Origin of the sequence: Gracilibacillus pellucidus (assembly GCF_033949965.1) — a bacterium.
In the GTDB taxonomy this organism is placed as follows: Bacteria; Bacillota; Bacilli; order Bacillales; family Amphibacillaceae; genus Gracilibacillus; species Gracilibacillus pellucidus.
On the sequence record NZ_JAWZSR010000002.1, the window covers coordinates 1 to 115,343 of the forward strand.

At 37.3% G+C, this 115,343-nt stretch carries 103 protein-coding genes, 2 riboswitches and 2 other annotated features (1 of these 107 running past the window's edge); of the genes, 33 read left to right on the forward strand and 70 right to left on the reverse strand.

Annotated elements, in window-relative coordinates; translation table 11 throughout:
* Positions 1–407 precede the first annotated feature (407 nt).
* From fba to SH601_RS03460, 5 genes are all read right to left on the reverse strand, one after another.
* Positions 408–1,262: a class II fructose-1,6-bisphosphate aldolase gene (gene fba, locus SH601_RS03440; protein ID WP_319956850.1), complete on the reverse strand. Its 855-nt coding sequence runs from the start codon at positions 1,260–1,262 to the stop codon at positions 408–410.
* A 179-nt stretch (positions 1,263–1,441) separates the two neighbouring features.
* Positions 1,442–1,801: a response regulator gene (locus SH601_RS03445; RefSeq protein WP_319956851.1), complete on the reverse strand. Its 360-nt coding sequence runs from the start codon at positions 1,799–1,801 to the stop codon at positions 1,442–1,444.
* 276 nt (positions 1,802–2,077) lie between these two features.
* The gene (locus SH601_RS03450; protein WP_319956852.1) at positions 2,078–3,676 is read right to left on the reverse strand and encodes a CTP synthase; all 1,599 of its coding nucleotides are present in this window, start codon (positions 3,674–3,676) and stop codon (positions 2,078–2,080) included.
* 235 nt (positions 3,677–3,911) lie between these two features.
* Positions 3,912–4,418 carry a DNA-directed RNA polymerase subunit delta gene (gene rpoE / locus SH601_RS03455; RefSeq protein WP_319956853.1) on the reverse strand — a complete coding sequence of 169 codons (507 nt, stop codon included), beginning with the start codon at positions 4,416–4,418 and terminating at the stop codon, positions 3,912–3,914.
* Between the two features lie 114 nt (positions 4,419–4,532).
* Complete coding sequence (locus SH601_RS03460; protein WP_319956854.1) at positions 4,533–5,120, reverse strand: P-loop nucleotide/nucleoside kinase family protein; 588 nt, start codon at positions 5,118–5,120, stop codon at positions 4,533–4,535.
* Between the two features lie 103 nt (positions 5,121–5,223).
* On the opposite strand from SH601_RS03460, the gene SH601_RS03465 reads away from it, so the two are divergent.
* Positions 5,224–6,390 carry a phospholipase D-like domain-containing protein gene (locus SH601_RS03465; RefSeq protein WP_319956855.1) on the forward strand — a complete coding sequence of 389 codons (1,167 nt, stop codon included), beginning with the start codon at positions 5,224–5,226 and terminating at the stop codon, positions 6,388–6,390.
* A 64-nt stretch (positions 6,391–6,454) separates the two neighbouring features.
* On the opposite strand, the gene argS is transcribed toward SH601_RS03465, so the two are convergent.
* The 5 genes from argS to speE all read right to left on the reverse strand — a co-directional run bounded on the left by argS (position 6,455) and on the right by speE (position 11,462).
* A complete protein-coding gene (gene argS, locus SH601_RS03470) occupies positions 6,455–8,122 on the reverse strand; it encodes an arginine--tRNA ligase (protein ID WP_319956856.1) in 1,668 nt (555 codons plus the stop codon).
* A 15-nt stretch (positions 8,123–8,137) separates the two neighbouring features.
* Entirely contained in the window at positions 8,138–8,566 is a 429-nt protein-coding gene (locus SH601_RS03475) for a YwiB family protein (RefSeq protein ID WP_319956857.1), read from the reverse strand.
* A gap of 13 nt (positions 8,567–8,579) precedes the next feature.
* Entirely contained in the window at positions 8,580–9,614 is a 1,035-nt protein-coding gene (locus SH601_RS03480; protein ID WP_319956858.1) for an AimR family lysis-lysogeny pheromone receptor, read from the reverse strand.
* A 135-nt stretch (positions 9,615–9,749) separates the two neighbouring features.
* On the reverse strand, positions 9,750–10,622 hold the full coding sequence (gene speB / locus SH601_RS03485) for an agmatinase (RefSeq protein ID WP_319956859.1): 873 nt from the start codon (positions 10,620–10,622) through the stop codon (positions 9,750–9,752).
* 12 nt (positions 10,623–10,634) lie between these two features.
* Complete coding sequence (gene speE, locus SH601_RS03490; RefSeq protein WP_319956860.1) at positions 10,635–11,462, reverse strand: spermidine synthase; 828 nt, start codon at positions 11,460–11,462, stop codon at positions 10,635–10,637.
* A gap of 180 nt (positions 11,463–11,642) precedes the next feature.
* On the opposite strand from speE, the gene SH601_RS03495 reads away from it, so the two are divergent.
* Positions 11,643–13,742: a transglycosylase domain-containing protein gene (locus SH601_RS03495; RefSeq protein WP_319956861.1), complete on the forward strand. Its 2,100-nt coding sequence runs from the start codon at positions 11,643–11,645 to the stop codon at positions 13,740–13,742.
* A gap of 141 nt (positions 13,743–13,883) precedes the next feature.
* Here SH601_RS03495 and SH601_RS03500 read toward each other — a convergent pair whose 3' ends face one another.
* Positions 13,884–14,396, reverse strand: coding sequence for a YwhD family protein (locus SH601_RS03500; protein ID WP_319956862.1), 513 nt, complete (start codon positions 14,394–14,396; stop codon positions 13,884–13,886).
* Positions 14,397–14,542: 146 nt separating this feature from the next.
* Between SH601_RS03500 and SH601_RS03505 the strand changes: the two genes are divergently transcribed.
* Together SH601_RS03505 and SH601_RS03510 are read left to right on the forward strand one after the other, a co-directional pair.
* Positions 14,543–14,746 (forward strand): 2-hydroxymuconate tautomerase, encoded by a 204-nt coding sequence (locus SH601_RS03505; RefSeq protein WP_319957310.1) that lies wholly within the window; start codon positions 14,543–14,545, stop codon positions 14,744–14,746.
* 516 nt (positions 14,747–15,262) lie between these two features.
* On the forward strand, positions 15,263–15,457 hold the full coding sequence (locus SH601_RS03510; protein WP_319956863.1) for a DUF4083 domain-containing protein: 195 nt from the start codon (positions 15,263–15,265) through the stop codon (positions 15,455–15,457).
* A gap of 5 nt (positions 15,458–15,462) precedes the next feature.
* Here SH601_RS03510 and SH601_RS03515 read toward each other — a convergent pair whose 3' ends face one another.
* Together SH601_RS03515 and SH601_RS03520 are read right to left on the reverse strand one after the other, a co-directional pair.
* Complete coding sequence (locus SH601_RS03515; protein WP_319956864.1) at positions 15,463–15,957, reverse strand: YwgA family protein; 495 nt, start codon at positions 15,955–15,957, stop codon at positions 15,463–15,465.
* Between the two features lie 19 nt (positions 15,958–15,976).
* A complete protein-coding gene (locus tag SH601_RS03520) occupies positions 15,977–17,281 on the reverse strand; it encodes an HD domain-containing protein (protein ID WP_319956865.1) in 1,305 nt (434 codons plus the stop codon).
* A 78-nt stretch (positions 17,282–17,359) separates the two neighbouring features.
* Here SH601_RS03520 and SH601_RS03525 point away from each other — a divergent pair, with 78 nt between their 5' ends.
* Positions 17,360–18,181, forward strand: a complete 822-nt coding sequence (locus SH601_RS03525; RefSeq protein WP_319956866.1) for a lipoate--protein ligase family protein — start codon at positions 17,360–17,362, stop codon at positions 18,179–18,181.
* On the opposite strand, the gene menC is transcribed toward SH601_RS03525, so the two are convergent.
* From menC to pta, 3 genes are read right to left on the reverse strand one after another with little or no spacing between them, the layout of a single operon-like run.
* Positions 18,174–19,262, reverse strand: coding sequence for an o-succinylbenzoate synthase (gene menC / locus SH601_RS03530; RefSeq protein ID WP_319956867.1), 1,089 nt, complete (start codon positions 19,260–19,262; stop codon positions 18,174–18,176). The genes SH601_RS03525 and menC overlap by 8 nt on opposite strands.
* 52 nt (positions 19,263–19,314) lie before the next feature.
* Positions 19,315–20,358 (reverse strand): nuclease-related domain-containing protein, encoded by a 1,044-nt coding sequence (locus tag SH601_RS03535; RefSeq protein ID WP_319956868.1) that lies wholly within the window; start codon positions 20,356–20,358, stop codon positions 19,315–19,317.
* Between the two features lie 49 nt (positions 20,359–20,407).
* A complete protein-coding gene (pta, locus tag SH601_RS03540; RefSeq protein ID WP_319956869.1) occupies positions 20,408–21,388 on the reverse strand; it encodes a phosphate acetyltransferase in 981 nt (326 codons plus the stop codon).
* Positions 21,389–21,606: 218 nt separating this feature from the next.
* Between pta and hemQ the strand changes: the two genes are divergently transcribed.
* From hemQ to SH601_RS03555, 3 genes are all read left to right on the forward strand, one after another.
* A complete protein-coding gene (gene hemQ / locus SH601_RS03545; RefSeq protein WP_319956870.1) occupies positions 21,607–22,353 on the forward strand; it encodes a hydrogen peroxide-dependent heme synthase in 747 nt (248 codons plus the stop codon).
* Positions 22,354–22,449: 96 nt separating this feature from the next.
* Positions 22,450–22,923, forward strand: coding sequence for a spore coat protein GerQ (gene gerQ / locus SH601_RS03550; RefSeq protein ID WP_413775090.1), 474 nt, complete (start codon positions 22,450–22,452; stop codon positions 22,921–22,923).
* 63 nt (positions 22,924–22,986) lie between these two features.
* Entirely contained in the window at positions 22,987–23,235 is a 249-nt protein-coding gene (locus SH601_RS03555; protein WP_319956872.1) for a hypothetical protein, read from the forward strand.
* 33 nt (positions 23,236–23,268) lie between these two features.
* On the opposite strand, the gene SH601_RS03560 is transcribed toward SH601_RS03555, so the two are convergent.
* The 3 genes from SH601_RS03560 to SH601_RS03570 are packed head-to-tail and all read right to left on the reverse strand — an operon-like array spanning position 23,269 to position 25,313.
* Positions 23,269–23,637: a DUF423 domain-containing protein gene (locus SH601_RS03560; RefSeq protein ID WP_319956873.1), complete on the reverse strand. Its 369-nt coding sequence runs from the start codon at positions 23,635–23,637 to the stop codon at positions 23,269–23,271.
* Positions 23,638–23,657: 20 nt separating this feature from the next.
* Positions 23,658–23,951: a YwdI family protein gene (locus SH601_RS03565; RefSeq protein WP_319956874.1), complete on the reverse strand. Its 294-nt coding sequence runs from the start codon at positions 23,949–23,951 to the stop codon at positions 23,658–23,660.
* Between the two features lie 24 nt (positions 23,952–23,975).
* Positions 23,976–25,313, reverse strand: coding sequence for a sodium-dependent transporter (locus SH601_RS03570; RefSeq protein WP_319956875.1), 1,338 nt, complete (start codon positions 25,311–25,313; stop codon positions 23,976–23,978).
* Positions 25,314–25,449: 136 nt separating this feature from the next.
* Here SH601_RS03570 and SH601_RS03575 point away from each other — a divergent pair, with 136 nt between their 5' ends.
* Entirely contained in the window at positions 25,450–26,304 is an 855-nt protein-coding gene (locus SH601_RS03575) for a fructosamine kinase family protein (RefSeq protein ID WP_319956876.1), read from the forward strand.
* 38 nt (positions 26,305–26,342) lie between these two features.
* Here SH601_RS03575 and SH601_RS03580 read toward each other — a convergent pair whose 3' ends face one another.
* Positions 26,343–27,620: a rhamnogalacturonan acetylesterase gene (locus SH601_RS03580; protein WP_319956877.1), complete on the reverse strand. Its 1,278-nt coding sequence runs from the start codon at positions 27,618–27,620 to the stop codon at positions 26,343–26,345.
* Positions 27,621–27,853: 233 nt separating this feature from the next.
* Here SH601_RS03580 and SH601_RS03585 point away from each other — a divergent pair, with 233 nt between their 5' ends.
* Complete coding sequence (locus SH601_RS03585; protein ID WP_319956878.1) at positions 27,854–28,057, forward strand: DUF6366 family protein; 204 nt, start codon at positions 27,854–27,856, stop codon at positions 28,055–28,057.
* Between the two features lie 115 nt (positions 28,058–28,172).
* On the opposite strand, the gene SH601_RS03590 is transcribed toward SH601_RS03585, so the two are convergent.
* From SH601_RS03590 to SH601_RS03610, 5 genes are all read right to left on the reverse strand, one after another.
* Positions 28,173–29,210 (reverse strand): acyltransferase family protein, encoded by a 1,038-nt coding sequence (locus tag SH601_RS03590; protein WP_319956879.1) that lies wholly within the window; start codon positions 29,208–29,210, stop codon positions 28,173–28,175.
* Between the two features lie 112 nt (positions 29,211–29,322).
* Entirely contained in the window at positions 29,323–30,555 is a 1,233-nt protein-coding gene (locus tag SH601_RS03595) for an aminopeptidase (RefSeq protein ID WP_319956880.1), read from the reverse strand.
* 169 nt (positions 30,556–30,724) lie between these two features.
* Positions 30,725–32,119 (reverse strand): L-cystine transporter, encoded by a 1,395-nt coding sequence (locus SH601_RS03600; protein ID WP_319956881.1) that lies wholly within the window; start codon positions 32,117–32,119, stop codon positions 30,725–30,727.
* A gap of 206 nt (positions 32,120–32,325) precedes the next feature.
* Positions 32,326–33,774: a 6-phospho-beta-glucosidase BglA gene (bglA, locus tag SH601_RS03605; protein WP_319956882.1), complete on the reverse strand. Its 1,449-nt coding sequence runs from the start codon at positions 33,772–33,774 to the stop codon at positions 32,326–32,328.
* Positions 33,775–33,794: 20 nt separating this feature from the next.
* The gene (locus tag SH601_RS03610) at positions 33,795–35,669 is read right to left on the reverse strand and encodes a beta-glucoside-specific PTS transporter subunit IIABC (RefSeq protein ID WP_319956883.1); all 1,875 of its coding nucleotides are present in this window, start codon (positions 35,667–35,669) and stop codon (positions 33,795–33,797) included.
* Positions 35,670–35,806: 137 nt separating this feature from the next.
* Here SH601_RS03610 and SH601_RS03615 point away from each other — a divergent pair, with 137 nt between their 5' ends.
* Complete coding sequence (locus SH601_RS03615; RefSeq protein ID WP_319956884.1) at positions 35,807–36,511, forward strand: GntR family transcriptional regulator; 705 nt, start codon at positions 35,807–35,809, stop codon at positions 36,509–36,511.
* An 81-nt stretch (positions 36,512–36,592) separates the two neighbouring features.
* On the opposite strand, the gene SH601_RS03620 is transcribed toward SH601_RS03615, so the two are convergent.
* From SH601_RS03620 to SH601_RS03630, 3 genes are all read right to left on the reverse strand, one after another.
* Positions 36,593–37,042, reverse strand: coding sequence for an OsmC family protein (locus SH601_RS03620; RefSeq protein WP_319956885.1), 450 nt, complete (start codon positions 37,040–37,042; stop codon positions 36,593–36,595).
* A gap of 143 nt (positions 37,043–37,185) precedes the next feature.
* Positions 37,186–37,971, reverse strand: coding sequence for a TerC family protein (locus SH601_RS03625; protein ID WP_413775091.1), 786 nt, complete (start codon positions 37,969–37,971; stop codon positions 37,186–37,188).
* Between the two features lie 262 nt (positions 37,972–38,233).
* Positions 38,234–39,952 (reverse strand): phospho-sugar mutase, encoded by a 1,719-nt coding sequence (locus SH601_RS03630; protein ID WP_319956886.1) that lies wholly within the window; start codon positions 39,950–39,952, stop codon positions 38,234–38,236.
* 180 nt (positions 39,953–40,132) lie between these two features.
* Here SH601_RS03630 and SH601_RS03635 point away from each other — a divergent pair, with 180 nt between their 5' ends.
* A complete protein-coding gene (locus SH601_RS03635; RefSeq protein ID WP_319956887.1) occupies positions 40,133–41,215 on the forward strand; it encodes an AI-2E family transporter in 1,083 nt (360 codons plus the stop codon).
* 85 nt (positions 41,216–41,300) lie between these two features.
* Here the strand turns inward: SH601_RS03635 and SH601_RS03640 are convergent, their stop codons facing one another.
* The 4 genes from SH601_RS03640 to SH601_RS03655 all read right to left on the reverse strand — a co-directional run bounded on the left by SH601_RS03640 (position 41,301) and on the right by SH601_RS03655 (position 45,111).
* On the reverse strand, positions 41,301–41,810 hold the full coding sequence (locus SH601_RS03640; protein WP_413775096.1) for a GNAT family N-acetyltransferase: 510 nt from the start codon (positions 41,808–41,810) through the stop codon (positions 41,301–41,303).
* A 222-nt stretch (positions 41,811–42,032) separates the two neighbouring features.
* A complete protein-coding gene (gene dctP / locus SH601_RS03645; RefSeq protein WP_319956889.1) occupies positions 42,033–43,157 on the reverse strand; it encodes a TRAP transporter substrate-binding protein DctP in 1,125 nt (374 codons plus the stop codon).
* Between the two features lie 58 nt (positions 43,158–43,215).
* Complete coding sequence (locus SH601_RS03650; protein ID WP_319956890.1) at positions 43,216–44,490, reverse strand: TRAP transporter large permease; 1,275 nt, start codon at positions 44,488–44,490, stop codon at positions 43,216–43,218.
* Between the two features lie 51 nt (positions 44,491–44,541).
* Entirely contained in the window at positions 44,542–45,111 is a 570-nt protein-coding gene (locus SH601_RS03655; protein WP_319956891.1) for a TRAP transporter small permease, read from the reverse strand.
* A 319-nt stretch (positions 45,112–45,430) separates the two neighbouring features.
* Here SH601_RS03655 and SH601_RS03660 point away from each other — a divergent pair, with 319 nt between their 5' ends.
* Entirely contained in the window at positions 45,431–45,610 is a 180-nt protein-coding gene (locus tag SH601_RS03660) for an SE1832 family protein (protein WP_319956892.1), read from the forward strand.
* A 3-nt stretch (positions 45,611–45,613) separates the two neighbouring features.
* Here SH601_RS03660 and SH601_RS03665 read toward each other — a convergent pair whose 3' ends face one another.
* On the reverse strand, positions 45,614–47,470 hold the full coding sequence (locus SH601_RS03665) for a cation:proton antiporter (protein WP_319956893.1): 1,857 nt from the start codon (positions 47,468–47,470) through the stop codon (positions 45,614–45,616).
* Between the two features lie 197 nt (positions 47,471–47,667).
* Between SH601_RS03665 and recQ the strand changes: the two genes are divergently transcribed.
* A complete protein-coding gene (gene recQ, locus SH601_RS03670; protein ID WP_319956894.1) occupies positions 47,668–49,437 on the forward strand; it encodes a DNA helicase RecQ in 1,770 nt (589 codons plus the stop codon).
* Positions 49,438–49,457: 20 nt separating this feature from the next.
* Here recQ and SH601_RS03675 read toward each other — a convergent pair whose 3' ends face one another.
* The 5 genes from SH601_RS03675 to cls form a co-directional block, all read right to left on the reverse strand.
* A complete protein-coding gene (locus tag SH601_RS03675; protein WP_319956895.1) occupies positions 49,458–50,162 on the reverse strand; it encodes a hypothetical protein in 705 nt (234 codons plus the stop codon).
* Positions 50,163–50,187: 25 nt separating this feature from the next.
* Positions 50,188–51,093, reverse strand: coding sequence for a nuclease-related domain-containing protein (locus SH601_RS03680; protein ID WP_319956896.1), 906 nt, complete (start codon positions 51,091–51,093; stop codon positions 50,188–50,190).
* A gap of 87 nt (positions 51,094–51,180) precedes the next feature.
* Positions 51,181–52,419, reverse strand: coding sequence for an aminopeptidase (locus SH601_RS03685; RefSeq protein ID WP_319956897.1), 1,239 nt, complete (start codon positions 52,417–52,419; stop codon positions 51,181–51,183).
* On the reverse strand, positions 52,419–54,302 hold the full coding sequence (locus SH601_RS03690) for an ABC-F family ATP-binding cassette domain-containing protein (protein ID WP_319956898.1): 1,884 nt from the start codon (positions 54,300–54,302) through the stop codon (positions 52,419–52,421). The genes SH601_RS03685 and SH601_RS03690 overlap by 1 nt, the downstream gene beginning before the upstream one ends.
* 26 nt (positions 54,303–54,328) lie before the next feature.
* Positions 54,329–55,771, reverse strand: a complete 1,443-nt coding sequence (cls, locus tag SH601_RS03695) for a cardiolipin synthase (protein ID WP_319956899.1) — start codon at positions 55,769–55,771, stop codon at positions 54,329–54,331.
* Between the two features lie 285 nt (positions 55,772–56,056).
* Positions 56,057–56,169: riboswitch (SAM riboswitch) on the forward strand.
* Between the two features lie 77 nt (positions 56,170–56,246).
* On the opposite strand from cls, the gene SH601_RS03700 reads away from it, so the two are divergent.
* The 3 genes from SH601_RS03700 to SH601_RS03710 all read left to right on the forward strand — a co-directional run bounded on the left by SH601_RS03700 (position 56,247) and on the right by SH601_RS03710 (position 59,649).
* Entirely contained in the window at positions 56,247–57,917 is a 1,671-nt protein-coding gene (locus tag SH601_RS03700) for a PLP-dependent aspartate aminotransferase family protein (protein WP_319956900.1), read from the forward strand.
* 232 nt (positions 57,918–58,149) lie between these two features.
* Positions 58,150–59,028 carry an SGNH/GDSL hydrolase family protein gene (locus SH601_RS03705; RefSeq protein WP_319956901.1) on the forward strand — a complete coding sequence of 293 codons (879 nt, stop codon included), beginning with the start codon at positions 58,150–58,152 and terminating at the stop codon, positions 59,026–59,028.
* A gap of 12 nt (positions 59,029–59,040) precedes the next feature.
* Positions 59,041–59,649, forward strand: coding sequence for a YpmS family protein (locus tag SH601_RS03710; protein ID WP_319956902.1), 609 nt, complete (start codon positions 59,041–59,043; stop codon positions 59,647–59,649).
* Positions 59,650–59,677: 28 nt separating this feature from the next.
* On the opposite strand, the gene SH601_RS03715 is transcribed toward SH601_RS03710, so the two are convergent.
* From SH601_RS03715 to SH601_RS03750, 8 genes are all read right to left on the reverse strand, one after another.
* Positions 59,678–60,313, reverse strand: coding sequence for a response regulator transcription factor (locus SH601_RS03715; RefSeq protein ID WP_319956903.1), 636 nt, complete (start codon positions 60,311–60,313; stop codon positions 59,678–59,680).
* Positions 60,313–61,347, reverse strand: coding sequence for a sensor histidine kinase (locus SH601_RS03720; RefSeq protein ID WP_319956904.1), 1,035 nt, complete (start codon positions 61,345–61,347; stop codon positions 60,313–60,315). The genes SH601_RS03715 and SH601_RS03720 overlap by 1 nt, the downstream gene beginning before the upstream one ends.
* Entirely contained in the window at positions 61,344–62,063 is a 720-nt protein-coding gene (gene liaF, locus SH601_RS03725; RefSeq protein WP_319956905.1) for a cell wall-active antibiotics response protein LiaF, read from the reverse strand. Before liaF ends, SH601_RS03720 begins: the two co-directional genes overlap by 4 nt.
* A gap of 220 nt (positions 62,064–62,283) precedes the next feature.
* Positions 62,284–62,913, reverse strand: a complete 630-nt coding sequence (locus SH601_RS03730) for a PspA/IM30 family protein (RefSeq protein ID WP_319956906.1) — start codon at positions 62,911–62,913, stop codon at positions 62,284–62,286.
* A 19-nt stretch (positions 62,914–62,932) separates the two neighbouring features.
* Positions 62,933–63,241 (reverse strand): lmo0954 family membrane protein, encoded by a 309-nt coding sequence (locus SH601_RS03735; RefSeq protein ID WP_319956907.1) that lies wholly within the window; start codon positions 63,239–63,241, stop codon positions 62,933–62,935.
* Positions 63,242–63,393: 152 nt separating this feature from the next.
* Positions 63,394–63,966, reverse strand: a complete 573-nt coding sequence (locus tag SH601_RS03740; protein WP_319956908.1) for a DUF3889 domain-containing protein — start codon at positions 63,964–63,966, stop codon at positions 63,394–63,396.
* Between the two features lie 94 nt (positions 63,967–64,060).
* Positions 64,061–66,226 carry a DNA topoisomerase III gene (locus SH601_RS03745; protein WP_319956909.1) on the reverse strand — a complete coding sequence of 722 codons (2,166 nt, stop codon included), beginning with the start codon at positions 66,224–66,226 and terminating at the stop codon, positions 64,061–64,063.
* A 130-nt stretch (positions 66,227–66,356) separates the two neighbouring features.
* Complete coding sequence (locus SH601_RS03750) at positions 66,357–67,595, reverse strand: YeeE/YedE family protein (RefSeq protein ID WP_319956910.1); 1,239 nt, start codon at positions 67,593–67,595, stop codon at positions 66,357–66,359.
* Between the two features lie 174 nt (positions 67,596–67,769).
* Here SH601_RS03750 and SH601_RS03755 point away from each other — a divergent pair, with 174 nt between their 5' ends.
* Complete coding sequence (locus SH601_RS03755; RefSeq protein ID WP_413775092.1) at positions 67,770–68,870, forward strand: YibE/F family protein; 1,101 nt, start codon at positions 67,770–67,772, stop codon at positions 68,868–68,870.
* Positions 68,867–69,643 (forward strand): YibE/F family protein, encoded by a 777-nt coding sequence (locus SH601_RS03760; RefSeq protein ID WP_319956911.1) that lies wholly within the window; start codon positions 68,867–68,869, stop codon positions 69,641–69,643. Before SH601_RS03755 ends, SH601_RS03760 begins: the two co-directional genes overlap by 4 nt.
* Positions 69,644–69,700: 57 nt before the next feature.
* Here the strand turns inward: SH601_RS03760 and SH601_RS03765 are convergent, their stop codons facing one another.
* The 5 genes from SH601_RS03765 to SH601_RS03785 form a co-directional block, all read right to left on the reverse strand.
* On the reverse strand, positions 69,701–70,210 hold the full coding sequence (locus SH601_RS03765) for a redoxin domain-containing protein (RefSeq protein WP_319956912.1): 510 nt from the start codon (positions 70,208–70,210) through the stop codon (positions 69,701–69,703).
* A 77-nt stretch (positions 70,211–70,287) separates the two neighbouring features.
* Positions 70,288–71,406, reverse strand: coding sequence for a putative lipid II flippase FtsW (gene ftsW / locus SH601_RS03770; protein ID WP_319956913.1), 1,119 nt, complete (start codon positions 71,404–71,406; stop codon positions 70,288–70,290).
* Between the two features lie 4 nt (positions 71,407–71,410).
* Positions 71,411–72,574 (reverse strand): rod shape-determining protein RodA, encoded by a 1,164-nt coding sequence (gene rodA, locus SH601_RS03775; RefSeq protein ID WP_319956914.1) that lies wholly within the window; start codon positions 72,572–72,574, stop codon positions 71,411–71,413.
* Between the two features lie 340 nt (positions 72,575–72,914).
* Positions 72,915–74,213 (reverse strand): alpha-glucosidase/alpha-galactosidase, encoded by a 1,299-nt coding sequence (melA, locus tag SH601_RS03780; protein ID WP_319956915.1) that lies wholly within the window; start codon positions 74,211–74,213, stop codon positions 72,915–72,917.
* A gap of 113 nt (positions 74,214–74,326) precedes the next feature.
* On the reverse strand, positions 74,327–75,199 hold the full coding sequence (locus SH601_RS03785; RefSeq protein ID WP_319956916.1) for an AraC family transcriptional regulator: 873 nt from the start codon (positions 75,197–75,199) through the stop codon (positions 74,327–74,329).
* 59 nt (positions 75,200–75,258) lie between these two features.
* On the opposite strand from SH601_RS03785, the gene SH601_RS03790 reads away from it, so the two are divergent.
* From SH601_RS03790 to SH601_RS03800, 3 genes are all read left to right on the forward strand, one after another.
* A complete protein-coding gene (locus SH601_RS03790) occupies positions 75,259–75,606 on the forward strand; it encodes a hypothetical protein (protein WP_319956917.1) in 348 nt (115 codons plus the stop codon).
* 147 nt (positions 75,607–75,753) lie between these two features.
* Positions 75,754–77,373 (forward strand): ABC-F family ATP-binding cassette domain-containing protein, encoded by a 1,620-nt coding sequence (locus SH601_RS03795; protein ID WP_319956918.1) that lies wholly within the window; start codon positions 75,754–75,756, stop codon positions 77,371–77,373.
* A 203-nt stretch (positions 77,374–77,576) separates the two neighbouring features.
* Entirely contained in the window at positions 77,577–78,194 is a 618-nt protein-coding gene (locus tag SH601_RS03800) for a YesL family protein (protein ID WP_319956919.1), read from the forward strand.
* 157 nt (positions 78,195–78,351) lie between these two features.
* Here the strand turns inward: SH601_RS03800 and SH601_RS03805 are convergent, their stop codons facing one another.
* The 12 genes from SH601_RS03805 to SH601_RS03860 form a co-directional block, all read right to left on the reverse strand.
* Entirely contained in the window at positions 78,352–79,266 is a 915-nt protein-coding gene (locus SH601_RS03805) for a carbohydrate ABC transporter permease (RefSeq protein ID WP_319956920.1), read from the reverse strand.
* A 34-nt stretch (positions 79,267–79,300) separates the two neighbouring features.
* On the reverse strand, positions 79,301–80,251 hold the full coding sequence (locus SH601_RS03810) for an ABC transporter permease (protein WP_319956921.1): 951 nt from the start codon (positions 80,249–80,251) through the stop codon (positions 79,301–79,303).
* A gap of 62 nt (positions 80,252–80,313) precedes the next feature.
* Positions 80,314–81,930, reverse strand: coding sequence for an extracellular solute-binding protein (locus SH601_RS03815; RefSeq protein WP_319956922.1), 1,617 nt, complete (start codon positions 81,928–81,930; stop codon positions 80,314–80,316).
* Positions 81,931–82,589: 659 nt separating this feature from the next.
* A complete protein-coding gene (trpA, locus tag SH601_RS03820) occupies positions 82,590–83,378 on the reverse strand; it encodes a tryptophan synthase subunit alpha (RefSeq protein ID WP_319956923.1) in 789 nt (262 codons plus the stop codon).
* Positions 83,371–84,576: a tryptophan synthase subunit beta gene (gene trpB, locus SH601_RS03825; RefSeq protein ID WP_319956924.1), complete on the reverse strand. Its 1,206-nt coding sequence runs from the start codon at positions 84,574–84,576 to the stop codon at positions 83,371–83,373. The genes trpA and trpB overlap by 8 nt, the downstream gene beginning before the upstream one ends.
* Positions 84,551–85,189, reverse strand: coding sequence for a phosphoribosylanthranilate isomerase (locus tag SH601_RS03830; protein ID WP_319956925.1), 639 nt, complete (start codon positions 85,187–85,189; stop codon positions 84,551–84,553). The genes trpB and SH601_RS03830 overlap by 26 nt, the downstream gene beginning before the upstream one ends.
* Positions 85,190–85,191: 2 nt before the next feature.
* Positions 85,192–85,971, reverse strand: coding sequence for an indole-3-glycerol phosphate synthase TrpC (gene trpC / locus SH601_RS03835; protein ID WP_319956926.1), 780 nt, complete (start codon positions 85,969–85,971; stop codon positions 85,192–85,194).
* Positions 85,972–85,974: 3 nt separating this feature from the next.
* Positions 85,975–87,000, reverse strand: coding sequence for an anthranilate phosphoribosyltransferase (gene trpD / locus SH601_RS03840; RefSeq protein ID WP_319956927.1), 1,026 nt, complete (start codon positions 86,998–87,000; stop codon positions 85,975–85,977).
* Positions 86,997–87,584, reverse strand: coding sequence for an anthranilate synthase component II (locus SH601_RS03845; RefSeq protein ID WP_319956928.1), 588 nt, complete (start codon positions 87,582–87,584; stop codon positions 86,997–86,999). Before SH601_RS03845 ends, trpD begins: the two co-directional genes overlap by 4 nt.
* Positions 87,581–88,960: an anthranilate synthase component I gene (trpE, locus tag SH601_RS03850; protein WP_319956929.1), complete on the reverse strand. Its 1,380-nt coding sequence runs from the start codon at positions 88,958–88,960 to the stop codon at positions 87,581–87,583. Before trpE ends, SH601_RS03845 begins: the two co-directional genes overlap by 4 nt.
* A 59-nt stretch (positions 88,961–89,019) precedes the next feature.
* Positions 89,020–89,244: a binding site (T-box leader), on the reverse strand.
* 83 nt (positions 89,245–89,327) lie between these two features.
* Positions 89,328–89,568 (reverse strand) — a binding site (T-box leader).
* Positions 89,569–89,653: 85 nt separating this feature from the next.
* Complete coding sequence (locus SH601_RS03855) at positions 89,654–90,202, reverse strand: 3-dehydroquinate synthase II domain-containing protein (RefSeq protein WP_319956930.1); 549 nt, start codon at positions 90,200–90,202, stop codon at positions 89,654–89,656.
* A gap of 380 nt (positions 90,203–90,582) precedes the next feature.
* Positions 90,583–90,759, reverse strand: coding sequence for a hypothetical protein (locus SH601_RS03860; protein ID WP_319956931.1), 177 nt, complete (start codon positions 90,757–90,759; stop codon positions 90,583–90,585).
* A gap of 404 nt (positions 90,760–91,163) precedes the next feature.
* Between SH601_RS03860 and SH601_RS03865 the strand changes: the two genes are divergently transcribed.
* From SH601_RS03865 to SH601_RS03875, 3 genes are all read left to right on the forward strand, one after another.
* Positions 91,164–91,613: a MarR family winged helix-turn-helix transcriptional regulator gene (locus SH601_RS03865; protein ID WP_319956932.1), complete on the forward strand. Its 450-nt coding sequence runs from the start codon at positions 91,164–91,166 to the stop codon at positions 91,611–91,613.
* A gap of 5 nt (positions 91,614–91,618) precedes the next feature.
* Positions 91,619–92,326 carry a CPBP family intramembrane glutamic endopeptidase gene (locus tag SH601_RS03870; RefSeq protein WP_319956933.1) on the forward strand — a complete coding sequence of 236 codons (708 nt, stop codon included), beginning with the start codon at positions 91,619–91,621 and terminating at the stop codon, positions 92,324–92,326.
* A 126-nt stretch (positions 92,327–92,452) separates the two neighbouring features.
* Entirely contained in the window at positions 92,453–92,995 is a 543-nt protein-coding gene (locus SH601_RS03875; protein WP_425323693.1) for a transposase, read from the forward strand.
* 103 nt (positions 92,996–93,098) lie between these two features.
* Here the strand turns inward: SH601_RS03875 and SH601_RS03880 are convergent, their stop codons facing one another.
* The 4 genes from SH601_RS03880 to SH601_RS03895 form a co-directional block, all read right to left on the reverse strand.
* On the reverse strand, positions 93,099–94,391 hold the full coding sequence (locus tag SH601_RS03880) for a Gfo/Idh/MocA family protein (RefSeq protein WP_319956935.1): 1,293 nt from the start codon (positions 94,389–94,391) through the stop codon (positions 93,099–93,101).
* A gap of 194 nt (positions 94,392–94,585) precedes the next feature.
* Positions 94,586–95,422 (reverse strand): LysM peptidoglycan-binding and 3D domain-containing protein, encoded by an 837-nt coding sequence (locus SH601_RS03885; RefSeq protein ID WP_319956936.1) that lies wholly within the window; start codon positions 95,420–95,422, stop codon positions 94,586–94,588.
* A 203-nt stretch (positions 95,423–95,625) separates the two neighbouring features.
* Positions 95,626–97,170: a bifunctional metallophosphatase/5'-nucleotidase gene (locus tag SH601_RS03890; RefSeq protein ID WP_319956937.1), complete on the reverse strand. Its 1,545-nt coding sequence runs from the start codon at positions 97,168–97,170 to the stop codon at positions 95,626–95,628.
* Between the two features lie 313 nt (positions 97,171–97,483).
* Positions 97,484–98,050, reverse strand: a complete 567-nt coding sequence (locus tag SH601_RS03895; protein ID WP_319956938.1) for a nitroreductase family protein — start codon at positions 98,048–98,050, stop codon at positions 97,484–97,486.
* Positions 98,051–98,205: 155 nt separating this feature from the next.
* Positions 98,206–98,310: riboswitch (SAM riboswitch) on the forward strand.
* A gap of 85 nt (positions 98,311–98,395) precedes the next feature.
* Here SH601_RS03895 and SH601_RS03900 point away from each other — a divergent pair.
* From SH601_RS03900 to SH601_RS03925, 6 genes are all read left to right on the forward strand, one after another.
* Positions 98,396–100,243, forward strand: coding sequence for a bifunctional homocysteine S-methyltransferase/methylenetetrahydrofolate reductase (locus SH601_RS03900; RefSeq protein ID WP_319956939.1), 1,848 nt, complete (start codon positions 98,396–98,398; stop codon positions 100,241–100,243).
* Positions 100,244–100,257: 14 nt separating this feature from the next.
* Positions 100,258–102,528, forward strand: coding sequence for a 5-methyltetrahydropteroyltriglutamate--homocysteine S-methyltransferase (metE, locus tag SH601_RS03905; protein WP_319956940.1), 2,271 nt, complete (start codon positions 100,258–100,260; stop codon positions 102,526–102,528).
* 349 nt (positions 102,529–102,877) lie between these two features.
* Positions 102,878–104,050 carry a galactokinase gene (locus SH601_RS03910; RefSeq protein ID WP_319956941.1) on the forward strand — a complete coding sequence of 391 codons (1,173 nt, stop codon included), beginning with the start codon at positions 102,878–102,880 and terminating at the stop codon, positions 104,048–104,050.
* A 24-nt stretch (positions 104,051–104,074) separates the two neighbouring features.
* On the forward strand, positions 104,075–105,067 hold the full coding sequence (galE, locus tag SH601_RS03915) for a UDP-glucose 4-epimerase GalE (protein WP_319956942.1): 993 nt from the start codon (positions 104,075–104,077) through the stop codon (positions 105,065–105,067).
* A gap of 2 nt (positions 105,068–105,069) precedes the next feature.
* Positions 105,070–106,563, forward strand: coding sequence for a UDP-glucose--hexose-1-phosphate uridylyltransferase (galT, locus tag SH601_RS03920; RefSeq protein ID WP_319956943.1), 1,494 nt, complete (start codon positions 105,070–105,072; stop codon positions 106,561–106,563).
* Between the two features lie 20 nt (positions 106,564–106,583).
* The gene (locus SH601_RS03925; RefSeq protein ID WP_319956944.1) at positions 106,584–107,627 is read left to right on the forward strand and encodes an aldose epimerase family protein; all 1,044 of its coding nucleotides are present in this window, start codon (positions 106,584–106,586) and stop codon (positions 107,625–107,627) included.
* A 40-nt stretch (positions 107,628–107,667) separates the two neighbouring features.
* Here SH601_RS03925 and SH601_RS03930 read toward each other — a convergent pair whose 3' ends face one another.
* The 3 genes from SH601_RS03930 to SH601_RS03940 form a co-directional block, all read right to left on the reverse strand.
* Entirely contained in the window at positions 107,668–109,722 is a 2,055-nt protein-coding gene (locus SH601_RS03930; RefSeq protein ID WP_319956945.1) for a beta-galactosidase, read from the reverse strand.
* Between the two features lie 120 nt (positions 109,723–109,842).
* Positions 109,843–111,030, reverse strand: a complete 1,188-nt coding sequence (locus SH601_RS03935; RefSeq protein ID WP_319956946.1) for an ROK family transcriptional regulator — start codon at positions 111,028–111,030, stop codon at positions 109,843–109,845.
* 271 nt (positions 111,031–111,301) lie between these two features.
* Positions 111,302–112,285 carry an aldo/keto reductase gene (locus SH601_RS03940; RefSeq protein ID WP_319956947.1) on the reverse strand — a complete coding sequence of 328 codons (984 nt, stop codon included), beginning with the start codon at positions 112,283–112,285 and terminating at the stop codon, positions 111,302–111,304.
* Between the two features lie 219 nt (positions 112,286–112,504).
* Here SH601_RS03940 and SH601_RS03945 point away from each other — a divergent pair, with 219 nt between their 5' ends.
* Both SH601_RS03945 and SH601_RS03950 read left to right on the forward strand, forming a co-directional pair.
* Positions 112,505–114,058 (forward strand): response regulator transcription factor, encoded by a 1,554-nt coding sequence (locus SH601_RS03945; protein ID WP_319956948.1) that lies wholly within the window; start codon positions 112,505–112,507, stop codon positions 114,056–114,058.
* Positions 114,045–115,343 carry the 5' portion of a sensor histidine kinase gene (locus SH601_RS03950; protein ID WP_319956950.1) on the forward strand. Its footprint extends 468 nt past the window's final position, so the window shows 1,299 of its 1,767 coding nt (coding positions 1–1,299); the start codon lies at positions 114,045–114,047; its stop codon lies beyond the right edge, outside the window. Before SH601_RS03945 ends, SH601_RS03950 begins: the two co-directional genes overlap by 14 nt.

The following is a 115,343-nucleotide window of genomic DNA, read 5'->3' on the forward strand; positions in this document are numbered from 1 at the left end:
TCAATTCCTCTTTTAGTTTTTCGAAATCTAGTGTAAAATTGATTTGGGTCATCATATATTCCTCCTGTTTATTATTTTCGTGGTTGAAAACATTGTAACATGAGGAACTATGATGCCCTTTCTTTTTACACAATTATATAGACTTAATCGCTTCTACTCTCCATTCGGGCTTTCATTCGCTTGATGAGTGACCGAGCGAGGACTTCTACTCTCCATTCGGGCTTTCATCGGCTTGATGAGTGACCGAGCGAGGGCTTCTACTCTCCATTCGGGCTTTCGTCGGCTTGATGAGTGACCGAGTGAGGGTTTTGCTCTCCATTCGGACTTTCATTCGACTTATGAGTTACTGAATTTTTTTAATTAAAAATAAAAAGAGCTGCAGTAATACTACAGCTCTTCCATCTATATTATGCTTTGCCATTAGAACCGAATTCACGCATTTTACCGATTACTGTATCTTTAATCGCGTCGCGGCCTGGTCCTAGGTATTTACGAGGGTCGATCATTTCTGGGTTCGCTTCTAATACTTCGCGAACTACTTGTGTTTGTTGGATTTGGTTCTCTGTATTTACATTGATTTTAGATGTACCGTAAGAGATTGCTTTTTGGATATCAGCTACAGGGATACCAGTTCCACCGTGAAGTACTAATGGAATTCCAGCAACAGTGTTGATTTCTTCCATCTCTTTGAAACCTAAGTTAGGCTCACCTTGGTAAGGTCCGTGTACTGAACCTAATGCAGGCGCAAGACAGTCAACACCAGTACGGTCAACTAATTCTTTACATTCGTTTGTATCAGCGTACATAATTCCGCCTTCTACACCATCTTCATTACCACCAACTGTTCCAAGCTCAGCTTCAACAGATACTCCGTGGAAATGTGCAAGTTCTACAACTTTAGATGTTACCGCAATGTTTTCTTCGAATGGATCGTGTGAAGCATCAATCATAACAGATGTGAAACCTGCATGAATTGCTTTCGCACAAGATTCAAAGCTTGAACCGTGGTCTAAGTGGATAGCAACTGGAACTGTTGTACCTTGTGCTTCCATTGTTGCTTCTACCATTGCAACTACTACGTTGAAGCCACCCATATATTTACCGGCACCTTCAGATACACCTAGAATTACTGGTGATTGTTCTTCTTCAGCAGCTTGAAGAATAGCTTGGATATACTCTAAGTTATTAATGTTAAATTGACCTACAGCATAGCCATTCTCATTAGCTTTGATAAGCATTTCTTTCATTGATACTAATGGCATAATTGCTCCTCCTTTAGGTATGTAACTACAATTGTTTTCACAATCAATCTTTGTCGAAAGATTGTATCTATTATATAGAATACCAATTCCAGCAAAAAGGTGCAACAAAACAGTTATTAGAAAGCGCTTAAATGCTCAAATTCTCAATATTTAAACTTTAAAGCGTAAAATAATAACCATTATCCCAAAAGATCGTGCACTAAAATACGAATATCATTTAACTGAAAAGGTTTCCCGATTATCTTTTTGACAGATGCGAATTTTTTCATTTCTACTTCCGCTTTGTCTGGCAAACCACTCATAATAATAGTAGGTATCATCCTATTTTGTTCTTCTAATTGTTTAACTAAATTAGGCCCATCGATAATTGGTAGCTTATAATCAAGCATCATCATATCTGGCTGATTATTCTGGACCTTATCTAATGCTTCCTTACCATTCACAGCTACCTCCACTTTATACCCCTCTTGCTGAATGACTTCCTCTAGTAAAAGTCGTATACCGATTTGATCATCTACTACTAGTACTGTTTTCTCCATTGTTCGCCAGCTCCTTTTTTATGCTTTTTTTCTATTTTTCACGATGTAAACTTCCTGACAAGTGTCACTAGCAATCAATGGAAGTTTAAAACTTCCACTGATTGAAGGTTCACTTTGTATAGCTGTTGAGTCAAGCTCTGAGTATATCATCTATTGTAAATATTCGATATAAACTGAGGGATTTCCTGCTCTATTCGAGCGTTTTCTTTCTTCACTATAAAACAGTAATAGAAAAAACCGCCATATTCTAAGAAAATGGCGGTTTCACTCACTATATTATTTATTCACAGCTGCATTAATGAAACCGTTGAATAATTGTTGTGGTCTTGTAGGTCTTGATTTAAATTCTGGGTGGAATTGCGATGCAACGAACCAAGGATGATCACTTAATTCGATTGTCTCTACTAATTTCTCATCAGGGCTTGTTCCTGAGAATACAAAGCCATTACTTTCCATTTGTTCTCTGTATTGGTTATTGAACTCGAAACGGTGACGGTGACGCTCATATACAACATCTTCATTACCGTATGCTTCTTTTGTTTTTGTTCCATCTTTCAAACGGCATGGATACAATCCTAGACGTAATGTTCCACCAAGATCAGAAATATCTTTCTGTTCTGGTAAAATGTCTATAATTGGATATGGCGTTTCTGGGTTAATCTCAGCTGAATTAGCACCTTCTAATCCTAGTACATTTCGGGCAAATTCTACTGTCGCAAGCTGCATACCTAAACAAATTCCTAAGAAAGGTAATTTTGTTTCACGAGCATGGCGAATCGCTTCGATTTTCCCTTCAATACCACGATCACCAAAACCACCTGGTACAAGAAGTCCGTCTACATCTGCTAATTCTTCTGCTACATTCGTCTCATCTAAACTTTCCGCATTAATCCATTTCACTTCAATTTCCGCATCATGTGCAAATCCTGCGTGTTTTAACGCCTCTACAACAGAAATATAAGCATCTGGTAATTCTACATATTTTCCGACTAGACCAATTTTGATGTTTTTCGAAAGATTAATTACTCGTTCTACTAATTCATTCCACTCTGTCATATCTGCTTGTCCACATTCTAACCCAAAATGATCACAAGTTAATTGATCAAGCTTCTGTTCTTGCATTGCTAAAGGAATGTGATAAAGTGTATCGGCATCTCCAGATTCTACTACTGCTTTTTCATTAATATCACAGAATAACGCAATTTTTTGCTTCATTTCTTGGCTAATTTTATGTTCTGTTCTCAGTACGATCACATCTGGTTGAATACCTAATGAACGTAATTCTTTCACACTATGTTGTGTCGGTTTTGTTTTTAACTCTCCAGCAGCCTTAATATAAGGAACAAGTGTACAGTGAATGTACATAACATTTTCTTTACCAATATCACTTTTAATTTGGCGAATTGCTTCAATAAAAGGAAGTGACTCGATATCACCAACCGTACCACCGATCTCTGTAATAACGATATCGGCATTTGTCTGTTCACCAGCGCGAAATACTTTGTCTTTAATTTCATTCGTAATATGTGGAATAACTTGGACCGTTCCACCTAAGTAGTCACCGCGACGTTCTTTCTTAATTACGGTTGAATAGATTTTTCCTGTCGTGATGTTACTATATTTGTTTAAATTGATGTCAATAAAACGTTCATAGTGTCCTAAATCTAAGTCTGTTTCCGCACCATCATCTGTTACGAACACTTCACCATGCTGATATGGACTCATTGTTCCTGGATCCACATTAATGTATGGATCGAACTTTTGAATAGTTACATTTAGCCCTCGATTTTTCAGAAGACGTCCTAAAGATGCTGCTGTAATTCCTTTTCCAATGGAAGAAACCACACCGCCTGTTACAAAGATATATTTTGTCACGCTGTATCCCTCTTTCTTTTGAATTTGTTATATCTTTAGCCTAAGTATTCTTTCTATGAGTCATACTTAGCTTGTTGAAAAAATGGTTCACTCCAGTAGCACTTGTATAAAAACTGTATAAAAAAATAAAAAGCGCTCCCCTTAAGCAGGGGAACGCTGTATATTCCAAATAAAATTATGGAGCCCAATAAAAATTTTACTCAGAACATTGTGGAAAGTCAAGTATATGATGGAACTATTTTTCTAAGTCGTCATCTGTATCGAAATCATCATCGATGTCATCTTCTAAATCATCATCATTAAAATCAAAATCATCATCAGCGATATCATCTGATTCAAGATCCTCATCGAAGTCTGTTAGATCTGTTTCATCAATAATTGTTTCGTCAAGATCTTCCGTTTCCTCAATCTCTTCAACTGGTGCTTTTTTCTTCGCTTTTTTCTTTTTCTTCTTCTTCGGTGCTGTTGTGATATCTTCATCGATTTCTTCAACCGGATACCATTTTTTTAAGCCCCAAATATTAGACCCTTTCGTCATGAAATGACCATTAATATTTAGATCTGTATAGAATTGCTGAATATTTTCATCTTTTTCTTGCTCTGAAAATCCCTTTAACGCAGCAACTTTGTCAAAGATGTCACGGAAATCCATTGCTTTATTTTCTTCTTCTAAAATTAATGTTGCTATATCAATCATTGCCATTTCGTTGATTTGATCTTTCGTTAAGTCCTTTACACTCACAGTCTAGCACTCCTTTTTTTCTAATCTATATGTAAAGAAAGGTTATTTACTGGTTACGTTCTACCATCATATTATATGGCTTTGTTAATTGAATTGCAACAATCTTTCTAGAAGCTAGTTATTCAAAAAGGATACAAGTTTTTCTACTTTTGTCGTAGTTAAATCACCAGAATTATCAAAGATCTCAATATTTTCTTGCGGAATATCCCAATTGATCGTCGGTACGAAATCTACTCTTGTTTCATAAGATTCCCAATTCTCTAGCTTCCATGTATCACGAACCGTTCCTCGTTCTTCAATACGATCGCGTTGCTGATCAATGTCTTGCAGCGTGACAACGACGACTTTTACATCGATCTCTTCTTTGGTTTTACCACTTGCTGCAAGTACTTCTTCTATCCAATCTTTATTTTTCAATTCTGCGGTAAATGGTGAAATCATAAAAACATTTTGTCCAACACGTAAATTTTCAATACATATATCTTTTGTCGTATCGTATTCTAAATCTCTAAGGTTCTCTTTATAAAATTGTGAATCACGATCATTTGGATCTAAGTCATTCACTTCTAGAAAGCGCTCTACAAATCGCCCTCCGACTGTATCACGATCTAGAAAGGCACACGGAATATGGGCAGACACTCGCTCTGCTACCGTAGTTTTCCCTGTTCCCGCTACCCCTACAAAAAAGACTAACTTTTGCATGACTAAACACCTCTTCTGAATTTGTTTATCTCTTCTATATGTTAACTTATTATCAAAAAAAACGCATCCATTATGTTAATTTCCCCCCTTTTTGGAGATAGTAATGAAGAAAGAAATGGAGGGTCTAACAATGGTTTGGTTCCTATGCCTAGTCTTATTCATTTTGTTGATTATCTTAGATTATCAGATTGGTCGATATCTTTATACACGCTACAACAATAGCCAACACTATGCTGCTTCTATAGATAAAGTAGAAGTATATGCGCAAGGGGAAGAATTATTCCGAGCAATGAAGGATGACATAAAAAAGGCAAAGCAGTCGATTGACATGCAGTTTTTCACGATTCGAAACGATAAAATGAGCAACGAAATTTATCAATTACTGATAGAAAAACAGCTAGAAGGTATACGAGTTCGGTTATTAACGGATTGGGCTGGTAGTATAAAATTTCGAAGCAAATGGTTGCAGCAAAAGTTGCAGATGAAAAAAACAAATATTCCTCGTCTTCCTTTTTTCTATCACATGCAACAGCGTAATCACCGAAAAGTGCTCGTTATCGATCAGTGCATTAGCTATATGGGGGGCTTTAATTTAGGAGATGAATATATAGGAAAAGATCCGCAACTTGGGAAATGGCGTGATTATCATTTGCGCATGACAGGCACTATTAGCAATGTGTTACAAGATTGCTTTGATAATGATTGGGGAGAAGTATCCAAGGTTACTACGTCAGGAGATGTGAAGGTTTTATCCACCGAAGGACATATGTTGGAGGAGGAGCTATTACCTTATATTAAGGAAGCAAAACAGTCGATCGAAATAGGTTCCCCCTATTTTGTTCCGACTAAGCGCTTAGATGAAGCACTTGAAGATGCACTAAATCGTGGTGTAAAAGTGACGATACTATATCCAGCAAAAACAGATCATCTTATCGCAAAAGCTGCTGCCTTACCTTATTTAAAGAAAATGAAGGAAGCTGGGGCTACTATTTATTTGTACCATAATGGTTTTTTTCACGGGAAAGTATTCTTTTTTGATCAAAAGATTTGTGATGTTGGCACCGCAAATTTTGACAGAAGAAGCATGCAGTTGAACCAAGAGTTAAATTTGCTCGTTACAAATGACCATCCTATGTATCAAAAGTTGCGTAAAACCTTCGACATAGATCTGCGTGACAGTCATGAAATGTCGCTTAAATGGGTAAAACATCAGCCAATGCACATGAAACTATTGAGTGTTGTATCTATTTTTTTCCGGGGATTGATTTAATTTTCACTAAGTGCATTCATAAAGAAAGCTCCCCCTATACAACATAGGAGGGAGCATCTATTCATTACATACTTTCTGGTGCGTGTACACCGATTAGTTTCATTCCGTTTGCTAATGTAATGCGAACAGCTTCCATTAGAGCGAGTCTTGCTTTTGTTCCTTCTACATCGTCCGTGTTAATTACTTTCTCCGCGTTATAGAAGCTGTGTAAGTTCGCAGCAAGGTCAAAGAGATATTGCGGAATTCTATGTGGTGTACGGTTCTCCGCTGCATCTGCTACTACCTGTGTGAATTCACCAAGTTTTTTCAATAGGTCTTGAGCTTTTTCAGATTGAAGATGGCTAGCATCATAATCAGCAAAATCAATTGCTTTGTCTTTTGCTTGCTTAAGCATTGTACAAATTCGTGCATGTGCATATTGAACATAATATACAGGGTTTTCGTTTGATTCTGATTTAGCTAAGTCCATATCAAAGTCTAAATGAGCATCAGCAGAACGCATGACAAAGAAGTAACGCATCGCATCGATTCCGACTTCCTCCATTAATTCTCTTAACGTTACAGCTTTACCTGTACGTTTACTCATTTTCACTTTTTCACCATTTTCAAAAAGGTTCACCATTTGAATGATTTCTACTTCTAGTGTGTCTGCATCATAGCCTAATCCTTGAATAGCAGCACGCATTCTTGGAATATATCCGTGGTGGTCTGCCCCCCATACATTAATCAATTTATCAAATCCGCGATCAAGCTTATTTTTGTGATAAGCAATATCTGGTGATAAATATGTATAAGAGCCATCATTTTTCACTAATACACGGTTTTTATCATCGCCAAATTCTGTCGTACGGAACCATGTCGCACCATCTTCTTCAAAGATATAGCCTTTTTCTTTTAATACATCGATAGCTGGAACAATCTTGTCCTCTTTATATAAAGATGTTTCAGAGAACCAATTATCAAACGTTACACGGAACTCTTTTAAATCTTTTGCAAGTTTGTCTAATTCATATTGCAAACCATATTCACGGTAAAAGGATAATTGCTCGTCTTCCGATTTTTCTAGTAAAGCCTCACCATATTCTTCTTTTAGCGTTTCGGCAATACCGATAATATCTGCACCATGATAACCATCCTCTGGCATAGGGAAGTCTTTGCCTAAAACTTGCATGAAACGTGCTTGCACAGATAATGCAAGGTTATTGATTTGGTTACCTGCATCATTAATATAATATTCACGTTCAACATGGTAGCCTGCTTTAGCTAGAATATTCGACAATGCATCTCCAACAGACGCACCACGAGCATGACCTAAGTGCAAGTCACCAGTTGGGTTAGCTGATACAAATTCGACTTGAATTTTTTCCCCTTTACCAGTGTTAGAAGACCCGTAAGCATCTCCTTCTTGTAAAATAGTCGGAATCAAATTCGTTAAATAACTATTATCGATAAAAAAGTTAATAAAACCAGGTCCTGCAATGTCTACACTTTTAATTGATGCTTTTGACTGATCCAGCTTCGCAATAATATCTTCTGCAATTTGGCGTGGAGCTTTCTTCGCTACTCTTGCTAATTGCATAGCAACATTTGTCGCATAATCACCATGTGCTTTATCTTTCGGTTGTTCGAGAATAATCGCAGGAATCTCGCTTTCTGTCGCCAATTCTGCCGCAAGAACAGCACGTTTAATCTCTGTCTTTAAGTTTTCCTGCATTTCTTGCATCACGTTCATAAAAAAATACCTCCATTAGTCTTCTTTTTTCACTTCAATTGTTAAACGGTGACGTCTTGGATCTTGCCCGTTCAAGCTTGTTTGATAGCTGATAAATAGTTTTCCTTTTTTCTTCTCAACTGGTGGCTGATAAATAATCTGATCTGTCCATGTTTCCATATGCATCGTACCAAATTGATGACGATAAACATTTTCGGTCGTTTGTTTCCTTTGCAACTGCTGCAGCATAGAAACGGCCCCAGATCGTTTAATACTTACTTTATCAGATTGAATCGTAATCAGTGAATCTGTTTGGTCCTTATTTTCATTTGTTTCACTAAATCTTAGTACAGCTTTATCTTCCTTTTCCATTAACTGTCCTGTTGTCTCGACCACGTTAACATCCTTATCACTATGGTCTCTAATCTCCATTGTCATTTTAATTGATACTGATGACTTATTCACGTTATCATTCCTTCTATTGATCAAGAGCGTTTAACGCTTCAAGTGGTAATCTTGCATAAAAATAATCATCACGTTCTTCGATAAAACGTTGATAGGCCGTTCTCAGCAAATATTTATCTTGTTTTGCTTTCCCTAAATAGTATTGTTGAAAAGGAGTCAGCTCCTCAAATCCTTCTAAAATACGGATACATGTATCGATATCATTTTCTGCTAAAGCAATATGGGCTTGTTCTGCTAAATCCTCACTTGTGATCCCTTCTGTTCGCTGGTAATACGCAGCAATAAAAGGTAGTGTATAGTTTTTTAACCCATATAACGCACGCTCATACTGAATTTGGTTTGCTAGTTCTATTGCTACAAAAACATGGTGCATTGCTTGATCATAGCTTTCAAATAAGTAGCCTTGTGCTAGCATGTTATGGATATCAATTTTCTTCCGCGCATTATTTGTTTCTTTCAACAATTTGTAGCCATACTTTCGAGACAAAATCAGTTCATTTCGTTTCCAATGATAGTTGAACATGACTTCTGTTAGTCTATTTTCTAATAATTCATGTAATAAAGGGTCTTGCACACGACTTAGATTATCCTTGAGCAATTGATGAAATGTACCGATTTTCCCGTATTGATGCATATCAAAATAGCTATATACATACAGGAGATCTCGAAGAATCTGTGATACATAATCTCCTTCCTCTAACTTGATACGGTTAGCGATCCGAATATATTTCGCAGGTGCATCTGGCTTTAATTGTTTAGCACGTAATGCTTTGCGCTCATACATCATTTGATAGAAGCGTGTAGCCTTCCGAATCCATCTACTTGATGCATGTTCGGTCTTTTTGAGCATTATATTTAATTCATCATATAACCCATTTACATATAAATATTCTAGCGCGACAAATTGGTTTGCTTCCTCTACACTTGCTAAACATAATTCACGCATATCTTTTAACTCATTAGGTTGTCCTTTTACATACCGATAGACGACATATAGCGGCACTTCTGCTTTTGACAAAAAATCCTTTATGATTTGGTCTTTTCTCATGTAATAACCCCTAACCTAGTTTTAAAGTAAGGTTCTACAAGAATGTTCGTGTACCCTGTCATTGCATATGATTCATTCATAAATAAATTGTATCATATTTTATCACATTACATGATCGTTTGCCTTTAATCTGATTTATTTAACCCAGCCCAATAATATTTCTCGTACAAATTTACTTGCAGCAATCGCTGTTTGTTCCGTCGGATCATAATTCGGTGCTACTTCGACAAGATCAGCACCAACCACATTCAGCTCTGAGCGAGCAATCGAATGAATAGCTTCTAGCAATTCTTTAGAGGAAATCCCCCCCGCTTCTGCTGTTCCAGTTCCAGGTGCGAAGGCCGGATCTAATACATCAATATCAATGGTTACATATACTGGCCGTCCCGCCAATGTCGGTAATACTTCTTTTAATGGCTCTGCAACATCATATTTCGCCATATACATGCCACTTTCCTTCGCATAGCGAAATTCCTCTCTGTCTCCTGAACGAATACCAAAGGAATAAACATTTTCCGGACCAATCTTCTCACACACTTTACGAAGTGGTGTGGAGTGGGATAATGGCTCCCCTTCGTACTCCTCACGCAAATCTGCATGGGCATCAATATGAATAACAGCTAAATCTGGATACTTTTCGTGCATCGCTTCAATAATCGGCCAACTAACAAGGTGTTCTCCGCCTAAGCCAAGCGGGAATTTTCCTTGGGCAAGTATTTTCTTCACATAGTCGCGAATCATCTCTAAACTTCGTGCTGGATTACCAAAAGGTAGTGGAATATCTCCTGCATCAAAATAATGGACTTCTTCCAAATGACGCTCTAAATATGGACTGTATTCTTCTAATCCAATTGATGCCTCACGAATTCGGTTTGGTCCGAACCTTGAGCCTGGTCTAAAGCTAACCGTCCAATCCATCGGCATTCCATAAAGGATAACATCACTTGCTGATAAATCTTGCTGTGCCATTATAAACACTTTTCCTGAGTATGCTTCATCAAATCGCATGATACCTCTCCTTTAAACCGTTAGATCTTGAACAAATTTTGGTAACACAAAACTAGCTTGATGCAATTCTTTTGTGTAATATTTCGTATCAATATCGAAGAAGCGATTCTCTTGTACCGCTAACGGGTCATGCTTTTTACTTCCGATCGTAAATGTCCACAGTCCACTTGGATAAGTAGGAATGTTAGCTGTATATAAACGAGTGACAGGGAATATTTCTTGTACATCTTTATATACTTGTCGAATTAAATCTGCTTTAAACCAAGGATTATCTGTTTGTGCAACAAAGACCCCATCTTCTTTTAATGCTTCCTGAATCCCTGCATAGAACCCTTTTGTGAATAAGTTAACAGCTGGTCCAACTGGTTCTGTTGAATCAACCATAATGACATCATAAGCATTTTCACTCTCAGCGATATGCATAAAGCCGTCTGCCACACGCACTTCTACACGTGGATCCTCTAATTTGCCAGCAATAGATGGTAAATATTTTTTTGAATACTCGATTACTTTCCCATCAATATCCACAAGCACTGCTTTTTTCACGGATGGATGTTTCAAAATTTCGCGAATAACACCACCGTCTCCACCACCGACAACAAGTACCGCTTCTGGGTTTGGATGTGTGAATAATGGAACATGTGCCATCATTTCATGGTAAACAAACTCATCTTTTTCCGTTGTCATGACCATGTCATCTAAAAGTAACATATTGCCCCATTCTGCTGTTTCTACCATATCAAGCTTTTGGAATTCTGTTTGTTCTGTATGGTGTGTTTTATTCACCTTCATTGTAATACCGAAATCTTCCGTTTGTTTCTCCGTAAACCATAGACCCACCTGGATCGCCCCTTATCTATATCAAATAATTATTTTTGTAGTAAACAATACTATTCTAGAGTTTTTCCGCAAAAAATCAAGTCATTCTTTTATCTAATATGTTTATACCCGTTCTGTTTTATCCATAATGCTTATAGGAGAGATTTTCTTGGTGAACGAATATAAAAGGCAGGTGTAACGATGAGGAGGAGACGGAGCAGGCGAAGAAGATGGAGAGGTTTACTGAAGATTGGTACCTTTCTTGTGTTAATGGCTGGATCGTGTTTACTTGTGTTAGTTGTTGCGATTTTTTTACTTGGTCCTCCTTCATTAGATCGCACACAAAATACGATTTATTATAGTAATGATGGGGAAGTGATCGGTGAAGAGTTTGGCACAGAAAAAAGATACTGGGTTTCCATCGACGAAATAGATGACCATTTGAAAGAAGCAATTATTCAAACAGAGGACCAACATTTTTATGATCATTTTGGTTTCGATCTAAAACGTTTAGGTGGAGCAATTTGGAATAACATTCGCACGATGTCATTAAAAGAAGGAGCAAGCACGATTACCCAGCAATATGCGCGTAACCTTTTTTTATCACATGATAAAACATGGAAACGAAAGTTGTATGAAGCATTTTATACGATGCGACTCGAAATGTTTTATGATAAAGATGAATTGTTAGAGGGATACTTGAACACTATTTATTTTGGACATGGTGCATATGGAATTGAAGCAGCGAGCAGATTGTTTTTTGATCAATCCGCAAAAGACCTTAACTGGTCAGAAGCTGCTATGTTAGCCGGCATACCAAAAGGACCCTCACACTACTCCCCTTTTCATGATTACGATAAAGCAAAAGGACGACAGGAACTCATTTTAGCTAACTTACGTGATAGAAATGTGATAGATGCTAACACATATGAGACAGCAGTAGCGGAGACGCTAGCATTCTCAGATGATCGCGATATTACAACGAAAAGCATGGCACCTTATTTTCAAGATGTCGTCGCCAATGAACTTCAAGAACGGTTAGATATAGATATCGAAGACGTTCATTCTGGGGGTTACCAAGTATATACTACACTTGACACGAGCCATCAACAAGCAATGGAGGAAGCAACAGAACGAATGGATGCAGATTCTGACATCCAAATTGGTGCGGCTTCCATGGAACCAGATTCGGGAGCTATTACCGCCCTTGTCGGTGGACGAAATTATGCGTCTTCTTCATTTAATCGTGTCACACAAGCGAAAAGAATGCCTGGCTCAGCCTTTAAACCTTTTCTCTACTATGCAGCTTTAGAAAACGGAATGACAGCCGCTACTGCTTTAATGAGTAAGCCGACTACATTCGAACTTGCAGACGGTAATAGTTATCAACCAAGTAACTATCATGATTATTATGCTAATCAGCCTATCACAATGGCACAAGCAATTGCTCTTTCTGATAATATTTACGCTGTGAAAACGAATTTGTATGTAACACCTGAACGATTTGCACGACTTGCACACGAAAAATTCAAGTTTGAAAGTGAGTTAGAGCCAGTAGCATCTTTAGCGCTCGGAACAGAAGTTGTAACAATGGACGAAATGATTACCGGCTATAGCATCATCGCTAATGGTGGCATAGATATAGAACCACATACCATCACAAAAATAACGGACGCACATGGTGAAATATTATATGAAAAAGAACAAGATACAGCGGATGAAGGGTGGAGTCTTTTTTCCAAGCAAGATGACAGACAATTACTTCGCCAAGATTACGCTTATATTTTAACGGATATGATGAAAGGCATGTTTCAAGAGGAATTAAATGGTTATATGAGTGTGACTGGAGCTTCAATTGCAGATGAGTTAACTCACGAATATGCTGGCAAATCTGGTACAACAAACGTAGATAATTGGATGGTAGGATTCAGTCCTTCTCTTACAGCCGGTGTATGGATTGGTTATGATGATAATCGGGAAATCGTCCAAACTAACGAACAACAATACGCAAAAGAAATATGGGCACACTTTATGGAGCTAACACATGAAGATACACCTGATACACACCCAGTGAAACCAGATAATGTGGTAGAAGTTGCGATTGATTTAAATACTGGTTACCTCGCTTCAGAAGAATGTGGAACATCTTATACGATGCCCTTTGTAAAAGGAACAGAACCAATACGCCAATGCACCCCAAACGCAGAAGCTAACGACTATCAATACCCTGATATACCGGAGAGCCACCTATTAGAAAACTGGTGGGAATGGTTATGGCGTGGTGAACAAAATGAAGGATAAACGGAAAAAGGCTGGGGATTTCCCCAGCCTTTCCGGTCCTAGTAACTTAGAGTTACCATGTAAACTAATTTTATAAAAAATATGCTACCTAGGACAAGTAATATTGTGTTTTTTCAGAAAACGTTCACAAATTGTTCACTTTTATGGTAATGATTTCTTTAATTCATCTGTTGATCTTTCCCACATACCTGGATCAAATTCTCGTAAAAAGTCTCCAAGCAATTGTTGTGATGGTTCATCCATATGTTCCACAATCACATGGCCTTTCATTGATTTATCCATATGATTCACATGCTCCGGCATCGATTTATAAGCACGCTTGATTGAGCGATCCACTCTAATCTCACAGCCTGTCACTCCATGATAATAAGGACCATCCACACCACGTTCTACTGTTACCCAAACAATCCAGTACAGTTTTCCATTAGGTACTTCCTCTTTATTCGGAAGGAATTTCACACGGCGTTCCACTTCACTTCTACCGTGCATCGCTCCCATATCAACAAAGGCACGCTCTTCAGCAGGATCAATAATAACTGGTGAAATATTCTCTAAACTAATAGACCCTACACCATATCCACCATGTCCATCTGTCGCATCATCCTTCATAATTGTGAATGCATTATTGGATTTCTTTTTCTTTTCTTCGCTCATAAAAATCCTCCTACCTAGTTTATGCCTTTATTGTAGCATGATTAAAAGGCTGTTTTCATCTTCTTTGTTTTCTTCTTGATTTTAATTAGGGTACAATAAGAATGAATGTTAGCCCGACTTTTTAGGATAAAAAAGTTGTGTACTTCATTAAACAGAGGAGGATACATATGCCATACGTAACAGTTCAAATGCTGGAAGGTAGAACAGAGGAACAACGTAAAGCATTAATCGAAAAAGTAACAGATGCAGTTGTTGAAACAACAGGAGCAACACGTGAAAAAGTTGTCGTTTTTATTGAAGATATTGACAAGCGCAACTATGGAGTGGGCGGTAAACGTTTAATTGATTGATTAATTACTATCCATAACGATTCTCAAGGACATAACTTTTGAATTTGACTGAGTTGTGTCCATGAGACAGCTTCTCATAGACATAACTTTGCGATCGGAGCGAGTTGTGTCCTTGAGACGGCTTCTCATAGACATAACTTTGTGTTCGGAACGAGTTGTGTCCTTGAGACGGCTTCTCATAGACATAACTTTGTGATTCGGGCGTGTTTTGTCCTTGAGACGGCTTCTCATAGACATAACTTTGCGATCGGAGCGAGTTGTGTCCTTGAGACAGTTTCTCATAGACATAACTTTGTGATTCGGGCGTGTTTTGTCCTTGAGATAGATTCTCATAGACATAACTTTGTGATCGGAACGAGTTGTGTCCTTGAGACGACTCCTCATAGACATAACTCTCAAATTCAAACAAGGTTTGTCCATGAGACAGCCACCCCACTTTCAAAGATAGCAAGCGATAACATCTATCTTGCCCCACCCTTTTTATGGTAAAATTTCTTCGGAAGGATGGTGTTTACATTGTTATATGCTAGCATTGGTGGATTCCAAGGTGGCGACATGCTCTTTGCGATTCTTTCCTTTATCATTTTTATTGTTCTTGTCACACTTTTGGTTGCACTTGTCAAACGTACCAAAACAAAGAAACAGCAATTAGATCAAATCGAGGAAAAGCTTGATCGTTTATTAGCCGAAAAAAATAACCCATCATCATGATTGGGTTATTTTTGCATTTTACGAATAAACGTCCATGCCTCTTGCATATCTTCTAATGTATAGTTTGATTTTTTCTTCACTTCTTGCACTTTTTGTTCAACTTCAACCTTAGGCAAATGATCAAAATATAGCATGGTTGCGACTAATTCTAAAAAACGAGAGCTCTGACTTTTCATTTCTTTTAATAGCGACTGCTCTAATGGCAGTTCTGTATCAGAGTGTTTTAGAAACTCTGTCCCCTCATCGGTTACCTCGTAACGGTATTGATAATAGTTACTTTTCTTTTCTTTCACCTCTGATACAAACCCTAAGTTAGTAAGCTCTTCAATCCGTAAGCTTAATTCCTCTGAGTACGGCCCATAGAAATAAAAGGTATACTTTTCTTCAAAGGGTAATCCAAGCTTTTTCATAATATAAATAATCTTCTGTAGCTTTTTACGTCCGACAATTCCTTCTGATGCTGCGATTACTTTAACCAACTTTGCATGATTATCTAGCAACGAAAACACCCCAGTTTCTTTAGCTTTCTTGTTTATATAAAATAGTTTTAATTTGTTGCTTTTCCGGTCGATCATCTGGCAACTTCTCAATTAAATCTTTTGGATAATAAAGCTTATGGTCTGTCCGCTTTTTACCCGAAATAGCTTCGACAATATCTGACTGACGTGATAATTCTCTAAGTTCTTTATTTGGCATTAACAAATGGATCGGTAATCTTTCCTCTTCCTCTCCAGGTCGATAAAAATCATACGGCAAATCAGAAGAAGAATCAAGTACTAAATAATAGTTAGGATCAAGTCCGATATCCTCAAACAATTGATACAACTGTCTCCATTCATTCATTTGTACATTTGGTGTAAATTCTACATATTTGAATAGACGACGATTAATAAAACGATAGGCTAAATCACTTAAAATAGTATCATCTTCATTCGCCCACATTTGGAAATAGTAGATAACGACTGCTTCATCAAGGTTAATGTAATCCTCTAAAGACACATTCTCTTCAAAGAATGAAACAAATGGTGTTGGCTCTACCTTGAACGCATAATTTTCATCATACAATTCTTTTACACGATGAAGGATTTTCGTTAAGATTACTTCTGCACTACGTGTAACAGGGTGAAAATAGACTTGCCAATACATTTGATAACGACTCATAATATAGTCCTCGACCGCATGCATCCCTGATTGCTTAATAACGACCTGATCCTCTACCGGACGCATGACACGCAAAATTCGCTCCATATCAAAATGACCATAGCTAACACCTGTAAAATATGCATCACGTTGCAAATAATCCATGCGATCCGCATCAATTTGACTGGAAATCAAGCTAACCACTAATTTATCGTGATAGGTTTTATTAATAACGTCCGCAACCTTTTGCGGGAAATCTTCATCGACCCATGTTAATACTTGGTTCACTTCTGTATTTCCTAAAATGATCGCTCTCGTATATTCTTCATGGTCGAGCTTAAACACTTTTTCGAACGAATGGGAAAATGGTCCGTGTCCTAGATCATGCAGTAGTGCCGCACATAAACAGAGCAATCGCTCGTCACGATTCCAATTAGGCCTGTCCTCAAAATTAATGAGCACACGACGAACAATTTCATATACTCCAAGCGAGTGGTTCAGCCGACTATGTTCCGCACCGTGAAACGTTAAATAAGACGTACCTAGTTGTTTAATGCGTCTTAAACGTTGAAATTCTTTGGTTCCGATCAAATCCCATATTACTCGATCACGTACATGAACATAACGGTGAACCGGATCTTTAAATACTTTTTCCTCGTTTAACTTTTCATCTTTATACGCCATGGCAAAATACCTTCCTCTTTATTCTTACTGTATAGTATAATATAGTTTTAGGTGAACGAAAAGACTTGGAGGCTAATAATGAAAGATTGGAAGCAATTTTTTAATGATAAGAAAATACGAGTAATAGATCATAGTGATCCTCATATATTAAAAACGGCGATGGCATCTTTTGCGGTAGATGATGCGCTGTGTGAATCGGTAGGGCGAACCGCTGATACAGCTGCGTGCAGATTCTGGGTCCATGACAACACGGTTGTTCTTGGCATTATCGATAGTCGATTGCCAGCCGTGGACGACGCTGTTACTTTTTTACGAGAAAAAGGGATGGATGTTGTCGTTCGAAATTCTGGTGGACTTGCGGTGGTGCTTGATCAGGATGTATTGAATTTCTCCTTTATCGTGCCTGATTTGCCTGAGATGGGGATTCATTCTGGGTATGAACTAATGACGGCATTTGTGCAGGATATGTATGCAGATCTTACGGACAAGATTGAGGCGTTTGAGGTTGTTGGCTCTTATTGTCCTGGTGATTATGATTTGAGCATTGGTGGGAAGAAATTTGCTGGTATTTCGCAGCGCCGTGTAAAAAAAGGGATCGCCGTGCAAATCTATATTTGTGTTCGTGGCAGTGGTGCGAAACGCGCGGAATTAGTGCGCGACTTTTATCGTAAAGGTCGTGCTATAGAGGATAAGCGATTTGCTTATCCTGTTGTTGAGCCTGATACGATGCGTTCTTTATCAGAATTGCTTGATGTAGAGTTGACTGTTGAAGATAGTATGGATCGTGTTGTTCGTTTATTAGGTGATGTGGAATATGTGGATTTAGCTGGTGATGAGTTAACTATCTTTGAAAAGAGAATGAAGCAAATGGTTGATAGAAATCAAAAAGTACTTAAGTAAGTACTTTTTGATTGGTTATCGGTAGCTGAACATGGTAGCCAATGCCTGGTTGTTCTGGTAATGTGACGTATCCGTTATTTACTTCTACTTCTGGACTGATAATATCTTGATGCCAGTAGCGGTTTGATGCGCCTGGATCTGCTGGTAGTGTGAAATTAGGTAAGGTGGCTAAAGCTAATGACTGCGCGCGACCAACTCCTGCTTCAAGCATGCCACCACACCAGACAGGAACATGGTGCTCTCTGCAATAGTCATGGATGTTGATCGCATTAGAGAACCCACCCACTTTAGCTAGCTTTATACTGATCACTTTACAACTATTAAGTGTAATCGCTGTTCGCACGTCTGCTAATGTATGGATCGATTCATCTAAACAAATCGGTGTATCGATTGCTTGTTGCAGTTTCGCATGGTCGATAAAATCATCAGGCGCCAATGGCTGTTCAATCATCATTAAGTTGTACTCGTCCATTTTTTTAAGATGTGCTATGTCGGCTATCGTGTATGCTGAATTAGCATCTACCATAAGTGGTGTTACCGGAAAATGTTCGCGCACTTTTTCTAATGTGTGCAGATCATTTTCCGGCTTTATTTTTAATTTAATCCGTTGATAGCCCGCGTTAAGTGCTTGCGCTATTTTTTCGAGTAGTTGATCGTCTGTTGATTGAAGACCTACGGCAGCTCCAACCGGAATTTTATTCGTCGTTCCTCCAATTACCTGATAAAGCGGCTTGTTTTGCCGCTTCGCATATAGATCCCAAACAGCACCTTCTATCGCTGTTTTTGCCATATGATTACGGCGAATCCCGTGAAGGTTGAGCTCTGTCGGATGTGTGATCTGCTCCTTTTTAATCACCGGCCAAAGGTGATGCTCAACCATGTATTGCACCGTATCTGCCGTCTCCTCTGTATACCACGGTGAATCAAAGGCAACAGACTCCCCATAACCAATGAATCCGTCTTGATCATGCAGCTCGGTAATGATAATATCCTTTTGTTCAATTGTTGTATTGCTATTTGCAAAAGGAAACTTGAGCGGCATCTTGAAACGATGGATGATTAATTTTGTGAATGAGATCATTTGATGTGGCTCCTTTTTTATGGCCACTTTATATGCTTTTATGGCCACTTTTCTAAATTTCATGGCCACTTTTGTATATTTTATGGCCACTTTCTATAGTTTTATGGCCACTTTTCTGACTTTTATGGCCACTTTCATTTTTGGTAGCTGCTAGAATATATGGATGTGAATAATAGACACCTTTCTTCACTCCAAACTTCACATACCCAGCTCTAGTAATCAGTTTTCGCGTTGCTTCTCCAGATTCGATCTGCAGAAATGATTGGACTAACCTCTTTGTTAACTGATTACCTGTCAACAACGCTAAATAATATAACACGGGCAAATGAGCGTCTGTGCTTCGTGTATCACAATATTCGCATTGCCACCGCATTCGAGTACGGTTCATACTACGTCTACTACAATTTGGGCAGGGAACTCCTTTGATTAAATCATCCCACAAAATATGATGTTTTTCTAGTATGGAAGCCATCCTCTCACGGTGATTATTTACTAAAAAGTGGGCTATTGCTTGATTTGCTTCCTCAGAAATCACTGGCGGGTGTTGTTCAGCTAATGCTTCTAAAATGGAGGGAACTTGTTGTGCGGTTAGTACTCGCTTGTATTCAGGATAATCATGTAAACGAAGAATGACATTGCGATTGACGAAGACAACAAAACGATAAGTCGGTAGTTGATAGATAACATGGTCAGACAAAAAAGTACGCATCTTTGCATACTGTCGATCAACTTGCAGCAAGGGATCATCAAATCCTTCTGTAACGCCAGCTATTGTACGGGTTAACTGATGAGATTTTGCATCGAAATATATCTCTCCTGTGTGGCTTTTTACTTCGAAGATAGCACGGAATCCTAAACCAAGGACGAGCCAATCTAATTGAAATGAACTAGGATGTTCTAGGCGTAATCCATTGAGTAAGTGGAGGGAGGGGACTTGTGCTTGCTCGAGGTAATAACAGAGGGAATCTTCTCCTTTTCGACCAGCTTCTTGACGTCTGTAATACGTTAACATATTCGGATACTCGGGGTGTTGTTCTGGAAGGATCTCTAGCAGTGCCCGGTATTGCTCCATTAAGATGGGGATTTCGGGTAACATAATACCTTCTCCTTTCACCTCCCAATATAGCAAAAAGCACAGTAGAAATCTACTGTGCGTCTAATGCTTGTGCTGCTGTAATTAATGCTAATTTGTATGCATCTTCACTACTGCAACCGCGTGATAAATCATTTACTGGTTGGTTAAGTCCTTGAAGGATTGGTCCTACTGCATCAAATCCACCTAAGCGTTGGGCAATTTTGTAACCAATGTTTCCTGCTTCAAGACCTGGGAATACAAATACATTTGCATCACCATTTAGCACAGAATCTGGAGCTTTTGTTTTTGCTACAGATGGAACAAATGCAGCGTCAAATTGGAATTCACCGTCTAATGTTAATTCAGGTGCTTTTTCTTTTGCGATATTTACTGCTTCTGCAACTTTTTCTGTTTCTGGCGATTTTGCTGAACCTTTTGTTGAAAAGCTAAGCATTGCAACACGAGGGTCAATATCAAATAATTTTGCTGTTTCTGCACTACCAATTGCAATTTCAGCTAAATCTTGGCTATCTGGAGCAATGTTGATCGCACAATCCGCGAATACATATTTCTCCTCTTCACGTACCATAATGAACACACCAGAAGTTTTCTTGATGCCTTCTTTTGTTTTAATAATTTGTAATGCTGGACGTACTGTATCTGCTGTCGAATGAGCAGCACCACTTACTAGACCGTCTGCTTTACCCATGTATACAAGCATTGTACCGAAGTAGTTTTCATCTAATAGCATTTTACGTGCATCTTCTTCTGTTGCTTTACCTTTACGGCGCTCAACAAAAGCAGCAACCATTTCATCAAAAGCAGGGTAATTATTCGGATCAAGAATTTCTACCTCTGTAATATCTACATTTAGTTCATTTGCTTTCTGTTCCACTTTTTCTTTAGAACCGACTAGTACAGGTTCAACTAATCCATCTTTTTTTAATTGACTAGCTGCTTCTAAGATTCTTTCATCTAATCCTTCAGGAAATACAATTGATCTAGCGTTTCCTTCTAATCTTTTTTTAATGTCCGCGAATAAATCACTCATCATTAAACCCTCCAATTTATTATCTGTATTATATGATACGCCTTTTTGTGTAATAATTAAAGTAGGAACTTATATGAATGCGGTTCAAAATATAACTTTTTTAAAATGTTCATTTTTTTGTAAAATATTAGTGGTTTGTGACAGCATATCTATTAAGTATGCTTCCCTAATTATGTTATATTAAAACGGTAGAACAATAAATGAAGGAGTGAAGCAAAATGCCAGAAGCTGTAGAAACGATGGATGGTTGGTATTGTTTACACGATTTACGTAAAATAGATTGGCCAAAATGGAAAAAAGCCTCTGAACAAGAGCGCAGGGAAGCTGTAGAAGAACTACAATCAATGCTTCGTGACTGGGAAGAGGTTGCTGAAGCTCGTGATGGTAGCCATGCTTTCTATTCCATTATGGGACAAAAGGCAGACCTAATTCTTATGATTCTTCGTCCAACAATGAAAGAATTAGAAGCCATTGAGTTACAATTTAACAAATCAAAATTCGCGGAGTTTACGAAACCTAGTTATTCGTATGTTTCTGTTGTTGAACTATCTAAATATATGTCGAAAGAAAATGATAATCCAGAGGACAATCCTGGTGTTCGCGCTCGTTTGAAGCCAAAATTACCCGAGTGGGATCACATTTGCTTTTATCCAATGGACAAGCGTCGTGAAGGAAATGACAACTGGTACATGCTTCCGATGGATGAGCGTCGTCAATTAATGTATGAGCACAGTCTGACTGGTAGAAAATATGCTGGTGAGATTAAACAAATCATTACTGGCTCAATGGGCTTTGATGATTGGGAATGGAGCGTTACATTATTTGCTAAAGACGTTCTACAAATTAAGAAAATCGTTTATGAAATGCGCTTTGATGTAGTAAGTGCGCGCTATGGTGAATTCGGTCCATTCTATGTTGGAAACATCTTAAAAACAGATGAGATTCCAGCTTATTTAGCAGTTTAAACACACGGTTTTTCCGTGTGTTTTTTTATATAGCGCATTTTTCTCGGACTCCCCGCATATAAATTGCTAGTAGGAAAATAAAAAAGCACGTATAGAATGGAAAGGAGATTGATCATGAATCAAAATCAGAATCAACAGCAACCTGCTAGCACACAAGCCTACCCGCAACAGTATTATGGTGGTTATGGAGGATATCAATATCCATACGGACAACCAGGACAATACGGTCAAATGACACCACAACCGCAACAGCAACAGCCTTCTGTATCTGATATCCCAGGAATGTTACCTGCAGAAGAATCTTATATTGAGAATATTTTGCGTCTTAACAAAGGTAAAACAGCTACCGTCTATATGACATTTGAAAATAATGACCGTTGGAACGCAAAAATTTTCAAAGGAATCATCGAAGCTGCCGGCCGCGATCATATTATTTTAAGTGACCCTGAAAATGGTAAACGCTATGTTTTATTAATGGTGTACTTAGATTACATTACGTTTGATGAAGAAATTAACTATGATTATCCATTTAATCAAAATCCAGGAATGGTATCTTATTCACCACGCTAAATTAGGAGGATGGCACAAGTGAATAGCTTGTGCTTTTTTTTTCGCCACTGGAGGGATTAGCACGTGAAAAAAAGTGCAACGATTAATGAGGTAACTGTTGCTTTTCTTAGCTTGACGCTAGTCCTGCTTACTTTAGCATGGAAAAGCGGCTCATTAATAATAGGCATACTAGCTTTAATAAGTTTAAGCATTAATTTTTTTATTGACGGATGGAAAGAACACAAAAAAGGACAATCATTCTTTTTTGCACAATCGATTTCCCGAGGTATTGGCATTATCGGTATTCTTACCATTGTATTCATTTATTTATAAGGGCCACCTGCACAATCAGGTAGCCCTTATCTCTTACACATATTTGATTATCGCGTAGCCTAGTAACACCCAGCCAATCAAAAATGCTAATCCGCCAATTGGCGTAATCATCGCAAATGTTTTGATCCCTGTTGTTGAATAGATATAAAGACTTCCTGAGAAAAGAATAATTCCCGCCAAGAAGAACCATCCTGCTGATACGATACTTCCTGACGTTATTTTTTGCATAATAAGTCCTGTTACTAACAAGGCAACTGTATGGAACATTTGATACTGTACAGCTTTTTCCCACGTTTTTAGCATTTTTTCTGATAGTCTTCCTTCTAAACCATGAGCACCGAAAGCTCCTAATGCTACGGCAAGAAAGCCATTCAAAACACCTAATAATAAAAAGATTTTCACCTGTTCACACGCTCCTTTATTTAGAAGTCTAGTAGTGAATCTCCGTTGGCACCGTCTTCTTCTACTACTCTCTTTTCCTGATTAATTGGTTGTGCTGGCTTCGGCCCGCCAACCATCTTCTGCCATTCCAATTCACCAATTGAGCTAGTAGTAGCAGGATTGGGACTAGACACAACCGCACTATCTTGATCTAATAATAAATCTGTTAACGATTGAACTGCTTTTGCATGTTCGCGCACCTTAGTTTCATTTTGTAATGCTTGTTCACACTCCGTGATTATTTTACGTAAAATTTGCTGATTGGTAATTGCCATCATTCTTCATCCCTTCTCACGCTATTATACAATCCCGATTGAATTTAGGAAAATGATAATAATTAAAATAGGTGCAATAAATTTGATAATGGTAAACCAAATAGAACCGATTTTTCCGTTTGTTAAATCGGCTGCATCGAGCGCCTCTTGTTTCTTGAAGTGCCACCCCATAAACAATGCCATCGTTACACCGCCAAGTGGCATGAACACATTCGATGCGATAAAATCGATCGAATCTAAAATATTCTGATCACCAACCAAGGTAATATTACTCCATCTTCCCATTCCGAGTGATACCGTAATACCTGTAGCAAAAACAGCAAGACCGATGATGAAGGAGGCCGATTTTCTCGATAACTTTGCCGCTCTCATGACATAAGCAACTGGCACTTCCAACATGGAGATCGACGATGAAATAGCAGCAAGTGTTAATGCAGTAAAGAACACGATACCCGCAATATTACCAAATTGCATTTGATAAAATATCTCTGGTAACGTGATAAACACAAGGGTAGGTCCAGAGCTAGGATCAATACCGAACGCAAACACTGCTGGGAAAATAACCACTCCAGAAATAATCGCGAACAATGTATCCATGACACCTATTCCGATTGTTGCTCCTGGTAACTGATGTTGCTTCGTTAAATAACTACCATACGTCATCATCGTACCAATACCTAAACTAAGGGAGAAAAAGGCTTGTCCAAGCGCTGCAATATAGACGGCTGGATCCTCTAATACAGACCAGTCTGGTTCAAATAGAAATAGCAGACCCTCTTTAGCGCCAGGTAATGTCACACTATAAATCGCAAGTGCGATCATCATTACTGCTAATACGGGCATTAATATTTTATTCGCAAGCTCGATTCCTTTTTTCACTCCAACAAGTACAATTGCCATCGTAATTGCCATAAACAGTGCATGCCAAAATAACGGGGCATAATCTTGAGCAATAAATGACTCAAATGAGCCATCAAATCCGATGTCTGGCACCTTGGCCATCGCTCCGGTTACATATTGCCACCAATAATATAACGACCATCCAGCTATTACACTATAAAAACTTAAAATTAAAAAGGTCGCCGCAACTCCTAAATAACCGACCATAAACCATGGTTTTTTAGGAGCTAGTTTTTTATAAGAACCGACAATATCACTTTGCGCCTTCCTTCCAATACTTACTTCTACTAATAATAGTGGAATGGCAATAACTAATACACTAATTATATAAAGTATTAAAAACGCTCCCCCGCCACTTTCACCAGCCACGTAAGAGAAGCGCCATATATTTCCTAATCCAACCGCAGAACCCATTGCGGCTAACATAAAACCAAGCCTTGATGCCCAGTTTTCCCGTTGCATAAACTTTCACCTCAGATACATAAAAATAAATTTCTCACCTATTGTACACGATACCTCTTCTCTTTGCTAGCATATTTTAACGTGGTACACTATTTTATAAAGACTTTAACCTACCGTGATACGAGGAGGTAATAATATGCAAACACAAATAAAGTCAATCGGTGATCACTCCCCTATTCAAATCGTACAACCTGTTGCAGGAGGAGATATTAATCAAGCCTATTATGTCCAAACAGCCGAAAGAAATTATTTTGTTAAAACGAATCAACATGTCCCTGCAAATTTCTTTCAAATAGAAGCAAATGGTCTGGAGAAAATCCGTGCAACTAACACCATTGCGGTTCCAACAGTCTATCACTATGATAGTAGTGACGAAAATGGGGAAATGGTCCTCATTATGGAATGGATCGAAGGAGAACAAACAAGCTCAACGAATGGTATGTTAGGAGAAAATGTAGCCGCATTACATTTAGCAGACAATAGTTCGTCCTATGGTTTAGATCAAACGACTTTTATCGGCCAATTAACACAGGAAAATAGTTTGTATAATAATTGGGTGGATTATTTCCGTGAAAAGCGTCTCACACCTCAGTTGGATCTTGCTATAAGGAAAGGACGAATGAACGGTGAAAGACGTAAACATTTAGAAAAATTAATAACGAATCTTGAGCAGTACTTGCCTACATTTCCTCGTGTATCGTTACTACATGGTGATTTATGGGGTGGCAACTGGATTAGCGGCAACAAGGGCGAGCCTTACTTGATCGATCCTTCTATCGTTTACGGTGACCATTTATTTGAAATAGCTTTCACAGAATTATTTGGTGGATTTTCTGCTGACTTTTATTACTATTATCAAAACGTATTTCCGTTGGAGAACTACTATAAGGAAGTAAAGCCTATTTATCAATTGTATTATTTATTAGCACACCTCAATATGTTTGGCGAAAGCTATGGCAGTAGTGTCGATAGCATTGTATTACGTTATTAGAAATCCCAGCGTGCTTGTTGCACACTGGGATTTCGCTATTACTTATTCTTCCCTGGATTATCTTCACGTGGGTTTTCAAATGGTCCCTTCCCTCGCTTTTCCTTTTGCACATAACGAGCTAACGGCGTATTTAATTTTTTAATACCTTCTGATAAAATTCTTGCTACTTGAATCGCGCCATGCTCTTGGAAATGCGTATCATCTGCCACACCATTGGGATGTGCTTCATACATACCAGGATCAAGATGTAAGAAAATTGATTTTGTTCCTTCAGGTCCTAACTCATTGAACAATTCTCTACTTAATGAATTTAAGTCTACTAATAATACATCTAACTCTGCCGCTACTTCTTCCATTCCTTCCTTATACTCAGGAAAACTAACATTAAATATGCCTGTGTCAGGATTGAAATCCCGTCTATTTACCGGGGTTATTAATATCGGTACAGCACCTCGCTGTCGAACACCTGTCACATACGTCGTTAAATAATCTTTGAAATCTTCCACTGTCGTATACCGTTCAGGGCGAGTATATGTCGCATCATTATGGCCAAATTGGATCAGTAAATAATCATCAGGTTTTATCTCTCGCAAAATAGTATCCAATCTACCTTCTGTATAGAAAGTTTTCGAACTGCGCCCACCGATAGCATGATTATCCACTGTTACACGATCTTTAAAATAACGGTCCAACACTTGTCCCCAGCCTGTTTGTGGCTTCCAATAATCATCATATGTTTGTGCCGTTGAATCACTAGCAACATAGACAGTCGGATGTTTCGTCGCATTTCGTTCTGCTAATCTTTCAATCCTCAAACCATTAATTCTAGGGTTTTCGCCTGTTAATTGTAAAGATAATGTCTCTTCTATTAATGCCAACTCAAACGTCTCATCTAAAAATTGATTGCTTTCTACTACTTGATTTTCAACTTTTTGTATATCTTCTACTTTTACACCTACAGATATTTCTTCATCCGCATCTCCAGCAATAAATGTAAGTTGATAATCTCCAGGTTCTAAGTCAACTTTAAATATAGTCTCATCATTAAAACGTAACGCATCTTTTTGTAATAGATCCTCTCGCTCAAATTGATACGCTGTTATGCCTTCTGTATTAGTGAAGCCATAACCTTGTTCTGTTGAATACTCTGTAGTGGGTGTAACTTGATAGTATCCTTCCTCATCATTACTGCTACCCGTTCCAAAATCAAATGTTAATGTTTTATTTGCTGCTGCAACCGTCCAACTACTTAACACGATACCAGGAATGACAACTAAGACAAACATCAAAACCATTTTTCTAGTAAACTTGTCCACACGTATTCAGCTCCTTTTTTTCATTAATGATGATGGAACAAAACTAACTCCTACCTCCCTTCTTTTTGGAATCGCTTACATTTAAGAGGTTAACAAATGCTAGCTAAAAAGGAAGGCAAAAATCCGATATAAACGTATAAAAATCCGACATTTTGCTACTACCCACCTTTTCCATATGTTACGATGGAATTAAAATATTTTCCATATTCACTTAAAGTATAGGAGGCTTCCCCATGAAAAAAAGTGAAGAACAAAGAGAAAACCTGAGGCAACAAGAACTTAAAAATTCTCCAACTGCAAATCTAAACGATGCTCAGCACCGTGCATCAAATGGTAGCTTAGTAGATTTAGTAGGGGGATTAGGTTGGAAAGGTACAGGAATTCTTCTTCTTGTCATCATAGTAGGCGTGATCATATATGCTGGTTTCTTCCGCTAAAGCAAGACTTATTAGTCCATGTATCCTCCTTCACTTCCTTGTTTTAAATAAGGGTGTTACCGACGTTTACACCGTAGCAATTTCCCACTATTCCTTACAAACAAAAAAAGCCATCTTATGATGACTTCTCTTGATACGGATAGATTTCTTTTTTTGGCTTGTTTTTTCGTTCTTTCCACCATTTTTGTATATGGTTAGTTTTCACTTCTACAATTGGTTGCGTAAACGTCATAACCCATTTAGATGACAAGAACCAGACAATTGCTGCTGCGATAACGGCAAGCCACAACGTATCTAGATTTTGTTCAACCGCCAATAAGTTTTTTTGACGTCCATACTGAATAATTACACCGTGAAGCAAATAGACATACATCGTATTTTGACCCAATTGTGTAAAGGAATAACGCTTCCTAGGCACTAACATTAAGAGCGCAAAAGCCATTAATGTCGAGACTACATACAGCATCGCCCGAATCAATCCACCATATGTTGCCGCGTCTAGTGATTGATAAGAATGTGAACCAAACAGCCATTGTGCCGGAAATTCTGGCGCGGCAAAACTTATCAATAGCATCCCTGCTAAGACACTTACCGCTCCCCATTTTTTATTAACCGTTTGCCAGCGGAACAATTGCTCTTTTGATAACCAATAACCAATTAGGAAAAACGGGAAGAATACCAATGTACGTGACAAGCTTAATGATGGTCCAATGAATGGCATATATCCCACTACAATACCGATACCAAAGGCGAGTGGTATTCCGTAAATCGGCTTCAACTTTTTAAACATAATTAAAAGCAGATGCCAACTAAGTAAGCTTAGTAAGAACCATAATCCCCAATGTGGATCATATAGCGGTGTTTCCCAACTACTTTTGCCAATCACTAAATAGTAAATCGAATAAAATAGTTGAAATAAGAAATATGGAACTAAAATTCGTTTCATTAATTTCAGTAAGTAGCCTTTCTCACTTGAACCCTTGGCGAAAAAGCCACTTACTAAAATAAATACTGGCATATGGAATATATATATCCATTGATAAAGGACATGAACTAATTCAATCTGCTCTTTCAAAGGTTGAATTAAATGACCAAACACTACGAAGAAAATGAACAAGAGCTTGGCATTATCAAAATAAGCTTCACGTTGCATCTATTATTCTCCCTTTTTCAGCTTTACTACTATATTACCTTCTATAAGGTCGAACAAAAAGTAATTTGAACAATTGTTAAGCTTTTGTAAAAAATTTGTTATGGTTTTGATATTAAAATGAAATGGACCAAGCACCATTACGGAAAATCGCTTCTGTTTCACCTGACACTGTAATACCATCAATATTCATATCTGCAGAACCAATCATGAAATCTTCGTGCACAATACTATCATTTACGCCATGCTCGTCCATCTCCACATCATTCATATCAGACCCACCTTTAATATTGGTTGGATAGGCCTTTCCTAATGCAATATGGCAGGAAGCATTCTCATCAAATAATGTATTGAAGAAAATAACACCTGATTGTGAAACAGGCGATTCATGCGGCACTATCGCAACCTCACCAATACGAGATGCACCGTCTTCATCTGCTTCTAACAGCTGTTTCAATGCTTCTGCTCCTTTTTCACATGTGTAATCAACTACTTTACCATCTTTGAATGTCAATGTGAAATTCTCGATTAGCTGACCTTGGAAACTTAATGGCTTCGTACTTGTTACATAACCATTTACCCCATATTTGTGTGGCATAGAAAATACTTCTTCTGTCGGCATATTTGGATTAAATACTACACCATCTTTTGCTGTTGCAGCTCCACCATGCCAAATATGTCCTTTAGGTAATTCAATCGTTAAATCTGTTCCCTCAGCTTCGAAATGGAGCTTCGCATAATTTTTCTCATTTAAGTATTCACGTGCATCTTTTAATAATTGATTATGCTTATTCCATGCTTCAATTGGATCCTCTTGATCAACACGACCAATACGGAAAATTTCTTGCCAGAGACGCTCTTTCGCCTCTTGTGCATCTAGATCTGGATAAACCTTTTGTGCCCATTCTGTTGTAGGATAACCAACGATAGACCAGCGCGCCTTGTCATTCATCATATAATCACGATATTCTTTTAGTGCTACGGAGCTTGCCTTTGTCACAGCAGCCATTCGTTTACCATCAATTGCTTTTAATAAATCAGGATTTTCCCCATAAATATTCAGGACTGCATAGCCATCTTTCACCATGCCGACCATTGCTTCTTTACGCCATTCCGGATACGTTTCTAATACTTCCATTGGAGAATGCTTCATTTTTAAGAAGGTTAACTCATCGTCTCCCCACTCCACATGTACATTTTTCGCTCCCATTTCGTATGCCTGTTTGACAACGACACGGACAAACTCCACTGCTTCAAGAGGTGCTTGAATAAGTAACCCTTGACCTTTTTGTAAATTGACTCCTGTATGTAGTGCTAACTTTGCGTATTTTGCTAATAATTCTTGCATTTTATTTCCCCCTTCGAAATATTTCTATATTCAATATGCTAACCGAATGATACAAAAAAGCAAAACAAAATCACTTCGATGCACTCGAAAGACATTGAATGTTAATGGTTCTCCCCCTCTCCACACATAAAAAAAGCACAGCTGGAACTACCCAACTATGCTTTCTTTATTAAAGAGCGATATCTTTATTCACTGCTGCTTTATCATTATATTTCTTCACATTTAATTTTTTCATAATTTTGGATGTTAACGTTCCGGACACCATAGAACCATTAACATTTAGTGCAGTACGTCCCATATCAATTAATGGCTCAACCGTAATTAATAAACCTGCTAGGGCCACTGGTAAGTTCATGGAAGACAATACGATTAACGCTGCGAATGTCGCTCCACCACCAACACCTGCTACACCAAATGAACTAATACCGATAATCAAAATCAACTGTGCAAGGAACCCTGGTGATAATGGATCAATTCCTTGTGATGGGGCAATCATTACTGCCAACATCGCTGGATAGATTCCGGCACATCCGTTTTGACCAATTGTTGCACCAAATGATGCTGCCATATTTGCTGTACCACTATGCACACCTAAACTATCACGTTGTACTTGAATATTAAACGGAATGGTACCCGCACTTGATCTTGACGTAAAGGCGAAACTTAATACAGGCAATACTTTTTTGATAAAAGTAAATGGATTTAGCTTAAATAGCGCTAAGATGATCATATGGATAATAAACATCGTAATTAACGCCACATAAGAAGCCCCAACAAACTTACCTAACTCAATAATACCTGCTATATTTGTCAATGCGACCGTATTTGCCATTAGTGCTAATACACCAAATGGAGCTAGACGTAAAATTATTGTTACCATTCGCATAATGACTGTATAGAACGTATTAACAATATCAACAAATTTCTCCGCTTGCTCTGGCTGTTTTCGTCTTACACCTAATACAGCAATACCAACTAAGATAGAGAAAATAACAACCGCAATAACAGATGTTGCGCGTTCACCAGTCATATCTAAGAAAATGTTAGAAGGAATAAATTCGATAATTTTTTGTGGAGTGGACATTCCTTCTACTGTCCCTAATGTTTCTTCAAGTGACGTAGCTCGATCTTGCTCTGCTTGTCCCATTTCAATTTGATCGGCATTCAAATTGAAGACAGACGAACTTGCGACACCAACGCCAGCTGCAATCATCGCTGTGACAACTAGAATTCCGATAATCCAAGCTGACATTTTACCTAATTCAGATGATTTTTCTAAATTGATAATAGATTGAATAATCGAAACCATTACCAATGGAATAACGATCAGCATTAGTAATCGAACATAACCACTTCCGACAATTTTATACCAATCTGTCGTTGTAGCAACAATATCTGAATCAGCTGAGTAAACTAGCTGAAGAAAAGCACCTAATAGAATACCTAAACCTAAACCTGTAAAAACTCGTTTACTAAACGATACATGCTTGCGCTGCATACGTATAAGTAAACCGAGGAATAATAGCATAATAGCAATATTAACGATAATTAAAAATGTATTCATTCTTTACCTCCTTTTATATTAACCCGATATGAACACTAGGAATATATTACAGCTATTTATTTGATATGTCAAAGTTTATATCTTTAAAGCATTTACTCGATAAGTTTACACCTTATGCGAAGGGATAGACAAGCATAGCGCTTATACAAAAGTTGAAGATATAATGAAAGCAGACAGCCTAGATGATAACTGTCTGCTCTGGATATTTATTTCGAAGCTAAATCCGCTCCATTTGTAGCAATGACTTGTTTATACCAATAAAACGAATCTTTCTTACTACGCTTCATCGTACCATTTCCTTGATTATCACGATCTACGTGTATCATTCCATAACGCTTCTTCATTTCACCTGTTGTGAAGGAAACAATATCGATAATTCCCCATGGTGTATAACCGATTAAATCAACTCCATCTTCATATACAGCCTTTTCTAACATGTCAATATGAGATCGTAAGTAATTAATCCGTTCTTCATCATGAATGCTTCCGTCTTCCTCAACTGTATCGACTGCCCCAAAACCATTTTCTACAATAAACATCGGGATTTGGTAACGATCATAAAAACGGTTTAGTGTGTAACGCAAACCTATTGGATCAATAGCCCATCCCCAGTCACTCGCCTTAATATATGGATTCTCTACACCATGTGGCAAGCCTCCGTTTACTGTTTCAGCCGTTTCTTGTTTAGGGTCACCACTCTTTACAGTTGTAGACATATAATAACTAAACCCTAAATAATCAACGGTTCCATTTCGTAATATTTCAGCATCCTCTTCTTTCATCACAACGTTATATCCTTCACGTTTAAATTCGTTTAGCGCATAACTAGGATAATAACCTCGCACCTGTACATCCGGGAAAAAGTAACGATCACGCATATATATTTCTGCAAGCATAATGTCTTCAGGATTGGATGAATAAGGATAGATCGGTACATGCGATACCATTGCACCAATTTGGAAATCCGGATTAATTTCTTTTCCTTTACTAACTGCTAATGCACTTGCAACTAATTCATGGTGTGCTGTTTGATACATAACTTCTTTAGCATTTTCGCCTTTTTCTACTGTAACACCAGAATTTGTCCATAAGAACAACGGATTGTTTGTTTCCATTTGGTTATTTATTTCATTAAATGTCATCCAATATTTCACTTTCTGTTTATACCGTTCAAATACTACTTCCGCAAACTTAACGAAGAAATCAATCACTTTTCGATTACGAAATCCTCCATACTCACGAGCTAAATGAAGTGGCATCTCAAAATGTGATAAGGTAATGACAGGTTCAATATTATGTTTCAGTAACTCATCAAACACATCATCATAAAATTTTAAACCTGCCTCATTCGGTTCCGTTTCATCACCTTTAGGAAAAATACGACTCCACCCAATGGATGTACGTAAACATTTTAAGCCCATTTCTGCAAATAGTGCGATATCCTCTTTGTAATGATGATAAAAATCAATCGCCTCATGATTGGGATAAAATTGTTCTTCCTCAATCGTTTCCGTTATTTTACGTGGAATTCCATTTGCCCCAGCAGTCATCACATCCACTACACTAGGGCCTTTTCCATCTTGGTTCCATCCACCCTCAAACTGGTGGGCTGCTAATGCTCCTCCCCAAAGGAAATCATCTGGTAATTTTGTCATATTCATTCTCTCCCTACTGCTTATTTTATGATTGTCATTAATTGTGTGTTGTTCGTTGTTTCTTTTACTTCATCAAAAATAACTTCTTTATATTGATCACCATTCGTTATAATAACAGGAGTAATTGTCTCCATTCCTTTTTCTTTAATAAATGTTTGATCAAATTCAAATAGCTGTTCCCCTTTCTTAAACACTTGTCCTTCTTTCAAGTTGTTAACAAAAGGTTCACCGTCTAGATTAACTGTATCTAATCCAACATGAATCAATACCTCTACTCCTGTCTGAGAACGTAAACCAATGGCATGTTTTGTCGGAGCTACCATAACAATCGATCCGTTAAATGGTGCAAATACTTTGTTATCTTCCGGATTAATCGCAATTCCTTGTCCCATTGCCCCAGAACTAAATACTTGATCAGGAACTTCCGTTAAAGAAAGCACTTGTCCAACTAGTGGCGCAAAAACTACTTCTTCATTCGTAGTATAATTCTGCTCTGTCTCTTCATTTGTTGTTTCCATTTCAGCTGTATCTTGACCATATCCAAATAGTTGCACTAATATTACAGGCAAAATGACAGCAATTAACGATCCAATTAAAATCCCCCAAATGGATGATGGGTAATCACTATTAATTCCATTAACTATTGTAAGAGGACCAGGAAGTCCTGCATATGCGAAATAGTATGGGTTGAAAAAGCTAGCAACTATTGCTCCAATCGCTCCAGAGATACAGCCATAAATAAATGGTTTTTTAAACCGTAATGTAACACCATAAATTGACGGCTCTGTTATACCAAATATACCGGTAATTCCAGCAGAAGTACTTATCTTTCTAACTTCTTGTTGCTTAGCTTTAATAATAACTCCTAAGACAGCTCCAACCTGTGCGATAACTGCAATTGTTTGGTACGCTTGGAACGAGTCCATTCCGTATTGATCGTAGTTAGCAAGCACCATTGGCGTAATTCCCCAGTGCACACCGAAAATAACAAGCACTTGCCATAGACCGCCAATGATAGCTCCCGCTAAGACTGGTACTGCTTCTGCTAAATAATTGTAACCATTTGCTATTCCATTTGCCCCCAATGTAGTAATTGGGCCAATGAATAATAATGTTAATAATACCATGATAATAATACTGAAAAATGGAACAAATAACGGTCTTACTACCTCAGGTAATATTTTATTAAAAAACTTCTCCACATAAGATAAAATCCAAACTAAAAATAATGGTGGTAAAACAGAAGAAGTGTACACTGTTTCAGAAAGCGGAAGCAAAAACAGACTTAACTCCTCACCATTAGCAATTCTATCCGCCATAGCTGTCCACTCCGGCGTAACTAATGCCGCTACTGCCGCTACTGCTATATATGTATTCACCTTAAAATGCTTAGCAGCAGTAATAGCTATGAAAATAGGCAAGAAGGTGAATGGTGCCCATGAAATAAAATCGAATATTTCATTTGCTGTCGTTTCTCCAAAGGCAGGGTATAATAAATTCACTAATATTAGTAACCCTTGTAGAATACCTGCTGCAGCTAAAATATAAATAAACGGAGCGAATACTGCTGACATTGTCGCAATAACACGATTTAATACTGTTCCTTTCGGCTCATTATTCACATCATTCTTGTCAACGCTTACTTTTGCCGTGAAAGCATCATATACTTCGCCAACATGTTGACCAATAACCACTTGAAATTGTCCATTATTTTCTACAACAGTAATGACCCCAGGCAAGCCGGAAACTGTCTCTTTCGCTTTAGGATTAGAGCGTTTAAGAACAATTCTCAATCTTGTTGCACATCTAGTTACACTAACTACATTATCATCTCCACCAACAGCTTCAAGTATTTGATTGGCTAATTTTTGATAGTCTCTCACTTTACCTCCCATTTTATCCACCCTTTCTTTAATTTTATACACCAATTATAATTATACCGTTATAATTTGTCAATTGCGTTTTGTTTTTTTATACCGAGCTAATTTTGTGTTATACTAAATAAAAAGTACGTTATTAAGGAGGTGTCTGAATGCTTAAATACCAACAAATCGCCAATCAAATTGAGCAATTCATTGAAGAAAACCAGTTGCAACAAGGAGAAAAATTACCGATTCTAGAAAACTTAATGAATCAATATAATGCCAGTAAGAGCACCATTGTAAAAGCATTAGATTTATTAGAAAAAAAGGGAATTATTTTTCAAGTACGAGGTAGTGGGACATTCGTAAGGAGAAAAGATCGCAAAGGATATATTAGTTTATTATCGAATCAAGGATTCAAAAAAGATCTGGATCAATTCGAAATTACGACGAAAGTAATGGACTTACAAGTAGTAAAGCCAACAAAAGAGGTAGCTGAAAATTTAAATATACTATCGGATCAAGATGTATATCATGTTAAGCGAATACGTTATATTCATGGACAGACATTATGTGTGGAGGAATCCTATTACAACAAGGAAATTGTCACCTATTTAAACAAGGAGATTGTAACAGAGTCTATCTTCCACTACATACAAGAAGGATTAGGGTTAAAAGTAGGTTTTTCTGATATGTACATGCAAATGGGAAAATTGAATGACGAAGAGGCACGTTTGCTTGGACTCATAGCTGGAGAACCAAAAATGTCTGCTGAAACTATTTTCTTCCTATCTTCAGGAAAACCCTTTGACTTCTCCAAAATAACCTATAATTATCAACAAGCTCAGTTCTTTATTCAAGGAACAAACATGTAAAAAATAACTCAAAAATGAAGGTCACTCATTCGCTTGATGAGTGACCTTCATTTTTAGAATATAGGTTTTGGCTTATCCACTTTATCCCACTATCGCTATATCTTCTTCTAAGACTAATTCAACATTTCCTTTTATTGCTCGTGAGATCATGCAGGATGATTCTGCTTGTTTGACGATTTTGCTTAATCGTTTTAACTGCTCCTCTGTTGCCTCTTTTTTTAATCTAACGATAGGACGATGAGTAATTCGTTTGTAAGTAAAGACACCGTTTGTCACATCGACATCACCGACTGAACTTAATTCTATATGTTCAAGTGGTAGGTGTGCGCGCTCAATCATTGCTGCTGCAGTAATCAAATAACATGTAGCTGCTGCACCTAATAACATTTCATCTGGATTTGTACCAATACCTGGTCCATCCATTTCTGGTGGGATAGAAATGTGTGTTTTTAAATTTCCCGCTTCAATATGACCCACTTCATTTCTTCCACCTGGCCATGAAGCATTTAATGTAAATTGATGGATTGCCATATTTATCATCCTCTCTATTTCTATTATCACGGCGCGCGAGTCCGTAAAATCCCCGCCTTAAACTTCGAATGAAACAAGGAAACGAAGTGGAGAGTAAACAGACGCTTGCTTCCTGATAAGGCTCATTTTATATCTGATGTCTATTAACTAGCAACATCATCTGTTTTATTCTTCTTACCTGAAAGAAACCAACCAGCTACAGCAATAGCTACAAGTATTAAGTAGAAAGTCAATTTCCATCCAAGTGAATGGACAAAATCATGTGGCAATATGTGCAAATCATCATGTGCTAATACACTGACAACTAGCTTAACTCCGACCCAACCAACAATAACGAATGCCGCAATTTCTAAGCCTGGACGGTCTTTTAATAATTTCACAAATACATTTGCCGCAAAACGCATAATAATTAATCCGATCATCCCACCAGCAAGGACAACGAGGAACTGTCCTGTATCTAAACTTCCAATCGTACCCCAACCTGTTGCGGGGAGTACGACAGCTAAAGCTACAGCTGCTAAAATGGAGTCAACAGCAAATGCTAAGTCAGCAAACTCAACCTTTAAAACCGTCATCCAAAATCCGGATTTCCCTTTTTTCATCTGATTCTCTGCCATTTCCTCTGCTTGTGTTTCGCCTTTATTTTTCTTTTTAAAGGTATCATACAGATGTTTAATCGACATAAACAATAAATAAGCTGCACCTAATGCTTGAACTTGCCATATATCAACAAGGTACGAAATAATAAATAGTGAACCAAATCGTAAAATAAATGCACCTGCTAGTCCATAAAATAACGCTTTTTTCCGCTGGTGTTCCGGCAAATGCTTCACCATAATCGCTAATACTAATGCATTATCCGCCGCTAATATTCCTTCTAAACCGATCAAAACGAGTAGTACCCAGCCGTATTCTAATAATAATTCCAACTTCCCCATCTCCTTTTTTATAAGTAATGGTAAAGTTCGCAAAAACAAAAAAGACGAGACCTTTACCACACTAAATGGTAAAGGTCTCGCCTACAACGTCTGAGTTGCCAATAATGCCGGAGATTACTCTCGAAATGACGACATTTATTGTAATAGCTACTCCCCTTTATATATTATCAATATATATCTTTTTGCTCGAGATGTCAAACAAGTTACCTATACCATCTTGTGATAGAAGTAGGTTTTGCTTATTCTTTCCTCTCTATGCATGGATGATATGCTCAATTCTTTCCTCTACTTCCGCTTGAATTGTAGCTAATAGTGATTGACTACCAGCTGCTGAATCTGTTTTCACACCAAAGTAGCTCTTAATTTTTGGTTCTGTACCAGATGGTCGGAAGCATACCCATGCATCATTTTCTAATAAGAATTTCATCACATTTTCTTTCGGCAATGTGATATCTTCTTCTTTCTCTTCTAACGGTAATTGACGTTTGCTACTTGCGTAATCCTCCACTGCGACAACTTTTAATCCACCTAATTGAACGAAAGGATTTTTTCTGATATCTTCCATAATAGCAGCAATTTGCTCTGCACCGTCTTTTCCTTTTAATGTTAATGATTGTAATCCTTCTAAATAGTAGCCATGTTTTGCATATAAAGTATCTAAAGCTTCTAGCAATGTTTTACCTTGATTCTTCCAGTAGTTCGCCATTTCACATGCTGCTACTGCTATTTGGACAGCATCTTTATCACGAACAAAGTCACCCATTAAATAACCGTAGCTTTCTTCATAGCCAAAGAGGAAGTTTCGTTCATCTGATTCAAATTGTTTCATTTTTTCCCCAATGAATTTAAAGCCTGTCAACGTATCAATCGTATTCACGCCATAATGAGAAGCAATCGCGCGACCCATTTCCGTTGTAACAATCGTTTTAATTACTTGACCATGTGCTAGTTGCTCATCCTTTGTATGTGATAACGTGTAATCTAGTAGTAGAGAACCTAGTTGATTACCTGTTAATACTTGATAAGATCCTTTACCGTCCTGAACCGCAACACCTAATCGGTCCGCATCAGGGTCTGTCCCAATAAGGATGTCAGCATTTATGTCTTTCCCTTGCTCGATCGCCATTTCAAACGCTTGATGCTCTTCTGGATTCGGTGACGTAACGGTTGAAAACTCTGGATCCGGGTGTGCTTGCTCTGCCACTACATGGACATTTTTAAAACCAATTTGATCTAACCCTTTTAAGACCAGATCATGTGCCGTACCGTGTAAAGGTGTAAACACTACATTTAATGTTTTTTCATCTGTTTGTTTTTGAATCGTTTTCACAGCTTGGAGATATGCTGTATCTACTTTTTCGCCTACCCATGTAAGTAGTCCTGCTTCTTCTATTTCAGCTTGTGTTTTTACATCAACTCGTAGTTCATCTTCTACCTTATTCACTTCTTCAATAATAGCAGCAGCCTCTTTTAATGGAACTTGTCCACCATCTTCATTGTAGACTTTAAACCCATTATATTCAGGTGGATTGTGGCTTGCAGTAATCATAATACCTGCAGCTGTATGTAAGTAACGAACAGCAAAAGAAAGCAGTGGTGTTGGGCGCAATGTTTCAAATACATATGCTTGAATATCGTGGGCTCCCAGTACTTTAGCAGCCTCTACTGCAAATTCCTGTGACATGTAACGAGAATCATATGCAATAACAACCCCTCTGTTTTTTGCATGCTCCACATTTTTTGTTATGTAATTAGCGAGTCCTTCTACCGCTTTACGTACTGTATAAATATTCATTCGGTTCGTTCCAGGTCCTAGCATGCCGCGCATACCACCTGTTCCAAATGTTAAATCCTTATAAAAGGAATCTTCTAAGTCCTTCTCATTATCCTTTAACTCGTTTAATTGGTTGGATAAATCTTGATCAAGTTGTGCGTATGATTTCCATTTATCCAATCTTTCTTGCCATGTCATGCAAGTTCCCCCTTAGCAAAACGTTTTATATCATATATATTAGCACAGTATACTTTTCGTTTCTATTGTTATTGAAATATATGGATAAGTCAACTAAAAACATTAGTTACGTTACCATTATTTCCATATAATATGATAGAATAAAACTACTTAATCTAATTAATAAAGGTTGTGGCATTTTTGTTTGAGAAAAAAAGCATACGTATACTCGTAACAGCTATATTGATTTTTACATTAATCTATTTAATCTCTTTAACGACATTCGTATTTGAACCCATTGGTGCCTATTTAACAGCCATTGCAGTACCAATTATCGGTGCTGGTATTATCTTTTATATTACGAATCCGCTCGTTAATTGGCTAGAAAGAAAAAAAGTGCCTCGGATTATTGGTACGTTTATTATCTTCCTATTGATTATTGCTGTTATTACGATTATCGTTACATTTATCGCTCCTGCAGTTCAACAGCAATTCTCTAAATTCGTTGATAATGTTCCAAAAATGGTGGACAGCTCTGTCAAACTATTTGATATGTGGCAAGCAAACCAAAATATTATACCACCACAATTTGAAAATACCTTACAAAATGTAATTGATAACATTAGTCAATATGCCGATCGCATAACATCTGGAATTATCGGTGTAATCGGACAAATTTTTAGCTTTGTGTTCGCCTTTTTCCTAATTCCATTCTTCTTGTTCTTTATGTTAAAGGATGGATATAAATTTGTACCGTTCATCTCGCAATTCCTGAGTCCTAGTAAGGCGAAAAGCTTTAGAACATTAACATCAAACATTAATCATACGTTATCATCCTTTATTCAAGGACAATTTATTGTTAGTTTCTGTGTTGGGATTATGTTGTATATTGGCTATTTAATTATAGGACTTGAATATTCACTCGCCTTAGCATTATTCGGATTAGTAATGAACTTTATTCCGTTTGTCGGTCCATTTCTTTCTGCGGTTCCAGCGATTATTGTCGGTCTTTTCCAATCACCAATTATTGCTCTTTGGGCAACTATCGTGATGATCGTCGCACAACAGATAGAAAGTAATTTCATTTCACCTAACGTGATGGGTAGAGCATTAAAGATTCACCCTTTAACGGTTATTACGCTCATTTTAGCTGCAGGAGGTATTGCGGGATTCTTAGGACTGTTATTTATCATCCCAGCCTATGCGGTTGTGAAAACAATTATTTCACATTTTTATGGCGAGTGGCAGAAGAAACAACCTGAAAAAGATCCGGATATATTTTGAACCAATAAAAATGGTACCATGGTCTTTCGCCACATATGTTGGCGAAAGCCTCTGCTACCTTTTATCGTAATAAGTTATCTGTTCTCTATCTAAGGTTCTTGACCATAATATAATTATCGTGCTCTTCATCCCCGATAAAAATCGAATAAGAACCTCTCTTTTCAAATCCCATTCTTTCATGGAAATCAATCGCATTTTTATTCTTACGCCAAATACCTAGCCAAATATCACTCTTCCCTCTTTCATATGCTATATCAATGCCTGTCTTTAATAGTAATCGTCCTAAACCTTGCTCATGAAAAGAATTCCTCACATAAATTCGTTCAATTTCTAAGGCATTATCACCTATTTGATATGATTGGGCATCTGCTTCATTAACTTTGATATAACCTGTTATGACGTTATCTACATATTGGAATAAAAATGTTGAGGATGGATTGGATAATTCTTTTATTAATTGATCCGTGTTGAAGGCTTGCTCTAAATATTCATGAATGTTTTCTGGTGTGTTTAAATGACTGTAGGTTTCATTATACGTTTCTGTACTAATGTCCTGCAATATTGACAGATCTTCTAATGTACACTTTTTCATCATTGGCTTCACTTTATCAGCTCCCTTATCATTTTTTCTGAAACATCAGATAATTCAAGTATATGGGTATTTGCCTGTATCGTCAATGGAAGCGAATTCATTTTATTAAATTTTCCATAGAAAGTAGGAAGCTTCTGCCCATTGATTCTTTTATTTTTTGATTCAGAAACCGAACTGTTATAACAAAAAAAGCCTTAGCCGTAGCCAAGACTTTTTCTCCAAACATTATTCACCTGTTACTTCTTCAATTTCCTCTTTCAGTTTATCGAAAATCGCTGGGTCAATACCTTCTACTTCATCACGATAGTATTCATGTACCGGTTCAGCTTTTTCTTTAAATGTTGCAATTTGGTCATCTGTTAATTCAATAATTTCGGTTTGATTGTCCGTATCTGCTTTGATCGCTTCAAGTCCTGCTTCATTTTGACTTTGTTGCTCGTCAAATACCCAATCTTGCATCTCTGTAATCACTTCATCTACAACTGCTTTCACATTATCATCGAGACCATTGTACCAATCTGTGTTAGCAGTTGTCATTGCTACATAGTTGTTATGATGTGAAATGGTTACAGTATCTTGTACTTCATGGAAGCTTGCTGATTCAATAAAGAAGAGAGGGTTTTCCTGTGCATCAACTGTTTCACGATCTAACGCTGTATATAGTTCACTCCAGCTTAGAGATTGTACGGTTGCACCATATGCATCATATGATTCACGCATTAATGGAGACTCTTGTACACGTACATTAAGTCCTTCCCAATCAGATGGGGATTCAATTCCCGCATTACTTGACCATGCAGTAGATCCTTCTGTCCAATATGCAAGTGGTGAAATATTATGCTCTTCATATTTCGCACGTAAATCTTGATTTAAAGCTTCACTATTCGTTAAAACTTCTTGAACTTTTTCTTCATCAGCTGGGAAGAAATAATGAAGAGAGAAGATCTGTCCATCTTGGACTTGGCCACCTGTGAAACCTGGTGACATAACAGCAAGTTGGACTCCGCCTTGTTGTAATAGTTGCGCTTGGTCCACTTCACTACCTAGCGCACCATATTCTAATGGTTCTACTGTAATAGCTCCACCAGTCTTGTCACTAATCCGGTTAGCGAATTCTGCTGCATATTCGTATTGAACTTCACCTTGTGTTTCTTCTGTTACAAATTGCCATGACTGTTCTTCGAAATCTCCAGCTGCCTCTTCCCCGTCAGCTTCACCTTCGCCCGTTTCTTCTGTTTGCTCTTCTTCTGTCCCTTCGTCCTCACTATCTCCACCACATGCAACTAATAAAAAGCTCAGTGTCAAAATGGAGATCATCAAAAGAAAAAATTTCTTGTTAAAAATGATCATTACCCCCTAATAGTTTTTAATATATGAAAGCAGGACTTGATTAGCCTGCTTTACTCACTTAATTAACTAAAATTAACGATAGTTCTGGGAATAGTACGAGTAACACACCGATGATTAATAGCATAATAATAAACGGTGGTGTACTTTTGATTACTTCTAAATACGGCCTCTTGAACACCGCACTAGCAGTAAAAATATCGACGCCAAATGGTGGTGTAGCTGATCCTAATGCTGCTTGGAAGGTTACAATAATGCCAAGATGGATTAAATCTACACCAGCTTGCTCTGCTGCAGGTGCAAAAATTGGTGTTAACACTAAAATCACCACAATCGGGTCAACGAACATACAACCTATAAAGAAGAAAATACTAACAATAATCAATACATAAAGCGCACTAGGATCAGTGCCTAACACTGCTTCTGTAATTTGTTGTGGAATTCTTGCATAACCAAGCACCCATGTAAATAATTGTCCACCAGCAACTAAAATGAATACCGCTGATGTAACTAGACCTGTTGATAATGCAATACTAGGAATCTTCTTCCATGGAATCGTTTTAAAGATTAATACTTCCAAGATTAACGCATACAAAACGGAAATACCTGATGCTTCAACAGGTGTAAAAATCCCTGTATAAATACCACCAATAATTAAAATAGGAAAACCAAGTGGCAATAATGCTTTTCGGAAAAACTTAAATCGATCTGGCCATGTTACTCTTTCCGCTAATGGAATATTTTTAACCTTTGCATAGATCACACTATATATAGCAAACGCTAAAAACACCATAAGCCCCGGAATGATACCTGCGATAAATAATTCACCAACAGATACACCCGATCCTGCTGCAAGCGCATAAATAATCATTCCAATACTAGGCGGAACTAAAAGTGCTGCATCACTAGAGTTAATGATTAATGCCATTGCATTAGAATCTTTATAGCCAATCTTTAATAATCTTTCACGCATTGGTCGACCAATCGCTACAACCGTCGCCTGCGTAGAACCTGAAATAGCCCCAAACATCGTACATGCTGCAGCTGTTGTTACGGCATATCCTCCACGAATATGTCCAACAAAAGCTCCAATAAAATCTAATAATCTATTAGATGTTTTTCCTGACGTCATAATATCTGCTGCAAAAATAAACAATGGTACACATAATAATACCGGTGATTCAATCCCTGTCAGTAATTGCCCCATCAACAAATCCATACTTAAATTCGGATTAAAAATAAGCATCACGACGACAGGCGCTAAAATAAGCGGTATCATCATTGGAAAATTAAGCAACAATAATATGACCATTATGCATAATAATGTCGTTAACATATCTTTTTCCTCTCTACATTTTATTCACCGTATCCATTTCACTCATGCCGTTTAGATCGATATATCCTCCAATTTCACATCTTTTTTCTTCTCATCATTATAATCAACGGCATCAATACCTAAATACACTTTATCTTTTGCTTTTGCACTAAAGTTAACAATCGTATTTCTAACAAACTGAATACCTGCAGTAAAGAAACCAATTGGAATAAATATAGCCATTAAATATCTTGGTAACTGTAACGAAGTCGTAATTGCTCCTGTGTCATACTCAAACATGACATAACTGTACGAATAATAGGTCATTAAAAACATAACAACTGCTGTAACAAAGTTGATGATAATCATCATCACTTTACGCACTTTAAAAGGTGCAAAATCATAGAATGCGGACATACTTATATGTCTTCCTTTTCTTGCGGCATAACCAATCCCCATGAATGTTGCAATAACAATCGCGAACTTACTTACTTCATATGCAAAATAAAACGCACCAGAGTTAAATACTTCACGTGCTATTACATTGCCAACAATCATAATTGAGATTAATATAATCGCAAAGCTTAGGATAAATTCCTCAAGCTTCATTAACACTCTGTCTAACCAGCGAAAGACTTTCACTTTTTTCTATTCCTCCTCTTTAAAGGACCACTTCATGAACTTATCACTATAATTAATGGTACAAAAAATGGTACATCGTTAACAAATTTGCTATAACTTGATTGAGCTTCATTAACTTACAAATACTCATCTCTCAAAAAAATGAATGCGTTTCCTGGATATATAGTGTCATTTCCTTTCGTATGATACAGTATCCTTCAAAAAAGCTATCCAATTTTATATTGTGGAAATGATTGTTCCGAAAAAATGCTTTACTATCTGTACACACTGCTTTACGCTTAATTACACAGAACCGTAATTTATATGCGAGGTGACGAGGATGAATAGACAAGAAATTGAGGCAGAAATTGAAGACTTAAAAGCAGACTATACCAGATTATCTGCAGATCTTGAAAAGCTGAATTATGTTGGTGCGAACACAGAATATAACGAGAAAGAATTAGACCGATTAGCCAACGAAATCTCTCTTTTACGTCAAAAATTGCAAAACAAAAGCTAGCAATTATTCATTGCTAGCTTTTTCACTTCTTTTTTTCTCTAGTTTTTCTTTTATTTTATGAAACTCTTTACTTGGTGGAGATAAGCTAACAATTGTATCACCTGGTGCCGCTGTTGCCTCTCTCTTATCCACAAAGAATTCAATTTGCTTAGATTGCTTTAATGTGAATAAAAGAACTGTTTCTTTATCACGATCTTGCAAATAATCTTCATAAGAATAGCGTTCTGTTATCATTGTTTTACGTAGAACATACCCACTCTTCAATTTAAATTTCAAATCCTCAATACCTTCACCCGGAGAAAATACTTCTATTCCACCAATAGTATGATCAATGTCGACTAAATCATCTCCACTATTGTTTTGTCTCGATAAACGATAGACATTTTTCCTTCCAAATTCAGGAACTAAGTTAGAACAAACTAACGCATTATAAGAATCATATTCTGTGGCAGATAATAAATAATCATAAGGTGTAAAGTCCATCGTATATTCAGTCTGCTCCGATAGAATTTCACAATGATTATGTGCAACCCCTGCTTTACGTGCACGGTTTAAGCGATCCCATGAAGAATCTACGATAACAGTTGGAATCTTCAATTCACGCATGACCATAGCTAACGCATTTGTAAAGCGGTTGGAACCTACAATTAGCACACCTGGATTTCCTTCTGAAGAAAGGTTTAACTTTTTCGCTACCCAACCAATAGAAAAACCATGCACAACAACCGTTGAAAATACTAACGCAAACGTCAAGGAAGTAACTAAAGAAGCTCCTTCAAACCCTTCATCTGCTAATACTGTAGCAAAATAGCTTGCTACTGTTAATGCTACAATCCCTCTTGGGGCAATCCATCCTATTAATGTCCTTTCTTGAACTGACAAGCCTGAATTAATCGTCGATAAGAAAATCGATAACGGACGAACAACAAATAACATCAATAACACATAACCAATGATCTCCGGTCGGAATACATCCATTAATGTATCTGTTGTTAGTGAGGCTGTTAATAAAATAAACACGGTTGAAATTAACAGCATAGAGATATTTTCTTTGAAATGACGCATGTCTTTGATAGATGAAATACCTAAATTAGCTAATGTCATCCCCATTGCGGTAACAGCTAAAAGTCCTGTTTCATGCTTCACTTCGTCTGCAATAATAAAGCAGGCAATAACAGCTGCAAACACAATTGGTGATTTCAAATACTCTGGAATATGACCAGCTTCGAACATCCATCCTGTCACTTTTCCGAAAATAATACCAAGCACTACAGCAAATAATGCCGCTAATAAGAAAAATAATAACGCTGTTGCATCACGACCATCTGATGAAAGGAATAAAATAAATTCAAAGGCAAAAACAGCAAGTAAAGCACCGAAGGGGTCAACAACAATTCCTTCCCACTTTAAAATCTTTGCTGGAGTTGGCTTTAATTTAGACTGTCTTAATAATGGTAAAATAACGGTCGGTCCTGTTACAATAAAGATACCACCAATAACAAAAGACACGGCTAAAGATAATCCTGCGACATAATGTGCAGTTAATGAGCCTAAAATCCACGCAAGAAATGCCCCTAATGTGACAATACGAAAAACAGGCTTACCTAAACCTTTTACCTCTTTGAAGTTCAAATTCAAGCTTCCTTCAAAAAGGATAATCGCTACAGCTATTGAAATAAACGGTCGATATAAATCACCGAAGGCTTCCTCCGGATTCATCAAACCCAAAATGGGCCCTGCTAATAAACCAGCTATCGACATAACAACAATTGCCGGCAATCGAAATTTCCATGCTATCCATTGTGATCCTACACCTAGAACAGCTATAAGCATAAGTGTGATCAATAATGAGTCCATCATCATTCCCCCTTACATTTTTTCATTTATCTATTTTTTTCTTTTATTAATTTACTTAACTGAAGCTTTCATCATTTTAAAGGTTAATCGTTGAGTTGTAAATCATTTAATTTCAACTATTTTTTTTCGCTTAATTGTGATGGGTATTACCAGCAAAAAATGTTATGCTAAAAGTGAAATAATAAAAAGGATGATCACGCATGAATACGTTAGAGTTATTACAAAAATATTTCGGTTATAGCGATTTCCGTCCTGGTCAACAACAAATTGTCGATCAAATTCTAAGTGAACAAAATACACTTGCCATCATGCCAACTGGCGGTGGAAAGTCAGTTTGTTACCAAATTCCTGGACTTGCACAAAATGGTGTTACACTTGTTATTTCCCCACTCATTTCTTTAATGAAAGATCAAGTAGATGCCTTGCAATCTATTGGTGTTGCGGCTACATATCTAAACAGTTCCCTTACAACAGAAGAACAATTCGATCGTTTAGCTGAAATCCGAAGTGGCAAATATCGCTTTGTTTATGTTGCACCAGAGCGCTTTGATTCTAATGCTTTTTTTAATGCCATTAATTCCATAGATATCGCATTGATCGCTTTTGACGAAGCACATTGTATTTCACAATGGGGTCACGATTTTCGTCCTAGTTATCGAACTGTTGCACAAGCTGTTAAACAATTGCGCCACAAACCTGTACTTGTTGGTTTAACCGCAACAGCTACCGCCGAAGTCATCGACGATTTGCAAAAGCTTCTAAATGTAGAAGACAATGCTGTTGTCAATACTGGCTTTGCGCGTAATAATCTAAGCTTTCAAGTTGTCAAAGGACATGATCGACAAAACTATATCGCAGAATACTTGCGCGTACACCCTGATGAAACAGGGATTATCTATGCTGTCACAAGAAAACAGGTTGACCAATTATATTTTTTATTAAACGAAAAGGGGTTCTCTGTCAGTAAATACCATGCTGGAATGTCTGAAGATGCTAGAAAACAAGCACAAAATGATTTCATCTATGACAATACACGCGTGATGATAGCAACAAATGCTTTTGGAATGGGCATTGATAAATCGAATGTTCGGTATGTTTTACACTACGCGTTACCAAAAAATCTAGAAAGTTATTATCAAGAAGCTGGTCGCGCTGGACGTGATGGTGAACCAAGTCAGTGCATTATTCTTTTCTCCGGTCAAGATATTACGTTACAAAAATATTTAATCGACCAATCCGAAATGAATGAAGAAAAAAAGAAAGGGGAATATGACAAGCTCCAAGCAATGATCAATTATTGTCATACAGACCAGTGTTTGCAGCAATATATTCTTCGCTACTTTAACGACACTGTTTCTTCCAAAGACTCATGTGGCAACTGCTCTAATTGCCAAAGCGATTGGGAAAAAGTTGAGCAGACAAAGGAAGCCCAAATGGTTCTATCCTGTGTCAAACGAATGAATGAGCGCTTTGGTGCCAATCTAGTCGCAAAAGTATTAAAAGGCTCTAACGACCAAAAAGTGAAACAATTTCGATTCGATCGTCTACCAACATACGGTCTAATGAAGGAAAAAACAGAAAAAGAAGTCGTATCCTTCATCCAATTTTTAATAGCAGAGGATTTTCTAGCTTCCGAAGGGGGGCGCTATCCTGTTTTGCGTCTGACCAGTCGAGCAATTCCTGTCTTAAAAGGCGAAGAAAAAGTATTTATCCGAGCAGCAAAAGTCGAGAAAAAAGAAGTAACAGATTACGATACAGAAATGTTCGAACAATTGCGTAGACTACGGAAATCATTGGCAGACCAACAAGGCGTACCACCATACGTTATTTTCTCTGATAAAAGCTTACGAGAAATGTCCGTCGTGAAGCCACAATCACGATACGAAATGCTCCAAGTCCACGGAATCGGCGAACGAAAATTCGAGCAATACGGCGAAGTGTTTTTGAAATGTTTTGTTGAAGGAGAATAGAGTTACTTTTATACTTTAATTCAAATAGTTGAGATTATATGTCCTTGAGAAATTTTGCTCTCAAAGACATATTTTTTATGTGCGAGAACACTTCTCACGGACATAACTTTCACCTTTCTTCCTCTTGTGTCCATGAAGCTGCTTCTCATGGACATAACTTTCGTCTTTCTCCCTGTTGTGTCCATGAGGCTGCTTCTCACGGACATAACTTTCGTCTTTCTCCCTGTTGTGTCCATGAGACTGCTTCTCACAGACATAACTTTCGTCTTTCTCCCTGTTGTGTCCATGAGACTGCTTCTCATGGACATAACTTTCACCTTTCTCCCTGTTATGTCCATGAGACTGCTTCTCACAGACATAACTTTCGTCTTTCTCCCTGTTGTGTCCATGAGACTGCTTCTCATGGACATAACTTTCACCTTTCTCCCTGTTATGTCCATGAGGCTACTTCTCACGGACATAACTTTCGTCTTTCTCCCTGTTGTGTCCATGAGGCTGCTTCTCACGGACATAACTTTCACTTTTCTTCCTCTTGTGTCCATGAAGCTGCTTCTCATGGACATAACTTTCACCTTTCTCCCTGTTATGTCCATGAGGCTACTTCTCACGGACATAACTTTCGTCTTTCTCCCTGTTGTGTCCATGAGGCTGCTTCTCATGGACATAACTTTCACTTTTTTCCGTGTTGTGTCCATGAAGCTGCTTCTCATGGACATAACTTTCACTTTTCTTCCTCTTGTGTCCATGAGACTAAACATAATACACCCACTTATTAGTTCCAACACGTTTGAAATTTGCCTCAAGCAATCTCTTTATACTTTTCTGAGAATACCCTTCCCCACACCAATCATAAACTACATTTGTCGTCAATTTCTCCTTAGGAAAAAGCAATCGGAACTCTTTAATATTTCGCAAAAGGGCATCCGCGTTTGGCTCTGATTTACCACATTTTCTGCATATGCTCTTCCGACCTACTACCTCCATTGATAACTTACAGCACTCCCCACATCTCAACCCTTTTTTTAATTGCGTGAATTCATATGTTGGGATATTAGGGTGGGGATAAGCACCAATATCTAACGACATCAGTTGCGCAGCTAGGTCATGGTGAAATTTTGTAATCGGGGCTCTATTATTCATAGAAGTGATAAATCTATCTAGTTGGGTTGGGAAAATAAAATGTTTACTTACTGGCGCTTGGTAGAGGGTAAATGCAGGATTGATAAAGACATCATAGGATTCAATTGGAAGATTAACGTCCAATTGCTGAAGAAGTTGTCTCATCAATGTTTCATTTTTCATCAGTTGTAAAAGGGGATTATTAATCTCTTTGTTCGGCAGCTTGTACCACCGCCTCTCCTCATATTTGTAATCACCTGGAAAATTTTTAACGTCAAAAAGGAGAAGGCTGTCACCTGTTAATAAGAGTGAATCGACTTGGAAAGTGGAGGTTCCTACTTCAAATCTCATGTCGCTGAGCACAATTACATATCCATTCAACTGTTGCTGCAGCAGAGATTCCCACTCTTTCTCACCTTGGTAACCTAATTGCAAATTGTGGTAATAACTTGATGCTTGCTTGGAAAAAGGTAGTCGTTCCTGCAATGTTTCAAATATGGACAACTCATACGTTTTTAGCAATGGTTTCTTGAGCATAGGCATGTCCCCTTTCTAAATAGGATTACCACTTTATTGTAAATGGAAAAAGTCCCCTAGTCAAAAACTAGGAGACTTACTTTTTACTTATTCAAAATCGATCGCCCATGCTCCTTGGCGGAATACAGGTTCTTTTTGTCCATCGGCAGTTTCACCGTCGATATCTAAATCTGCTGAACCGATCATGAAATCAACGTGTGCTAAACTATCATTTACACCATGCTTATCTAATTCGTCTTCATTCATATCTGATCCACCTTCAAGGTTTGTCGGATATGCTTTTCCTAAAGCAATGTGGCATGACGCATTTTCATCATATAATGTGTTATAGAAAATCAAACCAGATTGAGAAACTGGAGATGCATGTGGTACTAATGCAAGTTCTCCGAGTCTTACTGAACCTTCATCTGTTTCTAATAAATGTTTTAATGTATCGTAGCCTTGCTCTGCTTCAAAATCAACTACTTTACCATCCTTGAATGTTAAGCTGAAACCATCAATCATGTTACCGCCATATACAAGTGGTTTTGTTGCAGTTACTTTTCCGTCTACTTTATATTTATGCGGCATGGTGAAAACTTCTTCTGTTGGCATATTTGGATTGAAGTCTTTGCCGTTAGGAAGTTTGGCAGATCCACCTTTCCAAATATGGCCTTCCGGTAATTCAAAACGGATATCTGTACCTTCCGATTTAAAAATCAATGCTTTATACGCCTTTTCATTTAAATATTCACGTGCTTGGCGCAATGTTTTATTGTGCTCATCCCACGCTGCAATTGGGTCTTCTTGGTCCACACGAACAATCTGGAAGATTGCTTCCCATAGACTTTCGATGGCATCTTCTTTTGATTTTTCTGGGAAGATTTTTTGTGCCCAATCACCTGTTGGAATAGAAATAATGGTCCACGGAATACGGTCATTCATCGTATATTTACGGAACTCTTTCATTGCTTCACCAGCTGCTTTTGTTGCTTTGGCTACTTTAGCAGGATCAATATCCTTCAATAAATCTGGATTTGTTGAACGGATATTCATAATTGCCGCTCCATCTTCGGCAAAAGATAATTGTTTTTTCACTTGCCATTCAGGAACATCTGTCAATACTTCTTCTGGTGCATAGCTATACTTCAAATAAGTTAGCTCATCATCTGACCAGTTAATATGTACATTTTTCGCACCCATTTCATAAGCTTTTCGGACAACGATTTTAGTAAAATCTGCTCCTTCAATTGTTGAGTTAATTACTAATGCTTGTCCTTCTTGAAGATTAACACCTGTTTTCAATGCTAATTCTGCATATTTTTCTTGTAAATGTTTTTCAGCCATTATGACTCCTCCTTCATTTCTTCTATCAAAAGGGATAGCTCTTCCCATCTTGCCATTTTAACTTCTAACTGTTCTTCCACTTCACCTTGTTTATTATACAGTGGTTGAATCTTGCCAATGTCGCTACCCGCTTCAGCAATTTCAATTTCAATCTGCTCAAGTTCTGCTTCTAACTCTGCAATTTCATCCTCAATCGTTTCCCATTCTTTTTGTTCATGGTAGGATAACTTTTTCTTCTGTCGCTTTGGCTTTTGTTTTGGTGCCTGTTTAACTTGCTTTAATTCCAAAGCTTGTGCTTCTTCTCGAAACGCTGAATAGTTTCCGTAAAAGAATGTCAATGTCTCACTACCGGTAAAGGCGATAATTTGCTCTACTGTCTTGTCTAAGAAATAACGATCGTGTGATACCGTGATGACAACACCAGGAAATTGCTCTAAATAATCTTCCAGCACTGCTAACGTTTCGGTATCTAAATCATTCGTTGGCTCATCAAGGAAAAGTACGTTTGGCTCCTGCATTAGCACCGTTAATAAATATAACCTACGTCGTTCACCACCAGATAATTTCCTTACATATGTCCACTGTTGGGATCTTGGGAATAAAAAGCGTTCCAGCATTTGCTCTGCCGTAATCACACTTCCATCCACGGTATGAACAACTTCTGCTACATCACGGACTAGGTCAATTATTTTCACATCATCATCAAGCGCTGGATGATTTTGTGTATAGTAACCGATTTTTACTGTTTCCCCGACATCAATAGTCCCTGCATCTGGTTGAATGCGACCAGCAAGCATATTGAGTAATGTTGTTTTGCCACTTCCATTCGCACCAACGATACCAATTCTATCACCTGGATTTAGTAAGAAATCGAAATCCTTAAACAGCACCTTACCATTATACTGTTTACTCAATCCCTTTATTTCCATTACTTTCTTACCTAGACGGGTAGAACCTACTTGAAAATCGAGTTGCTCTTTATTTGTGTCAAACGTTTTTTCTTTCATTTGATGAACGCGATCGATTCGTGCTTTTTGTTTGGTCGTTCTTGCTTTGACACCTGCTTTGAGCCAAGCGATCTCTTTCTTCAAGATATTTTTATGCTTTTGCTCTGCCTGCCATTCTTGTTCTTCCCGTAATGCCTTTTGTTCTAGAAAGGTTTCATAATTACCTTCATAGGTATAGAGTTTCCCCTTATCCAGTTCAAAAATACGATTTGTAATACGATTTAGGAAGTACCGATCATGCGTAACAAGTAAAATAGCACCTTGGTATGTCGGTAAAAACTCTTCTAGCCATTCAATTGTATTATTATCAAGGTGGTTAGTCGGCTCATCTAAAATTAATAAATCTGCTGGTTGAATTAAAGCTTTAGCAATTGCAACACGTTTACGCTGTCCACCAGAAAGGTTCGCAATCTTTTGAACAAACGCTGGTACACCTAGCTTCGTTAAAATCGTTTTGGCAACGGTCATAGCCTCCCAAGCCTCTAGCTGATCCATTTTTTCTTGCATATGTAAAAGTTGTTGTTGTCCTTGTTCACTTTCTGGGTCTTTTTCTAACGCTAATACAGCTGACTCATATTGTCTTAACGTCACCATTATTTCGGCATCACCGTGATAAATATGATCAAGAACGGTATCTTCCTCTTGTAGTTGTGGATCTTGGTCTAAATATTCGATTCTATAATCATTCGGATGGGTGGTCGTACCAGCCTCAGCTTGGTCCATACCTGCAATCACTTTCAGTAACGTAGACTTTCCTGTACCATTGACCCCAATCAAGCCAATTCGGTCATTATCTGTGATTGCAAACGAGATTCCGTCAAACAATACCTTCTCTCCATATGTTTTGACTAGATTCTCTATTTTTATCGTGCGCATAATCATCTTATCCTTTCTCTCATTACCTACAAAATAGGTGAAATTAACCTTGAAACAGCCTCTTTCACCTTAATCCAGAAGGAGCGTTGTTTATATAATGAATACGTAAGATTAGTAGATTCTTCCATATCTTTTTCAAACTCATCAACAAGCATTTCTGCCATTGTTTCATTATATAAAAAGGCGTTTACTTCAAAGTTAAGGCGGAAGCTACGAACATCAATATTCGCTGTTCCGACTGATGCAATCTTACTATCGACTACTATCATTTTAGCATGTAAAAATCCTTTTTGATAAACATATGCTGTTGCTCCTGCTTTTAATAAATCCCCGATATAGGAATAAGTAGCCCAATAAACAAAAGGATGGTCAGGTTTATTCGGTATCATGACGCGAACATCAACACCAGATAAGCTAGCAATTTTTAGTGCATCTAACAGACTTTCATCTGGAATAAAATATGGTGTTTGAATAAAAATATAATCCTTTGCCGACATAATCATTTTAATATAGCCATGTTTGATCTGTTCCCATTCTGAATCAGGACCGCTCGAAACAATTTGCATCCCGATATTACCTGCTGGAATAGCGTTATAATAACGTGAATGATAAATGATTTCATGACGAGATGCTTGATTCCAATCAAGTATAAAACGAGTTTGCAATTGCTTCACGGCGCTTCCCCTAATTCGCAAGTGGGTATCACGCCAATACCCAAAACGTTTGACCTGTCCTAAATATTCATCCCCAATATTAAAGCCTCCGATATAACCTACCGCACCATCGATCACAACGATTTTACGATGGTTACGATGATTAATTTTCAAATTCACTTTCGGGATTAATGGAGGAAAGAATCCCTCTACCTCTGCTCCTGCCTTGCGCATTCTTCGAACTAGTCTTTGCTTTAACGAGCGCGAGCCTAAATCATCATACAAAAAGCGTACTTCGACTCCTTCTTTTGCTTTCTCAATCAAAGCGTCTGCCAATCGTTCTCCTAAATGATCGGATCGAACGATATAATATTGTAAATGGATATGATCTGTCGCATTTTTTATATCTGTTAATAAAGATTCGAACTTGCTATTTCCATTAGTAAAAATTTGTATATCATTATCTTGAGAAAAAATAGCATCAGCATTTGTTAAATGTAAATAGTATAAATCCTTATACTGATACATTCTCGAATCGTTTAGAGAGAATTCTCCATTTTTTAGTTCCTCGAGCTGCTGTTTGACCGATTTCTTTAACCCTAGTTTACTTTTGGCATCCCAAGTAAAAAGTGCTTTGTTACTAAGTTTACGTCCAAATATTAAATATAAAATAAATCCTGCAATCGGGATAAATGTTAGTACCAAAACCCATGCCCATGTAGCGGTTGGATTTTTACGTTCTAAAAAAATAATGGTAATCGACAAGAGAATATTAAAAATTAAACTGGCACTAGCAATTAGTTGAAAAATTTCCATATGAAGCCCCCTCTCTTCTATCCCACTTCCTATAATATAGCACAATTATAGTGAAGCTAATAGCAAACACTATTCATAAAAACACTATCTAACAAAAGGGATCATGCTTATTATTCAAAGCATATGTAATTTATGTTTATACAGGATATTTCATGCAAAAACCTTTGCTAACTCATCAACTCCAAAGCGAGACTGATCTTTAAAAAGATTAAATTTTCTGAATTATTATTGACGGTTTGAAAACGATCCCTTATAATAAAAATCATTCAATCAAATAGGTGATAACTCTTATTTAGAGTGGCAGAGGGAATAGGCCCTACGAAGCCCAGCAACCTTCCATTTAAATAGCAATATGGACATGGTGCTAAATCCTACAGGTGTGACCTGGCAGATAAGAGGAGGACGACTCAAATACTTCAACCTCTTCTTACTTTTGTCCAGAAGAGGTTTTTAAATTATTTGAGGAGGCTACATAATGACAAATTCTTTTCAATTTCCTGGTGACGAAACAAACTTATTACATGGTGGACAACAAATAGATCCAGCAACAAATGCTCGTGCAGTGCCTATTTATCAAACTACTTCTTATGTATTTAATAGTACGGAGCATGCACAAAATTTATTTGCGCTAGCAGAGCCAGGTAACATTTATTCACGCATAATGAATCCGACAGTCGATGCATTTGAGCAGCGTATGGCATTATTAGAGGACGGTGTTGCAGCAGTTGGTACTGCTTCAGGGGCTTCTGCCATCACGTTAGCTATCTTGAATCTTGCTAATGCTGGAGATGAAATTATCGCTGACAGTAATTTATATGGTGGAACATTTAATTTATTCAATAAAACATTACCGAAATACGGGATTGATGTGATATTTGTTGATGGGACAGATCCAGAAAATTTCCGTTCTGCTATTACAGATAAGACAAAAGCCATCTTTGGTGAGGTGATTACAAACCCTAGCTTAAATGTATTTGATATTGAGGCAATTGCCGATATAGCACATGAACACGGTGTACCGTTAATTATTGATAATACATTTGCCTCTCCTTATGTATGTAAACCAATTAGCTGGGGAGCGGATATTGTCGTTCATTCCGCTACAAAATGGATTGGTGGTCACGGAACATCGATCGGTGGTGTTGTGATAGACGGTGGTAGATTTAATTGGAATACAGAACGCTTCCCAGGATTTACCGAGCCAGATGAGACCTATCACGGTATTCGATTCGGGATTGATATTGGACCTGCTGCATTTGCAACGAAATTACGTGTGCAATTGCTTCGAGATATTGGGCCGTCATTAAGTCCACAAAATGCCTTTTATTTCTTACAAGGACTTGAAACATTACACTTGCGGATTGAGCGACATAGTGAAAATACTAAAGCGATTGCTCACTATTTAGAAAATCATCCACAAGTAGAATGGGTTTCCTATCCAGGTCTTGAAAGTCACCCGTCCCATCAATTGGCTAAAAAATATTTAGCTAATCATTTTGGTTCGATCATCGTCTTTGGTATAAAAGGCGGCAGAGAAGCTGGGCGTCAAGTAATCGATCATATTCATTTATGGTCACATGTTGCGAATGTAGGTGATGCAAAATCACTTATTATCCACCCTGCTTCTACTACACACCAACAATTAAATGAAGAGGAACTAAAAACCTCTGGTGTGACAGAAGAATTAATTCGATTATCTGTCGGAATTGAAACATCTGCTGATATCATCGCCGATCTTGATCAGGCAATTGCCAAAGCAACAAATAGTGAGCCAACCATTCAATCAAATCACGAACAAGCTATTTCGTGGGCTCTCTCTTCACCTTTTGCCAGAGAAGATGGTGGAATTCGCTCTAAAATCATCGCTACTAACGATGACATCGAGGCTTCTGAGGTACTACAAAAGCTAACGAAGCTAGGCTATCAGGTTATTCCAGCGCATGCTGCAGAAAGCGAAATCGATATTTTATTTATTACCGATCGCACAGATGCAGCGAGTATTTATACAAATAAAGCAAAAATCATCTGGTTTGCTGAAAAAGAAGCAGATATTGCAGTAAAACAAAAGGCGGAAGCAAATGGACAAATTGTTATTGAAGGTAAATGTCCATTTAAAGAAGCAGATCGCCTACGCCGCGGAGAATAATTCGTTTTCTCCCAGAATATCGTTATTTATCTCCCCAAGATAAATATATATAATTAAGGACCGCTCTTATTTAGAATAGGAGCGGTCTTATTGCCTATTTACCCTTAATTCCTTCGTATGATATGATATGATACAAAACAAACATGTCTCACTACGGCATTGCATATCTTGAAATAAATGGAATGTTAGCAACGATAGATTGCGGGTAATATTAAATTGAAGGTGTTAGATGATGAAAAAAAAGATGTATTTAATTCTAATAGTATCTCTTCTTGCTGTTGGAATTTCTTTATTTTTACTACTTACTAACAGCAAAAATGACGAAATAGATGATACAAGTACACAGCCACATGCAAATGAAGAAACAAATGAAGAAGCGACCAAAGAGGAAACCAACGAAAACGAGTCAATTGGACAAAGCGTCCGTGATGCTGTAATGGAAGCAATTAGTTTTTTCAAAAAAGATGCACACGTTGTCGCAATTGGGGATTCCTTAACACAAGGGGTCGGGGATGAAGCGAATAATGGTGGTTATATAGGGATCATAGAAGAACGATTAGAAGAAGAAAACTTCCAGGTCACGTTCGATAATTATGGTGTCCGTGGGAATCGTACAGATCATTTATTGAAAAGATTGAGGGAAAACGAAGAGATAACAGAATCATTACAAAAAGCAGACTTTGTCCTTATTACCATTGGTGCGAATGATATTATGCAAATTATGAAAGACAATTTTATGAATTTAACAGAAGAGCCTTTCACATCAGGACGTGGACCATACCGAGACCGTTTAATAGAAATATTCGATGAAATTATTGCTGTACAGCCTGATGCAGAGATTTATTTATTAGGTTTCTTTAATCCCTTTGATCAATATTTTCGTGAAATTGAAGCACTTAATCAGATTGTCACTAGATGGAACAATGAAAGTTTGCAGGTAACTAATCAATTTGAACAAGTGCACTATATTCCGATGCAAGATATTTTTCAATATGAAGAAGAGAATGTCTTTGCAGATGATAATTTTCATCCGAATCACAGTGGGTACCAACTAATGGCAGAACGCGTAATGGAATACTTAGAAAACAACTTACAAGGCGAACAAAACTAAAGGATGACTTTCATGACAGAAAAAAAGCAAAGAAATTGGAAAAAATTATTTGTAACACTGCTCTCTATCAATATTTTTATCATTGCAGCGCTGATACTTTTCATTTTTGGGCCTACACAAAAAGTGGAACCTCCAGAAAAAGTATTCTTACATGATGATGCCGGTGCTGAATTTACGATTCAATCGAATAAAAAGAATTTAAATGAGCTAATCAATGCTTATATTGCTAAGCTACCGCAAATTGGTAGTATACAATATTCAGTTCGACTAGATGAAGAGGTTCATTTAATGGGGAGTATTGAGGCATTTTCTGTTGAAGTACCTGTTAACATCACATTAGAGCCTATTGTACAAGATAACGGTGATATTGTATTACAATCTACTGGCATGTCACTTGGCTTATTGCGTCTACCACAAGATCGCATCTTACAATATGTGAGCAGTCGTGTAGAAACACCTGATTGGATTACGATCGATCCAAAAGAAGAGCAAATTTATATCGCGTTAACCCAAATGGATTTAAAAAGTAACTTCCATGTCCAAGCACAGCAAATCAATTTAGAAAATGATGATATTTCTTTCCGTATTAAAGTACCGAATGATACATTGGGATTAGAATAAGACGAGGCAATCATGTCTCGTCTTATTCTTATTTATCCGTTAAACCATTCTGATAAGCATAGACAGCCGCTTGTGTACGATCCTGCACTTCTAACTTACTTAAAATATTGCTGACATGAACTTTCGTTGTTTTTAATGCGATAAATAATTGATCGGCTATTTCTTGGTTCGTCTTACCTTGAGCAATTAACAAAAGAATCTCCATTTCGCGCTTCGTTAAGCTATCATGTAGGCTTTCTGCGCTTTTCGAGCTGAATTTCGCCATCATTTTAGCTGTTACTTCTTTTTCTAATACGGATTCTCCGCCATAAGTATCACGAATGGCTTTGGCAATGACATCTGCTTTCGATGTTTTTAACAAGTAACTCGTTGCCCCTGCTTCAATCGCTGGGTATACTTTGTCATCATCAATAAAACTCGTTACGATTAATATCTTTGCTTCTGGCCACTGACGAATAATTTGGCGCGTTGCTTCGATACCGTCCATGCCATCCATCACTAAATCCATTAAAATGACATCAGGTCGATACTCTAATGCTAATTCTACTGCTTTTTGTCCATTATCTGCTTCTGCAATAACATCAATATCATCTTGTGTTGTTAAATAGGCACTGATCCCAATCCGCACCATTTCATGGTCATCCACGAATAATACTCGTATCACTATTTGTCACCTACTTTATTAATTAATGGAACACGTATTTCTATTTTGGTTCCCTCATTTGGTAAACTCATCACGTTAAGTCGTGCACCGATTTCTGCTGCTCGCTCATACATATTCGTCAATCCATATGAGTTATCCTTTTTCTCATGTATATTAAAACCAATTCCATCATCGACAATTCTTAAGATTAACAATTCATCCCGTTCTATTAATAACACATCAATTGTTGATGGCTTTGCATGTCTTAATGCATTAGAAATTGCTTCTTGCAAAATACGAAATAAATGATCCTCAATTCCTTTGTTTACGTCAATATCTTCTAATCGCCATGAAATATCCATCGGAACTTTGGCATGCAGCTCTTCTAATAATTGCTCCATTCCTTCATTCAGTGATTTGTCTTTCAATAAAACAGGACGTAAATGTAGGAGTAATGCCCTCATCTCTAGTTGCGCCTGCTGAATCATCGCTTCAATTTGATATAATTGCTTTGTCATTATGTCACTTTGCTCTTTATTCGATGCAATAACCGCCGATACAAGCATAGAAGCTGCGAACAATTCCTGACTAACAGAATCATGCAATTCTCGCGCCAAACGGTTTCGCTCTTCTGAAATAACTTGATTGATCGTCTCTTCCTGCGCACTTGCTCTTTCATCAATTAATTTTTGTGTTCGTTTTGTCTGCTCTTGAATATATTGTTGCAGTTCTTTGAGACGGTGGTGTACTTGATACATTTCTTCATAGCAGACAGGCTCTGAGAAAGATTGGTTCTTTAACATGCTCGCTAAACTATTTTCTAAAAACTGAATACGTCGCTGCCAGACAGAAGCAATGATAATACCAATAATAGCACCAAATAACAGCGTAATAGTTGGAAGCATCACAACAAACGGAATCTCTAACACTTTTGTTTGCCAGATTAGTTGCCAATCCTCAATCGGGAATGCTAAATAATAAAACACTCCCAATATTATGAGAAATAAGAGAGAAAACAAGGACGTCGTCGCAATAATTCTCGCATATAACTTCATCCTCTTCTCACCTCAAGCTTTCCAGCTATCATTTGAGTAAAGATTTTTACTCGTTGTGGTGAGCCGTGATACCCTTTTGACTGTAATTGAACATGTCTATTAAAAGCATTTTTCTCTTCGTGATCAAAAACTTGTATATCGCCAAAGACGACCGTATGATCAATAGTTACCTCAACATCATATGGCACGATAATGACAACTTTTCCGGCAACTTGGCGAATAACCATGACAGACTCTTCTTTCGGCAGCATCGTATCATTCAAATCAATGAAAACATCTCCAACCCCTGATTGAATATTCATATCCTGCCATGAGAAGCCCTCTTGTGTTGTATGATATTTACCGAACCATTTATTGTGTATCACACGCTCCTCATACAATGTTTCTTCTGTTATATCAATATGTTTCGGAAGTGGCTTCGACTCTTTTTGTTTCTGTTGATACCAATGCCAAACAAAATAGATGACAATCGCAAAAATAAGAAAACGAATAACAAATGTATCGATTATAGCAATAAAGACTATAAAAGCCCCACCCCAAAAAAAGGTCTTACCCGTCGTACTTTGATAAGAACGTTTTCCGAAGTAGATCAACACTGCACCCAAAGCAATTAAAAAAAGGAGACCCGTATCCATAAAAATAAATTCTAGTAATAACAAGATCCCACCAATGATCAAAATAATTTGCAATAAATCATTATTCATTTTTTTGAACATATTTAGGCCTCCTTTTTTACTTAATATGTATTTATATGTGTGTCTGCGGGAGAATAGCTTCTCTTAGAGACATAACTTCCCTTTTTCTTCGAGTTGTGTCCTTGAGAGCCTCTCTCAGAGACATAACTTTACCTGTTCTCCAAGTTATGTCCTTGAGACAGATTTATCTAAATGTAGAATAGGTGCAGAATGATCTGCACCTTTATAGAATAGCATGTTTTCAGTTAGAATTTGTAGCTTTTTTTTCTAATTCTTGAAAGCGTGCATCTAATGTATGCAAGCGATAGTCTGTCTGAACACGTTGTTCTAGTCGCTCAATATAGCTTTCTAGTTCGGCGAATTTTGATGCACTTTTAGAAACTAATTCAGATTCTAGTACTTTGTTCATCCCTTGTTTTGTGCGAGCTACATTTTCTCTACTGCGTAATTCTAAACGCTTCACGTAAAGATCTTTTAATTTTTGTTTCATTTGAATATATTTTGTTTCAAGCATTTCTAAATCTTTCACAGACTTGTCTGACATTTCATTCAAATGGGCAACACGTGCTTCAAATTGTTCTAATTCTACTCGTGCTTCAGATAATAAGTCTGTTTCTTGCATTTCTTCTGCTAATTGTACCTGACGTTTACGTTTTTCGACCATCATTTTAGCATGGTTCGATTCTTTCGCAATGTCATGCTTAATCTCATATTGCTTTTCAACAAGACGTTTGATTTTCTTTACTTCTTGCTCACATTCTCTAATATACTGGTTAACATGTGCAATTGGATTTTTCTCCTCCTTACGATCGATTGCCTCATGTAAATCTGCCATCACTGAATCCTTAATACGTGTAAATATGTTTGCCATGTTCTATTCCTCCTATTTTTTATAGATTGTCCCACTCTAAGTAATCTTGACGTTTCTTTTCTTCCTGATATTTTTTAAAACTGTAATACAATACGACTAACGCTACGATACCGATCAATGCTGGAATGTTTGATAGTGACATCGATACACCTATTAAAACAACAATCGCCCAGCCAACTTTCGCTCCTGTTGTATCTGCCAAAATAAATCGTTTCACACCGTAGTATGCAATCACCACACTAATTACTAACATAATCATCGGACCTAGATTTGCTAATAAAATAATGGAGGCTATGACTGCTAAACTAACAAGTAAGAATGTCTTCATCCTTCGTTCCCTCCTTCCATGTCTATATGATAGCTTGTCTCACTATTTTCCGTAACGGGCTGCGGATATATTTTAGACTAAGACTAGAGTCTTAACTCAACTAAGCCAAATAAAATACCTCTCCAAAAGGAAAGGTATAGATTAGGTAGAGGCTATAGTTCTTTAATATCGAAAGAGGCAATTCGCTCTGTTATTGGATTATAGACAACCGTTCCTCTTGCCGTTATTCGTTCTTGTAAGCTTTGTAAGGCATAATCATAGACTTCTCTTAATTGATCATGAGCCAACTGCGTCCTTTCAATTGGACGGTAATCTGTTACATGATACTGGGGATATGCTACTTGTGTTACCGCTAATAAATATTCACCCCATCTAGCCTGATCTGATTCCTGTGGTGCTTCAAATTGAACATCTAGCAGACCAACAGACGGATTTGCACCTAATGCCTCAAAAGCTCTTCTGTGTAAATTCATGCCTGTTGGTGGAGCATTTGGAATAGTATCAACCACTGTTACCGTTACTTCTCGTGCGTTTTGTGGGTTACGTACTTTTATTGTCTGACCACACTGATAAGGTGAGTTACTACTAACTGCGACTGTCATATATTGATTATGGGACCATGCAATGCCACACTGTGTTATACTTCCCCCATCTGTCCATGCTGCTACACCATCTACCATTTGCTGGCGAACATCATAAGCATACTGCGGATAATATGGATACATCTTACGTCCTCCTTAATTACACATACTCCTAACATGTTATGAACAAAATGGGCGAATGGTGCATACAAAAAAAGGACTAAAGTGTAATCCCACTTTAGTCCTTCTTAAATTTCGCTAAGGCATCTGCCAATGCCGTATTTGCAAAGCTATCGTCTTGTTGTTTTAAATATTTATTTACATCACGTTTAGTCGCTTTACTGTTTCCTTGCTTTTGTTTACGTTTTTGGAAAGAAGATAATTTCTCGCGATATCCACAAACACAAGAAAAAGTTTGACCTTCTCCTTGCCCACGCATTTCCATTTTTTTATGGCAATTTGGACAGCGGGCATTTGTTTTCTTCGCGATCGGTTTACGCTCTCCACATTCACGATCCTGACAAACTAGCATACGGCCTTTTTTACCATTTACCTCAAGCATTAATTTGCCACACTTCGGACATTTCGTACCTGTCATATTATCATGCTTATACGCGGCTTTCGTTGATTTGATTTGTTGCACCACTTCATTCGTATAATCCTTAATCTCACTAATGAAGGCTGTTTTCTGTAACCCTCCATTAGCAATTTGGGATAACTTTTTCTCCCATTCCGCTGTGAGTAGCGGCGAACGCAAATCAGCTGGAACAAGGTCTAATAATTGTTTCCCCTTAGACGTTAAGTACAAATACTTCCCTTTTTTCTCGATATAAAAAGTATTAAATAGCTTCTCAATAATATCGGCTCTCGTTGCAACGGTGCCCAATCCACCTGTTTCCTGCAATGTTTTCGTCGCATGCTTTTCTTTCGATGTCAAAAACTTCGCCGGACTTTCCATCGCTTGTAACAATGTACCTTCTGTTAAACGTTCAGGTGGTTTTGTTTCCCCTTCAACTAAATTGATCAGCGGGTTCTCCCAAGTATGCTGCTCACTAATATTGCCGAGCTTTTGCTCATCCTGCTCTTCGTCCTCATCTTGATAAACAGCTTTAAAACCTTGATCAATCACATTTTTACCTGTTGCAGTAAATGTCTCACCAGCTACCTGCGCTGTTAATTGAATTTGTTCATATTGAAAAGGTGGTAATAATACCGCTAAAAAGCGTTTAATCACAAGATCATAGATTTTTTGCTCTTGACTAGATAGTTTAGACAAGTACACAGGCTCTTCTGTTGGAATAATTGCATGGTGGTCTGAAACCTTTGCATTATCAACAAATGATTTGTGTGCCTTAATTGGTCGTTTCTTTATTTGATTGGCGACTTTCGCATATGGTCCAACTCCACAACTAGCTACTCGTTCTTTCAACGTTGGAACAATATCACTAGAAATATATTTAGAATCCGTCCTTGGGTATGTCAACACTTTATGCTGTTCATATAGCTTTTGCATAATCGATAATGTTTGTTTTCCAGAGAAACCGAAAATTCGGTTCGCATCTCTCTGTAAGTCTGTTAAATCATATAAAGTTGGTGCATAGCTTTTTTTCTGCTTTTTATCAATGTTTGTAACAGTTAAATCTTTGTTTTGTAGCTGCGTTTGTAACGCTTTTGCTTTGTCTTGGTTGAAAATTCTCGTTTCTTTCTTCTCGTTTTGCCAAGTTAATGTAATACCATCTTTCGTTCGTGCTTTGATTTGGTAATATTTTTTCGGTTGGAATTGTTTAATTTCTTGTTCTCTTGTCGCAATCATAGCAAGAGTTGGGGTTTGTACACGCCCGCTTGATAATTGTGCATTAAATTTAGTCGTTAACGCACGTGTTGCATTCAATCCAACATACCAATCCGCTTCCGACCTAGCAACTGCTGATGCATAAAGATTTTCATATTGCTTTGCAGGTTTTAACTGCTCGAAACCTTGTTTAATCGCTTGGTCTGTTACAGAAGAAATCCACAATCTTTTCACCGGCTTATTAACACGAGCCTTATCTAAGATCCAACGCGCTACTAATTCCCCTTCTCGACCAGCATCTGTTGCGATGACTACTTCTCCAACATCGGCACGATTTAACTGACTTTTCACCGCATTAAATTGCTTGCTCGTCTGTTTCATCACTACCGTTTTTAATTTATTCGGTATCATTGGTAAATCTTCTAATTTCCATGTTTTATATTTATTATCATATACTTCTGGATCAGCTAAAGTAATTAAATGCCCCAAAGCCCAAGTAACGATATATTTTGATCCTTCTAAATAGCCATTTCCTTTTTTCCCTGCCTGTAACACTCTAGCTATATCACGAGCTACAGATGGTTTTTCGGCTAATACAACTGTTTTTTTCATGAAGACACATCCTCGTAAAATCTGTAAGGATATCTTATCATACTTAGCAGCAAACGTATAATGTTTGGACAGTCGTTTCTTTCCACAAAAAAATCACCATGTAACAAATACATGATGATTTTCCTATCTATTAACAAAATGAATCTTTTGGCTTCGGTACTGATAGCCCAAATAGTGGTCTTAAATATAGTGCAATAAAAGTACCTGCTAGAGCTAAAATTCCCCATATATAGCCATGAAGACTAAAGGATGCGATACCACCGAAATAGGCTCCAATGTTACAGCCAAACGCTAAACGTGCCCCGTAACCCATCATTAATCCACCAATTACAGATGCCATGGCATTTTTTCCTGTTATCTTAGAGAATTTAAATAGTCCTCCTGCTGCAGAAGCTAAAAAGGCTCCTAAAATAACACCTAGGTTTAATACTGTAGTGGAATCTGCAAATATCGATGACTCAAGTGCTACTGCGTTAGCACCTTGCCAATAGCCCCAGCTTGCTACATCAATACCAAGAAATTGAGCAGCTTTTGAACCCCATAGAGCGAAAGCAGAAGTAACTCCCCATGGTGTACCACGAGTCATTAACGTCAATCCATTTAATACAGCCAAAGCAATTGCTGCTGCAAATAATGGCCATGAACCTCTAAAAATTCTTCTCCATCCTTTTGTAGTAGGAAGTGATGCCATTTTTGGTGCTCGTTTCTTTTTCTCTACTACTAACGTTATCCAAGCAATTAAGCCAAATAATGCAAGGGATACAATCCATGCACCACCATAACCAAGTCCTGTAGAAGTTGCTAATGAAACAGGTTCAAAAGCTGGTAAATCTTCTGTCCAGAATGGAAGATGATAAGCGCCGATTGTTGATCCAATAATAAAGAATAATAATGTAATAAACATAACAGAACGTCCGCCACCTACAGCGTATAACGTCCCAGAAGCACAGCCACCGCCTAACTGCATACCAATACCAAACATAAATGCTCCAACGAGAAGACTTACACCAACTGGTGATACAGAGGCAGATACTTCTCCACCAAAGAATGTAGAACCAAATGCTAAGATTGGTGCAAATAATGTAACGGCTACTGCTAACATTAACATATGCGCCCTTAGTGCTTGCCCATTACCAACAGAGGCAAAGCGACGAAATGCAGAAGTAAAGCCAAATCTAGCATGGAATAAGGTATATCCAAGCAATAGACCAATGACTAATAATAAAGATTGAACACTATCTTGCGTAAATAAAAGATACATAATAAGAGCAAATCCAACCACTAATCCACCAATGATTAATGGCATTTGTGGTTTATTTAACGGTTGTTCCTGTTCTGTATGATTCCTCATATCATCAACAGCTTTCATTTATATCACCTTTTTCCGATTGTTTTACTTTGGATTACTTATACTATATTACCTAGTTACCTGTTTGGTGTCAAATGCTCAAAGAAATTTCCATAATTTAAGTGGATTTTGCACAAATCAACTACTATAATAGTACAAGTGTCCTGTAAGTATACAACGATGGAGTGAATCAACTTGAAAATAACAAAGAAACAACTAATCATATACGCTTTATTAGCAATAGGATTTATCGGGTCGATTATTTTCGTTCATCATAATCAATTCTTTTATGATAGACCAATTGCTAAAATAACCAATACGTCTGACGTAGACCGAACAGATATCTCTGATCAAAATGACAATAAAGATTATATTGTCACGCAACAAATAAAAGCAGAAATACAAAATGGTGCTCATAAAGGGGAAACAATTGATTTGACCAACGAATATGCTGGTTCATTAGCAGTGGACCAAGCATTCAATGCTGGCGATGAGGTGTTTATTGCCATAGATGACGAGGATTTTACCGGAACGATCCAAGATGTGAAACGTGATAAGTATCTTGTTCTCGTCGGATGGCTTTTCGTCATTATTTTAATCGCGGTAGGGAAAAAGCAAGGGGCATTGTCGGTTATCAGTCTTGCGATTAATGCCGTTATTATATCTCTAGCTCTAGATATTTATTTGCAAAATTCCGATCGAAGCCTGATTATCATTTGTGCAATTAGTATTATTCTCTTTACCGTACTATCCTTACTGTTAGTTAATGGGCGTAATGAAAAAACATACACAGCGATTATCGCAACATTGCTCGGTACGTTAAGTTCATTAGTTATCGCCTTTTTAGCTTTATTAGTAACAGGTGAAGAGGGACTTCGTTATGAGGAAATGTCCTTTTTAAGTAGGAATCCACAGCTCATCTTTATGGCGGGACTTTTAATTGGTTCATTAGGAGCGGTAATGGATGTCGCGATCACGATGTCATCTTCTATATTTGAGCTATACGAAAAAAACAAACAGATTTCATTAAAAGATCTAAAAAAATCTGGTAGAGATATTGGGAAAGATATTATGGGAACAATGATTAACGTTCTATTCTTTGCCTATGTCAGTGGTTCAATTCCGATGCTATTGTTATATTTTAAAAATGCCTCGCCATTTGGTTTCACATTATCGATGAACCTATCTATTGAATTGGCGCGCGCTTTAGCTGGTGGTATTGGAATCGTATTGACTATTCCAATCGCTATCTATACATCGATTTTCTTTATTAAAAGAAAGAAGGCTAGATCATGAATGTATTAGTATTGTTATCGATTATTTTATTCGCACTAATGGCGATTATCGGAGGGAAAAAAGGCGTAAAATCTTTTATTGCCTTATTATTAAATTTTGTGATTCTACTCGGCACTGTTTTAGTGATGAATGATCCTAACGCAAACCCTATTTGGCTAACACTGATCGCATGTGCACTGATCAGTGCGATCAGTCTATTTTATATTAATTCTGTTAATAGCAAAACGGTCATGGCTTTTATCTCAACAATTGTCACATTAATTATTTTATTAGCTTTTATCATCGTCATGACTGATCAATCGATGATTCAAGGATTTGGGGAGGAAGAAACAGATGAATTAGTTGTTTTCTCCTTACACATTGGTATTGATTTCGTGAAAGTTGCCACTTCTGTCATTATTATGGGGACAATTGGAGCAATTATCGATACAGCAATTTCGATTACATCACCAATGCGCGAAATCCACTATCATAATCCTTCTATCAGTAGAAAAGAATTGTTTCTTGCTGGTATTCGGATAGGTAGAGACATCCTGAACACAAGTACCAATACATTATTCTTTGCCTTTTTTGGTAGCTCAATGGGACTTTTAATGTGGTTTAAAGATTTATCCTATTCATTTGGTGAGATGGTGAATGCTAAAGTATTTAATGACGAACTGATCTCCATCTTCACAGCAGGAATGGGCGTCGCCATCGTGATTCCAATCGCATCAGGAATGACTGCACATTATTTAGTCAAAATGAGCAAAAAGAACAATCATGCAAAATGAACTAACAAGAAGATTTGTCTCCTAAGCAAACTGCTCAGGAGACAAATCTCTTCTTCCTTAATCCAACTTACTATATTCCATCATCATCTGTTCATATGTTAATGGACCAAAGACAAAGAACTGAATGATTCCTTGTGAATCGATCATATAGGTCGTCGGAATCGGAAGAATTTTATATTGATCTGCTACCTTATTTTCCTTATCTAATGGTATTGTCATGGTTAAATGATGCTCCTCAATAAACCTACTTACATCTTCCAAATTTGACTCTGTCTCTGTTAAATTAATGGCCAAAACATTCAGGTTAGTATCTTGTTGTAATCGTTCTATATCAGGCATTTCGGATACACAAGGTGGACACCATGTGGCCCAAAAATTTAACATAACTGGTTCACCGTGAAAATCAGATAACCTCACCGTTCTACCATCTACTGTCTCTAATGCAAAATCAGGAGCCATATCGCCAATTTCCACACCAACATTATCGTCCCGCTCCGTTACAATCCCATCCACTATCACCCAAACAACCATCCCTAGCAAGAAGATACAAATAATCCATTTTTTCATGTTATAACCTCCACTTTGATACTATGTATATCCTTATGCAGATTAAAACATGATTAGAAAAAACAAGAGCCTATGTATTAAGACTCTTGTTTTTTCCTTCCATATATAGATATATTTAATAATATACCGATTGCTATCATCGTAATAACTAAAGACGACCCACCATAACTGATGAACGGAAGTGTTATACCTGTGATCGGCAGCATTCCTAGAACAGCCCCTAAATTAATAAAAGCTTGCAAAATAATTTGGAATGTAATACCAATTGCAAGTAACCTACCAAACTCATCTTGAGCTCGCGCAGCAATTCGTATTCCTTTAACAAATAAAAAGAAATAGAAGCCTAACACTGCTGCCACACCGATTAACCCTGTTTCTTCTGAAATAACAGCCATAATAAAATCGGTATGTGACTCAGGTAAATACCCTAACTTCTGTACACTTCCACCTATTCCTGTACCGAAAAGACCACCTGTATGTATCGAAATATAGGAATTAACCAACTGGTATCCTGATCCTTGTGCATCTGCAAAGGGATCAAGGAATGCGGTAATTCTGGCTAATCGATAAGGCGATTTAATGGCGAAGAATACAAAGACGATTACCGCCATACTTGCTAGTAAAAATATATGTCTTAATCGAATCTTTGTAAAAAATAAAATCATCCCACAAGAAAAAAGAATAAGTGTAGCAGACCCTAAATCTGGCTGCACTAGAATCAATCCAAATACAAAAGCTAAAACAATTAGTGGCGGAATAACACCCTTTTTAAAATTAGCGATATATGCTTCCTTCCGACTATAGAAATAAGCAAAATAAATCAGCATCGCCATTTTAGCAAACTCAACTGGTTGAAATAAAAATCCACCAATAGAAATCCATCTTGTTGAGAAGTTTCTTGTGACCCCTATACCAGGAACAATAACGAGTACTAACGTTATTATTGTAAACAAAACGAAGAGAGGAGCAAATTTACCATATACACGATATGGTATAAACATTGCTCCAAACAAAAATATCACACTAATAATCGCCCAAATTAATTGCTTATGGAAATAGTGCCCCGCATCATTAAATGTAATATAAGCATTAGGATAGCTCGCACTATACACCATCACCACACCAAATACGACAAATAGTAATACTACGACTAATAAAGCTATATCTACTTTTTTTAATTTTTTCAATCTTTTCATCACCTTATGCTACTGAATCATCATTTGAAGAGAACATATAATCCTTCGATCGCGCAAAAATACTCTGGACAAGTCCTAACGCAACCATATTCGTTAATAAGGCACTCCCCCCATAACTAACAAACGGTAAGGCAATACCCGTAACCGGCATTAACCCAATCGTCATTCCAATATTTTGAAAAACCTGAAATGCAATCAGCGCAGAAATACCTATACAAATATATACACCGAATAAATCTGTTGATTTCAAAGCAATCGTAATAATTCGATATATTAATAAAAAGAATAGAACGATTAATACACTCGCCCCAACAAATCCGAATTCCTCACCAATCACAGCGAAGATAAAGTCTGTATGTGCCTCTGGTACTCGACCACTTTGCACTTGAAACCCTTCGTTAAATCCAGATCCTGTTAGCTGCCCTGAACCAATACCTAACAGCGCATTTTTTACTTGGTAACCAAAGCTCCCTGTGTATTCTTCTGGATTTATCCAGCTATTAATTCGACCTAATTGGTGTCTTTCAAACATTTCGGATAACAAATCTTGTCTCTGCGTAAAAATGTAGAAAAGAAAAGAAAAGACTGCTGCCATCACCGTTAAAATACATGCAATCATCTTATTACTGATCGTAGACATAAATAATAAGACTAACGCAGCTATCGCAATTAACAACGCCGTTCCTAAATCTGGCTGTTTTAATATTAGATAAAACGGTATCAGCAATATAACCGCCGTTTTCAAAACAACTGGAATACTTTGGACAAAGGTTAGTTTTTCTTTTCCGTATTTCCTTAGGACGGCAGCTAAATAGATCACGAGAAAAATTTTCATTAACTCAGACGGCTGGAAATCCATAACTTTCAAATCAATCCATCGTTGTGAACCGTTCTTAACTTCCCCGAAAAAGCGCACATAAAGAAGCAATATAATCCCAAATACATATAAATATATGGACCATTTTTCCAATAATTCGTAATCGAAATAGGCAATAGCAATCATTATACCAATACCGACGATATACCATATAAGCTGTTTCCTAGCAAAAAGGAATGACTCACCATCTGTGTATTGCCCTGTTCCACTATATACAGCAAACAGACTAATAATTAATAGTCCGACTAAAATCATAATCATCAAATAATCTATCTTGGGTTTCCTTATCATTTATCTCTCCCTCAATCATACTACTTTTTCAATAATAACCTCACCCTCTACTATACCATTAATAGATCATTAATAGATCATTAATAGATTATTAATACTCGTGTGATATGGTGAGCATACTATCAATAAAGCTTTTTTGATGTTATTCTGCTATACAGCTCACCTATCTAATTCAAATAAATTCGTTCTGAATCAAAATAAGTTGACTGTTCTATTTGTTACTTTCTTCATTAAATATTGATTTCAAACCTACCCTTAAAGATAAAGGAGTGTTGACGTATTGTCAACACTCCTTATAATAGGTAGACACTCGATTATAGAGCTATTTTAGCCGATTTAATTAATGGTATTCAGGTAGCCAATCGCCATGCTCCTCGATTAATTCATCACATAACGAGATAATATCATCTATTGATAATTCTGCTGCTGTATGAGGGTCAAGTAATGCTGCCTGATAAATCTTTTCTTTCTTTTTCGTTAACGCTGCTTCGATCGTTAATAACTGGGTATTGATATTCGTTCTGTTTAAGGCAGCCAATTGTTCTGGTAGAGCGCCAACATATGTCGGTGTGATTCCACTTGCGTCCACTAAACAAGGGACTTCCACCACCGCATTCTCTGGAAGGTTACGAATAAGCCCACCTGTATTAAGGACATTTCCTCCGATTTTAAACGGTTGATTGGTTTCCATCGCTTCTATAATGTATGAGCCATATTCATGTGTTCGTTCATGCTGTAGATTTTGATCATGAACAAGGTCATCACGCATTTTCTTCCAGCCTTCTATTTGATTGACACAACGGCGTGGATATTCATCAAGCGGAATATTATATTTTTCCACTAATTCTGGATAATGACGTTTAATAAAATAGGGATGATACTCTGCATTATGCTCAGATGATTCTGTCACATAGTAGCCGAACTTATCCATCAATTCAAAACGAACCATGTCATCATGCTTTTCCTTTTGCTTCTCTTTCGCTCGTTTCTTGATCTCTGGATAAAGATCCTCCCCATCTCTTTTAATCTCAAGCAACCATGCCATATGATTAATACCAGCAATATTCCATTGAATATTATCTTTCGGCATATCTAGTGAATCTAATAAATGATCTGCACAAACTTGTACACTATGACATAAACCAACCGTCTTAATACCTTCTTTCAACATAATGTTTGTTAATACGGCCATTGGATTTGTATAATTTAACAACCATGCATCAGGACACACTTCTTTCATATCACGTGCAAATTCTTGCATGACAGGGATTGTCCGTAAATTACGGAATATTCCACCTATCCCTAATGTATCCGCAATTGTTTGGCGCAACTCATATTTTTTAGGCACTTCAAAATCTGTTATCGTACAAGGATCATAGCCACCAACTTGAATCGCATTAATGACATACTTTGCATCTCTTAATGCTTCTTTTCTGTCACGATATGCTTTGACTGTTACATGGCTATTTACACTTTTCTTCAAATTAGTTAACATCATTTCGGAATCATTTAACCGTTCGTGGTCAATATCAAATAAAGCGAATTCAAAATCTTGTAGTGCATCAACTGTCATACAGTCTCCTAACACATTTTTGGCAAATACCGTACTACCCGCTCCAAGAAACGTAATTTTAGACATATTACTCCTCCTCACAATACGTATTAAATTGCTATTTACTAACCTCATCATAATCCGCAATTTAACCGTTTACAATCGTAAATAAAATTAATAGGAGTAATATATTGCTGTTCTTAGTCAATAAATAATTGATCTACTGGCATCATATCCTTCTGCCTCCGATATTTACTTGGCGTTTCATTTAACAACTTTTTAAACACTTTACTAAAATAATTACTAGAAGTATACCCTACTTCCCTAGCAATTTGTTCAATAGTCTTATCATTATCACGCAAAAGGTCTAAAGCACGCTGAATACGAACCTTCGTTACATATTGAATAGGTGTCTGCTGAAGAGAGGATGTAAATAGTCTCGTAAAATGATATTTGGATAACTTAGAAACTGCTACAATATCATCTAATGATAGGTCTTCCTGATAATGCGCTTCTATAAAAGAAACAGCTTTACTAATAGCTAATGGTAAATGTTTTTGCTCATGTTGTTCATACTCCAATGCATGTAGGCACTCCATCATGAAAGAATAAGCATAGCCAGATGCCTCATAACCATTGTTAATACTAGTTGTTTTTAATTTGTCTAGTATTCGTAAAATATATTGAATGGGTGTCGCTTGAATCGGGAATGCCAAAACATGCCCATATTTATCTGTTATATGATGAAAATGATGACGCACTTCCTTTCCATATATCGTCATATAAATAAACTCCCACTCTGTTGAATCTTCCGGAAGATAGTAACAATGATCACTAGGAATAAGCACAAAAAATGCTTGTCCTGCTGCTAAAGAATGCACATCATTTCCAATTCTAATAGTCCCTTTACCACTTAACGTATATTGAAAAACAATGCGCCCCTCTTCTCCTCTTTGCAACCCATCCCAACAATAAGCATGATCGGTTCTGATTTCCCTACCAATCGCATGAAGACCAGCAACCCGTTCTTGAAAATCTCCCTTCAACCGAAAACCGTATGAATAATGTTTCATGACAACCATCCCCCCACCTCGGACAATATGTGTTTATTTCCAATAGTAGCTTACATATAATGAATAAAAATCAATTTTTATTAACAAAGGAGGAAATTTCGTATGTTAATAGCTGGCTTACTAAATTAATCGGAGCAAGTTTTGAGTTTTACTTAGGTATTCCATTTGTCGGTGGTGCTTTTATTGTTTCCTTCTTCTGGCTCCCACTTATTGCAATGTTAGCATATCATATTATCACACTAACATTATCGCAAAATAACCATGCTACTATTTGGAGTCCAGTTATCGGTATTATAGCAAGTATCCTCGGCTTTATCCCTTTTTTAGGTATGGTACTTCACTGGATCGCCTTTATTTGTTTATTAATTGATGGTATTACTAACTTAGTCATAAAAGACCGAAAATAGGGCATTTACATTTGGGAGAAGTTTTTTAATGTATGATAAAGGAATTATGCCAGAAAAACATAGCTTGTGCCATCCCATTGATTGACTTCCTACCTCAAATCGCTTAAGCTTGCTTTAAGATATGAGATAATGGAGGAATTGTGGAGTATGCTACAAGCAACTAATGTAAGTTTACGTTTTGGTGATAAAAAGTTATTTGAAGACGTTAATATTAAATTCACAGCAGGAAATTGTTACGGTTTAATCGGTGCTAACGGTGCTGGTAAATCGACGTTCCTAAAAATATTATCAGGTGAAATCGAACCACAAACTGGTCATGTTTCACTAGGTAAAGATGAACGCCTTGCCGTATTAAAGCAGGACCACTTCGCTTATGAAGAACAAGAAGTGTTAAAGACAGTAATTATGGGACACAGTCGCTTATATGAAGTCATGCAAGAAAAGGATGCTATTTATGCTAAAGGTGACTTCACAGAAGAAGATGGTATGCGCGCTGCTGAGTTAGAAGGCGAATTCGCTGAGATGAACGGTTGGGAAGCAGAATCTGACGCAGCTATCCTGTTAAAAGGTCTTGGAATCGGTGAGGATCTTCATTATAAAAAAATGGCGGACTTATCAGGTTCAGAAAAAGTAAAAGTATTGCTTGCTCAAGCACTATTTGGTAATCCAGATATTTTACTATTAGATGAGCCGACTAACCACTTGGATATTCAAGCTATTCAGTGGCTAGAAGAATTTTTAATCAACTTTGAAAATACCGTAATCGTTGTTTCTCACGACCGTCACTTCCTAAACAAAGTATGTACACATATTGCGGATGTTGATTATGGAAAAATCGAAATGTATGTTGGTAACTATGACTTCTGGTATGAATCAAGCCAACTTGCTCTGCAAATGGCGAAAGATCAAAACAAGAAAAAAGAAGAAAAAATTCAAGAACTACAAAACTTTATCGCGCGATTTAGTGCTAATGCATCGAAATCAAAACAAGCTACTTCTCGTAAGAAAATGCTTGATAACATTACATTGGATGATATTAAACCTTCATCCCGTCGTTATCCGTATGTAGCATTCCAACCTGGACGCGAAATTGGAAATGATTTATTACGAGTAGAAGGCATTTCGAAAACCATTGACGGTGAGAAAGTATTAGATAATGTCAGCTTTATCTTAAATCCTAATGACAAAGTTGCGTTTGTAGGGCCTAACGAACAAGCGAAATCTGTCTTATTTGATATTCTAATGGGTGAAATGGAACCAGATGAAGGAACATTCACATGGGGTGTTACGACTTCCCAATCATACTTCCCGAAAGATAACTCTAAGTTCTTCGAGAATAATGATATGTCATTAGTTGAATGGCTTCGTCAATATTCACCTGAAGATCAGACAGAAACATTCTTACGTGGTTTCCTAGGGCGCATGCTCTTCTCTGGTGAAGAAGCATTGAAAAAAGCAAATGTCCTATCAGGTGGGGAAAAAGTGCGTTGTATGCTATCGAAAATGATGCTTTCTAACGCCAACGTATTACTACTTGATGAGCCGACTAACCACTTAGATTTAGAATCTATTACGGCTGTGAATAACGGCTTAGAGAGCTTTAAAGGATCTCTATTATTCACTTCACATGACCATCAGTTTATTAACAGTATCGCTAATCGTCTTATCGAAATTACACCAAAAGGTATTGTTGATAAAGAAATTAGTTATGATGAATATGTTGCAGACCAAAAACTTCAAAAAGAAATTCGCGAAATGTATGCATAATACACATTCAACCAGTGAGATCTATCGTCTCACTGGTTTTTTATTATCCCTAACTTTGTCTAATTGGCTGCTCTCCAATCAAAACACCTATCTTTTTTTTGGATTTTATATCTTTTCTTCCTTATTTTTATAATTAAATTTACCGTTCCATCTTTTTTGTGTATGCTTGAAAGATAGAGAGAAATGTGAGGGAGATGGTAGCAATGAATAAAGGGGTTTCGCTTTATATCACAATTGGTGAATGGATTTTCAAGATTTTATTATTGAATATATATTGGTTTATCTTTTCCTTACTAGGTTTATTTATAGCAGGCGTTTTCCCAGCCACAGCAGCATTGTTTGCGACAATTAGACAAGATATCAAATCGGAAAATGATATTAAACTCTTTCGAAACTTTATTCATTATTACAAACAAGAATTTATCAAAGCGAACATTCTCGGCTATATGTTAACTATCGCCACCCTTATTTTATTATTTAACCTACAAATTTTAGGACGATTAGATGGCTCTATCTTTATTTCAACTTTAATGGTGATGACTTATATATTACTAGCCATCATCGCACTTGTTTCTGTATTTATTTTCCCAATTTATGTACATTATCAATTCCCGGTACTTAGCTATATTAAATATTCAGCTATTATCGTTATCGGAAAACCATTACAAACAATCGCGATGCTAGGATTAATCGCTGCAACCTTTTACTTATATTATCTAGTACCAGGATTCATTCCCGCTTTAGGCGTTAGTCTATTAGCTTATATTATTATGCGAACTGCCTATTCCTTCTTTAGCGTTCCAGAACAAGCAGAACAATAATGTGAGGCTTTCTTTTTGATTAGTATATTGATTTGCTGACACTTCTTCGAGATTTCGACCCCTTTTTGTCAGCGCTCTCTCTACAACATCACTCTGCCTTTTTCATCAAAAAAGACTTCGAACATTTTGCTTAACTGTTCGAAGTCTTCCTACTCTCTTATCCTTTAACAGACCCAATCAATACACCTTTTTCAAAATACTTTTGGATAAATGGGTAAAGTACTAAAACCGGTAAAGATGATACGATTATAATCCCATATTTTACTTGATCAGCGTAACGTTGGGCGTAACCGCCACCTGTTCCACCGCTTCCAGCCCCTTCTGCAAATACTTGGTTCGATAACAAAATATCTCGTAACACAATTTGTAGTGGCTGTAAGCTATAATCCCGGATATAAATCAATCCTGTAAAGAAATCATTCCAATGATGTACTAAATAATAAAGACCGATTACAGCAGTAACTGCCTTAGACAATGGTAGTACAATCGATGTGAAGAATTTAAAATGTGAGCAACCATCCATTGTTGCTGCCTCAAACATTTCATGTGGAATATTATTTTCAAAAAATGTCCTTGTAATAATTAAGTTAAAGATATTGACCGTTACGGGGTTAAAAATAAAGACCCATGGCGTATCTAACAAACTTAAATCTCTCATTAACATATAAGTAGGAATTAACCCACCATTAAAAAACATCGTGAAAATAAAGAAAAACATTAAAAACCTTCTCGCTCTAAACTCTTGTCTTGATAACACATATGCTGCTGGTAATGTTAATAGTAAACTAACAGCCGTTCCGACAATCGCATAGAACAACGTATTTCGGTAGCCAATCCACACTCTTGAATCGGCAAATATTTGCTCATAGCCAAAGAAACTAAAACCTTTCGGCGCAAAAAGTACTTGGCCTGTTGAAACATATGTTGGATCACTGATAGATGCAATAATAATGAAATAAATTGGATATGCCACAATAAAAAAGATTAAGATACATACCGCAATAACTATTACATCAAATAGCAAATCTCCAGGTTTTTTACTTCTAATTCTATTCATTGTGATAGAAGGCATACCTATTCCTCCTTCAAGTTAATTGAAACAGACTTTACCACAGACTAATACGCGCTACCTTCTTCGCGATCGTATTGACAATAACTAACATAATAAAATTAATTAATGTGTTGAATAAACCTATCGCTGCGGCATAACTGAATTGATTGGATACAATACCTGTCTTATAAACATACGTCTCAATTACTTCTGATATCGGCAAATTGAGCGAGTTTTGCATCAAGAATATTTTTTCGAAGCCAGTACTAATAACGGATCCCATATTAAGTATTAACAAGATAATAATAGTTGGAATAATGGCTGGTATCTCAACATTTTTAATAATTTGCCACTTATTCGCGCCATCAATTTTGGCTGCATCATAAAGCTGTGGATCAACTGAAGCTAATGCCGCTAAATAAATAATACTGTTCCAACCAACATGTTGCCATACATCTGACAACACATAAATCGGGACAAAGGCATTAACAGATGCTAATAAATTCCCTTCTACTCCTAACTTCGCCAGCAGTAAACCAAGGACTCCTGTATTGGGCGAAAGCATGACATTTAATAAACCTACTAATACAACAATCGAAATGAAGTGTGGTAAGTAAACCGTCGTTTGTAAAATACGTTTACCACGCTTCCATCTTATTTGGTTTACTAAAAGTGCTAATGCAATCGGCGCTGGAAAGCCTACAACGATTGTCGTGATACTAATTAGTAACGTATTACGAATTAAATCCCAGAACAGATGACTATTCACAAATTGCTCAAAATATTTAAGACCAGCAAACTGTCCACCTGTCAAACCAGCAGTGAAATCATACTCACGAAACGCTAATTGAATTCCATACATCGGAATGTAATTAAATATAATTACACAGATGATTGCAGGTAGAATCATAAGCCACAATTGATAATCTCTTCTTAACGTATTAAAAACAGTTGCTTTTTTAACCTTAGGCAAAGCCTCTGCGTTTGTTCCTTGGGAAAAGGCCATATTATGACTCTCCTTTTATCGGGGAGATAAAAGATTCTCTTACTATCTCCCCGGCTATTTTTCTAATTTAACTGCTCTTTGTAATCATCATAATAGCGTTGGATAATCTCTATATTGGATGGTAAGCCCATTTGTTCTACCTGCTCCACATAACTATCCCACTCATTTTCAATGCCACCTGTTGTAACCCATTCACCAAATTTGGAAATAGCTATATTCATAAAGTCTGTATTTACTAAAGTCATTTGGTTGTGATCCTCTTCAGAGTATTTCAACATCATTGCCGGGAACACATCATTTTCTCGATCTAATGTTTCAAATACATCATTATATGGTGCTTGTTGTTCATCGACAGCTTGCATATCCGCAGGCAACTCCACATCTAATTGATCGGAAATAAACATCGGACCACTATCCGCCCAAGTAGAAGTCCATTTCCACGTACCTGGATCCATCTCTTCATCTTCAGGTTCTAAAATTGTATAGCTATTATCTCCATTTTTTTCAATGTTAGGCCCAAGAGAACCAAATAAAACTTGCAAACTCACTTCAGGATCATAGAGTTCATTAATAAATTTCATAGCAGCTTCTTTATTACTAGTTGCTGATGACATTTGAACGAAATTAACCCCGAAGTTTAGCTCGTTATAATCATAAGACCAAGTTACCTCACCATCATAATCACTAGAAGCTTTCATCGGATCAAACGATACATATTGGTCTGCAACACCTAAGCCAAATCGATCCGTTCTTTCCCAGCCAAAGGTATACCCTACTGTAGCAACATCTCCTTCGCCTCGAGCTAATGCTTGATATTGAGAATAGTCTTGTGTAAACGCCTCTTCATTAATTAAGCCATTTTCATATAATTTGTGTAAAAATGACACAAATTCTTTATATCGCTCATCAACAAAGAAGTTACGAACTTCCCCACCTTCTAAGAAGTAACCTTGACCACCGCCACCAGTAATCGTCATACCTAAACTACCTAATAATACGGTTGGATGGAAATATCCGAAGCCACCTTCACCAATGGGGGCAAAGTCCATTGGAATTTCATCGTTAGGATCACCACTACCATTCGCATCCTCTTCTTTAAAAGCCACTAACACATCAAACAATTCATCCCAATTAGTCGGAACATCTAAACCTAGATTATCGAGCCATTGTTTATTAATAAATTGCATGGTAGATGTTTCTGGCCAAAACTGTTGATATTTAGACAAACCATAGATTTCTCCGTCTGTTTGTGTAGATAGTACTTCTGTTTGAGGCTGCTCTTCAAACATTGCTTGAATATTTGGACCATGCTCTTCAATTAATGGTGCTAAATTTTCAAACAAACCAGGAAACTGTGCAAAATCTGCATCTGTAATAGCATTTGGACCAATAATAAGGTCTGGAATATCACCACCAGCTAGCATCGCACCTTTTTTCTGATCCCAATCAGCCGTTACCTCTTCCCATGTAATCTCCACACCTGCTCGCTCTTCTACTTCTTGTAGCCATTCCATATCTTTCAAATCTTTTGTCAGTGGGTGCTTCGTAATTAGCGCTGTCAAAGCAACTTTACCATCTTCTGTAACCTGTTGTTCGCTACTTGCATCATCATCACTACATGCCGCCAACAAAACCGTTAAACAAACAGTAATTAGTAACAATACATTCTTTTTCACCATTAACGCCCCCTCGATTCATTTTTAAAATGACAGTTCGAATAAATCATACACAGTGATCCTTATTTCTCCTGTCATCCCTCCTTCTGATTACTGATTCACTTTGCTTAGCTATATTTTAAATTGATTTGCAAACGCTCACTATAATAAATATCTTTGTCAAAGAGTAAAATATTGCGATATAACATTAACAAAAAGGTATATTGTCTTAATTATGACAGTCAGCCAATATGATTACTTCTTAACATCAAACCAGATGTCACCGCTTACATTTTGTTCATAATATAAAGTGAAACTTCAATCAGTGGGGGGATTACGGACTCATGCACCGTGATAGAAGTTTTAATCAAAGATTCGTAAACGATTTAACACTACTGCAATAGAGCTTATTTTCAGTATGCCACCTTACATTAACTGTGTGAATTCATTTTTTTACGAATACCTATCTTTTTTTTGGATTTTTGGCAGTTGCGGACTAAACATATATATAATTGTTAACAATGAATAAAATAACAACGTTTGCATAACTTCATCCTTATTAAAAATAAAACATATCCATAGATTATGCAGGCCTCTTACATAATCTGTGGATATGTTGTGAATATTTCAAAAATATTGACTTCATCTCAAGAATTGTCCACAATCATGAACAAATTCTTGATTTATTTCTGTTTTGAAATGCTTGCTGAGGTGATTAACGCACGTATTGTCTCACGATCGTTTTTATATAATGAATCAACAATCTTACTACCTACTACAACACCATCACAATGTTCCGTTAAAGAATGTACATGTTCTGGACTTGATACACCGAATCCTGCTAGAACAGGCACATTACTTTGCTCTTGTAATACTGTTAAATGTGCTCCAAGATTTTCTTGAAATGATGAACGAACACCAGTTGTTCCGGTAACCGTTACTGCATAAAGGAAACCTTCTGTACGTTTGCTAATTTCTCGTAAACGTTCTTCTGTACTTGTCAAAGCAGCAAGACGAATAAGGGCAATCTCCTCTTCTTGTAGCGTTGGGACGATAATATCCTCCTCTTCAAGTGGTAAATCCGGAATAATCAAGCCGTCCACACCAGCTTCTCTACAAGCTACAGCAAAGTTATCCACACCATATGCATGAATTGGATTCATATATGTCATCAGCACAATGGGAATAGTTCGTTTTGCTTTTCCTTCTGCTAATTTTTCTAATACAGCGGTTAATGACACACCGTTTTCTAATGCACGTAGACCCGCTTCTTGAATAACAGGACCGTCTGCAACCGGATCAGAAAAAGCAATCCCTAATTCCACAACCGTCGCCCCTGCCTCTTCTAAAAAGGCTAACTGCTCATCCAATTGCTCTAAGCCACCATCACCAGCCATTATATATGGTACAAAGGCTTTATCACCGCGTTCCAATACACTTTTAAATGCTTGTTCAATATTTGCTTTACCCATTTTGCTCACCACCTAATGCTTCTCTTACTGTTTCCACATCTTTATCCCCACGTCCTGATAAACAAATAACCATTACTTCATCTTGTGTCATCTCTTTCGCTAATTTCATTGCATATGCAATCGCATGAGAGCTTTCCAATGCGGGAATAATCCCTTCTGTTTTCGATAATTCCTGCAACCCTTCTAATGCTTCTTCATCGGTAATATCGACATAGTTAACACGGCCAATATCTCGAAGATAACTATGTTCAGGACCAACTCCAGGATAATCAAGCCCTGCTGAAATCGAATGTGCTTCTTGAATTTGACCATGCTCATCTTGTAATAAATAGGTCATTGTTCCGTGCAGAATCCCTTTTTTCCCATGGCTTAGTGTGACAGCATGCTTATCTGTATCAACACCTTTTCCACCTGCTTCAACACCGTAAAGCTTCACTTTCTCATCTTCGACAAATGGATAGAACATCCCCATCGAATTACTACCACCACCAATACATGCAACGACTGCATCTGGCAAGCGGTTTTCTTTTTCGTTGATTTGTTGCTTCGTTTCAGAACCTATCATACTTTGAAAATCACGAACGATTTGCGGAAATGGATGTGGTCCAACAACAGAACCGATAATATAATGCGTATCTTCCACATTACTTACCCAGTAACGTAATGCTTCATTAACAGCATCCTTTAACGTTCCACTACCTTGATCAACACTTTCCACTCGAGCACCTAATAGCTCCATTCGGAACACATTCAACTTCTGACGACGCACATCTTCTTTCCCCATAAAAATGACACACTTAAGTCCAAGTAAAGCACAAACCGTTGCGGTTGCTACCCCATGCTGACCTGCTCCTGTTTCTGCTACAACTTTTTTCTTTCCCATTCGTACAGTTAACAATGCTTGACCTAATGCATTATTAATTTTATGGGCACCTGTATGGTTTAAGTCTTCACGTTTTAGATAAATCTTCGGGCCGCCAAATTTCTTAGAGAATCGTTCTGCATAATATAATGGTGTTTCTCTTCCGACATAATCGTTTAAATAATAATTAAATTCATCGAGGAACGTTTTATCCTCAATTGCTTCTTTATATGCTTTTTCCAGTTCCAACACTGCTGGCATTAATGTTTCTGGTATAAATCTGCCACCATATTCCCCGTAATGTCCTGTTTCATTTGGTGCTTGATAATTCGCCATCTTTATCACCTTTCTTTGCTGCATCTACAAATGCGTTTATTTTCGCTATATCCTTTTCACCGTTTGTTTCCACACCGCTTGATACATCTACTCCAAATGGAGATACTTCCTCGATTGCTTCCGCTACATTGTCTGTATTTAAACCACCTGCAAGTAAAATCTTCTTATTTAAAAAATCATATTCTTTTGCTAGTTGCCAGTTAAATGTTTCTCCTGATCCACCACGATATTTGCCTGCTGGACTATCAAGTAAATAATACTCACAGTCATATTCTTTCAGCTTTTCCAAATCACTCGCTTCTCGCACTTCGAATGCTTTTATCACTGGTAAACCTAATTCCTGACAAAAGGTAGCTGATTCATCACCGTGTAGCTGCACATAATCTAAACCAACTGCATGGGCAATTTCCTTCATCATTTCTGCCTCTTCATTGACAAACACGCCAACCTTTTTTACGTGCTCTGGTACAACTTGAGCTAGTTCGATTGCTTTGTCTTTCGTGATTTTTCGCTTACTTTCAGCGAAAACAAATCCGATAAAATCAGCGCCTGCTGAAACAACCGCCTCAACCGCCTCTATCGTTTGCAACCCACAAATTTTCACTTGAACCATGTTCATTCTCCTAACGGTATCCGTAAATTAGCGAATGTTTCTTGTAAATTAGCAGAACGCATCATTGTCTCTCCAACTAGAATACCTCTTGCTCCAGCATTTTTTACCCGTTCTACATCTGCTGCTTTTTTCATGCCACTTTCACTAATTAACAAAATATTTGATGTATCGATTTTTTCAGCAAGCCGTTCCGTTGTTGCTAGATCGACTTCGAATGTTTTTAAATCACGATTATTCACACCGATAATTTGCGCGCCAATTCTTTTCGCAACCGCTAATTCGTCTTCATTGTGTACTTCAAACAATATTTCTAGCCCCTTATCACTAGCGTAGTGATACAATTCCGCTAGTCTTTGTTCAGGAAGTGCTGCTGCAATTAACAAAATCACATTTGCACCAGCATCATAAGCACGATCAATTTGGATTTCATAAATAATAAAATCTTTGTTTAGCACAGGAATATCAACAACTTCCCTTACTTGTTGCATATCCTCTATTGTCCCTTGAAAAAAAGGACTATCCGTTAATACCGAAATAGCACCAGCTCCACAAGCTGCATAATTACGCCCTTGTATAGCAGGGTCTACACCATCATTAATTAATCCTTTTGACGGGGAAGCACGTTTCATTTCTGCAATAACATTCATTTTCTCTGCTTTCATAAAGGTCTCATATAAAGAAACATCCACTCGTTTTCCTTTGATTTGTCCGGGACGATAATTTTCCTTTAGTTCTACTACTTCTTTCGCTTTTTCCGCTAAAATTTTTTCTAAAATAGTCATCGATTACACCTCTTGTTTTACTGCATTACTGTAAGTGATTAAGTTTTCTAATTTCATTAATGCTGCACCAGAATCAATCGACTCACGCGCCATTGCCACACCTTGTTGAACCGTTTGTGCTTTACCATTGGCAAAAATAGCTAAACCTGCATTGAATAAAACCGTATCACGATGTGGTCCTTTCTTACCTTCTAATACTTCTCGTAAAATGACCGCATTATCCTTAGCATCCCCACCACGAATTAAGTCATTATCCACAACTGGTAAACCTACTTCTTCGGGAGTTAACGTAAATTGCATAATCTCGCCGCGATCTAACAAGACAAGATGATTTTCTCCTGCTAATGATGCTTCATCCATATGACCAGCACCGTTTAATACTAATGCTCGCTTTCTCCCTAACTTGTTAAGAACATTTGCTAACGTCTCTAACGAATCTCGACGATATGTCCCAAGCAATTGTGTTGATAACTCAACCGGATTCGTTAACGGACCAATCAGATTGAAAATAGTTGGTACACCTAATTCCTTGCGTGCCTTCATCACTCGTTTCATCGCTGGATGCACATTTTGGGCGAATAAAAAGGCGATACCGTTATCTTGTAAAATTTCATTTGTTTGTTCTGTCGATAAATCTAAAGAAATACCTAGATGCTCTAGCACATCTGCACTTCCTGTTTTACTTGAGATACTTCTATTGCCGTGCTTTGCAACGGTAATTCCTGCACCAGCAATCACAAAAGCTGATGTAGTACTAATGTTAAAGCTTTGTGATCCATCTCCGCCAGTACCACAATTATCCATTGCACCAGAAATGTCTGTTGGTAGCTTTAATGTGGATTTTTCGCGAATAACATTTACGATCCCTGTTATTTCATCTGCCGTTTCGCCTTTTGTTTTCAACGCCGTTAAAAAACCACCGATCGCTATATCACTTGTATCTTCCGCAAACATTGTGCGTGCTGCTGCTTCCATTTCTTCCAATGTGAAATGTTCCTTTTCCATCGCTTTATCAATAAACTGTCTCATGCTGTCTTCTCCTTTCTAATTGCTTGAAAGAAATTATTCAATATCTTCTTCCCTCTTCCTGTTCCAATTGATTCTGGGTGAAATTGCAAACCGTAAACAGGTAAGTACGTATGTTTAATCGCCATGATCTCTTGATCATCCATTGCTGTTGCCGTAACTAATAGCTGATCAGGGATTGTTTTTTTGTCAATGACTAATGAGTGATACCGCATTACTTCTAATGGCTGTTCCAAATAATCAAAGATTTCATCGTTTTGATGATGTATTCTTGATGTTTTACCATGCTTGATTTGCCCTGCATGTGTAATGGTTGCGCCATATGCTGCACCAATTGCTTGATGTCCTAAACAAATCCCTAAAATCGGAAACTCACGTGCAAGCTGTTGGACAACATCAATGCAAATACCCGCTTGTTCAGGTGTACCGGGTCCAGGTGATAAAATAATCGCTTCAGGCTGTAACGTTCTGATTTCTTCTAATGTAATCTTGTCATTACGGACAACTTTTACACCCTTCCCAAGTTCTGAAATGTATTGAAACAAGTTATAAGTAAAGGAATCGTAATTATCAATTAATAGCATCATTTTTTACTTACCTCCAATAGCGACTTCGCCTTATTCAATGTTTCTTGATATTCGGATTGTGGATCCGAATCATAGACAATTCCTGCTCCGGCTTGCACATATGCCTGACTTCCTTTAATCACCATCGTTCGAATCGCTAGCGCTAAATCGACATTACCATTCATATTGATATAGCCGACAGCTCCGGCATAAACACCACGTTTTTTGTTTTCTAGCTGATTGATGATTTGCATCGCACGAATCTTCGGTGCTCCTGATACGGTTCCAGCAGGTAATGTAGATATTAGTGCATCTATCCCTGTATAATTGGCTGTTAATTCTCCGTGAACTTCTGACACAATGTGCATAACATGTTGATAACGTTCAATCGTCATATATTTAGGTATCGTAATCGAACCAATCTCACAAACGCGCCCAAGATCATTACGGCTTAAATCGACTAACATTTTGTGTTCCGCTAATTCTTTTTGATCAGCTAATAATTCTGTTGCTAGTTGTTGATCCTCTACATCTGTTTTACCTCTTGGCCTAGTCCCTGCAATTGGATTCGTTACGACCTTTTGTCCGGTTGTCTTGATTAAACTCTCCGGTGATGCACCAAGTACGATATAATCATCAAAATCGATGAAATACATATATGGCGATGGGTTTGCTACTCGTAAGCGTCGATAAAAGGTAAACGGCTCTGCGTCAAAGCTTGCCTTCATTCGCTGAGATAATACTACCTGAAAAATATCACCGTCTACGATATGTTGCTTCGCTGTTTCCACCATTTCGAGAAATGTATCTTTTTCGATGGATGGTTCGAAACTGACTAACAGCTCTTCATCTGGTGTTAATGGTTCAGGTGTCAAAATCTGATCTTGCAATTGAGCTAAGCTAGCTGTTAATTGTTCCTCATCTCTCGTTCCATCTAAATCAATCGCCATCACCGTAACCTTTTGCTTCATATGGTCAAAAACCATCACGTCTTGGTAGAACATCATGTGAACATCAGGCATGTCGATTTCATCTTCTAATAGTTCACCAATGTATTCATATTGCCTAATAGCATCATAGCCAATGTATCCAATCGCTCCACCGTAAAAAACAAATGGCAATGGAAGCTCTTCATTTGGAATATGACTTTTTAGCACTTCTAATGGTTGCTGCTTGATTACTTCCGTTGTTTCATTCGTATGATCAATAACCGTCGTTTCTTCCGCTGATCCAATCATTTCTTTATATGGATCAAGGCCAATAAAAGAAAAACGTCCTTTATCATCATGGCTACCTGAGCTTTCTAGTAAGAACTTTTTCTTTCCATTGATTCGATTGAAAATAGAGATAGGGGTAATCGTATCTCCGTTCAGTTCCGTACTTTTATAATTCACCATCTCACTCGACTCCTTTTTAACTATTAAAAAACCGCCCTTACACAAACGTCATTTGTTTGCATAAGGACGGTCAAAATACCGCGGTGCCACCTTTTGTTGAGGACTAGGATTTTTTAGTCCTCCACTCCATATCCGATAACGGGGATTAGTCGTTGCTTTGTACTATTATTTCTAAAGCACTCTCGAAGGTCCATTCCAACATTCCGTATATGCCGATCTCTCACCACCGCCGGCTCTCTGTAATACAGGGGGAATATTGTACATTTCCTTCTCATCAATTTGTTAGCTTATCATTTTACTGGACACTTTAAGACATTTTCTGGACACTATTCACATGTTGACTAAACAAAAAGGGTTCCCTCATCCGAAAAAGGACGAGGAAACCCGTGGTACCACCTTTATTAGTTGTATAAAACAACTCACTTGATTAGCGTCTCATGAACGCTTACCCCTTTGCAACGAGTGGGTATCTCGCCAAAGCCTACTAGAAATATCGTTCGGTTTGGGGCTCAGAAGTCCATTCACTTACCTTGCACGCTGATTCACACCACCCATCAGCTCTCTTTAGTGCTTAAAGTTAAGCTACTTCTCTTCATCAATGCCATCACGTTTTTAAATGTTGATACTATCATAGTACGCTTACTTCTGTTTGTCAATAACTCAACATCATTTTTTCTGAAAATTTACACAACATTAAAATTCAATAATTTCTTCTTCGATTCTTTCGCCAAGATGTCTACCTGGTTGATCAACCTTTACCAAAATCCGATCACCCGCTTGAAGTGAAATAGCTTGTTTCTCCTCATGATCTGATGTTAACAGATGAACACTATCCGCTTTTTGCAATGTAGCAGATAATTCGGTATCACCAACTTTCGCTACGATTCTCATAAGTGGTCTCTTTTCTATTTTTACTCGACCAATTGCAAGTTGATGCGTTTCTCCTTTTTCATTATAAATCGGGAGCATGTCGCCAGGTTTTAGCTCTGCTAAGTAAGCAGTCGTTTCCTCTTCTTTTACAACATAATGATGAATCGCACCACTATTTATGCGAAAACTTCTAGCAGGATATGTATCTGTTGTACGGTTCTCACCTAAAATAAAAAAGTAGCCATGGCCTGTATTTCCTAACAAAATCCCTTCTGTCGGCTGAAGCTGATCAACCAAATCTAAACAAACACGTGCACCTTCACCAATTTCTTCTACCTTTACTACCTCTGCTTCTTGTAGATGATTTACCACAATCTTTTCCCTCATTTTCCATAGAATTTATCACGGTGTAAACGTCCGTAAAAACCCCCACTTCAAGGTTCGAGTGAAAACGTGAAAGCTAAGTGGGAGATAAACGGCCGCTAACTCCCTGATAATTTTCGCTAACAATCAGCGGGAGCAAAAAACTCCCACTGATTGAAGCCTCACTTTATACAGTCTTCTTATAAAATATGATATAGAATTATGATCTCATTTACAAATAAGGAGGGGAACAAATGCGAAAATGGTTAGTAGCATTATTCCTTTTATTAATCATCACTTTTGGCATACTAGGAATTAGCATAGACGAACAAGCTTTGAATAAGGAACATACATTAACACTAGAGCAGAAATGAGGCTCAGTCTGATCTTTACATTGTCATTATGGACGTTTGCACCGCGAGAAAAAGAAATGCTAAGTAGTTTTCTATTTCTTCAATTGTTTTGAATTCATCTTTCTTTTCAATCATTGCTTCTAATGTAGGGATATCTTGTACTTTTACTTTTTCTTGTAATCGGATGGTAGTGTGAAATACATTAATATGCACTTAGCACGTTCCGTCATATAAATGTAGCTACTATATATTCAGTTTCTCGGATTGTCTTAAAAAAATCCTTTTTGTGGATTAACTATTTGACAACTTATTCCAAAGTTTGAATTTTTATTAATAAATTGTTAATCTATATTTAGGTGGAAAGGATTGGAAGGTAGATTGAAAGATCACTCCCTTTTGTTAATTTCAATGTATAGTAATGTTTATTATGCTGACACTTATTTTGTGTATCAAAGTTTATGGTAAGACCAGCATTCCTATTTGGAGATCAAATAGGATAGTGCATAAAATTTACTTCTATGCGTGTGCATTAATGTGTGTATTTAGTTATAGTATTCTTATAATAAACATTTTAGATACCTAAAATGTTTATACAACTAAATAGAGTGAGGGGTTTTATGCTAGAAAAGCGAATGAATGGGATTTTTCAAACATTAGATCAAATAAACTACGCATTGTTACATCACTACGATGAAGTGCTTGAACATAAATTAACACCAAGGCAGTCTTTAATTATCGAGCATGTCCAGCAGCATAATACATTAACAGTCAGTGAACTGACTGAAAAGATGAATGTGACTGCAAGTGCAGTTAGCCAGTTGTTAAGTAAATTAGAGAAAGAGCATTATATCGAGAGAGCCATTAATCCTAACTCAAGACGTGAAATTGTCGTAACACTTGGCTTGAAGGGTAAAGAACTTTATGAATTATATGCAAAAGTAGATGAGCAAATTGTATCAACATACTATGCTAAACTAGATGACGAAGTAATTAGTCAATTGGAACAGGCAGTAAACAAGATCTATAAGATCATTTTGGAAGAACAAATGAAAGCAAAAGGAGAGTAGTGCCCATGAATTGGATTTATTTAGTTATTGTTTTTACTATTTGTATACCAGGCATTTATTTTATGTATCAGTCGGAAAAAATACATATAAAAGAGGATGATGTGACAGATGGGCAACGATTAATTGCACATGGCTTAACAGCACTTGTATTTTCAGCGATGGGTGCTTATTTTGTTCCTAAGATTCATGTTGTTCAACAAATAGAAATTAGTCAAATTCTATTATATGGTTTAGGTCTAGGTGTTATCTGTTCTCTTAGCCATTTGTTGTTTTATTATATGTATTTAGTGCCAAGATTAACAAAAACAGATTATATGGAAATTGAAACGCATTATGTAAATACAGGTATTTTAAGTCGTGTATTTTATGGCGGAGTTGTAGAAGAAGTTATGTTTCGATGGGGCTTGCTTAGCTTATTTATTTGGTTGTTTCAATTAATGAGTATGGGTGATCGTGTTAGTACATTGTTTGCAATTTCCATTTCAAGTGTCTTATTTGCCGTTGTTCATTTACCATCTATTAAACTTGTTGCCTCGCAACCAAAACCTCTTATGTATGTGTATACGATTATTGGTAACATTTGGGTTGGTTTTTTCGCTGGGGTAGCCTTCATTCAAGGGGGATTATTAGCAGCTATATTTGTCCATATGCTTTTCCATTTAATGTGGTGGCCAATTCAAAATCGTGAATATGTTAAGTTGCATAGTAAATAAAGGTAAAACAAACTAAGAAACAAAAAATCACCCAGACGTTAAAACAAGAAAGGCAATGGTATAGATGGATTTGCTCAACCTGCCTAATCTCAAAGTAAAGGACATGAAGGAATTTGAAGACAATTATTGTTTTTTGGTGGTACCAACAGTCCATCTCCTTCGCATTGTCCTAAATGTGGCACAGTGCTTAACCTCTACAAACATGGTATGAAAGAACAGTTATTCTTTGATTTACCTATGCACGCTAAACGTGTAGGTTTAACCATTAAGCGACAACGATATAAATGTCGTGAGTATGAAGGAACCTTCTTTGAAGAGCTTCCTGACATTGATAAAGTTGAACTTGTAGCAATGCATATGTGGAGACCTTACAAAGACGCAGTTAATATGGTGATTCCACATGCTAAAATCATTATTGATCAATTCCATGTTGTCAAATTGGCTAATGAATCCTTGGAAAAGATACGTAAAGCGAATCGTGAAAAGGTATCCGCCAAAGAGCGCAGACAACTTATGAGAGACCATTATGTTCTTCTAACGAAACGTAGAGACCTTAACGATTTCGATGATCAAATAAAATTACAAGTAGTGCTTTACTCCCTTCTGGATAAAATGTTCTTCCACATAGCTTATTATATCATGATACCGCTTGATATCGCTCTTTTGTAAGAGGTAACTGCGCATGATTAAAAAAGTCTCTAAATACTCAATTCCAGTCAAACAAATAAGAGTAGCACAAACCTTCTTTTGTCTGTGCTACTCATCTCCATTCTTACTTCCTCTTCAAATCTACCAATTCATCTACTTTAACTGCTTGACCTGTTGCTAATGATTGATTTCCTGCAATCCCTGTCAGGATGGAAATCGCGCCATCAATATGTGATGCTGCACGATTGAATTCATCTTCCTTCGGTATACCGAATAAATCATTAAGCAATTCTGGGTCACCACCACCATGGCCACCTTCTTTTTCTTCTACTTCTACTTCATAAGGTTCACCAAACATTGGTAACACACGAATCATTTTTTCATCTAATTTTCCTTCATCACTCTTGTTACCACCTGAATTGATATATGATTGCTCACGCACTTGTACTTCAATCCGACCTTTCGTACCATTAAAGGCAATCTGGAAGCCTTCCCATGGTAAATAGGCATTCAACGAATACGTTAAAATTGCTTTATTTTTGTATGTCACATTCACACCTAAAGTATCTTCAATATTGATACCATCCCCGAATACACTTTGGTCACGGTGGTAACCATCTTCTTTTTCTGCCTCTAAATACATTGCTTTTAAATGATCATTCGATTCTAAATCAATAGCAAATGGATCAGCTTTGGCATATTCACTGCCATGTGCACGCTCATAAAACCTTGTTACACCACGCTCTTCTGCATTTTCTTTTCCATAAAAATGTAATCCGCCTGTCGCATACACGACATCTGGCTCTGTATCTAACCAAAAGTTCACTAAGTCAAAATGATGGGTAGATTTGTGCACAAGTAATCCACCGCTATTGCGTTTATCACGGTGCCAGCGACGGAAATAATCAGCGCCATGTTGCGTATCTAACGCCCATTCAAAGTGAACAGAATTCACTTTACCAATAACATCGTCACGAATAAGCTCGCGAATCTTCGTATTATGTGGTGCATAACGATAATTAAATGTTACGCGAACATTTTGCCCTGTTCGTTCAATCGCATCAATAATTGCTTGCGTTTTCTCCGCGTCCACTGTCATTGGTTTTTCTGTAATGACATCACAGCCTAATTCCAACGCACGAATGATATAACGATGATGTGTTCTATCTACTGAAGTAACAATGACAATATCAGGTTTTTCTGTTTCGATCATTTCATCAAATCGCTCTTGCGTATACGTGTTGATTTCCTCTACACCATATTTATCTGTTAATAATTTATTCGCGTAATTTAGTCTTGTTTGATTACTATCGCAAAAAGCAACTAACTCACACGTTTCTTGAAAATCTCGCACCATCGCACCATAAAAAAACTCTGCACGTCCCCCAGTTCCAACTAGAACATATTTCCTCGTCACATCAAACACTCCCAATAATATTTTTGTAATCGTTTGCACAAAACGAAATAACAACGTTGTTAAAATTATAAAATATCTATTTAAAAATAGCAACTCATAATCTGTGATTTCTTTTAAGTGTTTTTGAGTTTATTTGTTTTAATTGGCTAAAAAAACTCTCTCGATATAATTCGAGAGAGCTTTCTATCCTACTATTAATCTAAAATGGTGACATCTACCGTACGTACTCCCCAATTAGTTGCATCGGATGCAGTTGGTACGTGAATGTCAATTTTGTTACCTTTAATCGCTCCACCAGTATCTCCTGCAATTGCTTCCCCGTAACCTTCCACATATACTCTAGAGCCAAGTGGAATAACACTAGGGTCAACAGCAATTACCTTCATATTGCGATCTTCATTTAAGTCGATTCCTGTTGCAGTAACTCCTGAACAACCGGCACAGTCTGCTGTATAAGCTGTAGCAGTTACGGTTAATGTTTCACCGTTATGGTCAGAAGAACTTTCCGTTGACGCTGTATCTTGTTTTTCTACGACAGGTTCAGAAGCTTCAGGTGTTTCTTCCTTACTTTGCTCTTGCTTCACTTCTTTTTTCTCTGTCTGCTCACTTGTTTGTTGTTTCTCTGTTTGTTCTTTTGACTCGCTTGCTTTGTTTGTTTCTTGTTGTATTTCAGACTTGTTAAGTTCTTTAATCGTTAATTCTTCATCTACAAGAATTAAATTTGTTTCGAGGTTGTTCCATTCTTTCAAATCGTCCACTGTTACATCATGTTCAGAAGCGATTCTACTTAATGTATCTCCTCTTTCTACTGTATAAGTAATCTCTTTATCTATTTCTAACATTTGATTTGGGAAAATCAAGTCTGAATCTAGCTCGTTCATTTCCTTTAACTCTGCAACAGTTGTATTATGTTCTTGTGCGATTTCCCACAAGTTATCTCCTGATACTACTTCATATTCTGCTGCTGAAACTGGTAGCACGATAAAAAATGTAGTTGCAACAAAACCTACTGACACTAAAAATTTCCGCATCATTGTTGCCTCCTTTCAAAGTTGACAAGCATCACTATATCACAGCGATCATCCTTTGTGGTTACAGTGAATTTAAGAGTCTGTAACAAACATTACTTTATTACAAACGCTTGTCACATTTGTCATTATGGGGCAACAATCATAGATTTTATACATCATTACGTAACATTTTCTAACTATATGCTATATTTGTAATCTAATAATTATTTGAAAACACGGAAATGTTTTGTGAAATCTGGTATCAATTCCGCCTTCTTCAATAGGTCATCCGCAATTAATTCTGTCATGTCAACGGCAATATCTTTGACTACTTCTTTATCTTTAAACATATGGTAGTTACCACCACCACTTGCGCGATAGTTATTCATTACTACTCGGAATTCTTGGTCTAAATCCAGAGGTTGTCCCTCATATTCTAGTACTACTACTCTTTCGCCAATTGGTTTTGATACATTGATTTCGTAATAAACACCTTGCCACATATCATAGTTATATGGTTGGGGCTTCGGTTGTAAGAAAGATGGATTAACACCTATTTCATCACCTTCTAACGCAAAATAGCTAGCCGACCTTTCTAATGCGGCTTTTACATCATGACCAGTAATGTTTAAAACTTTTAACGTATTCGGGTAAATATAGTTTGAAACAATATCTCTCATCGTAATTTGTTCGCCGAATCCTGGAGATGTATCATTAAATAACGCTGTCCCAGACAGGTCAGCACCTGAAACATCTAATTGTAATTGATTGATATAATTAATAAATGGATGACCATTTAATCTAACATCCATTCCATCTGATATCGTCATATCACCTTTGACATTCGTCATTACTTGGTCTAAAAATTCTTGCACTGCTTTTTCCTCTTCTTTTAGGGAGTCTATTACTTGCTCATCTGCCTTCGTCTCATCGTCCACATAGTGTAAAGTAGAGGTAATAGATTCTACTTTTTCTCCAATAGACAACGTTACTTCTGCGACTGCTTGCCCATTATTACCTGGTTGAACGACTGTCACACCATTAATTTCTTCTGATAAAAAGCGGTGTTGGTGACCCGTAATTAAAATGTCTATTCCGTCTACTTCTTGGCAAATTTGATAGCCTTGATTTTCACCTGTTAAATCTTCAGTTGGTTCACCAGTTTGCGGGTCACGCTCTAATCCCCCATGATAGCATACTACCATCACATCTGGTGCTTCCGTTTCACGTATTTTCGCAACCCACTTTTTAGCTGATTCACAAGCATCCTCAAAACGTAATTGTTCAATATGCTTTGGCTCTTCCCAATTAGGAATGTAATGTGTCGTTAATCCTAATATCGCCATTCTAATACCAGCTATTTCTTTTATTACGTAGGGTTTACCGAAGTATGGCTCAGTCGTTCTCTCATCTATTATATTAGCTGACAAAAAAGGATACTCAGCAGCGTCCACTGCTTTTTGTAAATAGTCTGATCCATAGTTAAATTCATGATTCCCAAGTACTGCAAGATCATATTTTAATTGATTAGCTACTTTAATAACAGGACTCGCTTGATCCCCTTGTTTTTTGGCAAAATAATATGTAGCAGGACTTCCTTGAATAAAATCACCATTGTCGATTAAGATCGTATGGTTTTTCTCTCTTATATGTTGAATAATAGAGGCAGCTTTGGCTAATCCAATATTCACCTCTTGATGATCACGATAAGTAGTAGGCATAATATAACCGTGAACATCACTTGTTACACATATCGACACTTTTTCCATTCTAAACCCTCCTAGAAACATCTATTTCTATTATAGCGTTTTCTACTTCTATTTGGGTAAATCTTTACAATTTCTTAACTTAGCTTTAACACCTTCTTTTCATTCATTTGATATATTTAAATTGTTCCAAATTGAGCAATGCTGCAAAGATTGCTTTCTCACAAAATGATAGCCCCTTTTTCTTTTGTCCGATGATATCTTTCATCGGTCTTTTTTTACAGAAAAATAGTATGTATAGAATGCTTAGCTTTCTGGCAACTTGAAAAGAGGCTGCGATCAACCAAAATTGGTTGAGGCAGCCTCTTTTCAACACTTAATTTATTACTGTAATTCTATTTTTTGCTGCTGTTCTTGGAATAGGCGTTTGATTTTTAGCAGGATACCCTACTTGAATTTGGCCAACTACCCGCTCATTTTCTTGTAAACCGATTAATGCAGCGGTCTCTTCACAGAATGCTAACTTTCCTGTTTTCCAGAAAACACTTAGCCCTTTTTCCCAACCAAGTAAGCTAAAGTTTTGGACTAAACAGCTAGATGAAGCATAATCCTCTTCTCTTAATTTTTCTTGTGGATGTAGGGTGTTAATGACAAAAAAGATGAATGGCACACTCATTATTTTGTTATAAGCATTGTCACTAATCACTTGTAATTCTTCTTCTACTTCTGTATTCGCTTTAGAAATAGCAACTTTTCGATTAATTTCGGCTAGTTTTTCCTTTGCTTCTCCTTGCACAAAAACAAATCGCCACGGCTCTGTCATTTTATGATTAGGTACCCATACTGCTGTTTCTAATAGCTCTTCTATTAGACTTGCTGGTACTTCTTTATCCCGATATACCGATATCGAGCGACGTTCGGTGATAAGTTGTTGGATACTCATGAACATGACTCCCTCTTACTGATAATGATTTTCAACTAGGTTTATCATACCATATCTCGATAAAGAATCAAGTTGTCGGAAAATTCACAAAAATAACTTGCAATGTTTTTTATTTTCATGTAACATTCTAACAAATACTATCAGTTAAATAATTTTTCTTATCCAGAGAGGTGGAGGGACTGGCCCTACGAAGCCTCAGCAACCGTCTAATATGACAAGGTGCTAATTCCAGCAAGCAATAGCTGCTTGAAAGATGAGAGTTTACGTTAATTAATCTCCGTCTTTCAATAGACGGAGATTTTTTATGTTATAAACATTTATTCTACATAGAAAAGAGGTGAAAAAATGTCTGATTTACGCAATGCATTGCAACAAAGACTAGTTGTCGCTGATGGAGCAATAGGAACCCTACTATACTCTCACGGTGTCAATCGCTGCTTTGAATCTTACAACCTTACGCATCCAGACCAAATTCTCCACGTTCATCAAACATATCTTGATGCTGGAGCTGAAGTTATACAAACCAACACATATGGAGCAAACTATATTAAATTGTCGCGTTTTGGTTTAGAGGAGCAGGTACATGAGATAAATACAAAAGCTATACAACTCGCTAAAACTGCTGCCAAAGACAAAGGATTTGTTTTAGGAACAATTGGAGGAATCAGAGGAGTTCAAAAATTAATCGCTTCAAAGAAAGACATCATCCGTAGCTTTAAGGAGCAGTTATTCTCTTTATTATTAGAAGGGATAGATGGCTTATTATTGGAAACATACTATGACTTTGAAGAAATCAAGCAAGTGTTAGAGATTGCTAGACAAGAAACAAAATTGCCGATTATCACCAATGTGTCGATGCATGAACCAGGTGTGATGGAAAATGGATTACAGCTTTCAACAGCCTTGAAAACATTAGAAGACATAGGTGCAGATGTTGTAGGTGTCAATTGCCATCTTGGTCCTCACTATATGCTTAAAGCATTAGAATCTGTTCCACTTCTTGAGAAAGCATATTTAGCTGCATATCCGAATGCAAGTCTCCCTTCCTACCAAAATGGGAAATTAGTTTATAGCCAATACAGTGACTACTTTGTAAAATGCGCAAAAGAGTTCCGTAACCAAGGCGTGCGTTTAATTGGTGGATGCTGTGGTACAACGCCAGAACATATTAGCGCTGTTAAAGATGGCATAAGTGGATTAACACCGATTAAGCAAAAAAAGGTGAAAAAAATTAATTTTACGCAGACTGCTAACAAACAACAACTTCCCTTGCCAATACCATTAGCGGAAAAGGCTCGCAAACAGCACACCGTAATCGTAGAGTTAGATGCGCCAAAACATCTAGATACAGACACATTTCTCGAAGGTGCACTTGCACTAGAAGATGCCGGAGCAGACGCGATTACATTAGCAGATAATTCTCTGGCTTCACCACGTATTAGTAACTTTGCCATGGCTGTAAAAATGAAGCAAGCAGGATGTAAAGTGACACCACTTATTCATTTAACATGTCGGGATCGAAATTTAATCGGGCTTCAATCTCATTTACTCGGTCTCCATACATTAGGCTTTCATGAAATTCTAGCGATCACTGGCGATCCAACACGAATTGGTGGTTTCCCAGGTGCTTCATCTGTTTTTGACGTGACATCTATCGAATTAACAAGACTCATTAAACAGCAGTGTAATCAAGGATTATCCTTTGCCGGTAACTCACTAAAAACGAAAACACATTTTCAAGTAGCCGCTGCGTTCAATCCTAATGTTGCGAACCTTGAAAAGGCAGTAAAAAGAATGGAGCAGAAAATTAACCACGGTGCTGATTACTTTTTGACTCAACCAATTTTCAATCATGAACAAATTATTCAGTTACATCAACTTACTCAACATATTGATCAACCTATTTTCGTTGGCATCATGCCACTAACCTCTTATCGAAATGCAGAATTTTTACACCATGAAGTACCGGGTATGAAGTTACCTGATGAAGTTCGATCTAGAATGAAGCAATCCCAGAATAAAACACAAAGTATCCAGGAAGGGAAAGAAATCGCAAAAGAATTAATTGATACAGCTCTACAATATTTTAATGGTATTTACATTGTCACACCGTTCTTGCATTATCCCATAACAGTGGAGCTAACGAATTATGCAAATAAACAAGCTTCACAAGCAATGAAAATAAATAATTAAAGGAGTTTTTCATAATGACAACGATTCTTAGTAGCAATCTAGGTTACCCTCGAATTGGCGAAAAGCGACAATGGAAAAGAGCAATTGAGGCATTTTGGCGTGGAGATATAAATGCTACCTGTCTTCAAGAACAAATGAAGAGCTTACGTCTCCATAACCTAAAAAAACAAAAGGAGTTAGGTATAGATCTAATTCCTGTCGGAGATTTTTCTTTATACGATCATCTATTAGATACAGCTATTTCTTTCAATATCATTCCAGAACGTTTTACCCATCACGATCCCACTGACCTGTCTTGCTATTTTGCTATTGCTCGCGGAGAGAAAAACGCAGTAGCAGCTGAAATGACAAAATGGTTCAATACTAATTACCACTACATCGTGCCCGAATTACAAGGTACGGAACCATCTTTACTGGAAAACAGAGCATTATCTTACTATGAAGAAGCAAAAGAGGAATTAAATATCGATGGAAAACCTGTAATCGTTGGTCCTATCACATTTGTTAAGCTTGCTAAAGGTTATCATGAAAATGAATTAGAAAATTGGGTTAACAAATTACTACCCTTATATGAGCAAATACTTCATGAGTTGTCTGCTGCAGGTGCAGAATGGGTTCAAATAGACGAACCTATTTTAGGAACTAACCTATCAGAAACAGAAATAAAACTAGTAGAACGAGTTTACCAAATGATTGATGACCATGTTTCTGGTGTTCAGATCATTTTGCAAACTTATTTCGAAACAGTACAGCATTATCACCGAATTATAAAACTCCCTGTTAAAGGAATTGGACTAGATTTTGTGCACGGAGAACATATAGATGTCATCAACAAATTCGGATTTCCAACTGATAAAGCTTTAGGCGTTGGTATTATTAACGGGCGCAATGTCTGGCGAGCTGATTTAGAGGATAAATATCAACTTTTAGAAACGATCCAACGAGTCGCTAATCCTGAAACATTGATTATTCAACCATCTTGCTCCTTATTACATGTTCCTGTAACAAAAGAGCTAGAGGAGAAACTAGATCCACTAGTGAAAAACGGATTGAGTTTTGCTGATGAAAAATTAAAAGAGATACAAACCCTAACAACTGCCTTACATGAAGAAAATGATGCCGTTCAACATGCTTTTACAGAAAGTAAAGAGGCAATTAATTATTTAGATCAGTCCGATTACCGTAGTCACTTAACAGAAAGCATCCGAAAAGATGCAAAACGAGAGCTGCCATTTTTGGAAAGAAAGAAATATCAACAAAAGAAGTTACAACTCCCTTTATTACCTACCACGACTATCGGAAGTTTGCCACAAACGCTTGAAGTAAAGCAAACAAGAACAAAATGGCGTAAAGGAGAAATTTCTGAACAAGTATACAATGAGTTTATTGAATCCGAAACAAAAAGATGGATTCACATTCAAGAAAAACTAGATTTAGATGTGCTTGTACATGGAGAATTTGAACGAACTGATATGGTCGAATATTTTGGTGAGAAACTTAAAGGTTTTGCTGTTACTGAATTTGGCTGGGTGCAATCCTATGGTTCACGCTGTGTTAAACCTCCACTTTTAGTCGGTAATGTAGAATGGGAAAAAGCAATAACGGTAAAAGAAATAACTTATGCGCAATCATTAACTAACAAACCTGTAAAAGGAATGTTAACAGGACCTGTCACTATTTTGAACTGGTCGTTTGTTCATGAACAATTGCCACGCTTCACTGTTCAAAATCAAATTGCGTTAGCATTGGAAAAAGAAGTATTAGCATTAGAAAAGGCAGGAATTAGTATTATACAAGTAGATGAACCAGCATTACGCGAAGGACTCCCATTGAATCGATTGAAGTGGCCAAATTATTTTGATGCAGCCGTACAGGCTTTTAAGCTCGCAACATCGACGGTGAAACATGAAACACAAATTCATACACATATGTGCTACTCTGAATTTGGTGAAATTTATGAAGTAATTGATGACCTAGATGCAGATGTAATCTCGATTGAAACATCTAGAAGTCATGGAGAAATAATTGAAACCTTTGAAACAAACGACTACAAAAAAGAAATTGGACTTGGTGTCTATGACATCCACAGTCCACGTATCCCTACTTTGCAAGAACTTGAAATGAATATTAAACGTGCTCTAGAAACCATTGATATAGAACAATTTTGGATTAACCCAGACTGTGGACTGAAGACAAGGAACGAGGAAGAAACCATCGCAGCTTTAGAAAATATGGTAGCTGCTGCTAAAAAACTTCGCGTACATCAGCTTTCATTAAAAGTATAAGAAAAGCGCCCTCAGTCATTTTCTCTTCTAACTGAGGGCTTCTCTTTTTATTCTCCGCAAAGATAGCTGAATACAAACACCACTAAAGTGAGTTTAGTTGAGAATATGATACACTTTTATCCAACAAATAGAAGCAAGCAGTACACACAAAAGATTCGACCATTCATCAAGGGTAGTACTTATTAATAAAACGAAACTTATTAGAAAGTTAGCATCCGTTTCATTTCATCCTGTAAAATTGAATCCTTTACAGATTTCATCTTGTATCTTCCATTGAAACCGTGTACAATATAGTTAATAAATTAAATTAATTAAGTTGTTATTACACTTTGCGAAGGATGGTGCCACAATGAATGTAACGGATTTAATCAAGAAGTTCGAGCGTATTTTTCAAGTTCAAACGCAACCTCGCATTTTTTTCGCTCCTGGGCGGATTAATTTAATTGGTGAGCATACAGATTATAATGGTGGTCATGTATTTCCTGCTGCGATTTCGTTCGGTACTTATGCCTTAGCTATACCGCGAGACGACCAACAATTACGTTTCTACTCTGAGAACTTTCCTGATCAAGGTATAATCGAAGTATCTTTATCAGACCTTTCCTACAAAAAAGAAGATAATTGGACGAATTACCCGAAAGGTATGATCTACTATTTTCAGCAAGAAGGATATACGATTGATCAAGGTTTTGATGTATTCTTCTACGGAAACATTCCAAATGGCGCAGGTCTCTCCTCCTCTGCCTCGATTGAATTAGTGACAGGCGTATTGTTAGAAAAAATGTATGATTTAACGATGGATCGCATTCGCATGGTTCAACTCGGACAAAAAGTAGAAAATCACTATATTGGCGTTAATAGTGGAATTATGGATCAATTTGCGATTGGGATGGGAAGAAAAGATCAAGCAATGCTATTAGACTGCGATTCATTAAACTATCAATATGCGCCAATTCAACTAGATAAGCATGACATCATTATTATTAATACAAATAAAAGACGCGAGTTAGCAGATTCCAAATATAATGAGCGTCGCAACCAATGTGAAATTGCTTTAACTGATTTACAAAAACATCTATCGATCCAAACATTAGGCGAGCTAACACCTAAACAATTTGAAGAGAATCGCGCACTTATTCAAGATAAAACTAATCAAAAAAGGGCGAAACACGCTGTATATGAAAATGCAAGAACATTACAAGCATTAGAAAAATTGAAAGCTGGTGAGCTGAGCGAATTTGGTGAATTAATCAACCAATCACACATTTCATTACGAGATGACTATGAGGTAACAGGTACTGAGCTCGATACGATTGCTGAAAGCGCTTGGCAACAAAAAGGTGTCCTCGGTGCCAGAATGACAGGTGCCGGATTTGGCGGATGTGCGATAGCCATTGTAGAAAAAACGGAAGTAGACAATGTAAAGCAGGCAATCGAGCAAACGTATCAAGACAAAATTGGTTATGCACCAACCTTTTATGTAGCAACCATCGGTGATGGAGCGAAAGAAATAATACTTTAACGAAACGAGAAAGGATGAATACACTTGAGAATATTAGTTTTAGGTGGAGCGGGATATGTGGGTTCACATGCTGTCTATCAATTAATCGATAATAGTCATGAAGCAATAGTAATTGACAATTTATTAACAGGACATGAAGAAGCAGTACACCCAGAAGCAACCTTCTATCAAGGGGATATTAGAGATATCAATTTTTTACGTGAAGTGTTTTCACATGAACAGATTGACGGCGTACTCCATTTTTCCGCCAATTCACTTGTTGGAGAATCAATGGAAGACCCACTGAAATATTTCGATAACAATGTGTACGGAACACAAGTATTACTACAGGCAATGACGGAAGCTGGTATCAAACATATCGTCTTCTCTTCTACCGCTGCAACATATGGTGAACCAGAACAAGTACCGATTACAGAAGCAATGGCGACAAATCCAACTAATACGTATGGCGAGACAAAATTAACGATGGAAAAAATGATGAAATGGACAGAAGCTGCTCACGATATCCGCTTTGTTTCCTTGCGATATTTTAATGTAGCAGGCGCTCGTTCAACAGGTGAAATTGGCGAGGATCACCGACCAGAAACACATTTAATTCCAATTGTTTTACAAGTTGCATTAGATCAGCGAGAACACATTTCCATTTTCGGTGATGACTATGACACACCTGATGGTACGTGTATTCGCGACTACATTCATGTGGAAGATTTAATCGATGCCCACCTATTAGCACTCAACTATTTAAAAGAAGACGGAGAAAGTAACATATTCAACCTCGGAAGCAGTCAAGGTTTTTCCGTTAAAGAAATCATCAATACTGCAAGAAAGGTAACCAATCACCCTATTCCAGCAAAAGTTGCACCGAGAAGAGCTGGTGATCCAAGCACATTAATTGCGGCATCTGACAAAGCAAAACAAATACTTGGTTGGAAACCTTCTAGAACGGATATTGAGCGTATTATCTCTGATGCATGGAAATGGCATCAAGCAAACCCAACAGGTTACAAGGAGGAATAACCATGAGCTATATCTCAAGCTTAGTAAAGACATTAGTCAACAAAGCAATTGAGAAAGATTTGATTAAACAAAGTGATCAAATTTATGCCCGTAACCAAGTGTTAGGACTGCTTCATGAGGCAAGTTTCCAAAAAGAAGCGGAATTGGTTAACATGGACATTCCAACTATCTTAGAAGAATTAGCCAACCTAGCTGTAGAAAAAGAACTAATCGAAGGATTATTAGACGAACGAGAACAATTAACAGCAAAAATAATGAATGTATTTATCTCAAAGCCGTCTGAAATTAATCAAACTTTTTATGAAAAGTATCAACAATCACCTGAAAAGGCAACAGACTATTTTTATCAATTAAGTAAAGACAGTAACTATATTCAAACAAAAAGAATGGCACAAAACATTCATTTCAAAACAGCATCTGACTACGGAGAATTAGATATTACGATTAATTTATCAAAACCGGAAAAAGACCCGGAACAAATAAAACGGGAAAAAGAGAAAAAGCAAGACCTTGCCTATCCGAAAAATGTATTGTCTGTCGAAAATGAAGGGTATGTCGGGCGCATTGGTTATCCAGCTCGTTCCAATCACCGAATCATTAACGTTCCATTAGAAGGAGAAGAATGGTTTTTACAATACTCGCCATATGTTTATTACAACGAGCATAGTATTTTACTTGCTGAAGAGCATCGCCCAATGAACATAACTCGCGCAGCATTTGCACGACTGACCGCATTTATCGATAAATTCCCGCATTATTTTATCGGTTCTAATGCTGACTTACCGATCGTTGGTGGTAGCATTTTATCCCATGATCACTATCAAGCTGGTCATTATACATTCGCAATGACAAACGCAGAGGAAGAATTCCGATTTACGCTAAATGATTTTGCTGATGTGGAAGCAATGGTCGTTAAATGGCCCTTGTCTGTCATTCGACTCCGCCACCAAGATCGCTATAAACTAGTCGATGCTTCAGCCCATATTTTACAAAAATGGCGTGCCTATAGTGATCCTGACGCAGACATCTTAGCATACACAGAAGATACACCACACAATACGATTACACCAATAGCGCGCAGACGTGGGGAAGTATTTGAAATGGATCTTGTTTTACGTAATAACCGAACAACGAAAGAACATCCGATGGGAATTTTCCACCCACATGAAGATGTTCACCATATAAAGAAGGAAAACATTGGCCTTATTGAAGTAATGGGGCTCGCTGTTCTCCCTCCCCGCCTAAAAAATGAATTAGAAGCAATCAGAGAGCATCTTTTAGGCGAAAAGGTAACGGTTGCAGAATACCATCATGATTGGGTACAATCAATAAAGAGTGAGCATGCAACTATCACGAATGAGAACGTTAACACCATTGTCAAAAATGCTCTAGGACAGAAATTTGCTCGCGTGTTGGAGGATGCTGGAGTGTATAAAACAACTAGTTCTGGCAGAGATCAATTCAAGCGCTTTTTGTCACACTTAAATAAAGAGTAAACGAGGGGGAAATCGGCGTTATGGAAGTAAAAACAGATGTACTAAAAGTAGCAGACCAAGAATGGAAGGAATTCACATTAATTAATGATCATCATATGAGCGTTTCTATTCTTAATTTCGGTGGGATCATTACAAAAATTTTCGCACCTAATCGTGATGGCAAGCTTGAAAATGTTGTACTCGGCTTTAAAAACTATGAAGATTACCTTGATAACCCTGGATTTTTCGGTGCTTTAATTGGTCGTGTTGCAGGACGAATTGAGCAGGCACGGTTTGAAATAGACGGAAAAAGCTATACAGTGCCAAAAAACGAAGGAGATCATCATTTACATGGTGGCGAACCAGGGTTCCATAAATCCATTTGGAATGCTCAACCTTTTGAAAACAACAATGAGGTAGGATTGACGTTAACACTAAAAAGTGAAGATGGTGCGAATGGTTATCCAGGAAATGTAACGATGACTGTTACCTATACACTAAATAATGATAATGCTTTCACGATTACGTATGAAGGAACCGCAGACCAAAAAACGGTCTTAACAAGTACCAATCACTCTTATTTTAATCTTAGTGGTAATTTACAAGCAGATATTCAAAACCATGAAATTACATTAGACAGTAGTAAATTTGTTGAGCTAGATGATGAATTGATACCAACTGGTAACATTTTAGATGTGGATGATACTGTTTATGATTTTCGTAATGGGCGCTTGATGAAGGATGGTGTTACATCTGATTACAAGCAAAATCTTATAGCAAATCACGGCTATGACCACTATTTCCTTTTCGATCATTCTAAACAGGAAAGTGCTGTTGTATACGAAAAAGAGAGCGGTCGCACATTGACTGTTACTACCGATCAACCTGGTGTTGTGATGTACACATCTAACAATCTACCAGAAGGACTAGAATTACCAGAACGTGAATCTGTTAGATATTTGGGACTATGCTTAGAAACACAAGCATCACCAGCATCGATTCATCATGAAGGGTTCCCATCTGTTTGGTTAGACAAAGACGAAAAATATTTTGCGAAAACTACTTTTACGTTTGGTGTGAAGTAATATGAGAAAACCTGCTACAATAAGCTGTAGCAGGTTTATTTTATTGTTGTTTTAACACTTTCACACCCAAACGCTGTAACGAAACGGTTTGTGACACTTCCGTACCTGTTAATACATCCACATATTTCTGTTCACTTAAATGAACCTCTTTCCTCTCATTTGAAAAGTTCATTAGAAACAGAAACTGATTATCTCCGTCTGTTCGAATTTGTGCGCTAACACCCTTCGGTAATAGACCTCCAGTTGCCCTATTTATTGATAGTTGATCTGCTAATTTTTCAAAAAAGGCTTGGTGGAATGCTCGATCATTCCTGGAGGCAATATAATATGCTTTGCCTTCTCCATATTGATTGACCGTTAACGCAGGACGACCAGCATAAAAATCAGCTCCATACTCAGCTAAAACTTCCGCTCCCTCTAAATGGATCAAATCACATAATTCTTTTGCAACAAATTCGCCACGCAAACCTAGTTCATTGTTGCCAATGACTTTAATATGGTTTGTTTCACCATCATAAAGTCCATCAATCTCTTCTGACCAAACACCTACTATTTTGCGTAACGGACCTGGGAATCCTCCTAAAAAGCACAGATCATGCTCATCAACAATTCCCGACCAATAAGTTGTCACAAACGTTCCACCCTTTTGAACAAACTTCTCGATATTTTCTGCAACACCCGGACGAACCATATATAACATTGGCGCTACTACTACTTTATATTTAGACAAATCTTTTGCTGAATCAACCACATCAACAGCAATCCCTTGCTCCCAAAATGCTTGATAATGCTCTGTTACCGTTCGTTCATAATAAATACCTGTGTTTCGCGGTCCTTGCGCATCCTTTACTGCCCAACGATTTTCCGTATCAAAAAGGATTGCTACCTCTGCTTCTACTGTTGTCCCTACTACCTCATCTAATGTAGCTAATCCAGCCCCTAGCTCTTTTACTTCTTGAAATACTCGTGTGTGCTCATGGCCTACATGATCAACAACCGCTCCATGAAATTTCTCACTAGAACCACGACTTTTACGCCACTGGAAGTACTGAACAGAGTCTGATCCATGTGCTACCGCTTGTAAAGAAGATAATATATGCATTCCAGGTCTTTTTAACTTACTGACAGACTGCCAGTTTGTTAAACTTGGTGTACTTTCCATCAGTAAAAATGGCTTGCCACCTTTTAATGCTCGGAACCAATCATGATTCATCGCCGTATACGCTGCCAAATAAGACTCATCTTGCCTATCATGCCATGTCGGATAGGAATCCCATGAAATAATATCAATATCCTCGGCGAATTGGGCATAGTTCAAACCTTCAAACAATTCCATGAAATTAGCTGTTACTGGTAATTCTGACTTTATCGCTCTGACTGCCTTTACTTCATGACGAAAAAAATCTAACGTTTGATCCGTAACAAAGCGTTTCCAATCAAGGTTATGACCATGAACCATTGACTCTCCATGTGGTGCAGGTGATTCAACTTGTGACCAACTTGAGTAGGTATGACTCCAAAAAGTAGTCCACCATGCTGCATTTAAGGTATCTAACGTTTTATACTTTTGCTGCAACCAAGCTCGGAATGCTTCCTGACAATACGGGCAATGACACTCACCTCCATATTCATTGGAGACATGCCAACCAATTACTGCTGGATGATCTGCGTAACGATCCGCTAATTTACTATTAATAATTTGTACCTTTTCACGATATACAGGTGATGTGTAACAATGATTATGACGCCTACCATGAAGATTACGAACACGATTAGCGACAACACGCAATACTTCTGGATATTGCTCAGACATCCATGCTGGTCTTGCACCACTTGGCGTAGCGAGAAATGCATAAATACCATTTTCATAAAAGCTATCTAGTAATCGATCCATCCATTCAAATGTAAATTTCCCTTCTTCAGGCTCTAATTTTGCCCAAGAAAAGATACCGACAGACATCACATTACAGTTTGCAAGCTTCATCAAACGAATGTCTTCTTCCAACACTTCTGGATAATCTGCCCATTGCTCTGGACTATAATCTGCACCATGTAGCATTTTAGGCATTTTATCACTTACAGGCTTAAATTTCATCGTATCACCTATCCTTCTCTTTTTATATAGCGCTTTCAAAATAAATATGCTAGGCATGAGAGTATCATTACCAGTTATAGAGAATGATACTCTTGTAATAGGTTAACTAAGAAACAGAACTCAGACTACTGGTTCAAATATATCGCTTAAAATTAGGGCCACTGCACCTAAGGAAGAACCATATTCCCCCAAACTCGCAAGAAGCACAGGTGTATTTTTTGCTTGTTCAGATATAGCCTTTGAACGAATTGTTTCCTTGATCGGTTGCAAAATAAATGCTTCAGCTTTTGCAACTCCACCCCCAATAATAATCGCGCTAGGATTAAAGACATGAATTAAATTTGTGAGCGCAATTCCTAAGTAAGTTCCTGTTTCATTCAATACTTCTTTCGCTAAACGATCTCCTTTGGTTGCTTCCTTATGTATCATTTCAGCTGTTACTGGCTCTTGATAACTCGCTAAACTACTAGGATTCCCCTCTTCTAATAACTCTACCATTCTTTCCGCAATAGCTGGTCCTGAGGCAATCGTCTGTAAACAACCATTGTTGCCACATGTGCATTTTTCCCCATGCAAATCTATCATCATGTGACCAATCTCACCAGCAATTCCATGTTCCCCACTATATAACTGACCATTAATGACAATCCCAGCACCGATCCCTCTCCCTACATTCACGGCAATCATGCTTTTGTTCGTCATTTGATTATTAAACCACGCCTCGCCTAGTGCTAACAATTTAGCATCATTTTCTACCTTCACTTCTAGATGAAACGCGTTCTCTAGATACTCTTTGATAGGAAGATTACGTAAGTTCAAGTTAGGTGCAAATATCGACATACCTGTTTCTGCATCAACTACACCGTGCATAGCCACACCAATACCAATAAACTGCAAGGATTTATGCCGTTGCATTAATTGTTCTACCCCATTTGTCAGCATCGACAGAAAACTATTTTTCTGTATAGAGTGTGTAATAGCTTGTTCCATTTCATCCACGATAGATCCAGAAAGATCTGATATAATAAAGCGCACCGCCGCAGGTCCTACATCAATACCAATTATATAAAATCCCTTTGTATTCAGCACTAACATGGTTGGCTTTCTTCCACCTTGTGATGCACCAAGCTGACTTTCCTTAATTAATCCTTGCGCTAAAAGTTCTTTTACAATACTTCCAACAGTCGGAGGTGTTAACTGCGTTTCTTTAGCGATTTGTGCACGAGAAATGGAACCTTCCGTCCGTATTTTATTTAAAACAATCGATTTATTAATAGACTTCATCCATTGAAAACTTCCACGCTGCATCTTTTTCCCAACTTTCTTAATATACTTAATAAAGTATATCAAAAGTGGTTCAACATGGACAAAAATAATGAGAATTTGAATAAATGGTGTTCTTTTTCCTCTATCATATGAGGAAAAAGAACACTCATAACGATGATGAATGACCGAAGAGCTTGCTTTTTCTCTTGCTCGGTCGTTCATCAACTCTATGAACGACCGAATTTATAAAAACAAAAAATTTCGGGCATTCATAACGCTGATGAAATGCCCGAAATTGAATTCTGCCATTTTATTAATAAGCACCACGAATATGCTCGTGTACTTCTTTTGTATAAAAAGCTTGTAGTTTAGCTAATTCTTGTTCTGAATAGGCAGGAACATCGACAGCAGCTAGGTTGTCTTCCACTTGCTTAACTGTTTTAAAGCCAGGGATAACAGATGAAATAGCTTCATGACTTAAAATCCATTTCAATGCTGCTCTTGTCATATTTCCTCTTCCTTCTGCAATCCATTCTAATTGTTTACTAAGCTCTACTCCTTTAGCAAAAGGTAAACCAGCAAAAGTCTCACCAACATTAAACTCTTCTCCATTTTGGTTAAAATGGCGATGATCATCTGCCTCGAATTGATGACTTTCGTTAAATTTCCCTGTCAATAAACCGCTAGCTAGTGGCACTCTAGCTAAGATTCCTACATTTTTCTCTTTAGCAACAGGGAATAACTCTGTGACTGGCTTCTGACGAAAGATATTAAAAATAACTTGCAAAGCAGCTACATTCGGATTCTCCATCGCGAGTAAGCCTTCTTCGACTGTCTCGACACTCACACCATAATGACGAATTTTGCCTTGTTCTTGTAGTTTATCCAACACTCCAAACACAGTACCATCTCGAATAATATCTGTTGGTGGACAATGAATCTGCAGTAAATCTAATTGTTCACGTTGCAATCTTCTCAAACTATTTTCCACATAATTCGTTACAGACTCTTCTGAATACGTAGCAGGATCATGAATATCACCAGCACGACAAAATTTAGTCGCAATGTAAATTTTATCTTCTTTTCCTTTTGTCGCTTTAGCTAGTAACTCTTCACTATGTCCGTCACCATATACATCAGCTGTATCAAAAAAATTCACGCCATGATCCATCGCAAGTGCTAAACCATTCAGTGCTTCTTTATCACTCGTTTGGCCCCACGAACCACCAATTGCCCACGTACCAAAACTTAACTCACTTACCTTCATATCTGTCTTACCCAATTGTCGATAATGCATGTAACTCCTCCTCTATAATTGATTACGTTTACAAAAACATCATGGATATTAACTTCATTATACATCTGGTTCCATTATAAGAAAAAGAATCCGTTCGTATATCTACCTATGATTTGGTATGATAAAATAAAAAAGTTAAGCAAATGAACGATTTATTCAACATACCTTATCTAGTTAAACTTATCACCTTATTTATCGTATGTAAGGAGGCAAACAGCAATGAAAGACATCTTTAAAGTACTTATCGTTGACGACGAAATGTTGATAAGACAAGGCATTATCAGTTATATAGATTGGGAAAAAGAAGGTTATAACATAATCGGTGAAGCATCGAATGGTGAAGAAGCTCTTCACTTAATCGACGCTCATCTGCCTGATATTATCTTGACAGACATTGTCATGCCTGGAATGGACGGTATTGAATTAGTAAAACGAGTAAAAGCAAACTATCCGGAAACAGAAATCATCGTATTAAGTAGCTTTGAAAATTTCGACTATGTGAAGGAAACTTTTCAAAGTGGTGTTGCTGATTATATTTTGAAACCTAAATTAAACGCTGAGGACTTAATCCAAACATTACGACGTGTACGCCAAGGTAATCGCAAACAAAACGTTGTAAACGCAAACAATTTTAATCTCCGTGATATAGGCAAAAAAATTTTAAAAGGGTATCCATCTATTCGAGAGATGGAATTTGCCCGCGAGGAATTCCATTACGACCACTTTACATTGGTGGAACTGTTTTGGTCAGTGAAAATACGAATGTCTCTGACATCAGATCAGATTATTACCACATTACAACAACACGTTTCATCATTAACTTGCCATGCTATTACAATAGAAGAAAACAGTTTTCTCTTATTAATAAATGTTGGCGCGCAGGAATTACCTACACTAAAAGCGGTAATAAAAAAACTTGCGAACAGTACCGATCAAGCTACAAGCAAATGGATATTGAGCCAGCCGTTTCAAGTTATTGACGAACTGAAAAATATCTATGACACAAACCATTTAATGTTGAAACAATACCATTTTTATTTACCTGAGCAATCTGTGCTTTACTATGATCAGTTGCCTCAACTAACAAACCGTGCTACTGCGTTTGATTTGAATCATTTGATCTATTTGTTCAAACGGAAGCAATTTCAAGAAGCTTTCGATTATCTAAATGAACAAATCAATTTGTTCGCTAACCATTTTGACACAGATGTTTTTACTTTTAAATCATGGTTAGAAAATATTATGTTTAATATTATTACTTTGCTCGGAAATATGAACTATGATATGGAGCAGATTGAGGCAGATAAGTATCAACTATTCACGCAAATTAATGAAGCTTTTCATGTCGGTGAAGCTATATCTATTTTTGATCATTTTCTGACCACAGTAGAAAAAAAAGTACATGCGTCTCAAACAGCATCAACTTCTAATATACAACGATTGCTCGACTATATTGAAGAAAACTATAGCAATTCTCTAACATTGCGAACTTTAGGTGATTACTTTCACTTTAATCCTACTTATTTATCCAGCTATTTTAGTAAGCATCATGAAGAAGGATTTAGTGAATATCTCAACCATGTCCGCATCAAAAACGCACAAAAAATGTTAATTGAAACGAACATGTCAATTTCATCTATTAGTGAATCTGTAGGTTATTCGGATCCTAGCTATTTTACGAAAGTATTTAAAAAAGTAGTCGGTGTCTCACCACGAATCTATCGCAGGCAACACAAACCTAGGAATAGAGGCAGTAACCATGAAGAAATTTAGACGTCTTATTTACACTAACAACTTATTTGTGAAAATTTTTTTAGTTTTAGTCATTAGCATTATTATTGTATGCGCCTCCATAACATATAGTCACATTCATATGTCTAGTAACTTATTCATTAATACATTTAGCATTACAAATTCAAAAATCATTAACCAAATCACTGATCAATTTCATTCATTCACTGACTCGATCGTTTCTGTTTCTTTAGAGATTGAGACAAACGGTACGATTAAACAACTGCTACAAGAACAACCGAATAATACTGTTGAAGAGGCCTCATTCTACTATAATATAACGAATGAAATGGAGGATATTTACCCTAAAGTCGATCCTGATGATGCAACGATGATCATCATGAGTGAAAATAATGACGTGTTTAACATGAATTATGCCAAATGGCCTGTTGATCGAGATAGATTAGCGAATCATGAAATCATTCACGAAACCGAAACAAGTAGCAACCAGATCACTTATCATTTTGAACAATCTGAACTAACAAATAATGTACCAATGATCGTTGCGTCCAAAGCATTACGGCTACAGTCAAACGACATTTATGGCTATCTCTTGTTTGCTTTAACGGAACGTGATCTAAACAAATTTTACGAAAGCTATACTAGTGGTGGAAATAATGTACTATTAGTTGATAGAAATGGCCAAATTATCTCTAGTAATCAGCAAGAAAGAATTGGTGAATACTCCAATCAATTGCTTCATCATGCTGAACAATTTGTAGAGCAACCCGAAGACTATGAGCAAATAACCGTGTTTGACGAGACCTATATCTTTTTATCAGCATACATTCCTGCACTCGATGCTTATCTCGTCAATCTCATTGATAAGGATATCATTGCGGAAAATGTTATTGATACGAAACAAATTTTATTCATTAGCATTATAGTCGTAAGTATAGCGGTGCTTACAGCCTTTCTAATTTTAAGAAGAATGACTGTATCTATTAGTAAGCTTGTTAACCAAATTTCTGATATGGCAAGATATCAATTTACTAAACCGTTACAAGAAACAGGTGGATATGAAACACGAAAAATAGCCAAAGCTTTTAATTATATGCTTAATGAGCTACATGATTATGTGCAAATTTTAATAAAAACGCAAGAAAAACAAAGAAAGGCAGAGCTAGAAATGTTGCAGCATCAAATTAATCCACATTTCATTTACAATACGCTCGCATCCATTAAGTTTTTCATCCAACAAGATAAAAAAGAAACAGCAATGGAAACGATGGATTCTTTTATTGCATTACTACAACATTCACTAAGT

Coding starts and splice junctions, on each gene's coding strand:
- SH601_RS03830 (WP_319956925.1), bottom strand. CDS start 85,189: ATGGTTCAAGTGAAAATTTGTGGGTTGCAAACGATAGAGGCGGTTGAG.
- SH601_RS03445 (WP_319956851.1), bottom strand. CDS start 1,801: ATGGAGAAAACAGTACTAGTAGTAGATGATCAAATCGGTATACGACTT.
- SH601_RS03680 (WP_319956896.1), bottom strand. CDS start 51,093: ATGCTCAAGAAACCATTGCTAAAAACGTATGAGTTGTCCATATTTGAA.
- SH601_RS03895 (WP_319956938.1), bottom strand. CDS start 98,050: ATGAGTATCCAACAACTTATCACCGAACGTCGCTCGATATCGGTATAT.
- SH601_RS03660 (WP_319956892.1), top strand. CDS start 45,431: ATGAATAGACAAGAAATTGAGGCAGAAATTGAAGACTTAAAAGCAGAC.
- galT (WP_319956943.1), top strand. CDS start 105,070: ATGAGCTATATCTCAAGCTTAGTAAAGACATTAGTCAACAAAGCAATT.
- trpD (WP_319956927.1), bottom strand. CDS start 87,000: ATGAGACAGTTTATTGATAAAGCGATGGAAAAGGAACATTTCACATTG.
- SH601_RS03735 (WP_319956907.1), bottom strand. CDS start 63,241: ATGAAGACATTCTTACTTGTTAGTTTAGCAGTCATAGCCTCCATTATT.
- SH601_RS03810 (WP_319956921.1), bottom strand. CDS start 80,251: ATGGCCTTTTCCCAAGGAACAAACGCAGAGGCTTTGCCTAAGGTTAAA.
- SH601_RS03610 (WP_319956883.1), bottom strand. CDS start 35,669: ATGGGAGGTAAAGTGAGAGACTATCAAAAATTAGCCAATCAAATACTT.
- SH601_RS03710 (WP_319956902.1), top strand. CDS start 59,041: ATGACAGAAAAAAAGCAAAGAAATTGGAAAAAATTATTTGTAACACTG.
- SH601_RS03910 (WP_319956941.1), top strand. CDS start 102,878: ATGAATGTAACGGATTTAATCAAGAAGTTCGAGCGTATTTTTCAAGTT.
- SH601_RS03765 (WP_319956912.1), bottom strand. CDS start 70,210: ATGAAAAAATGGATTATTTGTATCTTCTTGCTAGGGATGGTTGTTTGG.
- SH601_RS03945 (WP_319956948.1), top strand. CDS start 112,505: ATGAAAGACATCTTTAAAGTACTTATCGTTGACGACGAAATGTTGATA.
- argS (WP_319956856.1), bottom strand. CDS start 8,122: ATGAACGTGATGCAAGAAATGCAGGAAAACTTAAAGACAGAGATTAAA.
- SH601_RS03925 (WP_319956944.1), top strand. CDS start 106,584: ATGGAAGTAAAAACAGATGTACTAAAAGTAGCAGACCAAGAATGGAAG.
- SH601_RS03575 (WP_319956876.1), top strand. CDS start 25,450: ATGCAAACACAAATAAAGTCAATCGGTGATCACTCCCCTATTCAAATC.
- SH601_RS03650 (WP_319956890.1), bottom strand. CDS start 44,490: ATGTTAACGACATTATTATGCATAATGGTCATATTATTGTTGCTTAAT.
- menC (WP_319956867.1), bottom strand. CDS start 19,262: ATGATCTCATTCACAAAATTAATCATCCATCGTTTCAAGATGCCGCTC.
- SH601_RS03690 (WP_319956898.1), bottom strand. CDS start 54,302: ATGCGCACGATAAAAATAGAGAATCTAGTCAAAACATATGGAGAGAAG.
- SH601_RS03700 (WP_319956900.1), top strand. CDS start 56,247: ATGACAAATTCTTTTCAATTTCCTGGTGACGAAACAAACTTATTACAT.
- SH601_RS03865 (WP_319956932.1), top strand. CDS start 91,164: ATGCTAGAAAAGCGAATGAATGGGATTTTTCAAACATTAGATCAAATA.
- liaF (WP_319956905.1), bottom strand. CDS start 62,063: ATGTTCAAAAAAATGAATAATGATTTATTGCAAATTATTTTGATCATT.
- SH601_RS03665 (WP_319956893.1), bottom strand. CDS start 47,470: ATGATGGACTCATTATTGATCACACTTATGCTTATAGCTGTTCTAGGT.
- SH601_RS03790 (WP_319956917.1), top strand. CDS start 75,259: ATGAATAAAAATCAATTTTTATTAACAAAGGAGGAAATTTCGTATGTT.
- SH601_RS03750 (WP_319956910.1), bottom strand. CDS start 67,595: ATGAAAGCTGTTGATGATATGAGGAATCATACAGAACAGGAACAACCG.
- SH601_RS03890 (WP_319956937.1), bottom strand. CDS start 97,170: ATGGAAAAAGTGTCGATATGTGTAACAAGTGATGTTCACGGTTATATT.
- SH601_RS03465 (WP_319956855.1), top strand. CDS start 5,224: ATGAAGAAAGAAATGGAGGGTCTAACAATGGTTTGGTTCCTATGCCTA.
- SH601_RS03520 (WP_319956865.1), bottom strand. CDS start 17,281: ATGGCGTATAAAGATGAAAAGTTAAACGAGGAAAAAGTATTTAAAGAT.
- SH601_RS03705 (WP_319956901.1), top strand. CDS start 58,150: ATGAAAAAAAAGATGTATTTAATTCTAATAGTATCTCTTCTTGCTGTT.
- SH601_RS03885 (WP_319956936.1), bottom strand. CDS start 95,422: ATGCGGAAATTTTTAGTGTCAGTAGGTTTTGTTGCAACTACATTTTTT.
- SH601_RS03620 (WP_319956885.1), bottom strand. CDS start 37,042: ATGGCAATCCATCAATTTACATTAAATGCTTCATGGCCAGGTGGAAGA.
- SH601_RS03630 (WP_319956886.1), bottom strand. CDS start 39,952: ATGACATGGCAAGAAAGATTGGATAAATGGAAATCATACGCACAACTT.
- cls (WP_319956899.1), bottom strand. CDS start 55,771: ATGGAAATTTTTCAACTAATTGCTAGTGCCAGTTTAATTTTTAATATT.
- fba (WP_319956850.1), bottom strand. CDS start 1,262: ATGCCATTAGTATCAATGAAAGAAATGCTTATCAAAGCTAATGAGAAT.
- ftsW (WP_319956913.1), bottom strand. CDS start 71,406: ATGAAAAGATTGAAAAAATTAAAAAAAGTAGATATAGCTTTATTAGTC.
- SH601_RS03745 (WP_319956909.1), bottom strand. CDS start 66,226: ATGAAAAAAACAGTTGTATTAGCCGAAAAACCATCTGTAGCTCGTGAT.
- SH601_RS03870 (WP_319956933.1), top strand. CDS start 91,619: ATGAATTGGATTTATTTAGTTATTGTTTTTACTATTTGTATACCAGGC.
- SH601_RS03720 (WP_319956904.1), bottom strand. CDS start 61,347: ATGAAGTTATATGCGAGAATTATTGCGACGACGTCCTTGTTTTCTCTC.
- SH601_RS03685 (WP_319956897.1), bottom strand. CDS start 52,419: ATGGCTGAAAAACATTTACAAGAAAAATATGCAGAATTAGCATTGAAA.
- SH601_RS03740 (WP_319956908.1), bottom strand. CDS start 63,966: ATGTATCCATATTATCCGCAGTATGCTTATGATGTTCGCCAGCAAATG.
- SH601_RS03495 (WP_319956861.1), top strand. CDS start 11,643: ATGAGGAGGAGACGGAGCAGGCGAAGAAGATGGAGAGGTTTACTGAAG.
- SH601_RS03460 (WP_319956854.1), bottom strand. CDS start 5,120: ATGCAAAAGTTAGTCTTTTTTGTAGGGGTAGCGGGAACAGGGAAAACT.
- trpA (WP_319956923.1), bottom strand. CDS start 83,378: ATGGGTAAAGCAAATATTGAACAAGCATTTAAAAGTGTATTGGAACGC.
- SH601_RS03730 (WP_319956906.1), bottom strand. CDS start 62,913: ATGGCAAACATATTTACACGTATTAAGGATTCAGTGATGGCAGATTTA.
- SH601_RS03785 (WP_319956916.1), bottom strand. CDS start 75,199: ATGAAACATTATTCATACGGTTTTCGGTTGAAGGGAGATTTTCAAGAA.
- hemQ (WP_319956870.1), top strand. CDS start 21,607: ATGCCAGAAGCTGTAGAAACGATGGATGGTTGGTATTGTTTACACGAT.
- SH601_RS03500 (WP_319956862.1), bottom strand. CDS start 14,396: ATGAGCGAAGAAAAGAAAAAGAAATCCAATAATGCATTCACAATTATG.
- speB (WP_319956859.1), bottom strand. CDS start 10,622: ATGCGATTTGATGAAGCATACTCAGGAAAAGTGTTTATAATGGCACAG.
- SH601_RS03615 (WP_319956884.1), top strand. CDS start 35,807: ATGCTTAAATACCAACAAATCGCCAATCAAATTGAGCAATTCATTGAA.
- dctP (WP_319956889.1), bottom strand. CDS start 43,157: ATGATCATTTTTAACAAGAAATTTTTTCTTTTGATGATCTCCATTTTG.
- SH601_RS03585 (WP_319956878.1), top strand. CDS start 27,854: ATGAAAAAAAGTGAAGAACAAAGAGAAAACCTGAGGCAACAAGAACTT.
- trpC (WP_319956926.1), bottom strand. CDS start 85,971: ATGACTATTTTAGAAAAAATTTTAGCGGAAAAAGCGAAAGAAGTAGTA.
- SH601_RS03805 (WP_319956920.1), bottom strand. CDS start 79,266: ATGCCTTCTATCACAATGAATAGAATTAGAAGTAAAAAACCTGGAGAT.
- recQ (WP_319956894.1), top strand. CDS start 47,668: ATGAATACGTTAGAGTTATTACAAAAATATTTCGGTTATAGCGATTTC.
- bglA (WP_319956882.1), bottom strand. CDS start 33,774: ATGACAAAATTACCAGATGATTTCCTTTGGGGAGGAGCATTAGCAGCC.
- melA (WP_319956915.1), bottom strand. CDS start 74,213: ATGTCTAAAATTACGTTTCTTGGAGCGGGTAGTACGGTATTTGCCAAA.
- SH601_RS03640 (WP_413775096.1), bottom strand. CDS start 41,810: ATGATGAAAAAGTGTACATTAGAAGATCTGTCAATATTGCAGGACATT.
- SH601_RS03525 (WP_319956866.1), top strand. CDS start 17,360: ATGAAAGATTGGAAGCAATTTTTTAATGATAAGAAAATACGAGTAATA.
- trpB (WP_319956924.1), bottom strand. CDS start 84,576: ATGGCGAATTATCAAGCACCAAATGAAACAGGACATTACGGGGAATAT.
- SH601_RS03760 (WP_319956911.1), top strand. CDS start 68,867: ATGAATGTATTAGTATTGTTATCGATTATTTTATTCGCACTAATGGCG.
- SH601_RS03800 (WP_319956919.1), top strand. CDS start 77,577: ATGAATAAAGGGGTTTCGCTTTATATCACAATTGGTGAATGGATTTTC.
- SH601_RS03815 (WP_319956922.1), bottom strand. CDS start 81,930: ATGGTGAAAAAGAATGTATTGTTACTAATTACTGTTTGTTTAACGGTT.
- SH601_RS03570 (WP_319956875.1), bottom strand. CDS start 25,313: ATGCAACGGGAAAACTGGGCATCAAGGCTTGGTTTTATGTTAGCCGCA.
- SH601_RS03940 (WP_319956947.1), bottom strand. CDS start 112,285: ATGCATTATCGACAATTGGGTAAGACAGATATGAAGGTAAGTGAGTTA.
- SH601_RS03480 (WP_319956858.1), bottom strand. CDS start 9,614: ATGAGAAAAGACCAAATCATAAAGGATTTTTTGTCAAAAGCAGAAGTG.
- SH601_RS03795 (WP_319956918.1), top strand. CDS start 75,754: ATGCTACAAGCAACTAATGTAAGTTTACGTTTTGGTGATAAAAAGTTA.
- SH601_RS03935 (WP_319956946.1), bottom strand. CDS start 111,030: ATGCAGCGTGGAAGTTTTCAATGGATGAAGTCTATTAATAAATCGATT.
- SH601_RS03595 (WP_319956880.1), bottom strand. CDS start 30,555: ATGCAAGAATTATTAGCAAAATACGCAAAGTTAGCACTACATACAGGA.
- rodA (WP_319956914.1), bottom strand. CDS start 72,574: ATGATAAGGAAACCCAAGATAGATTATTTGATGATTATGATTTTAGTC.
- SH601_RS03600 (WP_319956881.1), bottom strand. CDS start 32,119: ATGAATACATTTTTAATTATCGTTAATATTGCTATTATGCTATTATTC.
- SH601_RS03535 (WP_319956868.1), bottom strand. CDS start 20,358: ATGTTACCCGAAATCCCCATCTTAATGGAGCAATACCGGGCACTGCTA.
- SH601_RS03565 (WP_319956874.1), bottom strand. CDS start 23,951: ATGGCAATTACCAATCAGCAAATTTTACGTAAAATAATCACGGAGTGT.
- pta (WP_319956869.1), bottom strand. CDS start 21,388: ATGAGTGATTTATTCGCGGACATTAAAAAAAGATTAGAAGGAAACGCT.
- trpE (WP_319956929.1), bottom strand. CDS start 88,960: ATGGTGAATTATAAAAGTACGGAACTGAACGGAGATACGATTACCCCT.
- gerQ (WP_413775090.1), top strand. CDS start 22,450: ATGGAAAGGAGATTGATCATGAATCAAAATCAGAATCAACAGCAACCT.
- metE (WP_319956940.1), top strand. CDS start 100,258: ATGACAACGATTCTTAGTAGCAATCTAGGTTACCCTCGAATTGGCGAA.
- SH601_RS03930 (WP_319956945.1), bottom strand. CDS start 109,722: ATGAAATTTAAGCCTGTAAGTGATAAAATGCCTAAAATGCTACATGGT.
- SH601_RS03900 (WP_319956939.1), top strand. CDS start 98,396: ATGTCTGATTTACGCAATGCATTGCAACAAAGACTAGTTGTCGCTGAT.
- SH601_RS03845 (WP_319956928.1), bottom strand. CDS start 87,584: ATGATGCTATTAATTGATAATTACGATTCCTTTACTTATAACTTGTTT.
- SH601_RS03590 (WP_319956879.1), bottom strand. CDS start 29,210: ATGCAACGTGAAGCTTATTTTGATAATGCCAAGCTCTTGTTCATTTTC.